Source organism: Nocardioides speluncae, from assembly GCF_003121585.1.
Lineage (GTDB): Bacteria > Actinomycetota > Actinomycetes > Propionibacteriales > Nocardioidaceae > Nocardioides > Nocardioides speluncae.
In genome coordinates, this window is sequence record NZ_QEOO01000016.1 from 281,173 (window position 1) to 392,179 (window position 111,007).

Here is a 111,007-nt window from a genome sequence, read left to right on the forward strand (position 1 = left end):
GCAGCACCGCAGCGAGTTCGGTCTGGTCTTCGCCAACCCGGTCGCTGCGACGTCGTACAGCCGGCGCGAGCTGATGACCCAGTGGTGCTCGGGGCTGTTCATGAACGGGCTACTGGTTCAGGCCTGGCGCAAGTACGACTTCGGGTACCCGACGCCCGAGGAGCTCGGCCCCGAGCTGGTGGCGATCCTGAGCGACCCGCTCATGCCGATCGACCCCGCCGACATCCCGGAGGGCGAGCCCGGCCTGCTCTGGCTGTTCAACAGCGGCTGGGCGGCGCTGTACGGCGTGGTGACGCTGGAGGTCTTCGGCCACCTCGACCCGCGGGTGGTCGAGAGCGGCGCCATGTTCGTGCAGACGATCCGGGAGTGGATCCGGCGGCTGATGCCCGACGAGTACGACCGCCTCGACGCGCTGGTCGTCGCCGAGCTCCGACAGGCACGGTCAGCGCAGCCCTAGACCGGCAGGGCGTCCGGCGAGAGGCCCGGGATCACGACCAGCTTGTCCTTTCCGGGCTTCCGGATCGGCTCGAACGCGTCGTAGTCGAACTTCAGGACATTGCTGTCGGAGTCGACGATCTGGGCGATCAGGTGCGGGACCTTGGTCGACACGTAGACGAACTCGCCCGGGCTGCGCAGCTGCAAGGTCTCGCCGATCGCGAAGTGATCGAACTCGCCGACCTCGAGGTCGTCGTCGAGATCCTTCTCGATCCGATCGAGAACCTGCCGACGGTCGCAGTACTCGACATCGTCCTCGCTCGCGCGGCCCGCTCGGATCCACTTGCCGCGGGCCTTGTCGACGATCGCGTCCGCCGTCTCGCCGTCGCCGACCTGCGCACGGAGCGCCTTGGCTGACATCCGGATGTACGCCTTGCCGTCGACGACCTTCAGCTCCATCGGGCCGGTGTCGACCCTGACCCGCAGATGGCAGTTGCCTTCCCGGTCCATCCGCGTCCACAGCTGGAACTCGGTGCCCTCTTCCCGGAACCGGCCGTGCCAGGTCACGTGCGGCTCGGCGCGCATGTCCTTCAGCATCATTGCCTTGATCTCGCCGGCAGGAAGATGGGCCATCGTCGCCGGCCAGCCGAGCGTGGCCGGTCGCGGGTCGGACTGGCAGCCGGTCGTGGCGAGTAGCGCGAGCAGCACGATGCCCGCGCAGGCGCGGCCACCCCCCGTTGCGTTCATCGTCCGATGATCGCCGATCCGCCGCGTGGGCGCTGGCTAACCCAGAACCTCGTCCACCCAGGCCGGGACCAGCTCGCCGGCCCGTCCGAGGCGGGACTCGAGGAACAGGTCGGAGACGTCGCTGGTGAGCAGGTTCAGCTCGAGCGTGCGGGCGCCGTACATCCTCGCGACCTGGACGAACCCGGCCGCCGGGTAGACCGCGCCGGAGGTGCCGACCGAGACGAACAGGTCCGCCTTGGCCAGCACCACCTCGATCTCCGGCAGGTGGTAGGGCACCTCGCCGAACCAGACCACGTCCGGCCTCAGCTCGGGCACCCCGCAGTTAGGGCACGGCGGCAGGTCGGCGAGCGGGCCGGTCCACCGCACCCGCGCCTCGCAGAACCGGCACAGCGCGGAGTTGAGCTCGCCGTGCATGTGCAGCACCCGCGTCGACCCGGCTCGCTCGTGCAGGTCGTCGATGTTCTGGGTGACGATCGTCAGGTCCTCGCCGATCGCATCCTCGAGGCGGGCGAGGGCGACGTGGGCGGGGTTCGGCTCCACGTTGACGAGGGCGGCCCGGCGCTCGTCGTAGAAGCGGTGTACGACGTCCGGCTGGGTGGCGTACGCCTCCGGTGTGGCGACGTCCTCGACCCGGTGTCCCTCCCACAGGCCGTCGGCGTCGCGAAACGTCGGGACCCCGCTCTCCGCGGAGATCCCGGCGCCGGTCAGCACCGCAATCCTCATATTTGGAGATTAGATGACTCCGAAGTCGACGGTCACGCCGACCGGCCGGGTCAGCGCGAGCAGCACCGGACAGCGCGCCAGCCAGGCCTCCTGAAGGCGGGTGACCGCTTCCGGGTCCGACGGCGTGTCGAGGTCGATGGTCAGCGCGACGTCGGTGAGGTCGGGCACCGCGCCCGGGGCGCCGACGAGTCCGGCGATGTCGGCCCGGCAGCTCGCCATGGCCGACAGCTTCCCGATCTCGATCCCGAACTCGGGCGCCAGCGTGTCGGCGACGAATGCGACCGCGCACCCGGCCAGCGCACCCAGCAGGTACGCCGTCGGGCTGGGCGAGCCGCCGGTCCCGCCGAGCGGCGGTGGGAGGTCGGAGTCCCATTCGAACGGCCCGGACGAGAGGTGCGCTCCGGTCGGGGTCAGCGCGGCGGTCACCGACGGCGAGGTGACCGTGGAGGCCGGGTCGGCGGCGTACTTGTCCAGGACGGTGGTGGGTGAGGTGGTCATTGTCGTTCCTTCTCTCTATCTCTCGTGGCTCAGGCGGTGGTGGAGCTGCTCGCGGACGACCGGGTGAACCGAGGCGACCAGGTTGTCGTCGGGCGGCAGCCCGAGTGCGTCGTTCACCGACGCGAAGGCTCGCCGCAGCGCGGCGAACGTCGTCAGGGCCAGGATCTGCGCGTCGGACAGGCCCAGCCGGCGCAGCGGCGCGACGTTCTCGGCGACGGTGGCGTTCGGGTCGGCGGTGACCCGGCGGGCCCAGTCGGCGAGCAGCCGGTCGCGCTCGGGCAGCCGGTCGACGTCGCCCCGGAGCACGTCCCGGGCCACCTGCTCGCCAGCTTTCTCGGCGAGCCGGTCGCCCCACACCAGCGCGCAGTAGCTGTCGCCGAGCGACATCGCCATCGCGGTGATCACCACGGCCCGGTCGCGGGTGTCCAGGCCGGCCAGCCGCGCCGCCTCGTTGCCGGCGTCCAGCACCTGCCTGTACAGCGCCGGTGCGTGCGCCCACAGCCTGCTGATGTTGGTCACGTAGCCGCGGTCGGCGAGGTGCTCGGCGTACAGCTGCTGGCCTGCTTCGGTGTCTGGCGCGAGGCCAAGGAACCCGGGCCCGTAGTCGGTTGTCTTCACCCGGACGACGCTAGGAGCGGGCGGGCGTCTCGGGCATCGGTGCAGCCGCGCAGCCTGGCACCGCCGTACCGCCGCCGGCTACGCGCAGCCACCCAGTCAGGTACTGGCCCCGCGCCCGTTCCCGGGTGAAGATGGAGCATGCCCGGACGGTCTGCCCTGCCGCACCCGGTGACCGACCCCGGGCCTCGCCAGGAGCTCCGGTTCTGCACCGCGCCCGACGGGGTCAGGATCGCGTACGCCGTACACGGCGAGGGCCCGCCGCTGGTGATCTCGACGTGCTGGCTGAGCCATCTCCAGCACGACTGGGAGAGCCCGGTGTGGCGGCACTTCCTGGAGTTCCTCGGCTCGATCGCCACCGTGGTCCGCTTCGACGAGCGGGGCTTCGGGCTGTCCGAGCGCGAGATCGAGGACTTCTCGCTCGAGGCCCGGATCGGCGACCTCGAGGCAGTGGTGGAGGCCGCGGGCTTCGACCGGTTCTCGCTGATGGCGATGGCCCAGGGCGGAGCGGTGGCGATCAGCTACGCGCACCGGCATCCCGAGCGGGTCGAGCGGCTGGTCTTCTACGGCAGCTCGGCCGTGACGATGCCGGACCCGACGCCGGACGAGCTCGACCAGGCGCAGGTGTTCGACGACATGGTCCGGGTCGGCTGGGCCCGGCCCGACTCCACCTTCCGCCGGGTCTTCACCACGCTGATGATTCCCGACGGCGGCGAGCGGGAGATGCGCTGGCTCGACGAGCTGCAGCGGCTCGCGGTCACCCCCGAGACCCTGGTCCGGGCGCGCGTCGGCCGGCGGGACGTCGACGTACGGCCCCTGCTCAAGGACCTCTCGGTGCCGGCGCTGATCATGCACTCCCGGCACGACCGGATGCACCCCTTCGCCAAGTCGGTGGAGCTCGCCTCGGCGATGCCGGACGCCCGGTTCACGCCGCTCGAGTGCGACAACCACATCGTCCTCGAGGACGACGCGGCCTGGCAGATCTTCGTCAGCGAGATGCTCGCCTTCCTACCGCGGCCGGAGCCCGAAGCGGCTGCCGCGTCCACCCTCGGCATCGCCTCGCTGAGCCCCCGGGAGCGCGACGTACTCGTCCTCGCGGCCGAGGGTCTGGACAACGACGGCATCGCCGAGGCCCTGACCCTGAGCGTGCGCACCGTCGAGCGGCACCTCCAGAACGCCTACCTGAAGCTCGAGGTCCGCGGGAAGTCCGCCCGCGCCGCCGCCGTCGCGCGCTACCTCAACGCGTCCCGACGCTGACGCGATCCCGCCAGTAGCCAGGACGCCGCTTCGTGTGCGCAGTGGCCACGACGGTGAGGAGGTCGCCGTCGATGAAGTAGATGATCCGATACGGAAAGTCCCGGACGCCTTTCGACCGCACCACCGGCTCGCGGTCCCACCCTGGCCACACCGGCCACGACTTCGGCGCGTCGATGGCTGCATCGATCGCCTCACGCACTGCTAGCTCGAAACGCGCGCCGACTCCGAACTCACGCTCGTCGTACCAGTCGACGTCAGCGACGAACTCGGCCCGGGCTTCCGGATGAAAGTCGAAGCCGGAACTCATGCTTCGCGCGCGGCCCGTCGCTCAGCCAGCTCGGCAAAGACCTGCTCGCCCGGAATCGTCTGGACCTCGCCATTGAGAAGGTCGTCGACACGAGAAGCGACCTCGTCGGACCATGCTTCGTCGACCGACTCCTGGTCAGCGACCTCGACCGAGTCAAGCAGTCGGAGGGCGACGTCCTTGCGCACAGAAGGAGGCAGGGCCAGGCCCGCCTCGTAGAACTCCGATGCGTTCAGCGTCATGCCGGTCAGTGTACGCCGACCACGACGACCGGCATGCGTCGCGAAAGCTGCTAGGTCAGTAGTACCAGGGGTACGGCGACCAGTCGGGGTCGCGCTTCTCGAGGAACTGGTCGCGGCCCTCCTGGGCCTCGTCGGTCATGTAGGCGAGGCGGGTGGTCTCGCCAGCGAAGAGCTGCTGGCCGACCAGGCCGTCGTCGGGAAGGTTGAAGGCGTACTTCAGCATCCGCTGCGCGGTCGGGGACTTGCCGTTGACCAGCCGGCCCCACTCCAGCGCGGTCGCCTCCAGCTCGTCGTGGGGTACGGCGCGGTTGACGGTGCCCATCCGGACGCCGTCCTCGGCGGAGTACTCCTGGGCGAGGAAGAAGATCTCGCGGGCGAACTTCTGGCCGACCTGGCGGGCGAGGTACGCCGACCCGTAGCCGCCGTCGAAGGAGCCGACGTCGGCGTCGGTCTGCTTGAAGCGGGCGTGCTCGGCGCTGGCCAGGGTGAGGTCGCAGACCACGTGCAGCGAGTGGCCGCCGCCGGCGGTCCAGCCGGGGACCACACAGATCACGACCTTGGGCATGAACCGGATCAGCCGCTGGCACTCCAGGATGTGCAGCCGGGCGAGCCGGGCCTTGTCGATCGGGCTCGGCTCCTCAGCGCCGGTGTCGGAGCTGCCGGCCTCGACCGCTTCGTACTGGTAGCCGGCCTTGCCCCGGATCCGCTGGTCGCCGCCGGTACAGAACGACCGCTTGCCGTTCTTGGCCGACGGGCCGTTGCCCGTGAGCAGCACGCAGCCGACGTCGGCGCTCATCCGGGCGTGGTCGAGGACGCGCAGCAGCTCGTCGACGGTGTGCGGCCGGAACGCGTTGAGTACGTCGGGCCGGTCGAACGCGATCCGGACCGTGCCGTGCGCCAGCGCGCGGTGGTACGTGAGGTCGGTCAGGTCCTCGAAGCCCGGCACCTCCTTCCACGCCGAAGGGTCGAAGGTCTCGGAGACTCCCGGCAGCGCACTCATGGCAGCGAACGTTACCGGCCGCGTCGTCCTACTGAGAGAGCGCTATGGCGCTCGCTGAGGGGACGACCCGGTGCTTGGATGGAGCCATGACGACAGCCGACGAGTACGCACCGAGCACGACCGGCTGGGTCCGGCGGCAGGTCGAGCGCTACGAGTCGACGGGCGGCCGCGAGGGCAACAAGGTGACGGGCCGGCCGATCGTGGTGATCACCTCGCGCGGCGCGAAGTCCGGCAAGCTGCGCAAGAACCCGGTGATGCGGGTCGAGCATGACGGTGTGTACGCCGCGGTCGGGTCCTACGGCGGCGCGGTGAAGAACCCCGCCTGGGTCGGCAACTTCCTCGCCGACCCACACGTCCAGCTGCAGGACGGCCCGGAGCCGGCGGCGTACGTCGCACGGCTGGCGAGCGGCGACGAGCGGGCCATGTGGTGGGAGCGCGCGGTGGCCGCCTTCCCGACCTACGCGGCGTACCAGCGGAAGACCAAGCGCGACATCCCGGTCTTCATCCTCGAACGGGAGTAGTAGACCCAGATCCACCCCAGGTCGGGGTGGCAGCGCTCCTGTCTCCGGACACGTTGATTTCTAGCGTCGAGACATGACCTTCACCGCACGCCAGACCACGGCCGGCATCCTCGCCGGCACCACCCTCGCCCTTGCTCTCACTCCGCTCGCCCCCGCCGTCGCGGCGCCAGCTCCGGCTCCGGCACCTGCGGCTGCGGCTGCGGCTGCGGCGGCCGACCGCGGCGACGTCCTCTCGTCGACCAGGATCCTGCGGCTGACCGTGCCGCAGGCGAAGCGGCTACTGAAGAACGCGGGCTACCCGACCACGGAGGTACGCCGGCCGCTGGTCGCCTACCGGCTCAAGTACCGGACCATCACCCGCTCCGGGAAGCCCACCCGCGCCAGCGGTCTGGTCGCCTTCCCGACCACCGGTCCGCGGCGGCTGGAGCCGGTGATCTGGGGCCACGGCACGGTGGCGACGGCCGCCTACGCGCCGTCGACCGACACCAGCGACAGGTACCAGCAGGCGGCGGCGCTGGCGTTCGCGGCCGCGGGTTACGCCGCGGTGGCGCCGGACTATCTCGGCCTCGGAACCGGCGACGGCCGGCCGGCGTACCTCGACAGCAGGACCGAGCGCAGCGCGACCCTCGACCTGCTGACCGCGGCCCGCTCCTTCGCCCGCCGCCACGGACGGCAGCTGGAGCGCGGCGTCAACGTGGCCGGCTTCTCGCAGGGCGCACACGCCGCGATGGTCGTCGGCCGGGCGATCCAGGAGGGCAAGGCGCCTGGATCCCGGCTGGCGGGCCTGGCACCGGTCAGCGGCCCGTACGCCGCGATCGAGGCGGAGCTGCCGGCGATGGTGCATGGCGAGGTGATTCCGAAGCTGGCCACCCTCTACCTCGGCTACGTGCTCACCTCTTGGGACTGGATGCACGGTCTGTACGGCTCGCCGCAGGAGGCGTTCCGGAAGCCGTACGCCGGCTTCGTGACCGGCCTGTACGACGGCACTCACTCCGGTGACGAGGTCTGGAAGCGGATGCCGGACACCCCGGCCGAGCTGCTGACGCCGCGCTGGATGAAGCAGCTGCGGAACCCGACCGGGGCCTTCCTCAAGGCACTGCGGGCGTACGACGGCACCTGCCGCGGCTGGGTGCCGAAGGCACCGACCCGGATGTTCTACACCGGCGGCGACCGCGAGGTGCCGCCCACCAACACCCTGCACTGCGCCAACGACTTCGCACGCTCGGGCTACGCCGTACGCACTCGTGACCTACGGGTCCGCGACCACGTCGGCTCCGGTGCCACAGGTGCCATCGCGGCCATCCGCTTCTTCCGCAGCCACTGACCCGGCTCTTGTCTACGCTCAGGAACGCTGACCCGGCCTGACTTCACACCGAGACGCGCTGACCCGGCTCTTGTTCACCGAATTTTCGTCAACACGGGCCGGGTCAGCGCCGACAGACGTGAACACAAGCCGGGTCGGCGTGCTTGGAGGTGAAGACGGGCCGGGTCAGGTGGTGGCGGAGCGGGCGATGGAGCCGGCGAGGGTGACCAGGTGGCCGAGGCGAGCGAGCTCGGAGTCGAGGATCTCGGGGCCGCCGCGGCGGGCGATGACCACGATCTCGTTGGTGTCCAGCGGGGCGGCGGCGATGACGTTGTCATCGTCGTCGCCGTACACCCGGGCGGCGCGCTTGAGGTCGTGCCACTCGAACCTCTCGGGAGCGGCGTTGGTGGCGTGCACGATCTCCGCGCCGTTCTCGGTACGCCGGACCCGGGCGCCCCAGTCGGCGCGGAAGGTGGCGGGCAGCAGGTCGATCAGCCGGTCCAGGGCGGTGGCCGGGTGTGCGGTGAGCTCCTCGACGGCTTCCAGGTCGAGGAAGAGGTTGCCGCCGGCGGCGTACCGAGAGATCCAGACCACCTTCACGCCGTCCAGCGAGTTACAGGCCGACACGATCGAGTCCGGCATGGTGCCGGCAGCGGTCTCCAGGAGCACATCGTCGACGGCCATGCCGTCGGCGCGGTGTTCGACAATCTCGATCGCATCGATGTCGCCACCGGCCTCACCGATGGCCGACGCGACTCGGCCCAGAGACCCCGGAACGTCCGGAAGCTCCACGCGCAGCAGGAACGGCATCTCGCCTCCTCATCCAGCGGACCCCCGACCATAGCCGTCGCGGGTACGGCTAGGTAAAGCGCCTTCCGGGCAAATCCGCCTCCCGCCATCATGACCTGCCTGGCCCAGCCCTGGACGGCGAAGGGATCAGAGTCTCAGGGATTGGTGTGATCTTTTCACTTTGGCGAATCCGGCTCCCCCAGCCAGGCACGAGATCCGCCGAACCAACCCGCCAGGCCCGGCGTCAGAGGAGCATCAAGATGAGTTGAGGAATTGGGGGATTCCGATGCACCGAGTGTCCAGGTCATTCAGCATGGCCGCCGCGGCCGCCCTGCTCGTGGTCGTCGGCGTGCTGGTCGCCACCGGCCAGACCACGTCCGCCGCCAAGTCGCCTGCCCAGGCACCCGCCCAAGCGGCGGAGCGGCCCTACTGCGAGCGCTTCAAGTGCGTGGCGATCACGTACGACGACGGGCCGGCGGCGCCGACCGGCCGCCTGCTCACGACGCTGCGCCAGAAGCGGGCGAAGGCGACCTTCTTCGTGCTCGGCCAGCAGGTCGCGGCGCGCCCCAAGCTGGCCCGCCGGATCGTCCGCAACGGTCACCAGATCGGCGTCCACACCTGGGACCACCCGGACCTGACCCGGCTCAACTCGGCCGGGGTACGCCGGCAGCTGTGGCGAACCATCGATGCGATCGAGCACGCGACCGACGTCCGCACGCACCTGATGCGGCCGCCGTACGGCGCGACCGACGCCACCGTGAAGGAGGCCGCCCGCCGTGCCAAGCTCGCCCAGATCCTGTGGTCGGTCGACACCGAGGACTGGCGCGTCCGCGACGCCGACATCGTCGTCCGCCGAGTGCTGAGCCAGGCCCGCCGGGGCTCGATCGTGCTGATGCACGACATCCACCCGACGACCGCGGACGCGGCCGGGCGGATCATCGACGGGCTGCGGGCGCGCGGCTTCCGGCTGGTGACGGTGTCGAAGCTGCTCGGCGCGACCAAGCCGGGCGAGGTCTACTTCAGCCGCTGACGTCGTCGGAGAGCCGCTGCCGCAGACCGCTGGCTCGCAGCGCCCGGCGGGCGACGGCGGCGCGCACCGCGCTCTCGCTGCCGACCACCCGCACCTTGTGCCGGGCCCGGGTGACCGCGGTGTAGAACAGCTCCCGGGTCAGCAGCCGGGAGTCCTCGTCGGGCAGCAGTACGGTCACGTGGTCGGCCTGGCTGCCCTGGCTCTTGTGAATGGTCAGCGCGTGCATGGTCTCCACGTCGCTCAGCCGCGGTGTCGCGAAGTCGAGCAGCCCGGCGCTGCCCGAGATCATCGCCCGCAGGCTGCCGTCGGGCCGCCGGACGACGACACCGGTGTCGCCGTTGTAGACCCCGAGCGCGTAGTCGTTGGCGGTCACCATCAGCGGCCGCCCGGCGTACCACTGCGGCCAGTAGTCGGTCCGCTCCACCTCGGCGAGCCAGCGCTCGATCTGCGCGTTCCAGTGGTGTACGCCGCGCAGTCCGTCGCGGTGGGCGCACAGCAGCCGGTGCCGGTCCAGCGCCGCCACCGCCGCCTCGGCGTCGCCGCGCAGCGCGGCCGCCCGGGTGGCGGTCGCGGCCGCCAGCACGTCGTCCCGCAGCGCCTCGGCCGGGTCGCCGGTGACCAGCTCGACCTCCGCGCTCCCGGCCCGCAGTACCTCGAGCACCTCGTCCGCGTCGCCGCGTCGCAGTGCCGCCGCCAGCCGGCCGATCTCGGCGCCAAAGCGGTGGGTGGTGGCGAGCGTCGCCACCGGAGAGTCTGTGTTGCCGGGGCGACCGGCGTACCCGGCGACCAGGTCGGACAGCACCGCACCCGCGTCGACCGAGGTCAGCTGGTCGGCATCGCCGACGAAGATCAGCCGGGTGTCGGGCCGGACCGCTTCGAGCAGCCGGGCCATCATCGTCAGCGACACCATCGACGCCTCGTCCACCACGACCACGTCGTGGCCGAGCCGGTTGGCGCGGTCGTGGCGGAAGCGGGTGGTGTTGTCGGGTCGCCAGCCGAGCAGCCGGTGCAGGGTCATCGCCTGCAGCCCGCCGGCCCCGGCACCGTCGACCAGTTGGCGCAGCAGCTCCTGGTCGGCCACCGGCATCCGGCCCAGCTCGGTCGTCACCGACTCCTGCAGCCGGGCCGCGGCCTTGCCGGTAGGTGCGGTGAGCGCGATCGACGGCGCCCGGCCGGTCGAGTTGGCGATCCGCGCCTGGTCGGCGACCAGGGCGAGCAGGCCGGCGACGGTGGTCGTCTTGCCGGTGCCGGGACCGCCGGTCAGCACCGTGGTCCACTGGCCGACCGCATGCCGGGCGGCGGCGCGCTGCTCGTCGTACCCGTTGGGTGGGAAGACCCGGGCGAGCGCCGCCGCCAGCTGTTCCTCGTCGACGGCCGGCGGATCCTGGGCGGCGCGGGCAGCGAGATCGTCGCGGACCTGGACCTCCTGCCGGTGGTAGCGGTCCAGGTAGAGCAGCTCGAACTCCACCCTGACCACGCCCTGTTCGGCCAGTGGCGAGGCGGCAACCGCATCCAGCCACGCTCCGGGCTCCGGCCAGGGCGACAGCTCGGCGCCGGCGTCCGGCTCGAGGTCGGCGGCGACGGTCTTGAGGTCGACGCAGACCGAGCCGTGCCGGACCGCGCGTACCGCCAGCGCCACCGCGAGGGCGACGCGCGGGTCGTCGTCGCTGGCAAGCTCGGCCAGCCGGGTCGCGACGTGTACGTCGGACGCCTCGATCACGCCGGCCCGGTTGAACTCGCGCAGCAGCCCGGTAGCACCGGCGGCCAGGCGGGCGTCGTAGGGATCCAGGAGCTCGGTCATCGCGCCACCACCCCGTCCGGCCGGACGCCGTCCAGCAGCGCCGACAGTTCCTCGACAAGCGCCACCGGCGCCTTCCAGGCGAACACCCCGCACGGCTGACCGTCGACCACCGGCGTCTCCGCGCCGCACATGCCACGCAGGTAGAGATAGAGGACGCCGCCGAGGTGGCGCTCCGGGTCGTACCCGGCCAGCCGCCAGCGCAGGTAGCGGTGCAGCGCCACCGAGTAGAGCAGCGCCTGCAGCGGGTAGTCCGAGTGGCCCATCGCCCCGGCCAGCATCTCCGGCCGGTAGTCCCAGGCGGTCAGCGGAGCCTCGTCGTCGAGGGCGCCCAGCCAGTTGGTCTTGTAGTCCGCGAGTAGGTAGCGGGCGTCCGCGCCGGTGCCGACCCGGAGCACGACGTCGACCGAGCCGGTGAGGTACCCGCGCAGCGGCTGCTCCCCCAGCACCGGGTCGGCGAGGGCATCCGCGAACGCCCGCACCGGGTCGCCCTCGGCGAGGTGCCGGCGCAGGATCGGGGCCAGGTCGCCGAGCGCGACGGCGTCCGCGTCGTACTCGCGGAGGTCGCCACCCGCCAGCGGCAGCTCGAAGTCCATCTCGCACAGCCGCTCGCTCCGCGGCAGCCGGCGCAGCGTGATGTCGTCGACGAGCGGGCCGAGCGGGGTGTCGCAGACCTTCACCAGCGCGTCCGCCAGCTCCTCCCGGTCCAGCTCGACCGGCCACCGCACCACCTGCTCGTCGATGTGCCGCAGGAACTCGGCGTGCAGGTCGTGGGCCGACGGGTCGGCCACCTCGAGTACGCCGTGCACCAGCGACCCGAACGTCGCTCCCACCGGGAGCGTCGCCATCGGCGACACCACCTGGGCCTCGGGTCGGTGGTCGAGTAGGTCGCTCTGCGACCGTATCGAGACCTCCGACTCATCCAGCTTGCCGGCGTCCTCGGGTTCGCTGACGACGTCGGCGCGGGGGGCGGTCTCGACGGCGGTCAGGGACGAGTACGACGTACGGCGCCAGGCCAGGTCGATCTCGCGGGTGAACCGGCGTAGCTCCAGCGCGGGCGGCGGGTCGGCGGCGACCTCCGGCAGGCCGGCCAGCGGCCGCGCCTCTTCGACGACGGGTCCACCCGCGCCCTGCCAGGCCGCGAAGATCCGGGCCGCCTCGTCGTCGGGACGCAGCGGCGTCTCGTCGGGCACCACCGACATCCCCGGGCGGCGGCCGAGCAGCATTCGGTGCAGCGGCGAGGAGGAGGTGTTCCGGGTCGGCGCCCACCAGGTCACGACCTGCGACTGGGCCCGGGTCATCGCGACGTACAGCAGCCGCAGCCACTCGCCGGCGTCCTCGGCCAGCGCCCGGCCGATCGCGTCCGACCAGCCCGCGCCACCGCCGCCGACGTTCACACAGCGGTCCCCCGAGGCGTCGTGGAACAGCGGGGTGCGCGGGTCGTCGAGCCGGCGGTCGGCGGCCGACGGCAGGTAGACCACGGGGTACTGCAGCCCCTTGCTGGCATGGATCGTCACCAGCTGTACGGCGGCCGCGTCGCTGTCGAGGCGACGGGTCCGCTCGGCACCGCGGCCGGCCCTGCCGTCGGTGGCCTGGGCGCGCAGCCAGGTCAGCAGCTGCACCAGCCCGAGCCGCTCTCGGAGCGCGGTCTCGTGGAGCACCTCGGCGATGTGGCGGAGGTCGGTGAGCTGCCGCTCGCCGCCGACCAGCGCCAGCACCCGGCCCGGCAGCCCGGCAGCGGTCACCGCCTCGAACACCGCAGCGATCCCGCGCCGGGCCAGGATGTCGGCCCAGATGCGCAGCTGCTGGGCGACTCGGTCGGTGAGCTCGTCGCCACCCTCGTCGAGCCGGCGGGCGTCGTACCCGATCAGGCTGGTGAGCGCCGCGGCCCGCACCCGCGCACTCCGGTGCGGCTGCTCGAGCGCCTCCAGCAGCGTCACCCACTCGCCGGCCGCCGGGGTCGCGAAGACGCTGCCGCCGCCCGCGATCACCGCCGGGATACCGAGCTCGTGGAGCGCCTCGCGGGCGGCCGCGAGGTCGAGGTGCCGGTAGGCGATCACCGCGATGTCGCGGCGCTCCAGCGGCCGTCCGTCGTACGTCGCGTCCGAGGCCAGCAGCCGGGCGATGTCGAGCGCCAGGTCCTGGGCGATCTTCGGCCGGGTCTGGCCGACCAGGAGTGGCGCGTTGCCCTTGCGCCTGAAGTCCTCCCGCGTCACCACTCGCAGCCGGAGTGGCGCGTTGACGGGGGAGCCGGCCAGCCGGGCAGCGTCGTGCTGCGCCTCGACCGGGTGTACGACGATCGCCTCGTCGCCCAGCGCCGCGCCCTCGAACAGCACCTGGCTTGCGGCCAGCAGCGGCGCGTCCGCGCGCCAGTTGACCGCCAGCGTCTGCTTGGTGGTGGCGGTCGCGGCGGCTTGGAGGTAGGTGGTGACGTCGCCGCCGCGGAACGCGTAGATCGCCTGCTTGGGGTCGCCGATCAGCACCATCGTGGCGTGGCCGGTGAAGGCGCGGTCGAGGACCTGCCACTGCACCGGGTCGGTGTCCTGGAACTCGTCGACCAGCACGATCCGCCACCGCGCCCGCATCCGCGCCCGTGCCGGCGCGTCCTCATGATCGAGGGCGTCGGCGAGCTGGCTGAGCAGGTCGTCGTAGCTGAGGATGCCGAGCCGGCGCTTGCGGCGCTCCATCTCGGCCCGGACGGCGCGGGCGAACGACACCCGCCGGCCCGGGGTCGTGGTCGGTGGCTCGGCGGCCGGCTCCAGCCGGGCCTGCGGGTCGCCGATCGCGGTCCGGGCGATCGCCAGCGCCTGGGCACGGGTGAACTCGGGCCGGCCGTCGGCGTACGCGAAGGCGCGGAGGTAGAGGTCGTCGACCACCTCGACCAGCAGGTCGTCGAGGTCCTCGACCAGCCGGGCCTGAGCGTCGGTGTCGCCGGCAACGCCGAGCGAGCCGAGGACCAGGCTGCAGAACTGGTGAGTGGTGGCGATCGTCGCCGCATCGAACGAGGTCAGCGCATCCCGGATCCTTCTGTGGCGGGCGTTGAGCGTCGCCTCGTCGCCGTCGAGCAGCAGGTCGATCAGGTCGCTCGCGGTCCGCTTGCCCTCGCCGTACGCGCTCGGGTCGGCCAGCGCCCGCGCCGCCTCGACCAGCTGCGCACGCACCCGCTCCCGGAGTTCCTGGCTGGCGGCACGCCCGAACGTCACCACCAGCATCTCCTCGAGCCGGGCGTGGCCCTCGGCGATGTACCGCGCCACAAGCGCGCCGATCGTCCAGGTCTTGCCGGTGCCGGCGCTCGCCTCCAGCAGCGTGGTGCCGGTCGGCAGCGGGCCGCGGATGTCGAAGGTATCCATCAGAGGGGACCCACCTTCTCGGCGCCGGTGAGCAGCGGGCCCCACACCCGCCAGGCCAGGTCGGGCAGGCCGGCGTCGACCAGCCGCTGCAGCGATGCTCGCTCGCCCCATACCCGGACGTGGGCGGCATCGGCGTCCTCGCCCTGGATGCCCCACTCGTTGTTGGGGTCGGTGCGCCATTCGCGCTCGGCTGCTTGGTACGGCGTGACGTCGGCGCCGCGCTCGGCACGGTGCTGCGCCTCCGCCCAGGCCAGCCCGGTCTTCACCGGCAGCGGCAGGGGTGCGGTCAGGCCCAGGTCGTAGACCGCGACCAGGTCGCGCAGCCAGTCGGCGGCACGGTGGTCCAGCGGCCCCGCCTCGGCGGCCTGCGGCCCGGCCTTCGCCTTGCCGACCGCGTGCGCCCACCAGCTCTCGTCGGGGTGCCCGGCGCTGAGCGCGAGCAGGTCGAGCCAGGACAGCAGCCTCTGCCGCGCCCGCAGCGAGGAGTAGCCGAGCTGCAGCACCCGGTTGCCGTAGACCCCAGGCACCGTCCCGACCAGCCGGCGACCGCCCCCGAGGACGAGGTCGACGTCGACGATCCGGGGAGTGCCGGTGCGCAGGTGCGCGGTGCCGGCGTACAGCTTCTGCGCCTCGTCGGCGATCTCGCGCAGGCTGCCGTCGCCGAGTCGCCCCGGCGGCATCGATCCGCGGAGCAGCTCCGCGGTCAGCACCGACTCCGGCGCCGCGCCGGCCATCACGTCGCTCAGCAGCCGGTCGCCGACCGCCCACTTCTCCAGCCCGTCGAGGTCGATCGGGATCGCGTCGCCGACCGCGTCGGTCTCCCAGGAGGTGGCCACGTCGAGCCGCTGGCGCAGGAACTCGCGGGCCGGGTGGCCGAAGAACCGCTTCAGGTCGGCCAGCGAGACCACGCCCGGCGGACGCTCCGGCAGCGGCTCCTCCAGGAACGGCGGCCGCCGGGTCCGTACCCCGGTCGCCGCCCGCGCCCCGGCGAGCGCCGCCTGGTCGAAGCTGAACCCGGCGAGATTGCGCGCGTCGTACGGCTGGAGCGGGTGCCGGGTCCGGACCCGGTCGGTGATCGGCTCGGACGTCGTGCGGTCCAGGGCGTCCAGCAGCTCGCCGAGCGGTACGGCGGGTGGACGTTTCGCGCCGGAGTGCTCGTCGGCGCCGGTGTAGGTGATCACCAGGTGGTCGCGGGCGGCCAGCACCGCGTCGAGCAGCAGCTGGCGGTCCTCGCTGCGGACGTCGCGCTCGCCGGTGACCGGGCGGCGGGCGAGCACGTCGTCGCCGTCGATGCCGGCCACTCTCGGGAAGACGCCGTCGTCGAGCCCTACCAGGCAGACCACGCGGTGCGGGACCGAGCGCATCGGCACCATCGTGCAGACGGTGAGCGCACCGGTGCGGAAGTTGGCCCGGGTCGGCCGGCCGCCGAGCCGGCTGGTCAGCAGCGCCCGCACGTCGGCCAGCCGCAGCTTGGTGCCGAGACCAACGCCGGCCGCCTCGGTCGCCCGCGCCAGCTCCCTCTCGAGCTGGGTGCGCTGCCACGCGTCGCTGGCGGGTACGGCGGTCAGCCCGGCCACGCCCTCGTCGAGCGCGCTCATCCACTCCGCGACGCCGGTCGCGTCGTCGAGCGCGCGCAGGCAGCGGCCCAGCCGGTCGGCGTACTCGGTGAGCCGCCCGACCAGCTCCACGTCGTTGCTGCCGACGTCGTCGACCGGGAGCGCGTGGGAGAGGTAGGTGAGCTCGTCGCCGGACATCGCGACGCCGAGCAGGATCCGGTCGAGGCCGGCCCGCCAGGTGTTGTGGCCGAACTTCTCCATCGAGAACCGGCCGCGCCGCTCCGCGTCCAGCCCCCAGCGGATCCCGGACTCGGCCACCCAGCCGGCGATCCGGGCCAGGTCGTCGTCATCCCACCCGAACCGGCGGCGTACCGCCTCGTGGCCGGCAAGGTCGAGCACCTCGCTCGCCGTCACCCGGCCGCCGGCGAGCTCGATCAGCGTCGCCGCCACCCCGAGCAGCGGGTTGGTGCTGGACAGCGCCCGGTCGGCGAGCTGGACCCGCAGCCCGTGAGCCGGGTGCCCGCCCTCCTCGACCACGCCGGCCAGCCCGAAACCGGCCGAGATCAGCGGCGCGTAGGTCTCGATGTCGGGGCACATCACCACGATGTCCCACGGCTGCAGTGTCGGGTCGTCCTCCAGCAGCCCGGTCAGCACCTCACGCAGCACGTCCACCTGCCGCGACGCGCTGTGACACGCATGCACCTGCACCGACCTGTCGCCGTCGGCCAGCACCCGTTCGGATCGCTCGTCGGTCGTCGGCTCCCGGTTGCTCCGCAGGTCCGCCTGCAGCCACTGCAGCACGCCGGGTGGTCGAGCAGGTTGCGCAGCAACCGTCGTCGAGACCACGTCCTCGGCCTCCCCCGCCAGCGTCAGGGTCCGCTGCAGCTCCCGAGCGTCGCGGCCGAGCGCGGCGAGCAGCGGATGCCCGGCGTACGCCGCGGAGTCGTCGTCGGCACGCGGCACCGGGCCCTCGGCGACCAGCGGCGCCAGGTCGTCCCACAGCTGCGGCGAGGCCTGCGGCAGCCAGAGATGTACGTCGCGGAGCCGGCCCAGCGCACCCAGCAGCTCGGCCTCGGTCGCCGGGATCCGGGTGTGCCCGAACAGCGACAGCCGCGCCGGCAGGTCCAGCGACTCGTCGCCGTCGCGCAGCCGGGCCACGGTCTGGGCTTGCCGCACGTCCGGCGCCGGCTCGCCGACCCGCACCACCAGCCGCCGCCACAGCTCGGCCTGCCACACCAGGTCCGGCTCAAGCGCGCCACCCACCCCGTCGGTGTCTCGGCCCTCCCGCCAGTCGGCCACCAGCTGCGGCCGCTGCGCGGCGTACGAGGCGAACAGGCCCGCCAGCCGCCTCGCCACGGAGTAGCGCCGGCTCTGCCGGTGCACGCCGTCCTCGCCCGCGTCGGCGTACCCGAGGTGCGCGCTCAACGTCGCGAACACCGGATCCCCCGCGCACCCGTCGATCACCTCCAGCAGTGGCCAGACCAGCCGGTCCGGCGCCCAGATGTCGTCGTTCTCGCGGCCGAGCAGCAGCGCGGTCAGCGAATGCGGTGACAGGAACCGCACCCCCGCACAGATCCCGTCGCTGCCCCGCTCGCCCGCACCCAGCCGGTGCGACAGCCGCTGCGTCAGCCACCGCTCCACCCCCCGCGCCGGCACCACCACGACCTCCTCCGCCAGCGGGTCCGGCAGCGGCGTCGCCAACAGCTCGCCGAGCCCGTCGGCAAGCACGTCGGTCCGCTCCGCGCGGTGGAGGTACAAGGTCACGCCTGAACCCTAGGGGGACGCACCGACGTCACACGGCAGTACGCACGTCCGCGACCAGCTCACGGGTCACCAGGTCGACAACGACCACCCTGCCGCCGGGATGGTGGACAGTGAGCAGGCCTTCGTGTCGACGGACCCCGAACGGCACGCCGAACCCGTCCCCGCTGACGACACACTCGACCGCACACGGCCCGCCCGGCGCGTCGAACTTTCCATCCGTCTGTGCAAGACGCGACTGCTCGTCCGAGGTCACCACGGACCCAGCCTCGGGAGGAGCTTTCGCATGATGTCGACGATGTCGCGAGCATCCTGGAGGCTGTCCTCTGCCTCCTCGGCGGTGATTGGCAGAGTGTCGAGGCTCGGGTACTCATTGTCGTTCCGGCGCCGGCGGAGCATTCGGAAGGCGCGGATGACGTGACGGACGTTCGGGCCGAGCTGAGCCTCGACGGCTTCCTGCACAGCAAGGTGTCCTCCGGCCCGCGTCGGTCGAAGTCCCTGCTTGGCGAGGGCGGCCGTCAATGCGAGGCGAGCTGCGTCGTACAGCAGGTTGTACGCCGAAGAAGGATGGACCTCGGTTAGCGGCGCCGCCGCCTGCAGGTGACCTTCGGCCTGGCTGATGAGCAGGCCGGCGTGGTCCGGAGACGCCTGAACCAGCTCGAGTTCGCCACGCTCGATCATCCCTGACACGTCGTCCGCGCCAAGTGGCCAGCGGCCGGGCTCGATAGAGACTCCCGACTTCGGATCACTCATCAGTGCCTCCGTTCCCGATCAGGGTCACAGTCGGTCGACTGCTCAAAGTTCGTTTGAAGGCGCTGTCGTCCGCCGCCCAGGTCTCGGGGGCTACTCGGCGAATGTTGACCTCTCGCCGGAGCTGTCTTTCGGCCTGTTCGGCGACGTCGTCGAGCGCGCCGCGCTCTGGAGTCCCGATGACAAGGACGTCGATGTCACCCGGAACCGGTCCTGACTGCCCGTCGTACCGTGCCGCCCAGGAGCCGTAGATGATTGCCTGGTCCACACCCGGCACAGTGCCGAGCAGATCCCGCAGTACGCCCACCGGCCCGAAGGTGACCGCCATCAGGTCCGCGAGTGGACGGTACACAGGGTTGTCGGTGTCAGCGCGCACTAACCGGGTGTTACCCATGCGCCGCTCGCGTACGAGGCCGCCGGCAGCCAACCGATCCACCTCGCGCATGACAGTTGCCGGTGACGTCCGAACCGCCTCGGCGATCTCGACCAGGCTGAACTCGTTCTCCGGATTGAGCATGATCCAGGCGACGATGTCGCCCTGAACCCGCGACCGCAGTAGCGGCAGCACGCTTGGCCCGGGGCTTTTCATAAAAACGAGGATAGCATCGCTTTTATGAAAAGCGACGGCACGGCCCCGCAGAACGAGGCCGTGCCGTCTGTTTGTGGTGCCAGTGTCTTTAGCGTACGGCGCCTGCCGCGGCGACGACGTCAACCAGGCCGTAGCCCTTGTCGAACGAGGTGCCGCCGTCGTACGGCGCACCGTTGGTGAACTTGTGTGCGGTCGACTTGAGCGCGTTCTCGATCTGGGCCGGCGTCGCGTTGGGGTTGGCCTGGAAGAGCTGGGCCACGATGCCGGAGATGTGCGGGCACGCCATCGACGTACCGCTGATCGTGTTGAACGTGCCGATGTCGAGCAGGCCGGGACCGTTCTTGAAGTCCAGGCCGGTCGAGCAGATCGGCAGGTAGAGCCGGCAGGACGAGGTGATCGACTCACCGGGCGCGGAGATGTCCGGCCAGGTCGACTTGTTCGCCGCCGCCCCGCGCGAGGAGAAGTCGGAGACGACGCCGTTGCGGGTGCCGGTGTTCTGGTCGAAGTACGACGCCACCGAGATGATGCCGGGCGTCTGGTCCTGGCCGGGCGGGTTGGTGGTGCTCGCCGTACCGTCGCCACCGGAGTTGCCGGCCGCCCACACGGTGACGACGCCCTCAGCCGCGAGCGCCCGCTGGATCTTCACGGTCGCGGAGTTCGGGTCGAACGTGCCCTCGCTGCCGTAGGAGTTGCTGGTCACCTTGATCGGCGGGCAGGTGGACGCGGGCACGCCGGCACCGCACGGCGCCTTGTGGTTCTCCAGCACCCAGTTGAGCGAGGCATCGGCTCCCAGCACCAGCAGCGCGGCGCCGGCCGAGATCGACACCAGGCTGGCGCCCGGAGCGGCACCCTGCAGCTTCTCGCCCGAGGTCAGCGTGGTCGGCCGGCCGGCGACGATGCCGTTGACATGGGTGCCGTGGCCACCGAGCGCGGTGGTGTCGGTGTCGACGATGTTCGGCACCTTCACGACCTGACACAGCGTCTCGGTGGGGTCGCACAGCGTGCGCAGGTTGGCTACGACCGCGGAGCTGCCGTCGGCGTTCTTCAGGTAGGGATGCGTCGGGTCGACGCCCGTGTCGATGACCGCGACTGAGACGCCCTTGCCGGTCAGCTTGGTGCCGTCGGCACCGGTCAGCGTCTGGGTGGCTTCGTAGCCGCGAGTGGCGATGTTGGACGTGTTCTGGTGCAGCTTGATCGGCGCGTTGCCCTCGACGTACTCGACGCCGGCGAGGCCACGCACCGCCTCGATCTGCGCCTTGGTCCCGCGGGCGGCGACGATGCCGACCTTCTTGAAGGCGGTCACCTTGGTCATGCCGGCGGCCGCGACCGCCTGGTTGGCGTCGGCGAGGGTGTCGCCGTGGACCAGGACGGTGGTCCGAGCGCCGCCGGTCAGGGTCTTGAGCTGCTTGCTGAGGTACGGCGACACGGCGGCAAGGCCGTCGTCTGCACCCGTGGCGGAGGGTGCGGTCAGGCCGGTCGCGACGAGGACCGCCGCGGCACCGACGGTCAGTGCTGTAGGTATGCGAAAGCGCACGGTGAGCTTCTTTCTCCCAGCACCCCCACCCGCAGCCAGGAATCTTGCGGGGCTCCGTCCCGTCGGAGCGTGGGGTGATCGAAAGAAGAACGAGTTTCAGTGCGTCGAGGTCACGCTTAGAGAGCAGGTGCCCTCTTTATGCTAAATGCCCGATTTTGGCCTTTCCGCTCTGACCACGCCCACCGCGAGTGCGGCGGCGCCGGCCACGCCGGCGGCGATCAGGAAGGCGGCCGAGTACCCACGCGTCTGCCCGCCGGCGGCGACGGCGATGCTCAGCCATCCGGCCAGCCCGAGGGTGGCGCCGAACTGCTGGGCGGTGGTCAACAGCCCAGACGACAGGCCCGGCTGGTCCGGGGGCGCGGCCATGGCGGCGGCGATGTTCGTGGTGATCGCGACGGTGGGCAGCGCGAAGGCGATCAGCAGGGTCGGGCCGAGCACGGCACCGAGGTACGACGAGTCCGGGCCGAGCCGCGCCAGCCACAGCATGCTGAGCCCGACCAGCGCGAACGCGCCCGCGGTCACCGCGCGCAGCCCCCACCGCCCGATCAGCCCCGGCACCATCGGCGCCAGCACGATGATCAGCACCGACATCGGCAGCAGCCCGAGACCGGCCTGCGCGGGCGGCAGGTCGCGCACCTCCTGCAGGTAGACGCTGATGACGTACAGACACGGCACCAGCACCAGCTGCCCGACGCTGGCCAGCGCGAGCGCGAACAGCAGCCGCCCGTTGCGCCAGGTCGTCCGCGCCACCAGCGGCACCCGGCTGGCCCGCTCGGTCAAGGCGTACGCCGCGAACCCGGCCACCGCGACACCCAGCGCAACCAGCACCGGCAAAGCGGTCCAGCCGGTCTCGCCGCCCGCGGTCAGCGCGTACGCCGTGGCGGCGAGGCCGGCGGTCAGGCAGACGCCGCCGACGGCGTTGAAGCGGCGCCGTACCCCATCGCCCCGGAAGGCCGGCTCCCGGCGAGCCAGCACCACGAGCACAACGGCGGCCACCACGTTCAGCCAGAACGTCGCCCGCCAGCTCACCCAGTCGCTGAGCACCCCGCCGAGCACCGTCCCAACCGCACCGCCGAGCCCGGCCATCGCCGCGAAGAGCCCGAGCGTCCGGTCCCGGGCCGCGCCACCGAACCGGGAGAAGACCAGCGCCATCGCCGCGGCGGCCGCGAGTCCGGCGCCGGCGCCCTGCCCGGCGCGGCTGGCGATCACCAGCGCACCCGACTCGGCCACCGCACCGACCGCGGCCGCCCCGGCGAGGACGCAGAGCCCGGCCATCAGCGCCCGGCCCTGCCCGACCACGTCGGCCAGGCAGCCGCTGAGCAGCAGCAGGCCGCCGAACGCCACGACGTACGCGTTGAGCACCCAGGTCTGCCCGGCATCGCTCATGCCCAGGTCCGAGCCGATCACCGGCGCCGCGACGTTGAGCAGCGCGGTGTCCAGGATCAGCAGGAACTGGGTCAGCGCCAGCACCCAGCGCGCCGTCGTGCCCGCGTCGAGGTCGGCGCCCGGCGCCGCGGTCTGGGTCACGCCAGGTCCAGGGCGCGCTGTGCCTCGGCCGCGCATGCGTCGGCGTCCGGCGTGAACGTCATCTGGGTCAGGTAGACGTGCGGCGCGCCTTGGTAGAACTGCTCGTAGTGTGCGTGCCGGCTGGCGAACTCCGACCCGACCGCGTCCCAGGCCAGCTTCATCAGCGCGACCCGCTCGTCGGCCGGCTGCGTGACCGAGGCGGCGTACGTCGCCAGCAGCGGGCCGACCTCGGTGTCCCGCAGGTCGTCCCACGACGCCGGCACCTGGGTCAGCGAGCCGCCGCTGAGCATCCGGATCTGGTGCACGAACTTCGGGTAGAGCTCGCCGGCCAGGATCCGCTGCGCGAACGTGATCGAGGTGTCCAGCCGGACCGCGCCGCCGTCGTCCGGCCGCTGCTCGTACGCCGCCTCCGCGGCCAGCACCGACGAGCGCGCCAGCTGCACGTAGCCGAGCAAACGGCCGACCTCCGCGCGCACCATCGGGTTGTCGGCCGAGCCGTTGCCGCGGGTGATCAGCACCGCCAGCCCGGCCAGGAACTCCAGCTTGGTCCAGAACCGGGTCGACGCCTGGTGCGCCATGTTCGTGTACGCGGGCGTGTCCCACCACATCCCGAACGTGGTCTTGGTGTCGCGGTAGGTCAGCACCCGCTCCCACGGCACGAACACCGACTCGCAGACCAGCAGCGAGTCGTTCTCGTCGAACCGCCCGGAGATCGGGTTGTCCCGCTCGCCGCCAGCGGTCTGTTCGTACGACGCCCGCGAGACCAGGCTGACGCCCGGCGTACCCGGCTCCAGCACGAAGCTGAACGCGAACTCGGTGTCCTCGGGCCGCAGCGGCTCGATGGTGCCGACCACGATCTCGTCGGCGAAGACCGCGCCGGTGCCGATCATCTTGCTGCCGCTGACCACGATCCCGGCGTCGGTCTCCCGCTCCACCCGAAGGAACAGCTCCGGCGACGCCTGCGCCGCGATCGGCCGGGACCGGTCGGTCGACGGGTTGGTGATCGTGAACGCCGCGAACAGGTCCTCGCCCCGCAGCCGGCCGTGCAGCTCGATCGCGACCTCGGAACCGTCGAAGCCTTGGCCGACGAAGACGTCCGGCCGGGCCGCGAAGCCGGCCACGCCGGAGGCCATGTAGTCCGGCGACCGGCCCAGGAACCCGAAGCTCTGCTTGGCCCAGGCCCGGTGCGCGCGGCGCTTGGCGACCAGGTCGCCGTAGGACCGGGCGATGTCGAAGGCCCGGTGGGTACGCCGCCCATCGGGGCCGGCGACAGTCAAGGCGTCGTCGCGCGCCGCGTCGTACAGGCCGGCGATCGAGGCCGCCGCCCGCGCGAACGCCGGGTGGGCGGTCACGTCGGTCACCCGCTCGGTGCCCAGCCAGACGGTGCGGCCGTCCCTGATCCGCTCGAGGTACTCCTTGCCGGTGCGGCTCATGGCTGTCCTTCCAGTGCCCGGTACGGGCTGTCGGCGTTGGCGAGGGTCAGGTTGGTGGTGGCGGCGTACTGCGCGGCGATCCCGGCCAGCTCGCCGGGCGCGAACGCCTCGGTGACGGTGGCCGCCCGGCTCGGCACCCGCTCGGCCGCCAGGTCGACCACGACCTCGGGGCCCTGTCGGCGGTTGGCGGCCTGCACCCGGCGGGTCAGGGCCAGCCGGTCCTCCTGGTACGCCGCCAGCCCGGCGTCGATGCCCGCCTCGGGTCCGGCGTGGCCGGCGAGCGCGTAGGCGAGCGCGCTGGCGTCGATGATCGACTGGGTAGCGCCGTTGGAGCCGACCGGGTACATCGCGTGCGCTGCGTCGCCGGCCAGTACCACCCGGTCGGCGACCCACGAGTCGAGCGGGTCCAGGTCGACCATCGGGTAGGCGAAGCAGTCGGTGCTGTCGAGCATCAGCCCGGCGATATCCACGCCTTCAAGGACCCAGCCCTCGAAGCCGGGCGCGAACGACGCCGGGTCGGCCGGGAGGTTCCAGTTGCCCTCCTCGCGCGCGTCCCGGATCGGCTCGGCGGCCGCCCAGTTGAGCAATGCGGCACCGTCGTCGTCACGGTGGGCCAGCGGGTAGAAGACGACCTTGCGGATGCCGTCGCCCCCGATCACCATCGTCCGCCCGTCGAGGAAGCTCTCGCCCCAGGCCATCCCCCGCCACACCACCTGCCAGGTCGCCCGCGGCCCGGGATCGGCCGGCGCGACCAGCGGCCGGAGTGCCGACCGGATGCCGTCGGCGCCGACCAGGACGTCGTACTCCAGCTGTTCGACGGCGCCGGTTTGCCTGCGCAGGAACGACACGGTGCGCTCCTCGACCGTCGCCGGGTCATCGATCACCTCGGCACCGGTGACGATCCGGCCCGGGCCGAGCCGGTCGGCGACGTGCCGGGCCAGCTCGACCTGCAGCCAGCCGCGGTGGATCGACAGCTGCGGCCACCGGAAGCCGGCGTCGGCGCCGCGCGGCTCGGACCAGATCCGCTCGCCACCTGCCGTGGCGTAGATCAGCCCGGACGTCGGCACCGAGATCCGGGACAGGTCGTCGAGCAGGCCCAGCCGGTCCAGCTCGCGCACCGCCTGCGGCATCACGTTGATCCCGGACCCGAGCGGCTGCACGGTGCGCGCCCGTTCCAGGACGGTGACCTCGTCGTACCCGGCGTCGTGCAGGGCCAGCGCCGTACACAGGCCGGCGATGCCGCCGCCGGCGATCACGATCCGAGTCGTCATGGACGGCCCCGGCGGGTGGCGGCGTGCATGATCGTCTCGTTCTCGCGGGTGAGGTCGAGGACCCGCTTCAGCAGCGCGATCGGCGCGCCGCCGCTGCCGTAGTCGTAGAGCCGCACCTGGTCGGCGTACGCCTTCTTCGCGATCCCGATGTGCCGGCCCCGGAACGTCTTCAGCGTGCGCAGCAGCAGAGCCAGGCTCTCCGCGCTCCGAGCCAGCGACTCCTGCTTGCCCTCGGTGCCGGCGCCGATCCGCTGCTCCAGCCGGGTGACCAGCGAGGTGCCCGACACGTGCCGAGCCCAGAACGCGCGCCAGTCGGGCAGCGCATAGATCAGCGACTCCTCGAGGAAGGCGTTGTACTCCGGCCCGTTGCGGTCGCACGCCCACAGGCAGAGGTCGACCAGCCACAGCGGCACCTGGGCCGCCGCCGGGCCGAGGTAGTCGACCCCGTCGACGTCGATCTCCTCGAAGTACGGCCGCATCGTCTGCGCGAAGAAGACCGGCGAGACCCGGCTGGTGACCGAGTCGATCGCCTCCAGCATCGGCCGGACCATGCCCTCCAGCCGGTCGGCCGTCGGCGCGAACCTTGCGTCCGCCGGGTCGAGCTCCATCAGCGCGTCGCTGATCGACAGCGACGCGCTGAGTGCCGGGAACACGTCGCGGACCGCGTCCTGCAGCCAGCGCTCCTGCTCGTCGTCGGTGTAGGTACGGCGGCGCTCGCCCGGCGGGTTCCACGACGTGTAGTGCTGCACGGTGTCGCGCGGCACCAGGTCGGTCTGCTGCCCGAGCGCGTGCAGCAGCGGCGTCAGCTCCGGTACGACGGTCAGCGGCTCGGTGCCGTGCCGCTTGATCGAGCCGAGCACCATGCCGAGGTCCCGCATCACCGCCAGCCCGGTGGTGGGCGACGGCAGCCCGTCGGCGGTGAGCGCGAGCGCCCGCGTCGACAGGTCTCGCGCCAGCGCGGCCAGCGCCGGGCGGTCGGCCCGGCCGTTCAGCTCCGGCAGCCGCGCCAGCAGCGCGTCCGCCCGCAGCGGGTCACCGGCCTGGATGGCCTCGATGTCGTAGTGCGCGTTCGTGATCGTGGCGGTCAAAACTCTCCCTTGCTCCCCTGAGTTCCCCTGTGTGATGCCGCGTCCTGCGCCCTTCAGCTCATGCCATCGGCGCCCACGCATGCTGCCGTGCCGACCAGTCGGCGGCCGAGGTAGGTGTCACCCCGAGCTTCTTGAGCCCGTCGGTGCCGCCGCTCATCACTGCGGTCTCTGGGTCCCGACCCACCCAGTGGTAGAGCCCCGCGACGCCGGCCGCGGCGTCCGCACCGAGGAAGCCGGCCAGCCCCTGCTCGAAGATCGCCGGGTCGAGCGGCTCGAACCGCAGCGGCTTGCCCGCGGCCGCCGCGACCGCCGCGGCCAGGTCGGCGCCGACCAGGTCGGGACCACCGATGTCGAGGGTCTGCCCGACCAGGTCGTCGGCCTCCTCGGCGAGCGCGACCGCGATACCCCGCCCCAGGTCGGCGTGGCTGACCCAGGAGACAGGCGTGACCGCAGGCAGCGGATAGGCCAGCACGCCGGCGTTGGTCACGCCGTCCACCACGCCCGGCGCCAGCAGGTTCTCCAGGTAGAGCGACGGCCGGAGCACGACGGCCGGAACCGGGCCGCCGAGCACGATCTCCTCGGCCACCCGGCGGGTCTCGAAGGCGGCGGCCTCGGTGGGCTCAGCCGGGATCCGGGTGTTCGAGTTGAGTACGACGCGGCCCACACCCTGCTCGGCCGCGGCGGCGGTGACGTTCTCGGCGTACCGGCGGACCAGGTCGGGGTCGTAGCAGAGCGGGATGGTGAGGCTGACATGGCTGACCCCCTCCAGCGCCCTGCGCACCTGGTCACGGTCGCCGAGGTCGGCGGCGACGTTCTCGACGCCGGGGACCGGCGAGGCCGCACCGGAGCGGCTGACGCCCCGGACGGCGTGGCCGGCCTCGGTCAGGGCCGCGACGATCGCGGAGCCCTGCGCACCCGAGGCGCCGAACACGGCGTACCGGTCGGCGCGGTGTCGAGGAATGGTGTTGTCGGTGGACATGCTGGCGCTCCATCGGTCGTAGGGATCGACACCAAGCCTCCGGGGCTGCGCGAGCACTTTCCATAATGAACTGGGTCAGATTCGTTAGGATTCAGCGCATGTGGGACGAGGACGACGCGCTCAGCCACCTGCTGGACCCGCTCCGCCTGCGCGGCGCCTACGTCTCCGACTGGCGGCTGCGCAGCGGCTGGGGCGTGCAGGGCGACCCGGAGCCGCGGGCGCTGCTCCACTACATGCTCGAGGGCACCGGGACCATCCTGCTGCCCGGCGAACCACCTCGGCCCCTCGGTGCCGGGGACCTGGCGATCTTTCCGCGCGGCGCCGCCCACGTGATCTGTGAGGACACCGCGGCGACCCCGCGCACCATCGCCGAACTGCTGCCCGACCGGGCGCCCGGCGAGGTCGGCCGGCTGGAGCTGGGCGACGGGCCGGCGGTCGGCCGGATGCTCTGCGCCGGGCTCGACTACACCCCGGACACCGAGTATCCCGTCTACCGCACGCTCCCCGACGTACTCGTCCTCCGCGCCGCCGAGATCGAGGCGCAGCCGCCGATGGCGCACGCGCTGGCCGGGCTGATGGCGGAGTTCGAGACCCGCGGCAGCGGCACCAAAGCGGTGCTGCTGCGCAACTTCGAGATGGTGTTCGTGCTCGGTCTACGGGCGACGCTGATGGCGATTGAGCCGCCGGTGCCGATGAGTCGCGCGCTCGCGCACCCGTCGATCGGCCGGGCGCTGATCGCCATCTACGAGGACTACTCCCGGCCGTGGACGGTGCCCGCGCTGGCCGAGGTCGCGGCGATGTCGCGCTCGTCGTTTACCCGGACGTTCAAGGACATTGTCGGGGAGTCCCCCGGCCGGCACCTCAAACGACACCGGCTCAGCGAGGCCCGCCGCCTGCTCGGCACCACCCAGGACCCGCACGACGTGATCGCGCGCAAGGTCGGCTATCAGTCCGCGGTGGGCCTGCACCTCGCCTTCCGGGAGGAGTACGGCGCCGCGCCGGGCGCCGTCCGCCGCGCCGCCGTCTGAGGGACCGCCCGCGGCCGCCCAACCTTTCGGCAGACACCACTCGTCTACGGTGCAACCAGGCGGACGCTCGGTCCGCGTCGTTCACCATGGGGGTCACTTATGAAGAAGCTTGCCGTCATCGCCTGCGCTGCTCTGGCGCCACTCGCGCTCGTCGCACCAGCCCACGCCGCGACGAAGTCGACTCCCGATCCGGTCGACTCCTCGCTGGCGGCGTCCGCCGACATCCGCAAGGTCACGGTCCGCAACGCACCGCACCGCACCGGGTCGAGGCGACGATCAAGCTGCGGCGCGCGCTGCCGAACAAGTCCTCGGCCTACCTCATCTTCACCGCGAAGCGGACCGGCGCCGAGTTCACCATCGGCAACCAGGGCTTCGGCGAGCGGCACCGGCCGATCTTCGTCCGCTTCACCCGGGGCGGCGACGAGCGCCACGTGAAGTGCCCCAGCCTCAAGGTCAGGGTCGACTCGGAGACCAACCAGGTCCGCATCTCGTTCCGCCAGTCCTGCCTGGGCCGGCATGCCGGCACCATCCGCGCCGCGGGCTTCACCGAGACGACCGGAGCCCATGGTCAGGACGCCGACATCACGCGCTGGCTCCGGGTCCCCCGCGGCTGACCCGCTCCGCTCATCACCGGTGCCTCGCCGCGGCGCGGCACCGACACGTCCACGTAGCCGCTAGCGGCAGGTGGCGCCGAGCGGCTTGCCGTCGTACCGGTCGAGCAGCCAGGTCAAGGCCTCCGGCACCATCAGCAACGCACCGATGACGTGCTCGCTGGTGTAGTTGGTGACCAGCCGGACCCGGGCGCCGCGATCGCACCAGCGCTGGTGCAGCTCGGTGGCCGCCTGGTGCGGGATCAGCTCGTCGAACTTCGAGTGCCACAGCAGCACCGGTGCGCGCGGAGCGGTGCTGCCGACCCCCATCTTGTTCTCGTGGAGCACCGTCTGGGCGACCTGAGTCCGCAGCGGATCGGGGTGGTCGCTGTAGTCCTTCACCGACTGGAACGCGTGGAGAGCAAGCTCGCCGCTGCACTCGTCCTTGATCTGCTCCGCGAACGCACGGCCCTTCTCGTTGAGGATCGAGCCCAGCTCGGGGTACTCGCGCATCATGCCGAGCGACGCGCCCAGGAAGAGCCCGCTGAACGCGCTCCCGTCCATGAACGAGCCGGCCAGCTCGAGGTCGGCAGGCGTGCCGCCGGAGACCGCGCCGGCCACGTTCAGCTCGGGAGCGTACGTCGGGTGCAGCTCGGCCGCCCAGCCGGTCGCGATCGCGCCGCCGGAGTAGCCAATCATGCCGACCTTGGTCCCCGGGCCGGCCAGCTTCGCCTCCGGAGTGGCCAGCGCGCCCCGGATGCTGTCGAGTACGGCGTGCCCGGCCATCCGGCCGGCGGCGTACGCGTGCCGCGGCCCTTGGTGGTCGGGTACCACGACGGTTAGGCCCTTCGCCAGGCCGAGCGCCATGAATGTGGCTTCCTTCTCGCCTCCGGTCTGCAGCGTGTACGACGGCTCGCACTGGGCTCCCAGACTGTCGGTCGCCGGCTGGTAGGCCAGCAGCTGGCGACGCGCGCCGAAGACCGGCACCAGCACCGTCGCGGCCACCGCGGCCGGCCGATCCTTGGCATCGTTGCTCCGCACCAGGATCTGGTACGACGTCGCGAGGACCAGCGGAACACCGATCCCGCCACCGCCCACCAGGTTGACCGAGACCTTGCGCTTGCGAATCACCGTCCCGGGTTGCAGCTCGGCGAGGTTGGCGGGCGCCGCGTAGAACGGGTCTGTGGCCGGGTCCGGCGGCGTACCGAGAGCTGAGGCGGGCGGCGCCTGCAACCCCAGCGAGGCGATCAGCAGGCAGGCGATCAGCAGGGCGGCGAGTCGTTTCATCAGCTGCTCCTCAGCTCGTGGAGGTCGAGAGGTCGATCGCGGCCAGCTCGCGGCGGGCGACCTTGCCGGCGGCGGTGTAGGGGATCGCGTCGAGGAAGACCACCTCGCGGGGCACCTTGAACCGGGCCAGGTTGGCCCGGACGTGGTCCTTGATCTCGTCCTCGGTCAGCGTGGCCGAGCCGTCGGGTACGACGAACATCCGCAGCCGCACCCCGAAGTCCTCGTCGTCCACGGGAATGCTGGCGGTCTCGGCCACGCCCGGCATCGACGACACCAGGTCCTCGATCTCGGCCGGGAAGACGTTCTCGCCGCCGGACACGATCATGTCATCGTCGCGTCCGTCGACGAACAGTCGCCCGCCGGCGCCCCAGTGGCCGGTGTCGCCGGTGCCCATCATCGCGCCGATCATCGGCTTGCCACCGCCGCCGGAGTAGCCCTCGAACTTCAGCCCGTTGTCGACGAAGATCCGCCCGGAGACTCCGGGCTCGGTGATCTCCCGGTCGTCCGCGTCGAAGAGGGCGACCCGGATGCCACGCGGGGCGCGGCCGACGGTGCCGGGGGCGGCGATCCAATCCTCGGGCATGGCGACGGTCGCGAGGGCCACCTCGGTGCAGCCGTAGAAGTTGTGCAGCACAGGCCCGAACCGCTCGATCGCCCGGTTGCCGAGCTCGGTGGGCAGCGCGGCTCCGGCACTCATGATGATCCGCAGCGACGAGGCGTCGGTGGTGTCGTCGGCCAGCGCCAGAAGCCGCTGCAGCATCGTCGGCACCAGGATCAGCACGGTCGCCTGGTGCTGAGCGATTCCGTCGAGCGTCGCCCGGGCGTCGAACCGGCGCCGTACGACGACCGTCGAGCCGAGCGCGAACGCCATGATGAACTGCGACAGCCCGGTGCCGTGGAACATCGGCGCCGCGATGTAGACGACGTCGCCGCGGCGCTGCGGCACCCGCTCCAGGAACTGCGCCGCGGCCAGCGGCGAGCCGACCTTCCGCGGCGCGCCCTTGGGGGTGCCGGTCGTGCCGCCGGTCAGCAGCACCAGCCCGCCCTGCGCCGCGGGCAGCGCCACCTTCGCCCCGTTGTGGGCGGCGATCTGCTCGGCGAGCGTCGGATGGAGTACGTCGCCACCGTCAGCCCGAGAGTCGGTCCAGGCCAGCACCCGGACCACGTCCGGCGCGACCGCGCTCAGCAGGTCGGTGAACTCCTCGTCGAAGACCAGCAGCCTGACCTGCTCGCGGGTCGCGACGTCGGCGAGCTGTGGCTTGGCGAACCCGGTGTTCAACAGCACCAGCCGGGCGCCGAGCTTGCCGGCGGCGACCATCGCCTGGACCGCGCCGCGGTGGTCGCGGCAGAGCACGCCGACGACGTCGCCCTCGGCGACGCCGAGCGCCGACCAGGCCCGCGCCAGCGCGTGGCACTGGGAGTCGAGCTCGCCGTACGTCACCGCACCGCGCTCATCGATGATCGCCACATCGTTCGGCGCGCGAAGCGCGGACATGTTGGCGGCGCCGGCGATCGGGCCGAGCTTGCGCATCGCGCGGGAGCCGCGGGCGGTGGTGAGCGGCCGGGCGGGCTGGACCATGCCGGCGCGCAGCAGTACCCGGACGCTGTGCGCGACGCCGGTGATCGTGGGCAGGACGGACACTGGTTACTCCGTAGCTGAGGGGTCGTAGCCGGCGGGGATCTCGTGGACGACGCCGTCGAAGCCGACCCGGAACAGCCGGCCGGCCGAGAAGCCGTCGGTGCCGCGGCCGTAGCCCACGTTGCTCGAGAGGTAGACGCCCGAGGCCAGCACGCAGACGGTGCGGTCGGCGCCGACGCGCCAGATCCCGCCGAGGTGGGTGGCGACGACCGGCTGCCCGGCGCTGTCGACGGTCAGCCCGTCCGGGAAGGCGGCCGCGTCGAGCCCCGAGGTCTCGGCGACGTTGGTGGCGGCGGCCGGGTCGCCGATCGGCACCCGGGTGACCGCGCCGTCCACCACCGTGCGGGCGACGTACAGCGCGGAGTTGTCGGGTGCGACCGCCAGCCCATTCGGGGTCAGCATCCGTGCCCAGTCGAGGTCGACGGCGCCGCTCGGGCTGATCCGCGCGATCGAGTTGCCGAACAGGTTGCTGGCGTAGACCGCGCCGTCCGGCCCCTGAGCGAGCCCGTTGGCGCTGCGCGCCACGGCGAACACCGACTTGGCACCGGTCTCTGGGTCGACCAGGTAGATCTTCGCGGTCGGCTTCAGGTAGCCCGTCGTACCCGTGAACGGGTCGTTGCCGGTGCCGACGAGCAGCTTGCCGTCCGGCCGGACCACGATCCCGCCCATGCTCCGGAAGCCGGTGGCGAGTACGACGGGTGTCGCGCCCGGCCGGTCGATCCGCCAGACGTACTGGTTCAGCAGGTCGGTCGCGAACATCCGGCCGCGGTCGTCGACTGCCAGCGCTTCGAGCTCCCCCGGGAACGGAATCCGCGCCACCTCCCGCGGCCCCTCCGCCGCGACACCGCAACCCACCGCTGGTTGAGGAGGTTGCGCAGCAACCGTCTCGAAACCAAGGCCCAGCGATGCCACACCAACCAGCGCAGCCGCCGTACGAAGCCGCCTCACGGCGTGGCCGCGCAGTTGCTCGGCGCCGCCCGGCCCGCGAACCGGTCAGACAGGTAGCGGAACGACGGGGCGAGGTAGGTCACCAGGCCGGTGATGTGCTCGCCGGGCTCGATCGTGGTCTGCACCTTCGCGCCGCCGGCACACCAGTTGGCGGTCATCTCGGCGGCGGGCGCCAGCGGGGCCAGCTCGTCCCAGCGCGCGTGGTAGTGGAAGACCGGCACGGTCGGCGTACCCAGGTGCAGCGGGCTGTTCTGCTCCAGCAGGGTCTTGATGCGCGGCACGCTGAGGGCGTCCGGCACCGTTTCGTAGTTCTCGATCTTGAAGCCGAGGTTGCGGATCACCGCGTCCCCGACGCAGTCGCCCTGGCTGGCCTCCACCTTCTGCCAGCCCTCCTCGGTGATCAGCTCGCGGATGTTTGCCTCCGGATGAGCACGGTCCACGACCGCGATGCCCATCGGGATCGCTCCGCTGGCCGGTCCCGCGTTGAAGGCGTCGATCGTGGACCGGACGTCGGCCACGACACCGCCGATGGCAGCGCCGGCCAGCCTCAGCTCGGGCGCGTACGACGGCTGCGCCTGGATCGCCACGCTGGTCGCGTAGGCACCACCCGAGTAGCCCATCAGCCCGACCCGGGCGTCGCGAGCGATCCCGGCTTGCTTGAACGCCTTGGCCGCACGGATCCCGTCGAGTACGCCGTGCGCCTCCATCGGCGCGGCCAAGAAGAGCGACAGCGGACCCTGGTAGTCGGGCAGGGCGACCGTCCAGCCCTTGAGCAGCGCGCCGGTGACGATGGCCTGCTCATTGCTGGAGTTGGTGCCGGCTCCGAAGATCCCCGAGCGGACGGCGTACGACGGCGCGCACTTGCCCGCGATCCCGTCCTCGGCGGTCTGGTAGGACAGCATCGGCCGTGCGCCGCCGCCCAGCCACGGCGCGTACGGCTGCAGGATCGTGGTCACCGTCGCCGTTGGCCGGTCCTTGTGGTCGAGCGTCTTGTAGAGCACCTGCCAGGCCCGGGCGGGGAGCGGGAACCCGGGCGTGATCTGCCGGGACCGCAGCACCGTGCCGTTGGCGACGCCGTCGAGATTGCCCGGTACGTCGTAGAACGGGTCGTCCTCGGGCACGGGGATCGGCGCAGCAGCGGCGGCCGCCGCCGGTTGAGGAGGTTGCGCAGCAACCGTCTCGAAACCAAGGCACGCGCTCAGGGCGGCCACCACGGGCAGGATCAAGAGTCGTCGCATGACAGCTATCCCTTTCAGAACGGGAGGCCGAAGGAGCAGCGGACCGGCTTGGCGGTGGCTGGGTCGAGCGCGTTGCTGACCATCGTGGTGACGCCGGAGTCGTAGGCGAGGCCGATGTGGCCGACCGGGTGAGCTGACAATCGCGGAGCGTTTGTCAGCTCACCCGGGGCTCCGCTGGCGAACGGGCACTTGTCCTGCACGTAGTAGTTGGTGACGCCGGGCTCCTTCACGAACGCCGTCTCCTCTGTCCCGAGCAGCCGCGACTCGTGCGGGGTGACCAGCAGGTCGGTGCGGGTGGCGATGATCGTGTACTTCACGCCCGGCTGGGCGATCGGGCCGGTGTTGAGCTTCTGTACGGCGGCGCCGCCCCGGATCAGCTGGTCACAGGCCGGGCAGCCCAGCGGCAGGATCTGGTCGACCAGGAGGCGCAGGCCGGTGGCGTCGGCGACCGAGATCAGCCCGCCGAACGTCGTACCGTGGGCCGGCGGAGCCAGCGCGACGACCCGGCCGACCTTCGGTGCGTAGCCGTGCACCTTCGGCACGTACAGCGACTGGAACCCGCCCTCCGAGTGGCCGACGATGTCGACCTTCGCGGCCTTGGTGGCGGTGAGCACCCGGTCGATGAAGTCGCCGATCTCGCGCGCCGACTCGTCGATGTCGATGGTGCCGCCGACGGGGATCCCCGGGACCCGCAGGCCGTAGGTCAGCATGAACGCGCAGTAGCCCTGGCCCGCCAGCGAGTTGGCCAGTGGCCCGACATTGCCCTCGGCGTTGCCGCCGAGACCGTGGAGCAGCACCACCGGCCGCGGGTGCGCCGCCGACGGCGTACAAGTGAAGTCGTTGACCCCGGAGGAGGCGGCCTGCGCCGGCGCGGGGCCGACCAGCACTGCGAGCGAGGCCGTCAGCGCGGTCGCGACCGCGAGGCTGAGTGAGCGGAGGCGCATGAGGTGCTCCCTGACGTGGAGTGACGGGTGTCACCCGAAGTGGAACACATGTACCAATTCAAGCGCAAGGGTCAGCCTCGGGTGGTCGAGCAGCGAGCGCTAGCGAGCGTCGTCGAGACCACGCACTTGATCAGCTCGCCGACGGCTCCTGGGCCAGCGGGCGTGCGAGCCGCGAGTGCCACAGGGCGAGCTCGTCGTCCTCCATGATCTGTGCGATGAACAGCGACCGCATCGCGTCGAGCATCGCCGCGGCGTCCTCGGCCACGGGCAGCGGCCGGCCGAGCCGGTTGAGGGCGAACCCGTTGACCATCGCCACCAGCGCGGTGGCCGCCTGCGCGGGCCGGCGGGCGCCGAGAGCGGCGAGGATCTCCTCGGCCAGCTTCTCGGAGGCCTCGAGCGAATAGGCGACCACGTCGCGCAGGGCGGGGTTCCGGGCAGCCTCGAGAAAGACCTCAAACTGGGCGACGACCGCTGCCGACTCGCGGTCGATGAGCGCCTCGATGAAACGTTCGGCGATCTCGGTGACGCTCTGGCCCGCGGTCGCTCCCGCTGCCAGCTCGTGGAGCTCCTCGACCCGCTCGGTCATGTGCAGCCGGAGCGCCTCCTCGGTGAGCTTCCCGATCGACTCGAAGTAGTACGTCGTGGCCGCCAGCGGCACCTTGGCTCGGGCCGCGACCGCGCGGTGGGTGACGGCACGCGCACCGCCCTCGGCGAGCAGCTCTATCGCGGCGCGGAGCAATGCCTCACGCCGGGCGAGACTGCGATCCTGACTGGGCTGGGTCGCCTTGGGCAGGTTCGTCGACGTCATTGACACAGCGTAACGAGATCCGTACGTTCGTCCCAATTAACTGGTGCCTTCGAACCAGTTAGCGGTCGCGCATCTCCGTGCAGGTGACCGGGCTGCCCGGGGTCGGTCAAGTTCGAGCACGAGCTCTTGTCGAACGGTGGCTACTGGCCTTGATCCGGGTTGTCGCCGTCGAAGAGGTAGTAGAACCCCGGACCGCGTCGGTTCGGACGCGATGGCCGCAAGAAGCCGTCCTTCTCCAGGTTCTTGAGCACACCACCGACGTTCGTCGGGCTCGCACCAACCAGGCCGCCTAGCTCCGTCGTGCTGATCCGCCCACGTCCCCGTGAGTACGAGCGAGCGATTCTCGCACGGCTGGGCCAGGTCCGCGCCGTGCGGGCGGCCGCATCCCTTTGCCGGAGGGCATTCCGCGCGTAGGACGCGAGCGACCAAGCCTCAGGCCCGTCATCGGGCACACCGGGAACGAGCTTGAGGGCCGGTACTCCACCGATCGTTGCCGAGGATAGACGCCGGATCGCGCCCCCAGTCTCCGCACGGTTCAGCTGCAGAATTGGGCTGGCGGTCGCGATGTCGACCCAACCTTCATCGACCAGGTGACGCAGCAACAAGAGAGCATTGATGTCCACAGCGGTCTCCGTTGGAGAGATGCTCTCCAGCCATTCGATCCAGGCAACATCGGCGGCATCACCGACCAGCGAGACACGAACGAGCGGTCCCTCAATCTCGGTAATCTCCGGCGCTCGGTAACCCGGCCGGAGCATCTCGCGAACCATTCGATCGACTCCGATCCCCTCGCGTTCGGCCACTCGCACCGCTGAGAGCAGCTCCGTCAACGCGCGGTTACGCGACTGCGACGGGTGGGTGATGATGTTCGACGAGTTGACACCCCCAAAGAACCCTCCTGGACTCGTGACCCGAAGGGTTCGGCCGATGTGCTCGACAGTGGTGGGTTGCGCTAGGCCCCACTCCCGGTGAGCGACTCCGTTGACGACCGCCTCGCGGACCGCGAGCTCAGGCAAGTCGCGAACTTGACCGACTGCGATGCCCTTCGGCAGATGCCTGGTCGCATTGCTGGCGGAGATGTGCGTAATCACCTCCTGGAGCTCTTCAAGAAGACCCCGATTACCTTTGTGGACTCGCTGACGGCTGTCGCCACCGGAGACCTCGCGACGTATGTAGTCCAAGGCAGGGTCGCCCCGACCAACAAACGCAAGCACTCCCGCGTTCGTGAGGTACCCGTCGCCCGTCACCACGTTGAGCCGCCGCAGCAACTCCGGCGTCGACTGTCCGGCTAGATCGACCGCATGTGCTTCGCCACTCGACTGCAAGAAGCTCCGCGCGATCTCAACAGATGCCTCGCGCGCCCGCGTTGCACTGACGCGCGAAGGCTGCCCTGACCAGTCAAAGTTCGTACGGATCATGCGCCTCGCATGCCAGGTAGCGGGGTCGACCTCCACGCAGTGGTCGTCTACCCGCCAGTTGATGCGGCCGCGCCATCGGATCGGCTCGATCGCCTGAGGAGCGGTGATCACGAGCAGACGAGTGTCGACGACCTCGGCCGAACGCACATCGATCGTCAGCGTCCGATCAGTCAACTCGTACACACGGTGTCTGAGCCACTCTGTGTCGAGTGAGGTGCCAATGAGCTCCCCATCATCCGCGGCTCCGAGAATCAGCGCCCCGCCGCCCGGCGTGTTCGCCATACAAGCCGCCTCAGCAGCCACCTGCTCCGCGGCCCTGTCGTTCTGCGGTTCGCCAGGCAGCACGGTGCCTGCCCGGTCTCGACGTCCGGCCTCCTCCTTGAGGTCAACCAAAGGCGACTCGTCGTTGTCCCAGCTGCCCACCGCCAGCTGCCTCAGCACGGTTGCGACCTCGTCAGCGACCGGGTCGGAGCCGAAACTTATGGACATCCACCCACAACCTTTCGCTCATAATTTACAGCTCCGTCAAATTATGGCACGGGCCTGCAGGGTCGTACTCCCATAGGTCGGGCGACGCCTCCGCGTGTATCGAGTGAGCGCCCCTTGACGTTGGGGTCACGCAGGGGCAGAGGGCGGTCCGGATCATTCGCGGGCCGCCCTCTGGTGTCACCGCGATGGCTGCGGCCGGACACACGAAAGCCCAGGTCAGATGTTGTCTGCCTGGGCTTTGTCGTTTTGCGCGCCCGTAGGGATTCGAACCCCAAACCTTCTGATCCGTAGTCAGATGCTCTATCCGTTGAGCTACGGGCGCCCGCCTCACGCGCGGCGCGAGGACTGGACGAGGATAGCGGACCCGCCGATCGTTTCCTAAATCAATGGGCGGCGCCCGGCTATCCGCCCAGCGCGGCCTCGACCGCGCCCGCGCCGCCGATCACCGGGAGGTTGAGCGCGGTGCGGCCGAGGCGGACGGTCATCGAGGTCCCTGGCTTGGGCCGGATCGTGTAGTGGCGGTCGCTGGACGCGACGACCAGCGCCAGCCGCGATCCGGCGGCGATCCGGTGCTGCAGGACCATGTCGAACCGCACGGTCATCGAGTACGGCGTACCCGGCTGGAGCGCGCGGCCACGCCATGGCGTGCCCGCGACGTTCTGCGGGTCGAGCCAGCCCTCGCTCAGCAGCCTGGTCCTGCCGGACGGGGCGATCACCGCGAGCCCGACCGACACGTTGGCGGCACGGGCGCCGAAGGCGGCGGTGAGGTTCGCTGAGGCCAGGCCGGACAGCTCGAGCGGCGCCCGGAGGCGCGGGGTGCGGTAGAGCAGCCGGTGCCGCGACGTCGGCTTCTTGGCGAGCTGCGCCAGCGAGAAGCGGGCGTCGTCGTACAGCCTCTCAGAGCGGTACGCCGGCTCGCCCAGGCCGAGCGGTCCCGCCGTACGGCCTCCCGGCGCCGGGCGCAGCGAGACGGTCCGCGACCCGGGTGCCGGCCAGGTCTGATGGGACCAGTGCCGTCCGCCGTCCGACACCACGCTGCCCGGCCGGCGCATCACGCCGTTCGCCCTGCCCTTGACCCAGCGGTCCATCCAGTCCACCAGCTGCCTGCGCCACTGCGGGTCGTTGTAGAAGAGCGGGTCGCCGTGACCTTCCGCGTGCCACCACGCCTGATGCGGTACGCCGGCCCGGTCCAGCTCGCGCAGCCAGCGACCGGACTGGTCGCTCATCACGTTCCAGTCGTCGAGCCCGTGCAGCGACAGCACGGCGGCCTTCACCTTGCGAGCGTGCGGCCGGTAGGAGCGCGACGCCCAGAAGCTGCTCATGTCGCCGGTGGTCCGGTCCTGCTCCCGGGCCAGCCGGGCGATCACCTGACGGCAGGCGCCCGGGTTCTTCCGAGTCAGCACGAACCTGGCGAGCACGTCGGCGTCCTCGCCCTGGTAGCCGCCGGGGGCCCGGACCGCGCCCTGGGAGCGGTAGTAGTCGTGCCAGTCGGAGATCGCCGAGATCGGGACGATCGCCTTCAGCCCGGGTACGCCGGTCGCGGCGACCGCGTTGGCGAGCGTGCCGTTGTAGGAGACGCCGATCATCCCCGACCTGCCGGTCGACCAGAACGCCTTCACCTTCCGGCCGCCGGCGTCGCGGGCGTAGGTCTTCCCACCGAGCCACCGGACGACGGCGGCCATCGCCTTGGTCTCGGCGACGCCGCCGCTCACCGGGCACCCGGTCGACCGGCCGCTGCCGATCGACTCGGCCATCACGTAGGCGTAGCCCTTGCTCAGGAACAGCTCCTCGTAGCTGGTCGGGACGGGTGCGGCCGGGACGTGCAGCGGATGGTCGACGCCGTGGTTGGCGACACCCTCGACGAAGCCGCCGAAGTACGGGCTGGCCTCGAGGATCGCCGGCACCCGGCCCGGGCGCTTCGGGAGCCGGTAGCTGACGTGCACTCGGTCGGCCCTGCCGTCCCGGTCGCTGTCGACACCGGGCACCGTCACCCACACATGCTTGCCGCCCGGCGCCAGCCTCGAAGGCGCGAACCGCGCGTCCTCGTCTCCGGCGGGCGCGGCCGGGCCGGCCGCAACAGCACCGTCCACCACGCCGACTCCGACGGCAATGGTGACGGCAGCCGCAACCGCTCGACGTACTCTCATGGCTGGTTTCCCTCTCGGTGGGTCCCCGAGTTGCCCAGGTCACACGCTGTGAACGTTCCAATAGGTGCGCGTGAGCGGCCAGAGTACCCTCGCTCCATCCCGCCTACGTCCCTCCGATCTCTGATCGGTGGCTACGGCGTAGTTCGGGTGGACAAATACTCGTCCGGCAGCGTTGCCGCGCGACTCACACGACTCCACGACACCACCGTCGATACGCTCGGCGGCCGGTGCCGCCTTCAACGGGGGCGCCGCGAATGCGCGAGAGGGACTTCCAGGCATGACCGTCGAAACACAGGTGCCCACGACCCATGAGGGAATCCTCAACTGGGTCAACGAGATCGCTGAGCTCACTCAGCCCGACCGCATCCACTGGTGCACCGGCTCCGACGAGGAGTGGACCGAGCTGACCGAGGCGCTGGTCTCGACCGGCACCTTCACCCAGCTCAACCCCTCCATCAAGCCGAACTCCTTCCACGCCGCCTCCGACCCCACCGACGTGGCCCGGGTCGAGGACCGCACCTACATCTGCTCGGTTGACGAGAAGGACTGCGGTCCTACCAACAACTGGATGGCCCCGGACAAGATGAAGGACATCATGCGCGGGCTGTACGCCGGCTGCATGAAGGGCCGCACGATGTACGTCATCCCGTTCGTGATGGGTCACCTCGAGGCCGAGCACCCGATGTTCGGTGTCGAGATCACCGACTCGGCGTACGTCACCGTCTCGATGCGGGTGATGTCGCGCATGGGCACCGACGTACTCCGCAAGATGGAGGAGCTGCACTCGGCCGGCCGCGACTTCCACTGGGTCCCCGCGCTGCACTCGGTCGGCAAGCCGCTCGCCGACGGCGAGCAGGACGTCGCCTGGCCCTGCAACGACACCAAGTACATCGTCCAGTTCCCCGAGGAGCGGATGATCTGGTCGTTCGGCTCCGGGTACGGCGGCAACGCGCTACTGGGCAAGAAGTGCTACGCACTGCGGATCGCGTCGGTCATGGCGCGCGACGAGGGCTGGATGGCCGAGCACATGCTGATCCTCAAGCTCACCTCGCCCGACGGCGTCGTCAAGTACATCACCGCGGCGTTCCCGAGCGCCTGCGGCAAGACCAACCTCGCGATGCTGCAGCCGACCATCCCGGGCTGGAAGGTCGAGACCCTCGGCGACGACATCGCCTGGATGCGGATCGGCGAGGACGGCCGGCTGTGGGCGGTCAACCCGGAGTTCGGCTTCTTCGGCGTCGCGCCCGGCACCAACGAGCACACCAACCCGAACGCGATGAAGACCATCAACAAGGGCAACTCGGTCTTCACCAACGTCGCGCTCACCGAGGACGGCGACATCTGGTGGGAGGGCCTGGAGAACACCCCGGCCAAGGCCACCTCGTGGAAGGGCGAGCCGTGGTCGCCCGACAGCGACCAGCTGTCCAGCCACGCGAACTCGCGCTACTGCACCCCGATCAAGCAGTGCGACATCCTCGCGCCGGAGTACGACGACCCGCGCGGCGTCCCGATCGACGCGATCCTGTTCGGCGGCCGCCGCAAGACCACGGTCCCGCTGGTGTTCGAGGCCCGCGACTGGACCCACGGCACCTTCCTCGGCGCGACCCTCTCCTCGGAGACCACCGCTGCCGCGGTCGGCGCGGTCGGCGTCGTACGCCGCGACCCGATGGCGATGCTGCCGTTCATCGGTTACAACGCCGGCGACTACTTCAACCACTGGATCTCGATGGGCAAGGACAACGACGCGTCCAAGCTGCCGAAGATCTTCTACGTCAACTGGTTCCGCCGCGACGACGAGGGCGGCTTCCTGTGGCCCGGCTTCGGCGAGAACTCCCGCGTCCTGAAGTGGGTCGTGGAGCGCATCGACGGCCAGTCCGCCGCGGTCGAGACCCCGATCGGCCACGTGCCCGCGCCCGGCGCGCTCGACGTCGACGGGCTGGACATGACCTCCGAGGCGATCGAGGCGGCGCTGAGCGTCGACGTCGAGGAGTGGAAGGCCGAGATCCCGCAGATCCAGGAGTGGTTCGAGAAGTTCGGCGACGAGCTCCCCGCAGTACTCTGGACCGAGCTCGACGGCCTGAAGGCCCGCCTCGGCGCCTAGAAGGCACGCTCGCAGGTTCTTGCAATTGAAGCGCCCCGGCCGGATTCGGCCGGGGCGCTTCATCATTCTGCAAGAAGGTGCATAATCCCTTCTAAGGCTCGGACGGAGGGACGGCTGTGACGAAGCGCAAGGAGCCCAACAGCGCTGGCGGGCGCGCCGTCACGAAGGAGGAGCGCGAGCTCCTGGAGACGTCCGGGGCCAAGCTGTTCGAGTACATCGTGGGTCACGGCGGAATCCCCGGCGACGATCCCCTGATAGCAGCTGACTCACCAGAGCACGATGCGTTCGACGTGCTGGTCAAGCTCGGCCTGCTCGCCCACGACAGCAGCAGCGGCGCTTTTCTCCCGGTCGACCCATCAATCGTCTCGTCTCAGATCGTGGCGCCGATTGGCCAGCGGGGCGCCGAACTACTCAAGGAGTCTTCGGCGTGGGCGAATGCGCTCAGCGATCTCGCCCTCAGCTGGCGGCGTTCGCCTGGCACAAAGCATGGCCCCTTCACCGAAATTCACGGGCGCGACACGATCAACGAGTTCCTCGAGTCGCTCGTAGCCGACGCCCGCATGGAGTTGCTAGCGGCGCAGCCCAATGCGGGCCGCAGCACGACCCGCTTCCCACAGGTAACCGAAGGCGAACTTCGTGCGATGGCGCGCGGCGTGTCGATCCGGACGCTCTACCAGCACGCAGCACGCCGCAGCACGCCGACACACGCGTACGTCTCGACCGTGTCTAGCCATGGCGGCGAGGTTCGCACGCTCGACGAGTTCTTCAATCGGATGGTCGTGGTAGATCGCGAAGTCGTAGTCATCCCAAGCGCCGAGGGGGAAGTCACCGCACTGGTAGTCCGTGAACAGTCGGTAGTGGCATATCTCGTTGACATCTTCGAACGCGCGTGGGAGCGAGCCCGACCTTTCACGAATCGCGAACTGGGCACCGTTCACGCCATCGCAGACGAGCAGCGAGAGATGACCATCCGCATGCTCATCCAGGGACACGCCGACCCATCGGCCGCCAAACGGCTCGGCGTCAGTCCGCGGACGTACGCCGGGTACGTCGCAGACCTCAAGGATGAGTACGATGCGCAGACCCGTTTCCAGCTCGGATACGCAATGGGGCAACGCGATGCAGCGGAGCGAACCAGCGGCGGCGATGAGCAGCGCTAACTAAACGAGGGCAGCGACCAAAGGTCGCTGCCCTCGTTCCTTGAGACGGGCCGGGGGGTTGGCTCAGGGACCGAACATGTGGGGGGTTGAGTCGGGTCCTCGTCTCAGGACTTTGGTGGTCGCTGGTCTACCATTGCACAATCCATTGGTAGTCGGCGTGTGCCACAGGCCCAGTCAGCACAGTGCCAAGGGCCAGGACTGCCGTTGCTGCAACAACAGTGCCAAGTCGACGCGCTACGTTCTTCATTTGTTTTCTCCACCTCGTTGCGGGGGCCGGGGTGGTGTCCCACAACCAGTCTGCGACAACTTGCAGTCGCGCACCAAGCCCAGGCCACCCTCAGAAAAGTGCATTGCAAGATCGTGCAATCGCTTGCCTCCGGGGGTCCCAGCATGGGACCATTCGGCCGCCGTATGACAGACCACAACATATCGGAAATACAACGAGGGCAGCGACCGTGATCGCTGCCCTCGTTCCTTGAGACGGGCCGGGGGGGTTGGCTCAGGGACCGAACATGTGGGGGGTTGAGTTGGGTCCTCGTCTCAGGGTCTGTGAACTTGTGGGCTCCGCCTCTCGGCGGTGCTCCATCAGTCTGCGACATCTTGCAGTCGATCACCAAGCGACCGGCTCCCTCAACTATTTGCAGTGCAAGATCTTGCAATCGGACCTTCGAATGCATGAAATGACGCGATCCCCTTCGCGACTGCGAAGGGGATCGGGTCGGCGGAGGCGGAGGGATTTGAACCCTCGATGGGGTTGTAGCCCCAAACCCGCTTAGCAGGCGGGCGCCATAGACCAGACTAGGCGACGCCTCCGTGCCGGCCGCGCGGCTCACACCACGAGACGGCCCGCATAGGTTACAAGGCCCGCCCGGCGGACGCCGAATCAGGCACGCCTGGTCTCGATACGGTCGCTGCGCGACCTACTCGACCACCGAGGGCTCAGCCGAGCTTGCGCAGGCCGTGACCGCGGTTGAGATGCTCCTGAACGTCGCGGACGAACGCCTCCCGGTTGCCCGCCAGTGCCGCCACCGGAATCGTCGTCGTACGCCCGTCCCGCAGCCGGAGCACCAGGCACGGCTGATTGTGGAGAGTGGTGGTGACCGCGTCCTCCACGTCCTTCCACCGCGCCTGCTTGACGCCAGCGCCGCGGACCAGACGGACGCGGTAGCCGTCGGCGCCGAGCCGGACGACGTACGCGCGCTGCGTGAGGTACCAGCCGACGGCAGCGATCGCCAGGAGTACGACGAAGACGCCGACAGCAAGCAGCCCGATGGACGCGTCGAGCGCGGCGACCACGAGTGTGAGGGCGAAGACGAGGACCGCGAGCAGGACGATGCTCGCGCCCATCATCCGAGCGGCGAGCGCGGGCGAGAGTCGATAGTCGGACGGCACATCCCCGATTACACAAGACGCATCTCTTCAAGGACAAATGCCTCTTGATCGTCAAGGGTGAGCCACGTCACACTCGGAGTCCCCCCATCTTCGGAGGTCGTCATGGCCACGATGCAGGCAGCACTCGCTGGGCTCAACCAAGCGCTGGACGCACCGCGGCTCCAAGGCGTGGCCTTGGGGAACTGGCGCTGGGTGGTCCGACAACGGATGGCCGGCGTCCGCGAGTCCCTGGCGAACGAGCAGCCTCCGAACGTCGAGTGCTGGCTTGCGCACCGCGCCGGAGCGATCCGCAAGGAGCGCAACGTTCTCCTCGGCCGGCTGTCCGCGCTCGGACCTCAGGTCCTCGAGGCGGCGGATCCCGAACAGGTCCGGGTCGAGATGAAGCGACTGCTCGCCGACATCAGTCACCACCTCCAGCGCCTGCACGACCTGGCGTACGACGACGTCGAGTACGAGGTCGGCGGGTCGGAGTAGGGTCGGTGTACGGCGGCAGCCCGCCGTACACTCCCTGACGTGCGTCGACGGGTCGCGCACGGAGGGGTGCCGGAGTGGCCGATCGGAACCGCCTTGAAAGCGGTCGCTGGCAGAGATGTCAGCCGCGGGTTCGAATCCCGCCCCCTCTGCCAGTTCTGGGCGGTTTGACCAGACCCGCTGGTTGACCATTCATCTGCGTAAGGCAACATTGTTTGGTATGGCGAGGGAGCGCGCTGTGATCTCGGGTCTGCGCTACCGCGACTTGTTTCGGGACCACGAATTCTCGGGCATGTACGCGGCGGACGTGCTGACTCTGCTTGGCACGTACATGGGTCGATTCGCTGTCGCCGCCCTGGTGCTAGACAGGACAGGGTCGGTCGCGATGACCGCCGGCGTCTTCGCGGCGTCGTACCTCCCACACGTCTTCGGTCCTTGGCTCGCGACCCTCGCCGACATCTTCCCGACCAAGGGACTCATGGTCCTCGCGGACATCTCCCGAGCGGCGATCGCTCTGGTCTTGGTCATCCCCGACGTGCCGTACTGGTTGATCCTGGTCGTCCTCTTCACGATCGAGACAATCCAGATCCCGTTCGGAGCCTCACGTCTTGCGACGCTGGCCGATGTCCTGACCAAGGAAGAGTTCCCGGTCGGCAACGCATTGGTAGCGGCCACCCGGCAGGCGCTCCAGGTGCTCAGCTTCGCCATCGGCGGCGTGATCGTGTACGCCGTCGACCCCGAGCCCGCGCTCTATGTCAACGCCGCGAGCTTCCTGGTGTCAGCACTGCTCATCCAGGCCTTCGTTCGCGCGCGTCCGGTCGCCTGGCACAGGCTCGACGAGCGGCCGTCGATCTGGACCGGCACCAAAGATGGCCTGGCGTTCATCCGCGACGCACCACACATGACCGCTTGGTTCTCCCTGCTGGCGGTCGGTCCGGGCATGGTCGTGGTGGCCGAGGCTCTGGCCCTGCCGTGGGCGCACCAACTCGGCTGGGACGAGCGTGTCGCCGCGCTCATGATGAGCGCGATCGCTCTTGGCGGCGTGGCTGGCCTGGTGGTCTTCGGTCGTGCCCGCGCCGAGCAGCAGTTCGCACTGGTCTACCCGCTTGCATACTCTGCGGCCGGCATCGTGGCGCTGGCGGGGCTAGCCGGCTGGCTGACGCACAGCCCCGTGCCAGTGATGGTCGTGCTCTTCTTCAGTGGCGCCTCCCTCTGCTACCTGGTCGCAATACAGACGAAGGTCGCCGCCACCATCCCGCGCGAGGCACGCGGCCGGATCTTCGGCCTCGGCAACACGGTCATGCAGCTGTCGCAAGGTTCCGCGATCCTGATCGCCGGTCTCGTTGGAGAAGGGGTCCGGATCGGCTGGGTTCTGATTGGGCTCGGCTGCATCGGGTTCGTGGCGATCTCGCTGATCTACCTCGGCGACCGCAGCCGCACCCGCGTCCACGCTGACGCACACGCCTGACACCGCGTCCCGCGCGGGTTTACCATTTTGAACGGCGCCGGCTAGGGCCTGCGGCAGGCCGACTCGGGCAGTACACCTCGGCGCCGCGCCTGTGCCACCACGGGGGTGCACATGTCCGTGCCCATCATGTCTGCCGACGAGCGCCAGCAGGTGCTCGATGCGAGCCTGCCTCTACAGGCGGTTCGCGCCCGAATCGTCGATGAACTCACGCGTTCTCCGGTCTCAGGCGTGCAGCTCGAGGTGTTCACGCTGGGCGGCCGGGAGCTGGGAACCTGGCTTCAAGAGGTCTGCATGGCGGCGTCGGAACTCACCGCGGTCACGATCGCCAAGGGCGGAAGTTCCACCCTGCGACTCTCGCGTTCGAACGAGCTGGCGGTCGCGAAAGGGCAGCGGATGACCAGCCTCTTCGATCTCTCCCACGGCCGTACGCAGCAGGCAGAGTACGTGCTGTCCCACCCGGAGATGCCGTACTACGTCGGCTTCGGACCAATGCAGATGAAGGTCCTCGATCGCCGGACCGTCATGGCTGCCGGCCCTCCGGTCGCCGAAAGGGTCTCGGTGATGCTGATCGAGCGGCCCGATGCTGTGGCTGCCGCGATGCACTACACCGCCGTCGTGAAGTCGAAGTCGGTCGCCGTCCGTGACCTGGTCCTGGAGCCCGTTGACCTGACCGCCCGGCAACACGCCGTGGCACAGCTCCTCGCCCAAGGCCACGGCGACGACTCCATCGCCCGCACTCTTGGGATCAGCGTGCGCACCGCGCGTGCCGAGTTCGCCGTACTTTCGACTGCCCTCAATGCCGCCAGCCGGTTCGCCGCCGGCTTCAAGTACGCGATGTTGGTGAACTCGACGCCTGCCATGACGGCCGCCGCCCACACCGCGCTCGCGGACCTCGAGCAGCCATGGTCGATCGACGGTCGCGACGGCTGACCGTGTAGACGGGCACGGCGTCCCCCGCGCGCCGTGCCTCAACCCAAGCCTCCTCCCAAGTCGATGGGCGCGGCTTTACCTTCGGCGGCGAACCTGTTGGTCGCCCCAAAGCACGCGGCTCGGTCGGGGCTAGAGCCTGACAGGAGGTCATGCGTCCACTCTGCGCACAACCCTGACAGCTTCGCCCAGATCAACATAGGGTTTCGTCTGGCGTCGGCTAGGGCCTACCGCGGGTCGACTCGGGCAAGCACACCTCGGCGCCGTGCTGGCGCCACAGCAGGGGTGCACATGTTCGTTCCGATCGTGTCCGGCCCGGACCACCAGCGGCGCGTCGCCGCTGCTCGCCCGCTCCAGAGGGTTGGAGCCCGATGAACGACGTGCCCGCCCTGAACCTGCCGATCCGCGACCGGCAGCGCATCCAGGACGCAGCGATGCCACTGCTTCTTATCCGCGCCCGGCTGTGCGCCGAGCGCTCCGGAAGCCAACACGGTGTCACCGTTGAGCAGTTCAGGACGGCCGTAAAAGCGCAGGCGCGGGTGACGGAACTCGGCCGCATGTCCGATGAGCTGACAGCGGTGGCCGAGCTGACCGGTCTGGATAACACCAGCTGCGCCGAGATGGCGCAGCGCGACGAGCGGGCGATTCAGGAAGGCCAGCGGATGACTGGTCTCTTCGACATCACCGGGGGTCCGGCGTCGCGGGTTGAGATGCTGCTGAACGCTCGCCATCTGCCGTACTACTTCGGCTTCGGGCCGGTTCGGCTGAAGGTCTTCGATCGCCGGACCGTGCTCCTCGACGGCCCACCGTCGATCCAGACGCCGGCGATCATGCTGATCTCGCGTCCCGAAGCCGTCCAGGCCGCCATCGGCTACATCGAGGTGGTGAAGTCCTACTCCGTGGCCGTGCAAGACCTGAGCCCTGCTCCGGTCGAACTCAGCCAACGCCAGCATGCTGTGGCGAGACTGGTGTCCGAGGGCCACAGCGATAGCGAGATCGCACGCACGCTCCTGATCAGTGGACGGGCCGTGAGGGCAGAGGTCGCGGCGTTCTCCGAGGCTCTGGGCGCCCAGGCCCGCTTCGCGGCGGGCGTGAAGTACGGCGTACTCATCTGCACCAACCGGGCCTTCCGCGACGCAGCGACCGACGGCCTGCGGGCACCGTCACAGTGAAAGCAGCGGGCACGGCGTCCCCCGCGCGCCGTGCCTCGCAGCCAAGCCTGCCTCTCAATCCGAGACCCTGGCATTACCTTGCATTTTGCTGCAGCTTGGCGGTTCGGACAGATCCTCGGGCTTGGCTAGGGCCGTCAAGCACGTTGCGCGGCCGATGGCGGACACAGCGGTTGACCGCACCGGCCCAGCCTTCTAGCCTGCGCGACACGGTTTGGGCAGCTCGGGAGGGGACCCACAGGGATGACGAACGAACCGCTTCACGCGTCTCGGCGACAGCGCCGGGTGTTCGCAATCGAGACCAACGGGATGAACGTGATCCGCGGGCACCACCGCAAGGGTGTGGCCAAGGAGCTTTTCTGGCCCTGGTTCGGGGCAAATGTGTCGGTGCTCGGGCTGAGCTACGGCGCGTACGCACTCGGCTTCGGGATCTCCTTCTGGCAGGGGGTGTTCGCCGGTTTGGCGGGCATCCTCTTCTCGTTCCTGCTCGTCGGCCTGATCTCGCTGGCGGGCAAACGGGGTTCCGCGCCGACGATGCTGCTCAGCCGGGCGGCGTTCGGGGTCCGGGGCAACAGGTTCCCGGCGGCCATCTCCTGGCTGCTCACGGTGGGCTGGGAGACGGTGCTGACGATCCTCGCCACGCTCGCAACGGCCACCGTCTTCGAGGAGCTCGGCTGGGGTGGCGGCGACTTCACCAAGGCCGTCGCGCTGGCGGTGATCTGCGTACTCGTCGTGATCGCGGGCGTGATCGGCTTCGAGATGATCATGCGGCTGGAGTCGGCGATCACCATCGTCACGGCCGTGCTCACGGTGGTCTACATCGTGCTGGTCATGGACGACATCAAGTGGAGCACCGTCGAGGCGCTTCCCTCAGGATCCTGGCAGCAGGTGCTCGGCGCCACGACGCTGATGATGACCGGCTTCGGCCTGGGCTGGGTGAACCTGGCGGCGGACTACTCGCGGTACCTGCCGCGGGAGGTGTCGAACCGAAGCGTGGTCGGCTGGACCACCTTCGGTGGCGCGCTCGCGCCGGTCATCCTGCTCATGTTCGGCCTGCTGCTGGCCGGGTCCTCGGCAGACCTCAGCGCGGAGATCGGAAGCAACCCGATCGGCGCCCTGGCGCACGCGCTGCCGCACTGGTTCCTGGTGCCCTTCGCACTCGTCGCCGTGCTCGGACTGGTCGGCGGCGCCGTACTCGACATCTACTCGTCCGGGCTGGCCATGCTCGCCGCCGGCATTCGTGTACGCCGGCACATCGCGGCGCTGATCGACGGCATCGTGATGCTGCTCGGGACGATCTACGTGGTGTTCATGGGCCAGAACTTCCTTGCCCAGTTCATGGGCTTCCTGATCACGCTCGGCGTACCGATCGCGGCCTGGTGCGGCGTGATGCTGGCCGACATCCTGATCCGGCGCGAGGACCTGGTCGAGGAGGAGCTGTACATGCCGGGCGGCCGGTACGGCAACGTCCAGTGGACGCCGATCGCCATCATCGCGGTCTGCACCGCGCTCGGCTGGGGCCTGGTCACCAACATGCAGGCCACCTGGCTGACCTGGCAGGGCTACCTGCTCGGCCCGCTCGGCCTCGGCGGCAAGGAGGGCGACTGGGCATGGGCCAACCTCGGTGTGCTGCTTTCGCTGGTGCTCAGCTTCGTCGCCTACTACCTGCTGGCCCGTCGCCGGGTGCAGCGCCAGGAGGCCGGCCAGGCTGAGGAGCTGGTGGCCGTATGACCGGACCCGCGGGGTTGCTCGCCCTGATCGACCTGCAGCGGATCTTCGCCGACCCCACCAGCTCGTGGGCGGCACCGCGGTTCGCCGAGGTGCTGGCGCCGACCCGCAAGCTGGTGGCGGCGTTCGCCCCGCGGGTGGTGTTCACCAGGTTCGTCGCACCGAGCGTGCCGCAGGGCCGATGGGTGGACTACTACCAGCAGTGGCCGTTCGCGCTCCAGCCGCCGGACTCCGATGACTATCAGCTGGTGCCGGAGTTCGCCGGCGAACCGACCTTGGATGCCACGACCTTCGGCAAGTGGGACGCACTCGCCGACTTGCTCCAGCCGGGCGACCGACTCGTGCTGGCGGGCGTGTCCACCGACTGCTGCGTGCTGTCCACGGCGCTCGCGGCCGCGGACGCCGGCGTACACGTCCAGGTGGTCGCCGACGCCTGCGCCGGCGCGGACGACACCACCCACGCGAATGCGCTGGCGGTGATGGCGCTCTACGGGCCGCTGGTCGAGGTAGTGACGCTGGCCGACGTCGTCGGCTAGCTGGCCCTCAGGACCGACTGAGCGTCAGCAGCACGTCGCCCTCTTGTACGACGTCGCCTGGGTCGACCTTGATCTCGAGGACGGTGCCGGGGGCTTCGGCGAGCACGGGGATCTCCATCTTCATCGACTCCAGGAGTACGACGATGTCGCCGGCGGCGACCTGGTCACCGGGAGCAACGGACACGGTCAGGACGTTGGCCACCATCTCTGCGGCGACGATCTGGGTCTGCTGCTCGCGTGCCATGGCAGCGAACCTACCGGCTCGATGGTGCTACTCGCGCGTTCGTGGACCAGCGGCCGGGCGGAAGCCATCTGAAAAGACTGCTTGTTGGATTGGTCACAGAGGGCATACCGTCCGATCATGCGAAAAGCGACCCTTTCTGTTCTCCTGACCGCCGGCGCGCTCGTCGCGACGGCCACTCCGGCGCACGCCGCCGACCCGTCGTTCGCGCCGTACGTCTCGACCGCGATCGACAACACCGCCGGTCCCGGCCCCGCGCCGCGAGGGACGGCGACCGCGGACTTCGACTCCGACGGCATCCCGGACATTGTCACGATCACCGACTTCACCTACGGCGACATCCTGCTGGCCACCGGCGACGGGGACGGCACGTTCACGCCGGCCGGCGAGATCCCCGGGACCGTCCAGGTGCAGGGCCTGGATGCCGGCGACGTCAACGGCGACGGCAAGGCCGACGTGGTCGCGATGACCGTCACCGAGGTGCGGATCCGGCTCGGCAACGGTGCGGGCGGCTTCAGCAACGGCCCGACGTATCCGCTCACGCTCGGCGGCCAGGTCGAGCCGCGACTGGTCGACCTCGACGGCGACCGCGACCTCGACATCGTCGCGCCGACCTTCACCGCGATCCAGACCCTCCGCAACAACGGCTCGGGCACCTTCACGGCCGGCCCGACGACGCAGGTCCCGGGTGCCGCCGCCATCTCCGCGATCGACCCGGCCAAGCTCGACGCGGATGGCAAGACGGACCTGTTCGCGGTCGACGGGTTCTCGGGGACGACGTTCGCGCTGCGTGGCACCGGCAACGGTGGGTTCACGATCTCGGGCCAGCTCTTCGCGAGCGGGCTGGTGCCGGAGGACGTGACCGCGATCGACCTCAACGGCGACGGCTTCGACGACGCCGCCACCGTCGGCTCGTTCAGCTTCACGCTGGTCACCGCGCTCACCGACGGCAGCGGGGCGTTCACCTCGCCGGTCGGTACGCCGCAGTTCGGCGGCTCCGGCCCGACCAGCGCCACCGCGGCCGACATCGACGGCGACGGCCGCGAGGATCTGGTCGTCTCCTCGCTCTTCACGCCGGTGCCGACCGTCACCGTGCTCGCCGGCAACGGCACGGCCGCGATGCGCAAGGTCGGCGACTTCCGGGTCGGCATCGCACCGCAGAACCCGGTCGTCGCCGACTACGACGGCGACGGGCGCCTGGACATCGTCACCGCCGGCGTCGGTGCGCTGTCCTTCCTGCGCAACACCACCCCCTGACTGGGAGGATCAGGAGGTGAGTGGGCTTCGGGTCTACGCCGGCCAGACCGCGTCCGAGCGCGAGGCTGGCCGGCGGGCCCGACTGCTCGCCACCATCCACGACGTGGTCGGCAGCCAGGGGTACGCCGCACTCAAGGTCGAGCGGGCGTGCGCCCTCGCCGGCGTCTCCACCCGGAACTTCTACACGCTCTACGCCAACAAGGAAGCCGCCTTCGTGGACCTGTACGCCGACCTCACCGACCAGTCGGTGCACCGGGTGCTGGCCTCGCTCACCGAGACGGCGGCCCGGCCGATGGTGGAGCGGATCCCGGCGGCGTTCCTCGCCTACCTCGAACCGATCTTCGCCGACTCGCGATCGGCCCGGATCCAGTTCGTCGAGGTGGTCGGGCTGAGCCCGCAGATCGAGGCGACCCGGCTCCGCTACCGCGAACGGCTGATCGAGCTGATCGAGGCCGAAGGCGCCACGGCCGTCGCCCGCGGCGAGGTCACCGACCGCGACTGGCGGTTCGCCGCTCTCGCACTGATCGGCGCCACCACCGCGATCGCCTACGACTGGGTGCAGCGACCCCAGCACCCACCCATCGAGCGGCTCGAGCGGCAGCTCAGCGCTCTCGCCGTACAACTCCTGACCGACTGAGGAGCCCCATGAAGCACCTGGTTGCCACCGGCGCCGTCATCGCCGCCGCGTTGGCCTGTCCCCTTGCCGCCGTACCGTCGGACGCCGCGGTGGCGACCAGTGTCTGGTACGTCGCCGCACACGCCCGCGCGGCTGGCGACGGGTCCGCCCAGCGCCCGTTCGACCAGCTCGCCGACGCCGAGCATGCGTCGCGGGCCGGTGACGTCGTCTACGTGCTGCCGTCGGCACGCATGCTCGACGGCGGGATCCGGCTCAAGCCGCGGCAGACGCTGGTCGGCGGCTGTCCGGCGGTCCGCGGGCTGGCGGCCACCGCCAAGGCGGCCCGGCTGACCAACACCACGACCCGGCTGGCCGGCGACGCGGTCCGGCTGAGCGACGGCGCGACGGTGCGCAACCTGCGGATCACCGGCGCCCGGCGCGGAGCGGTGTACGGCGTCGACGTCACCGGTGTCCGGGTGCTCGGCAACGACGTGTCCGGCCACAACACCTCCTGCACGCCCGGCTTCCTGATCCCGCAGTTCAACGCACCCACGAACCTGCCCGGCGTCGGCATCCCGATCGTGGGCGGGCTGCCGAACGGCTGGGCCGGAGTGATGATCGATGGCGGTCGCCGTACGGGGGCGACCGCCACGATCTCCGGGAACGTGGTGCGCGACGCGGTCTGCGGGGACGGGATCGACGTCCGCACGTGGGGCACGGCGTCGTACCAAGTCACCATCAGCGGCAACGAGGTCCACCACCTGCAGCAGGGCGAGGACTTCAAGTCGCTGCTCGCGATCGGGCTGCAGACCCGCGGCCACTCGGAGCTGGTCGCCAGCGTCACCGGCAACGTGCAGCGCGACCTCGGCAACCCCGACGACCTCAACGTCGTGGTGGGTGCGGACTCCGAGGGCGTCTTCGTCAACGGAGTCGGGCCGTCGACGCTGAAAGCCACGGTGGAGCGCAACATCTACACCAACGTGCGCGGGCTGGGCGGCTTCTCCGCCAACGGGTTGGAGATGGTGACGATGGGCGCGGGCTCCCGCGTCGACGTCGTGGTCCGCGACAGCCACTTCTCCGGCTCCCCCGGCGACGTGATCGAGGAGGGCGCCCTCGGCACCAACGCCCGGCTGAGCATGGTGCTGGAGCGGGTGACCGCCGAGCGCTCGACCGGCATCGGCAACACCGCGGTCGTGCCGTTCAACAACGGCGACTGCCTGCTGGCCGGCAGCCTGGGCGCCGGCAACGACATCCGGCTGACCGTCCGGGACAGCGTGCTCCGCGGCTGCAGCAACAACGGCCTGTCGGTCGGCAGCAACGTGGTCAACGGCTCCGGCCCGACCAACAGCATCGACGTCCTGGTCGACCGGACCCGGATCACCGGCAACCGCGGCGGCAACCTCGGGATCCGCAACTTCACCGGGCTCCGGAGCCTCTCGGTCAAGGTACGGCGCAGCGACCTGGCCGGCAGCCGCGGCCTGGGCTCGGCGTTCGCCGACGTCGCGGCCGAGGACCTCGGGTCGACCGATCACAGCGTGATCGAGATCAGCGACAGCTGCGTCGATGGTCCGCTGTTCGCGGCGCATGTCGTGCGGTACGACGTGGCCGCCCGGCAGGTGTGGTGGGGACAGCCCGGCGGACCCGGCCCGTTGGCGACGACGGTGCTCGGTGGCTCGCTGGACAGCAGCAGCCCGCTCGGCGAGCGGCCGGCGTACTGCGGCTAGGTAGGTCTCAGAGGAGGGCGTGGATGCGGGCCGGCTCGGGGCGGACCGCGGTGGCCTCTTCCTCGCGGCGGGCCCGGGTGGAGCGGGAGCCGGTGAAGGCCAGGTCGATCCGGATCACGGCGTACCCGATCGCCAGGCCGCCCAGCACGCTGTAGGCGACGGTCAGGCTGGCCTCGCCGAGGGACGTGGCGGGGTTGATCAGCGCGCAGGCGATGGCGGTGGTGCCCGCGACGCCGAACGCGCACACCCACCAGCCCTGGCGGCGGCGGGCGCGCATGTGGCAGCCCCAGACCAGAGCGGGGATGCCGAGCAGCACCATGATCGGACGGGGTACGGCGCCGAGGCTGCGGCGCGTCCAGCCGACCGCCTCGTAGAGCTGGTCGACGGCAACCGGGGTGCCGTAGCGGCGCAGCAGCTCGGCGTACGCGACGCCGATGACCAGCATCAGGGTGCCGATGAGGACCACGACCGTGCCGCGGGTGCCGAGTCCGTGAAGGCCGGCGCCGAGCCGGTAGACCACCAGCAGGCCGAGGGCCAGGGAGAGGCCGAGGGCGACGTACTCGAAGCGGTCGAGGTTGGGCCGCGGCTCGTAGCCCACGACCGCGAGCGCGCCCACGCAGGACAGCCCGGCCGCGATCAGGGTCTCGCGGGCGGCCTTCGGGAAGGTGACGGCCGGGACCGTCCCCATCACCGCAAGCACGCCGGTCACCATCGCGGTCACGATCGCGGCGCCGCCGCGCAGGAAGTGGCCGTCCTCGAACATGATCACGATGCCGCCGAGGAGCAGCGCGAGCAGGCCGTAGAGGATCGGCCGGCCGCCGGTGCGAGCCGCGAGCGCGTAGGTGAAGGTCGCGGTGATCAGCACCGCGCCATACCCGCCGAACTTGTGCAGCGACGGCTCGACGATCGCACTCACCAGCAGCGCGAAGCCGAGGGCGGCGACGCCGGCCAGGATCATGACCAGCGTGCCGTGGACGAAGCCTTGGAACCGGCCGGCCTTCTGCTGCGGCTGGATCGGCGGCCGGGTGGCCGGCCGCTCGAGGGTGGCGGTGACGGTGGTCGCGGCCGCCGAGCTGGAGGCGAGCGCCCGGCGAGGCGCCGCCGTCGGCGCGGGTATAGGCGCGGGTGCCGGTGGCGGCGCGGCTGCCCGTGGCGGCGTGGGGGCCGGTGGCGGCGTGGGGGCGGGAGCCGGCGCCGACTGCCGGCGGCCCGACGAGCTGCGGTCGGCACGGCTGCCCTTGCGCTTACGACGTGGGTTGGTCTCGAGTGCCGGGTCCGGCGTGGGTACGGCGGGTGCGGGCGTGGGCTTCGGGGCCGCGGCGGGCGGCGGCGTCGCGATCCGGCGGCCGGCGGGTTTCGGCTGGGCCACGGGCGGCGGCTGGCGGTACGGCTGACCGGCCGGCGCCTGCCGGACCTGGGTCGGAGCGGGAGCCTGAACCGGCGGCTGAACGCGGGCCTGGACGGGTGCCTGAGCGATCTGTGGCGGGGACGGCGGCCGCGGTGCCGGCGGCTGCTGAACCGGCTGATGGGGCATCGGCTGGGGCGCCTGGGGAGGCGGCGACAGGGTCGGCGGCATCACCTGCGGTGGCGTCCGGGTCGGCTCGGGGCCGGGGCGGTGCTGGGGTGCCGTGCCGTTCGACTCGGGCATCCGCAGCTGGGGGCGCAGGCCGCCCATCCGCGAGGCACGCTGCTTGCCGCCGCGCCGCGACTGCGGCTTGTCGGCGATCCGGCGGCCATGCTTCGAGGACGACACGATGACGAACGTTACAGCCGACGGTTGATGAGCGACGGATTGGTCTCGCGTGCCTCGATCAGAACATTTCGGTGCAAAGTGCCCGAAATGACTTCGTCTTCGGGACCGGCTGAGGCCACGACGTCTCCCATCGGGTCGTAGATGGCGGAGTGGCCGGTGTAGCGCGGGCCCGGCTGCGCGGCGCCGACGACGTACACAGTGTTCTCGATCGCGCGGGCGCGCAGCAGCGTCTGCCAGTGGTCGAGCTTGCGGTGCCCGGCGACCCACGCGGCGGGTACGACGAGCACCTCGGCGCCGCGGTCGACCAGCGCCCGGGCCAGCTCGGGGAAGCGGAGGTCGTAGCAGGTCATCAGCCCGACCAGCCAGCCGCTGACCGGCACCACCACCGGCGCCCACGGCCCGGCACTGAGCCGCTCGGACTCCTTCCAGCCGAAGGAGTCGTATAGGTGGATCTTGCGGTACGCCGCGCTCACGCCGTCGCCGCGCATGATCAAGGTGTTGAACGGCCGGGCCGGGTCCTTCTCGTTGACCCCGAACATCCCGGCCAGCAGCGTGACCCCATGCTCCTTGGCCACCCGCTCGACCTCGGTCGCGAACTCACCGTCCTCGGTCTCTGCGAACCCGCTGACGTCGGAGCCGGCGTGCCCGAAGTCGCGCGCGAACGCCTCCGGGAAGACCACCAGGCCAGGTCCGGCGGGGGTCTTTTCCGCCAGCAGGGCACGGTTCTCCGGAGGGTCCAGGGTCGAGGCTTCCTGCACGACGTGGACCACCAGATCCGAGGCCTGGTGAGCGGACACGCTCACAGACTGCCACCGATGCGATGATTCGGCCATGGGTCCGGTCCACAGTCTCAGCGATTGTGGAGCGGTGATCCTCGCCGGCGGCACCGCCGTACGCATGGACGGCGTCGACAAGGCATCCGTCGAGCTGGCCGGCCGAACCCTGCTCGCGCACGCGCTCGACGCGGTCGTGGACGCCGGTGAGACCGTCGTGGTGGGCGACCCGGTGCCCACCGAACGGCCGGTCACCTTCGCCCGCGAGGAGCCGACCGGCGGCGGCCCGGCCGCCGGCCTGCTGGCGGCTCTCGACGCGTTCGTACGCCGCCCACCGCTGGTCGCCCTGTTGGCCGTCGACATGCCGCGGGTCAGCCCCGCGACCTTCGGCAGGCTGCTGGCCGCCGGCGCCGGGCACGACGGCGCACTGCTGGTCGGCGCCGACGGCCGGCGGCAGCTGTGCGGCGTACTCTCCGTGCCTCTGCTCGACGCGGTCGCGCCGCGGCCGGAGTTCCGGCCCGGGCTCGCGATGCACCGGCTGCTGTCGCTGCTGGATCTGGCTGAGGTTCCGGCGATCGGCGACGAGGCGCGCGACGTCGACAGCTGGGCGGACCTGCGCGACCTCAGGGAGAGGCTCGAAGAGAGCTGACCGAACTGGGCAAACGGGCTTGCGAGGGCGCGCACGTTCGGAGACTGTGGTCAGGTGAACCTTCACGACTGGATCGACGAGCTGTGCGACGCACTCGACGTCGAGGCCGAGGTCGACGAGGCTCTCATCCTCGACCTGGCCCGGACTGCTGCGCACAACGTGGACCGGAGGGCAGCCCCGATCACGACGTACCTGCTCGGGTACGCCGCGGCACAGGGCAAGGCCGACCCGGAAACGATCGAGGACCTGGCTGGCCGCGCCAGCGTCCTCGCCGAAAGCTGGGACCGCCCAGCTGACGCCCCCGACCCGGACGATGTCGCCGTCACCGTCGACGTACCGGACGACAGAGGCGTGGACCATACGACCGATCACTACGACGGCGTCGCACCTGACGACGAGGATGACGAGGTGCTGACCGGTTCAGCAGGCCCGTAGGCCTCCTCTACGCTCGGCGTCATGCGCGCCGTGATTGCCAGCGAGCCGGGTGGCCCGGAGGTTCTGTCCGTCATCGAGGTGGACGACCCGGTCCCCGGGGCGGGCGAGGTGCTGGTCGAGGTGGCGGCGACGGCGATCAACCGCGCCGACCTGCTGCAGCGGATGGGCTTCTACCCGCCGCCGCCCGGTGAGTCCGAGATCCTCGGGCTCGAGTGCAGCGGCACCATCGCCGCGCTCGGCTCGGACGTGTCGGGCTGGGCCGTCGGTGATCAGGTCTGCGCACTGCTGGCCGGTGGCGGGTACGCCTCGCAGGTCGTCGTACCTGCTGGTCAGCTGATGCCGGTGCCGTCCGGCATCTCGCTCGAGCTGGCGGCGGCACTGCCCGAGGTCGCCTGCACCGTGTGGTCGAACGTGTTCATGATCGCCGGGCTGCAGCCGGCCGAGAGATTCCTGGTGCACGGTGGCGCGGGCGGAATCGGGACCTTCGCGATCCAGCTGGCCTCCGCGCTGTCCGCGAAGGTCTTCGCGACCGCCGGGACCCCGGAGAAGGCCGCCATCTGCGCCGACCTGGGTGCCGACGTCGCCATCAACTACCGCGACGAGGACTTCGTGGCGGTGCTGCGCGAGGCCGGCGGGGCGGACGTCATCCTGGACAACATGGGCGCTTCGTATCTCGGCCGCAACGTCGATGCGCTGGCCAGCGAGGGCAGGCTAGTTGTGATCGGCCTGCAGGGCGGCACCAAGGGCGAGCTCGACCTCAACGCCCTGCTTCGCAAGCGCGGCGCGGTGATCGCCACGACGCTGCGCGCCCGACCGCGAGCCGAGAAGGCGGCCATCTGCGCCTCGGTCGTGGAGAACGTCTGGCCGCTGGTCGCCGACGGCACCGTGCGTCCCGTCGTACACACCACGCTGCCGCTGGCCGAGGCCGCCGAGGCGCACCGGGTGATGGAGTCTGGTGAGCAGGTCGGCAAGATCTTGCTGGCTGTCTGAACCTCTCTCTTGTGGCGGGCTGTTTGGGGTTGGGGCCTTTCATTTACAGATTTACGTGGTTACCGTCGGCGGTTGGTTGCGGTACTTGGTTCGGCTGCCTTTCGGCTTACGGCCTGCTCGGGTCAACGGCCTGTGGTTGCGGTTCGAACTCTTTGACTATCGTTCGAACGTATGTACAATTGACGTAGTCAGTCTTAATTGGTACGCCATGGGGGAGGTGCAGGAAGAATGCTCGTCAATTCGCCACATCCGGTGCTTGCCTGCGCTGCCGCTATTGAAGTTGCTTTGGGTGAAGTAGCCGAGGTTGATCCCGAATTCATGCGGACCAGTGAGAAGGCTGATGCGCTGCTCGCCCTCGCCCGGCTGGAGACTCAGCTGGCCGCGCTGCGGCTGAAGGTGATGGCTACCTCCGATGATGTGGCCGCTGATGCCGGAGCCCGGGATGTGGCGGCCTGGCTGGCCCACGAGTCGCGTGGTGCCCCGGCTGCCTGTCGCGCCGAGCAGCACCTCGCGGCGGCGCTCGACAGCCGGTGGACCCGACTCGGTACGGCGGTCACTGAGGGCGTCGTCAATCTCGCCCAGGCCCGCGTGATCGCCCGAGCGTTGGACGAGCTCCCTACCGGCCTCGATCCCGAGTTGCTGGTGCAGGCCGAGGACCATCTGGTCGAAGCCGCCGCCGAGTACCGCCCCGACCAGCTGCGGGTGCTCGGCAGGCGGATCCTGGACGTGATCGCCCCCGAGATCGGCGAGGCCGAAGAGGCCAAGCAGTTGCAGCGCGAGGAAGAACGTGCCTGGGAGACCACCAGCCTCACCCTCACCCGACGTGGCGACGGCACCACCCGACTCACCGGCGTCCTGCCCGACGCAGCAGCGACCAGGCTGGCGACCTATCTGGACGCCTTCGCCTCACCGCGTCAGCACGCCAGCGCGATGCCGCAGCACCGCGCCAGGGGTCAGGCGTTCCTCGCACTGCTAGAGCACCTCGACCCGGCCAAGCTCCCAGCGCACGGCGGCGACGCCACCACCGTCATGGTCACCATCAACCACGACGCCCTCACCCGCGACCTCGCCACCGCCGGCCTGGTCGGCACCGACGACAAGATCACCGCATCCGAAGCCCGCCGGCTGGCCTGCACCGCCCAAATCATCCCCGTCGTACTCGGCGGGAAATCCGAGATCCTCGACCTGGGCCGCACTCGCCGACTCTTCTCCCGAGCCCAGCACAAAGCAATGCGGCTCCGCGACAAACAATGCCGAGCAGAGAATTGCACGATTCCGGCATCGTGGTGTGAGGCCCATCATTGGAACCCATGGTCAAGAGGCGGAAAGACCAACCTCACCGACGGAATCCTGCTTTGTTCGCATCATCATCGCCGAGCGCATGATCCGCACTATTCGACGGAGAGAATTCCCCACGGCGCCATCCGATTCACCGCAGGACGTAACTGACCTCCGTCATTGCTGACGCGCGGGCGATTCGGCCTCGGTCGTCTGTGGGCGGCGTAAAGCGGCTTGGCCGCGGCGCGCGCCAACGGCGCGCAACCAACCGCGAATGCTGTGCGCGCGACGCGCCGCCGCAGCGCCCGCAGGCGACCGAGGCCGGACCGCCCGCACACCAGCCCACACCCCCACCGACCGACCCCAAACAGCCCGCTTGACTCTCCGGCTGCCGGAGGGTGCAGGCTCGTGGCCATGAGGTTCAGGGCATGAGCACGCAGGTCGCGATCGGGGAGTTCTCCCGGCTGACACACCTGAGCGTGAAGACGCTCCACCACTACCACGAGGTCGGGCTGCTGGAGCCCGCGAGCATCGACACCCACTCCGGCTACCGGCGGTACGCGATCGAACAGGTGCCGCAGGCACACCTGATCCGCCGGCTGCGCGACCTGGAGATGCCGGTGCCGCAGGTGCGGGAGGTGCTGCTGGCGCCGGACGAGGCCACCCGCGACGCCGCGATCCGGGCGCACCTGCTCCGGATGGAGGACGAGCTGCGGCGTACCCAGTCGGTCGTCGCCAGTCTGCGGACGCTGCTCTCGCCGACCACCCAGCTCGCGATCGAGTACCGCACGATCGCCACCCAGCCGGTCTTCACGGTCAGCGACGTGGTGGCCTGGCGCGACATCATCGACTGGTGCGACGACGCCTTCGACCGGGTGTACGCCGCGATCAAGGCCGCCGGCGCGCGGCCCGCGGGTCCCGGCGGCGGCTGCTACTCGCAGGAGTTCTTCAGCGAGGACGACGGTGGCGACGTGATGGTGTTCGTGCCGGTCCCGCACGGTGTCCGGCCGGCGCCGGCGACCACCGGTGTCGCCAGCCAGGACCTGCCGGGCGGGCGGTTCGCGGTGACCACCCATAGCGGCACCTTCGACGACTTCGACCGCACGTACGGCGCGCTCGGCAGCCATGTCGCCGAGCATCATGTAGCCCTGCCCGACCCGATCCGCGAGTTCTACCTCGTCGGACCGGACACCACCGAGGACCCCGCCAGCCAACTGACCGAGGTGTGCTGGCCCATCGCCGATGAATCGGCCGACACCACCAAGGAGCCCCGATGAACCTCAAGCTTGCCGCCGTCACCTTCGACTGCGACGACGCCGCCGCCCTCGCCGGCTTCTGGTCCGACCTGCTCGGCGTACCCGTCGACTCCGGCGCCAACGCCGAGATGGCGTCGATCGGGCAGGAGCACTCGACGAAGGGGCCGGCGATCTTCTTCCTGCAGGTGCCCGACAAGACGCCCGGTAAGAATGCCGTACACCTCGACCTGGCTGCCAAGGACTGGACCGCCCAGATCGACCGGGCGGTCGACCTCGGCGCGAAGCGGATGGGCGACTTCGACGAAGCGGGCTTCGTCTGGACCACCCTGGCCGACCCCGAAGGCAACCTGTTCGACATCGCCCGCGGTTAAGAAAACCCCAGCAACGTCACCCAACTGCCACTCGGCGTCGTCCACAGGTTCGCAAAAGTCGTGGTGGACGACGCCGATCAGGCCGTTGAGTGCCGCGAATGCCGCGTTCTAGGGTTACCCCAGGCCGGACATTCTTCGCTAGGCGGACCCCGGGGCAGGAATTGTGGACGCCGAACACGGTCTGGCGCCGATCGACTTGTGAGACCCTTGCATGTCGCGGGGAGGGAGCATTCCCCGGCAACTGGAGGGTCTCTTAATTCTTCCGGGGGGTTGGGCATGGAGGCTAGGAAGCGTGCGACCGAGAGCGCGCTGATGACACCCGCTGAGGTGGCTGCGCTGTTCCGCGTGGACCCGAAGACGGTCGGCCGCTGGGCGCGCGCCGGAAAGCTGAGCTACGTCACCACCGCCGGCGGCCATCGCCGGTTCTTCCGTGACCAGGTCATGGAGATGCTCGGCGAGGTGCACACCGCCGAGGACGACTAGCTCTCGACATCACCGGCCGGCCGGGCCAATGTTGAGCCATCCACACCCCACGTTCCGGGAGCGACGATGGCGTCACGACTCAACCCGTACCTCACCTTCGGCGGCAACGCCCGCGAAGCCATGGAGTTCTACCAGGCCGCGCTCGGCGGCGAGCTCACCGCGAACACGTACGGCGAGCTGGCCGGCGGGTCGCCCGAGGGCGCGCCGCCCGGCTACGAGGACAAGCTCATGCACAGCCTGCTCGAGACGCCGAGCGGCTTCACGCTGATGGGCGCCGACGACCCGCCGGGCGAGTCCAGCGGTGGCGGCTCGGGATTCTCGATCAGCCTGTCCGGAGACGACGCCGACGACCTGCGCGGCTACTGGGAGAAGCTGTCCGACGGCGGCACCGTCACGGTCCCGCTGGAGCAGCAGATGTGGGGTGACGAGTTCGGCATGGTCGTCGACCGGTTCGGCGTCAACTGGATGGTCAACATCGTCGCGCCCGAGTAGCTAGCTGGTAGCTACAGCCCCATGTCCTTGGCGATGATCGACTTCATCACCTCGGACGTGCCGCCGTAGATCCGGTTGACCCGGTTGTCGGCGTACAGCCGGGCGATGGGGTACTCGTTCATGTAGCCGTAGCCGCCGTGGAGCTGCAGACACCGGTCGATCACCCGGTGCGCGACCTCGGTGCAGAAGAGCTTCGCGGACGCGGCCTCGGCCGGGGTCAGCTCGCCGGCGTCCAGCGCCTCCAGCGCCCGGTCGGCCACCGCCTGCGCGGCGTCCACCTCGGTCTGGCAGGCCGCGAGCTCGAACTTGGTGTTCTGGAACGCCGCCACCGGCTGGCCGAAGACCTGCCGCTCCTGGGTGTACTTCTTGGCCATCTGGACCGCGGCCGCGGCCTGGGCGTAGGCGCCGTACGCGATCGAGAGCCGCTCGCGCGGCAGGTTGTTGCCGAGGTAGGAGAAGCCCTTGTGCTCCTCGCCGAGCAGCTCCTCGGCGGGTACGACGACGTCGGTGAACGCGAGCTCGGCGGTGTCGGAGGTCTTCAGGCCGATCTTGTCCAGCTTGCGGCCGACCGAGTAGCCATCGGCCTTGGTGTCGACGATCAGCAGCGAGATGCCATGCCGGCGGTTGCCCTCGTCGGCCGGGGCGGTGCGGGCACAGACGATCACCCGGTCGGCGTGGACGCCGCCGGTGATGAAGGTCTTGGCGCCGTTGAGGATGTAGTGGCTGCCGTCGTCGGAGAGCTTCGCGGTGGTGCGCATCCCGGCGAGGTCGGAGCCGGTGCCGGGCTCGGTCATCGCGATCGCCCACATCTCCTCGCCGGAGACGAACTTGGGCAGCCAGCGCTTCTTCTGCTCCTCGGACGCCAGGCTCAGGATGTAGTGCAGGCAGAGCGCGACGTGGACGCTCTGGCCGCCGAAGGAGACGCCGACCCGGGTCAGCTCCTCGGACTCGATCGCGGAGTACTTGAACGACTCGATCCCGGCGCCGCCGTACTCCTCGGGCACCTCGATTCCGAACAGGCCGAGCTCGGCGAGCTTGTAGTAGAACTCGCGCGGCACCTGTCCGGCGGCCAGCCACTCGTCGTACACCGGGACCACCTCGGCCTCGATGAAGGAGCGGAGGGTCTGGCGGAAGGCTTCGTGGTCCTCGTTGAAGACGGTACGGCGCATGCGCTACTCCTCAGTAACAGTGGTGTTGTCAGCATAGAGGGTGGTCCCGAGGACCCTCACTAGCGTTCGCTGCTCGACCACCGATAGGGGAGGCCGAGGAAGTCGCCGTAGCGCTGCGCGGCCTGGTCGAGCGCCTCGAGCTCGGCGCCGGTCAGCTCGCGGTACGGCGTGAGCTGGAAGACCACCTGGGCCGCCGCGAGAGTACGGCGCATCCCGGCGACCAGGCGCCCGTCGACGACCGCCATCCCGGCCGACGTCTCGCGGCCCCGAGGCACCACACCGTCCGAGTCGAGCACCCACCGGCTGTCCTGGTAGCCGCGGTACAGCTCGTCGAGGATCTGGAGCAGGTGACCGGCCGGCTCGCCGGGCCCCTCGGACCCAGCCGCGGGCCGGTCGCCGGCGTGCCAGTAGGTGCGGCCGTCGTGCTCGAAGGACGCCAGCTGGTCCCGCACTGCGTCCAGCCCACGCCGTACGTCGCCGAGGGTCAGCGTCGCCCAATAGGCGAGGTCGCGGTCGGTGGCCGGGCCGTGGCCGGTGAAGTAGCGCAGCGCCAGCTCCGCGAGCGCGGCGTCGCGGTCCAGCCGGCGCGGTTGCGGGATCCGGTCGGCGAAGAGCGCGTAGGTGTGCTCGCCGTCGCGCGGCCGGCCGCTGCAGACCAGCTGGTCGAGCTCGAGATGGCCGAGCAGCAGCATCGCGTAGTGGCCGCCGTTGTCGAAGCCCGCCTCGGCCAGCGCCTCGATGACCTCGGTCCGCGTCCGGTCGGGCTGGGCACCGAGCAGCTCGACCACCACCCCCGCTGCCCGCTCGATCTGGCGCTCGTCCATGCCCTCGACGGCCTGGAGCTGCTTGCCGGTGACCTTCTGCACCCGCGGCGCGGTCAGGTCCAGCAGCCAGCCGAGGTCGTCGGCGTGGACGTAGTGCCAGGTCGGGCGGAGCACGTGGGTGCGGATCACCCGGCCGTCGTCGAGCAGGGCGGCGACCTCGGCGGCCGAGGGGTTCACCGTACGCGACGCCACCGCCCACTCCGACTGCCGCTGGTTCTCCGCCTGTACGGCGAGCAGGCCGACGACGACCTGGGTTGCATCGGGAGCGTGCGGCCCGACCAGCCGCTGGGTGCGCAGCCGCCAGCGGGCGATGTCCTGGTCGTCGATGTGGTCTTCGGTCACGCTGCTGTCCTATCAGAGCGCCCAGGACCCCCCGATTATCGTGAAGCGGTGGACTCCTACCTGCGGCGCATCGGCGCCACCCGCGACTCATCGTTGGCCGAGCTGCAGGAACGGCACCTGCTGAGCGTCCCGTTCGAGAACCTCGACACCCATATGGACACCCGGATCGTGCTGGAGATCCCGTGGCTGTACGACAAGATCGTCGAACGCCGGCGAGGCGGGTTCTGCTACGAGCTCAACGGGCTGTTCGCGGAGCTGTTGCGGGATCTGGGTTTCCGCGTCGACCTGATGGCCGCGCGGGTGTTCGGTGGCGGCAGGCTCGGGCCGCCGTTCGACCACCTGACGCTGCTCGTGGACGACGCCTGGCTGGTGGACGTCGGCTTCGGCGCGTTCTCGCTGCACCCACTGCGCTGGGACTCGCGCGAGGAGCAGGAAGACCCGGCGGGGCTCTTCAGGCTGGCCGACCACGATGACGACGTGGACGTCTACCAGGGCGACGTGCCGACGTACCGGATCGAACGGCGGCCGCGGTCGCTGTCGGACTTCGTTCCTACGTGCTGGTGGCAGCAGTTCGCGCCGGAGTCGCATTTCCGGGTGGCGCCGAGGGCGAGCATCGTGACGCCGGAGGGCCGGATGACGCTGACGGACAAGAAGCTGGTGCTCACCGAACGCGGCGAGAAGACCGAGCTTCCCGTGACCGATCCGGAAGCCGCGTTCCGTGAGCACTTCGCCATCGACTTCCGGCAGCGCAACGCGTCCGAGAACCTCAGAACGCGTTGATGCCGGTCAGCGCCCGGCCGATCAGCAGCTTCTGGATCTGGGTGGTGCCTTCGTAGAGCGTCGTGACCCGGGCGTCGCGGAGGAACTTGCCGACCGGGAACTCGTCGACGTACCCGTAGCCGCCGAAGACCTGGATCGCCTGGTTGGCGGCCTTCACCGCGGCCCGCCCAGTAGGCAAACGCAGTCGTAGGCCGGCAAAATCGCGGCGATCGGTGCCTGTTTGCCTACTGGGCAGCCCCTCGCTAGGTCGCGCCTGCCGGGTCCGTAGTCAATGGCTGCGGACTGGCGTACCGTCATGGGTGGGGAGGGTACGAGGAGGTGCCCGATGATCCAATTGGCTTTCACTCGCCGTTCCAGCGGCCGCACCCGCCCGGCCGCCGTGCTGGCCATTGCCCTTGCTGCCGCCTCCCTGGTGGCCGTCACGCTCACCGGTCCGGTGACTGCGACGGCGACCACGGCTGCGTCGAACCAGGCCGGTTCTTACCAGGCCGCGTCGCTGCGGTTCACCACCACCAAGCCCGGCCGACCGACTGGGCTGGCGTTCCGCGTCGACTATGTCAACCCCGGCGACCCGTCCGCCAAGCCGCCCGCGGTGCGCGAGGTCTTCGAGGTCCTTGCCGAGGGGGCGCGCTTCGACACGCGCGCGCCAGCCCGGTGCACCGCCTCCGATGCCGAGCTGATGCTGCAGGGCGCCGCCGCCTGCCCGGCCGGCAGCCGCGTCGGCACCGGCTACCTCCGGCTCGATACCGGACTGCCGGCACCCGCTCGCTACATCGAGGCCGACATCACCTTCCTCAACAACATCGGCGAACTGATCTTCGTCAACACCGATCGCCTCACCGGCGCCCGGGTGGTCGTCCGCGCCGCGGTGACCGCGCGCACGGCGCTGTCGCGCGCGCCGTTCCTCCCCGGTACGCCGCCGGATGGCGCGGCCGTCGACGTGGCGCGCGGGTTCTTCCCCACGAAGGTCACCTGGCGAGGCGGCGTACGGCGCTCCTACGTGACCACGCCCGGCACCTGCCCGAGGAGCCGGGTATGGGTCAACCTGGTGCGGTTCACCTACGACGACGGCACCGTACAGACCGTCCGCACTCGCAACGCTTGCGAGCGGTAAGAATCGAGTCCCGACTCAGAAGGCGCTGATGCCGGTCAGCGCCCGGCCGATCAGCAGCTTCTGGATCTGGGTGGTGCCTTCGTAGAGGGTGGTGACCCGGGCGTCGCGGAGGTACTTGCCGACCGGGAACTCGTCGACGTACCCGTAGCCGCCGAAGACCTGGATCGCCTGGTTGGCGGCCTTCACCGCGGCCTCGCTGGCGAACATCTTGGCCATCGACGCCTCGGTCCCGAACCTCTCACCGCGGTCGACCAGGTCGGCGACCCGCCACACCAGCAGCCGGGCCGCGTCGGTCTCCACGGCCATCTCGGCGAGCATCTCCTGGACCAGCTGGTACGACGCGATCGGCTTGCCGAACTGGGTCCGCTGGCCGGCGTACTCGACGCTCGCCTCGAGGCACGCCCGCGCCAGGCCGACGCAGCCGGCGGCCACCGACATCCGGCCCTTGTCGAGCGCGGACATCGCGATCCGGAAGCCCTGGCCCTCCTCGCCGAGCCGGTGCTCGTCGGAGACCCGGACGTTGTCCAGGGTGAGCTCCGCAGTGGCCTGGCCGCGGAGTCCGAGCTTGCCCTTGATCTCGAGGGCCGCGAAGCCTTGGCTGTCGGTCGGTACGACGAACGCGGTGATCCCCTTCGGGCCGGGGCCGCCGGTGCGCGCGAAGACCAGCGACCAGTCCGCCCAGGTGCCGTTGGTGATGAACAGCTTGTTGCCGGTGATCCGCCAGTCCCCGTCGCCGTCGCGGGTGGCGCGGGCGGCCAGCGAGCCGGCGTCCGAGCCGGTGCCGGGCTCGGTCAGGCCGAAGCAGCCGAGCGACTCGCCCGAGGCCAGCCCGGGCAGCCACCGCTGCTTCTGCTCCTCGGTCCCGTACGCCGCGATCGACTTGCCGACCAGGCCGAGCGAGACCGAGACGATGCCGCGCACCGAGGTGTCGCCGCGGCCGAGCTCCTCCATCATCAGGCAGTACGACAGCGTGTCTCCCCCGGAACCGCCGTACTCCTCCGCGATGCCCATGCCGAGGAAGCCGACCTCGCCGAGCTTGCCGACGATGGCGCGGTCGACGGCCTCGGTGCGGTCCCACTCGGCGGCGTACGGCACCACCTCGCGGTCCACCCAGGTCCGGGCCAGGTCACGGAACTGCTGCTGGTCGTCGCTCAGGCTTAAATCCACGGCGCTCATCATGCCCGGCGACGTAGTCTCGCGACCATGCCCACTCCTGCCCTCCACGACCTCACCTGGCCCGTCAAGACCGAACGACTCCTCCTGCGCCCGGCCACCTCGGCCGACCTCGACGCCGTCGCCCGCTACCGCGGCAAGGACGGCGTGTCCGAGTGGCTGCCGACCTCCGAGCCCGAGCTGTTCCGGGAGCGGTACGACAAGCCGGAGACGCTGGCCAAGTTCCTGGTCGCGGAGGCCGATGGCGTGGTGATCGCCGACCTGATGATCGCCATCGAGGACGCCTGGGCGCAGACCGAGGTGGCCGGACAGGCCGAGCGCGTGCAGGCCGAGATCGGCTGGGCGATCGACCCCGAGTACGGCGGCCGCGGCCTGGCCACCGAGGCGGTCCGGGAGATGCTGCGGATCTGCTTCGACGAGCTCGGCCTGCGCCGGGTCGCGGCCAACACGTTCGCCGGCAACGAGCCGTCGTGGCGGCTGATGGAGCGGATCGGGATGCGCCGCGAGCAGCACACCATCGCCGACTCGCTGCACCGGACCCACGGCTGGTCCGACGGACTCATGTACGCCCTGCTCGCCGAGGAGTGGCGCGCCCGGCAGGACTGAGCTAACGGCCTGCGGCACCGCGGCCGCGTTCGACCGCTGCGGCTGCCTGCCGGACCTCGTCAGCAGCTGCCGACAGCGCGTCGAGGGCGGCCTGGTGCCGTGCCAGCGCCGAGCTGAGCGCTGCCGCGGCAGCGGGACTCGGGCCTGGTTCGGCCTCGGTCGCCACCCCGGTGTCGGCCAGGCGCTCCGCGGCGTCCGCCCATTGCCGGACCTCCTTGCCCTCGCACCCGAGCGAGATCACGATCGCGTCCAGCCGGTCGGCCGGCGGCATCCGTGCGCCGGTGAGGTAGGCATGCACGGTGGACCGAGGAATCCCGGTCCGCTCGGTCAGCTCAGTCAGGCTGACCTTGCGCCGCGCCGTACCTCTGGCCGCGCGACGACGTAACCGGTCCAGCTGGAGGACGAGGTCCGCCGCGCTGACGATCGTCTCGGGCTGTGGCCCGAGGTTCCCTCCCTGCGCCTGCCCCCGAGTCGTGTGCACCCGACGCTCACCACCTTGACGGTTGTCCCGGAATGTCCCGCCTCGGCCCGGTTGGCCTCGACGGCTGCTTGAGTCGCTGTTGGCACGGTCTTGAGGAGACCAGGGGGTGGCACGAGATACCGATGCCGCCGCCGAAAGTAAAGAGAAACGACCACCAACCACACGGGGGAACCATGGGCTGGAAGTCCTTTGCTGCCTGCGCCACCGTCGTCGTCGCCACCCTGGCGCCGGCGTACGCCCAGGCAGATCCGAAACCGAAGCCGCCGCCGACGCCGCCGAGCGAGCCGACGACCGCCGACTGCACGCTCGGCGCCGGCGAGTGGCAGCGCTGCCTCGCTGTCGATGCCACGCTCAACCACGCGCCGAAGGTCGGCCAGCGCGCCGTCCTGACCGTGCGGGTGCGGGCCTCGGCCGACCTCGATGACGTCGACGTCAGCTTCGCCCTGCCGCAGATGCTGGTGCTGAAGAAGGCGCCGTACGGCTTCACAACCAAGCCGGGCAGGGGCGGCGCCGTCCGCACCGCCGCCGGCACCTTCGACCTTCGGGCCGGCGACGAGCTCCGGTTCAAGGCGCATGTCGGTGCGGTCGCCGAAGGTGAGCACTCGATCAGCGTGGCCGCGGTCACCGGCCGCGGTCTCCCCTACGACAGCGAGACCGTCTATGCACCGCTGATAGTCGGGAGCACTCCGCAGACCTCGCAGCTCGGCTACCGCGAAGGCGTCCAGCGCGCGGCGCGGACGGCCGCGCCGGTGGTGCGCACGAAGGCGCCGTACGTGGCCTCGCAGCCGGTCGCACCCAGCAAGCAGCAGTACGACGCCAAGCGGCGCGCCGGCATCCAGGCCGTCTCGTGTGTGCGCGGGCGGTTCGTCTACCGCGAGGGCGGGCAGGAGCGGCCGGCGAAGAACCTCGAGGCACAGGCCTGGGACGAGGACTCCATCAGCGACGACCAGCTCGGCGTCGACCTCCTCGACGGGGACGGACGGTTCGAGGTCTGCTTCGAGAACGACGACGGCATCGGCGGTGGCGGCCAGGACCTCTACCTCCGCTTCGCGACCAAGCACGCGAGGTTCACCGTCACCCACGAGAACGGCGACGAGTGGATCTTCCGGCCGCCGCGCCGCGACGACGACATCGCCGATGGGGAGACGATCGACTTCGGCACCTGGCATCCCGCCAACCCCGACCACGACCGCGCCCTGATCACGTTTGATGCGGCGGACAATGCCGACGTCTGGACTCCCGGCCGGTGCTGGGACCGCGACGAGTCGGACTGCCGCAACTTCGAGATCCGCTGGCCCGACAACGCCTCGCAGTACACCTGGGACGACACCGTGCACATCACCAACGACGACGGCCGGGACCGGTGGGTCGTGACCCACGAGGTCGGCCACGCGGTGATGGACAACATCTACCAGGACTTCCAACCAGACGTCGGACCCGACTGCCTTAACCACGGCATCTGGTCGACCGAGACGGCGGCGTGTGCGTGGGTCGAGGGCTTCGCCGACTGGTATGCCTGGACGGTTCGCAACAACCCGAACTGGGGCACCGCCGCCAACGTCGAGAACCAAGTCTGGGGCGACCGCGAGGATCCCAACAACCCGAACAGCGCACTCCGGCCGACCGGCGACCACGTCGAAGGCCGGGTGGCCGGCGCGCTGTGGGACCTGCAGGACGCCGGCGAGCCTGCCGCGACGGCGTACTGGGACCACTGGAACGAGGGGTCGCCGTTCCCGGTGTGGGAGACCTTCCTGGACCACCGGTCGTCGAGCTTCGACGAGTTCTGGCGACAGCGGCGAGCCGACGGCTACGCCACCGGCGACGACGCGGCCGGCGCGCTCTACCAGAACACCATCGACAAGGACTTCCGGAACCCGCTCGCGAGCGGACGGCAGAAGGTACTCCGCAGCCCGCAACCACCGGGCAGCACAACTACCGCTTCGAGACCGAGTTCCTGTTCTGGTCGGTGGTCGCCATGCGACCGCCCGCGAGCGCCGACTACGACCTCGAGGTGTACGACGACCGAGCGATGACCAACCGGCTGGGGTCGTCCGGGCTGAGCAGCGGGGTCGTGGACTTCGTGGCGGTCGACGGCAACCAGGGCCATCAGCCGCTGGGTGACCTCTACCCGCGAGCCCGGCACCTGAATGGAGACGGCGAGTACGTGATCGAGGCGGACTACGACTCCGACCTGATCGGCGTGGGCGACACGACGGCCCCGATGAGCGCGCAGGACGTCGTCGAGATGTACGACCTGTGTACGTCGGAGAAGCGCACCATCACCGTCACCCCCGGCGACGTCTCCCAGGATGCCGAGCTCTTCGTGATGAGCTCGACGCCCGGGCCGGGTGCGAACTCGGTCAAGTCCCGGGCATCGGCGTTCCGCACCTCCATGGCCGGCGAGCCGGGGCAGGCGGAGACCGTCGAGATCCCGGCGACCGGCGACACGCAGTGCTACGGCGTCGTCCTCGTCAACAAGGCCGGCAGCGGGTCGTACACGGTCAACGTGTCCTGAGCGGGTTGGGTCCGGCGGTTTTCGAGACGGTTGCAGCACGGCCGCCGCAACCGCCGGACCGACCGATCCGGCAGGATGACCCGCATGAGCAAGAGCGTCCTGATCACCGGGGCGGCGGCCGGGATCGGGCGGGCGACCGCGCTGCGGTTCGCGGCGGCCGGTTACATCGTCGGCGGATTCGACGTCGACCGCGACGGGCTGGCCGCGCTGGCTGCCGACCTCGGCTCGCGACACGTCACAGGCGAGCTCGATGTCCGCGACGCCGACGGCTGGCGGGCCGCACTCGACGCGCTCACCTCGCGGACCGGCGGTGAGCTGGACGTGCTGGTCAACAACGCCGGGATCCTGCGGTCGGGCCGGTTCGCCGAGATCCCGCTCGCCGACCAGCAGCGGATCATCGAGGTCAACGTGACGGGCGTGCTCAACGGCTGCCATGCGGCGTACCCGTATCTGAAGCGGACCCAGGGTGCGCACGTCGTCAATCTCGCCTCCGCCTCCGCGATCTACGGCCAGCCCGAGCTGGCGGCGTACTCGGCGAGCAAGTTCGCGGTGCGCGGCCTGACCGAGGCGCTCGACCTGGAGTGGGCCGGCGACGACATCACCGTGCGGGCGCTGTGGCCGCTGTTCGTGAACACCGCGATGGTCGACGGGATGGACATCGCCAGCACCCGCTCCCTGGGCATCCGGCTGACCGCCGACGACGTCGCCGAGGCGGTGTACGACGCGGTGCAGCCCCGCCGCAGGCTGGGCGGCGTCCACATCGCCGTCGGGCGGCAGGCCAAGCTGATGCGGGCTGCCTCGGACATCGCGCCGAGCTGGATGTCCCGGCTGGTCAACAAGCGGCTGACCTCGTAGCCACAGCTCAGCGAAATGGCGGCGGCGACGAGGGCGGGAACGGGGGCGTCGCCGGGTAGCCGGGCAGGTCCGGCGGCTGCAAGGGCGGCTGTGGCACCGGCGAGACCGGGTTGGCGACGTGCTCAGGCACCGTGAACGGGTTCGGGCCGATGCTGTCGTAGTCGTCGGCATAGTCGACCCCGTTGGAGATCCGGATCGCCATCCGTAGCTGCTTGCGGGCCTCCTCAACCCCGGCGGTCTCGACCGGCGTACCCGGATCATGCGACAGCTGTTCCCGGGTCGCGGTGACGAAGTCGCTGAACGTGTCGACCACCTCGCGCGAGCCGAACGCATGCACCCGGGAGCGGAGCGGCCAGGCCGCGTCGTACATCCGCTGCAGCTTCTCCTCCGCGCTGGCACCGGCCTCGGGCTGGAGCGCCTGGAGCACGTCGAGGTACACGTCGGAGCGCTGCTCCCAGATCCGCTCGCTGCGCGCCGCCGCCCGCATCGCCTCCCGGTCGTCCTGCTGCTGCCGGGTCTGCCGCTCCCGCTCCTCCCGGTTGGTGCGGCGCTGCAACACCAGCGCCAGCGCCGCCACTCCGGCGGCGCTCACCGCTCCCAGAGCACCGCCGACTCCCTCGACGACGCTCACCCACTGTGGTGGATCCGCCATGCCGACAGCGTGTCAGAGGACGCGAGCGAACCGGAACCCCGTTCGGTCGTAGCCGCGACCCTCGTAGAACGCGTGCGCGTCGGTACGGCGCCGGTTCGAGGTCACCGCCAGCCGGGCCGCGCCGAGCCCTCGCGCCCAGGTCTCGAAGGTGTCGACCATCTGCCTCCCGATTCCGCGGCCTTGCTGCTCGCGCGCAACCACCGACGCGATCAGCTGGGCGGCCGGCGTACCAGCTGCTCCTCTGTCGACGGCTGCTCGAGGTCGGTGAACAGCGGCACCAGGCGAGGGGGCGTCGGCGGGATCGGCAGTTCGGATCTCCATGTCACCCAGTGAACCTTCCCCTCGGCGGAGCGCGGCCCTACGGTAAAGACCAAACCGGACGCAACCACTCGAATGGAGCCTGCCATGCGCCGCGTAGTGCCCGCTGTCGCCACCCTCGCCCTCACCCTCGCGATCACCGCCACCGCCACCGCCGACCCACAGACCGTCCCCAACGGACCATGGGTCCAAGACAGCCAGCAGGTCCGCCTCGAGCGGCTCCATTCGTACGACGAGATGGTCAAGGCACTGCGCCAGATCTCGCAGCGGTCCGGCGGCCGAGTGGCGCTCGAGACCATCGGCCAGTCCAACGAGGGCCGCGACCTCTACCTGGCGAAGGCCGGGACCGGCCCGACCAAGGTCCTCTACGTCACCCAGCAGCACGGCAACGAGCCGCTCGGAACCGAGGCCGCCCTGCAGCTCCTGCAGCGGGTTGCGAACGGTGGCGCGGGCTGGGACGCGATCCTCGACAAGGTGACGCTGCTCGTCGTACCCAAGGTGAACCCGGACGGCTCGGAGCGGTTCCAGCGGCAGAACCACGACCCGGACTGCTCCGGCGCGTTCTGTACGCCGGGAGTCGGGTTCGACGTCAACCGCTGGCACGACCCGGCGGTCGCGCCTGAGGCGAACCCGGTGCCGGAGGCGGCGGCGATCCAGCGGGTCGCGATCCGCTACCAGCCGGACCTGGTCGTCGACTTCCACCACCAGGGCTCGTACGTCACCGACGACGGCGACCTGATCACCACGTCGATCTTCTGGCCGAACCACCCGGATGCTCCTGCGTCCGCGGTGACGCTGTCCAAGCAGATGTGCGTGGTCATCAACGACACGTTGTCCAGGTACGGCTTCGCCGAGGTCAGCCAGTACCCCGGCACGCTCCCCCGTGGCATCGCCCGCAACTCCTACGGCATCCGCGGCGCCGGCAGCGCTCTCGTCGAGCTCCGCGGCGGCATCGGGCAGAAGAGCTCCGGCATGCTCGTCAGGACGGCCTTCGCCACCATGGGGGCAGTGCTCGAAGCCGCCGCCGAGGACACCATCGACACCCAGGACCCGGCGCGCGCCGACGCCATCCCGCTGCGCGGGGACTTCGTGGAGGCTCCGCACGAGTGAGGTTTCGGCGGCACGATCGTGCTCACACCGGGCCGCCCGGTGTGAGCTCGATCGTGACCACGTCGCCGACCTCCAGACCCTCCGCCTTGCGGATCTTGTCCTTCAGCGGGACGACGTAGCCGCCGTCCTTGGGCCACAGCGAGGTGGTCCACTCTGTGTCGCCGATCCGCACCGTCACCGGGATCATCCCCCAGCCGTAGGTGACCGCGGTCGAGATCTCCTGCAGGTCGGCGCTCTCCTCCTCGGGCACGGTGACGAAGTGGTACGGCGCCGGGCCGCGCCAGTGCCAGATCTCGCCGCTGAACTCCATGGGCTCTCTCCTAGGCTGGCCGAATGGACATGAAACTGGAGCTGGTGGCGGTACCGGTAACCGACGTCGACCGCGCGAAGGACTTCTACGTGCAGGCGGGCTTCGTCCTCGACCATGACCACACGGTCAGCGAGGAGACCCGGTTCGTGCAACTGACGCCGCCGGGATCGGGCTGCTCGATCGCCATCGGCCGGGGGCTGACCAACATGACGCCGGGCTCGCTCGACAACATGCAGATGGTGGTCGCCGACGCCGACGCCGCCCACGCCGCTCTGAAGGAGCGCGGGATCGAGGTCAGCGACGTCGACGACCAGCCGTGGGGCCGGTTCGTCTACTTCTCCGACCCCGACGGCAACGGCTGGGCGCTCCAGCAGCTGCCCGACTGGTCGGCGAACGCCGGCTCGTAGCCTCACGCGGGCGGGTCCTCACCGACCCGCCCGTCGACGGACTCGCGCAGGATGTCCGCGTGGCCGGTGTGCCGCGCGTACTCCTCGATCATGTCGATCAGGATCCGGCGCAGGCTCGGCCGGTCGCCGTCCGGCGAGGTGTAGTGGGCCAGCCCGTCCAGGCCGCCGTCAGCTCCTTCTCGTGACAGTGCCCGCGCGAGATTGGCGCGAGCGCGGGCGACGTTGGCGTCGTACAGGTCGTAGAGCTGGCTCGGGGTGTCGTCGAGGGCGGTCCGCCACTCCCAGTCCGGGTCCTGGTCCCAGTCGATGCTCTCGAACGGCGCGCCCGGTGACTCGCCGAGCAGCTTCCAGGCGAAGTAGTCGGCCTCGACCAGCGCGAGGTGCTTGAGCAGCCCGGCGATGGTCATCGTGGACCCCGCCGTGGTCGCGCGCAGCCCGGCCGTGTCCAGGTCGGCGCACTTCCAGCGGAAGGTACGGCGCTGCCGTTCCAGTGCGCCGACCAGGGTGTCCTCCTCGGTGCCGGCAACGGGCGGCCCCTTGAGGACGGGTGCGTTGCCGGCTTCGTTGGTCGCTGAGTCAGTCGTGGTCATGCGGAGAAGCGTAGAGTCAGTTCCGGACGTTCTACTTCCGGATTGGCGGCAGATGTGGCGAAGGACTCCAGCCCGACCGCGCGGGCGCTGCTCGCCCTCGAGCTGCTGCAGGGCAGTCCTGGGATCACCGCGGACCAGCTCGCCGACAAGCTCGGCGTCACCGAGCGCGCGGCCAGGCGGTACGTCGCGATCCTGCGCGAGGCCGGCATCCCGGTGGAGTCGGCGCGCGGACCGTACGGCGGCTACCGGCTCGGCCGCGGACTCCGGCTGCCGCCACTGATGTTCAGCTCCGCCGAGGCGCTCGGGCTGGTGATGGCGGTGCTCGACGGCCACCACGACGCAAGCGACACCACCGACCCTGTCGGCTCCGCGCTCGGCAAGATCGTCCGCGCGCTGCCGGAGCCGGTGGCCGCCCAGGCCGAGTCGGTACGCCGTGCCACCGCGCCCGCACCCGACCGCGCCGCCGCCCGGCCCGATCCCGCGACGACGGCCACCCTGGTCCAGGCATCCGCCGACCGGCAGCTGGTGCGGCTCGGCTACCGCTCCGAGGCCGGGTCCGAGTGGGAGATCGAGGCCGAGCCGTGGGCGGTCGTGGTCCGGCACGGCCGGTGGTACCTGCTCTGCCGCACCCACCCGAAGGGCGAGCGTCGCGCCTACCGGATCGACCGGGTCCGGCACGTCTCGGTGCTCACAGGCACCTTCACCCCACCCGCCGACCTGGACCCGGTCGCGACGCTGGAGCAGCACCTCTCCGCCGGCTGGGAGTACGACGTCGAGGTCCTCATCGAGACACCGCTCGACCGGATCGCCGGGCGGGTCTCCCCCGTCCTCGGCCGGGTGTCGGCCGTCGACGACGCCACCAGCCGCCTGGTCGGCAGCACCAGCAACCCGTGGTGGTACGCCGAGCAGCTCGCCGCCCTGCCCGCGCCGTACCGGATCGTGGAGTGTCCCGAGCTCCGCGAGTGCGCCCGTGCCGTCGGCGAGCGACTGGTCGCCGCCGCGGCCGGTTGACCGTCTACCCGTCGTGGATCGGGTGCTTGGGCAGCTTCTTCACCCGGGCCCGGCGCTTCTTACGGGCCGGGATCATCGAGCGCATCTCCTCGAGCTTGCCGAAGCAGAGCAGCCGGTCGCCCGCCTCCAGCACCCGCCGGTCCGACGGCGTCGGGATGACGCTCGCGCCGCGGTGCAGGGTGAGCACGGTGATGTCGCGCTCGCGCAGGCCGGACTCGCCGAGCTTCCGCCCGATCAGGTCGGCGTCGCCCTGGACGACCAGCTCGGCGACGCCGTACCCGGTCGAGACGCTGAGCCGCTGGCGAACGTCGATCTGCGGGAACGCCACCTGGTTGCCGATGTAGTCGATGATCGCGCCGGCCACGTCCAGCCGGGTCGCGGCCTCGATCCCCTCCAGGCCGGGCGAGGAGTTCACCTCGATCACCAGCGGGCCGTCGTCGCCTTCGAGCATGTCCACGCCGGCAACCCGCAGGCCCATGATCTGCGCCGCGCGCACCGCAACCCGCTCGTGCGCCTCGGAGAGCTGGACCGCCTCGACCCGCGCTCCACGGTGCACGTTGGACCGGAACTCGTCGCCCCTGGCGGTACGCCGCATCGCGGCCACCACCCGGTCGCCGACCACCAGCGCCCGGATGTCGCGGCCCTTGCTCTCCTTGACGAAGCGCTGGATCAGCACGTTCTGCTTGGTGCTCTGCAAGGTCTCGATGATCGCCTCGGCCACCTTGGTCTCGGGCGCCAGGATCACGCCGATGCCCTGGGTGCCTTCGAGCAGCTTGATCACCACCGGGGCACCGCCGACCCGCTCGATCGCCGCGACCACATCGGCCCGGTCCCGGACGAAGGTCGTGGCTGGCATCCCGATGTTGTGGCGGGACAGGATCTGGGTGGCGCGCAGCTTGTCGCGGGAGTTGACGATGCCGCCGGAGGTGTTCGGCGTGTAGATGTCCATCTGCTCGAACTGACGGACCACCGCGGTGCCGAAGTACGAGATCGAGTTGCCGATCCGGGGCAGCACCGCGTCGTAGTCCGACAGCGGTTTACCGCGGAACAGCAGGTCCGGCTCGTCGCTGGACAGGTCGATGGCAAAGCGAAGGGTGTTCAGGACCTTGACCCGGTGGCCACGGTCGAGGGCAGCGGTACGGAGGCGCTGCGTGCTGTACGAACGCGGCGCGCGGGAAAGGATCGCCAGCTTCACTTATCCGCCTATTGGGGCCTGAGGGGAAGGGACTCAACTAGATTGGGCGGGTGTCGAGGGCCCATTCAAACATCGTCGCCGGGTGGCGTGAGTGGGTGAGTCTGCCTGGTCTCGAAGTGCGGTGGATCAAGGCCAAGCTCGACACCGGTGCGCGGACCTCCGCGATCCATGCATTCGACCTCGAGGAGTTCGAGAAGAACGGCGACGAATGGGTCAGGTTCTCGATCCATCCGTGGCAGCGGTCGGCGGTCGAGTCGACCATCGTCGAGCTGCCCGTGCACGACCGGAGGGTGGTGCGCAGCTCCAACGGGGACGCGCAGGAGCGGATGGTCGTGCTGATGGACATCACTATCGTCGGCACCACCGTCACCGCCGAGGTCTCGCTGAGCCGCCGCGACGAGATGGGCTTCCGGATGCTGATCGGCCGGGAGGTACTGCGCCAGGGCTTCCTGGTCGACGTCGGCCATTCCTATCTCGGCGGCCGCCCCAAGCGCGTCGTACGCCGAAAGAACCGGGGTCGATAGCGTGCCACGCACCTCCTTCGCGATCGGCAATGTGCGGGTACGCGCGGGCTCGGTCAAGGAGGTCGAGCTGCCGATCACCCGGCTGGTCTCGCGGGCCGACGTCAGCCTGCCGGTCCGGGTGGTGCACGGCCGCGAGGAGGGGCCGGTGGTCTGGGTCAACGCCGCGGTCCACGGCGACGAGGTGGTCGGCGTCGAGGTGATCCGGCGGGTGCTGACCCAGCTCGACCCGAAGTCGTTCCGCGGCACCCTGGTCGCCGTACCCGTGGTCAACGTACTCGGCTTCATGTCCGGCGATCGCTACCTGCCGGACCGGCGCGACCTCAACCGCTCCTTCCCCGGCTCCTCACGCGGCTCGCTGGCGAGCCGGATCGCGCACCTGTTCATGGCCGAGGTGGTCGCCAAGTGCGAGGTCGGCATCGACCTGCACACCGGCGCCGACCGGCGTACCAACCTGCCGCAGATCCGCGCCGACCTCGACGACCCGCGCACCCGGCGGCTCGCCGACGCGTTCGGGGCGCCGGTGATGCTGCACGCCCGGATCCGGGACGGCTCGCTGCGCCAGGCGGCCCGCGAGAAGGGCGCCACGGTGCTGCTCTACGAGGGCGGCGAGGCGTGGCGCTTCGACGACTTCGCGATCGACGCCGGCGTCGCCGGAGTACGCCGGGTGCTCGCCGCGCTGGACATGATCGACGTGGTCGAGGCCGACCCGCCACCGCCCAGCATCGAGTGCCGGCAGAGCGGCTGGGTCCGGGCCCGCGGGACCGGCATCCTGCAGCTCGAGGTCGACCTCGGCCAGCAGGTCAGCACCGGTCAGCGGCTGGGCGGGCTCTCGGACTCCTTCGGCCGACGGGTCCGGCTCGTCCACGCCGACCGCACCGGCATCGTGATCGGCCTGGCCAAAGCGCCGCTGGTCAACTCCGGCGACGCGATCGTGCACATCGCCGACCACGAACAGTCCTAGAGGCGGATCAGCTCCAGGTCGAGCCACTCCGCCAGCGACTCGATCTCGTCGTCGACGGCGGTCCGCATGGCCTTGGTCCACTCGCCGTCCTCGTGGACGGCGTCCACCCGGAGCTCGCCGGCGTCGGGCTCGGCGGTGGCATCGAGCTTCCCGACCAGCTGGTCGTCGTACAGGATCGGCATCGCCCAGTAGCCCCAGCGGCGCTTAGCGGCGGGCTTGTACATCTCCAGCTGGTAGTCGAAGTCGAACAGGTCGGTCATCCGCTTGCGGTCGAAGACCAGCCGGTCCAGCGGCGACAGCAGCACCGCTCGACCGGTGAACTCGCAGTCCAGGTACGCCGGGTCCAGCCGCCACTTGCCGCGGACGCCCTCGATGACCGCCGGCTCCCCCACCTCGCCGACGTGGTTGGGCTCGCCTCCCGGTGCCTCGGCCGCCTTGGCGCGGGCGACGCCGAGCGCGTGCAGCCGGCGCTCGGCACGGACCCGCAGCGCCTCGTCGTACGGCACCACCTCGACGTCGGGGTAGACCCGCTCGGCGAGGTCCCAGATCCGCTCCCGGCCCTCCCAGCCGGCGGCGGCGACCTCGCCACGGCGCACCATCAGCTGCAGCAGCATCCGCACGTTGCGGTCGTTGTTCCACCCGCTGGACTGCCACGGCACCACGGTCGTGTCGGGCAGCGCCCGCCGGAGCAGCGGGCCCTCGTCGTACAGCTTGTCGAGGATGTCGCGCCGGCAGTGGTCGTTGGCCTCGACCCAGCCGAGCTGCCACTCCTGCCAGTCGCGCAGCTCACCCGGGCCCGGCCAGGCCGCCATCTCGGCGCGGTAGAGCGCGATGTCCTCGGCCGGGCGGAGCATCCCCTCCAGCTCGATGAGTACGCCGGCGGTCGCGGCGGTGGTGAGGTCGCCGCGGTGGTACGCCGATCCCAACCGGCTCCACGCCACCAGCTCCGCGCTCGGGGCCACCGCGGCCGTGGGGTCGGCCTGGACCGCGCCGAGGTGGCGCACCACAGCCAGCAGGTCGTCCGGGCGCGGCGCGCTCAGCAGCTGCGCGCGCACCGCGATCCGGCGGGCGTCGCGCGGGGACAGCTCGTGCACCTCGCTCACGCTCAGGAGGCTAGACGGAGGCGCCGACACCCTCGCGTTGGAGATGGAGCTCGATGCCGTCGAGGATCCGCTCCAGCCCGAAGCTGCGCCGGTCCGCGGAGAGCGGGCGCCCGGCGACCACCTGGTCCAGGGACGGGTAGGAGACGCCGGTCCGCGCCATCACGTCCCGGAGCTCCTCGTCGGGCCGGACCTGGTCGGTCCAGGGCTGGGAGCCGGCGGCGGTGACGGCGTAGGTGTTGCGCAGGTGGCCGCTGAGCAGCGCGACGGCGTCGACGGTGTCACCGCGGCTGAGCCCGATGTCGGTGAACGTGGTCAGGGCGGCCACCGACCAGCCGACCTCGTTCGGGCCGACCGGACGTTCGCCGACGGTCGCGTGCGGCACCCACGGGTGCCGGTCCCAGGTCTGCCACATCAGCTCGCACCAGCGCCGGGCCTGGCCGCGCCAGCCGCCGCGAACCCTGCTCAGGTCGGGTGGCTCCCCGATCGCCAGCTCGATCATCACGGCCAACAGCGCGGCCTTGCTGTCGACGTACCGGTAGAGGGACATCTTGGTGTAGCCGAGCCGGGCGGCGACCTGCTCCATCGAGACCGCGCCGACCCCGTCGCTGTCGGCGATCTCGACCGCGGCAGCTGCCACGTCGGCCACGCCGAAGGCGGCCTTCGGGCCCCGCTTCGGCGCAGCCCGAAGTCCCCAGAGCAGCTCCAGGGTTTCCTGACGTCCCATCGAATATTCCTCTTGGAAGTTTGTGTGTCCTACGGATACTGTATCCGGTAGACGTAGTTTTAGCCATCACCGAAGGGATACATGAGATGGGCACCATCGCAGTTCACGAGTTCATCGCACTCGACGGGGTCTACGAGGACCCGAGCTGGACCTTCGAGTACGGGTTCGCCGACAAGATGGGCGAGACGCTCGGCGCGATCACCGGCGAGGCGAAGGCGATCCTGCTGGGGCGGTCGACGTACGAGATGTTCGCGCCGGCCTGGTCGACCCGCACCGCCGAGGACGACCCGGGAGCGCCGTTCTTCAACGACACCCACAAGTACGTCGTCGGCTCGCAGCAGCCGTCGGTCGACTGGGGACCGTCGACCCTGATGGCCTACGACCCGGAGGCGATCCAGAAGCTGAAGGACGAGACCGACGGCGTCATCTACATCTCCGGCAGCGGCCAGCTGGTACGGGCGCTGCTCAAGGACGGGCTGGTCGACGACCTGCACCTGTTCATGTACCCGGTCGCGCGCGGCAAGGGCGACAAGCTGTTCGGCGAGGGCGTCGACCCGACCAAGTTGGCCCTGAAGGGCTCCGAGGTCTACGACAACGGCGTCATCCACCTCAACTACGGACCGGCCGCGGAGTAGCCCGGCCCGGACACGAAGGAGCGAACCATGTCACGCACCCGGGTACACAACCTGGCCATCTCCCTGGACGGCTTCGCCGCCGGTGAGCCGCAGTCCCTCGAGGCGCCGTTCGGCCACGCCGGCGAGCGGCTGCACGAGTGGATGTTCAAGACCCGGTTCTGGGGTGAGGGCGGTGCCGAGGGCGTCGACGACGCGTTCGCCGTCCGCCACGAGGTCGGGATCGGTGCCGAGATCATGGGCGCCAACAAGTTCGGGCCGCCCGGCTGGCAGGACGACCCGGACTGGAAGGGCTGGTGGGGGCCGAACCCGCCGTTCCACTCGCCCACCTTCGTGCTCACGCACCGGCCGCGGGCGGCGATCGAGATGGAGGGCGGGACCACCTTCCACTTCCTCGACGCCGCCCCGGCCGAGGCGCTGGCGGTCGCCAAGGAGGCGGCCGACGGCAAGGACGTGCGGCTCGGTGGCGGGGCGATGATCGTCCGCGAGTTCGTCGCCGCCGGACTGGTCGACCACATGCACCTGGTGCAGGTGCCGATCGTGCTCGGCCGTGGCTCCCGCGTCTGGGACGGCCTGGAGGCGCTCGAGGACACCTACGACATCGAGGCGGTCTCCACGCCCAGCGGCGTCACCCACCTGACGTTCATGCGGAAGGGCACCGAGGGCTGACCAGCTCCAGGGCGCGCGACGCCAGGGCCGCGTGGATCACGGTCGAGGGGTGGAAGCCGTCGTTCGCGAACAGGCCGTCGTCGTCCGGGAGCGACAGGTCGATCCGCCGTACGCGAGGACCGCGTGCGGCGGCGACCGCCTCCCCGTCCTCGTCCAGGCGCGCGGCCCGGGCGCCGAGCGCGTCGGCGAGCGGCCGCGGCAAGGCGGGGAAGGCCCGCATCGGCGGAATCGCGATCAGTAGTACGTCGGCAGCCGGCGCGGCCTCCAGCAGCGCGTCGAGCAGGTCGCCGAGCTCGCGCCGCCACCGCTTCCGGGAGTGGAGGTCCTTGGTGTCGTTGACGCCAACCGACAGCACGACCAGGTCGGCGTCGGCCAGCGCTGCCGGGTCGACCAGGCCCGCCACCTCGCCGGCCGTCAGGCCGGTCTGGGCGAGCACCCGCCAGGCGACGCTCACCTCGTCCCGCTCCGCCCACCGCTCGGCGAGCAGGCCGGCGATCGACTCCCGGTGATCGGCGAGACCGACGCCGGCCGCCAGGCTGTCGCCGACCACGACCAGTCGCCGTACGTCGCCGGTGCCGGTCCCGGCAGTGCCGGCGGTGCTCGCGGCCTCCGGCAGCCGCGGGGTACGCCGTCGTACCAGGAGTCCTTGCGCCAGCAGGACCGGCAGCAGCGCCGTCGTCAGCGCTCCGCCCAGCGCACTCCTCATGCCGACATGGCCTCTTGGGTGATCCGCTCGAACTGGGCGGCCATCGCCTCCGACAGCGCGGTCGCCGCCGACAGCGGGCGCACCATCACCACGAAGTCGTCGATCTTGCCGTCGTCGTCGAGATGGAGGAAGTCGCAGCCGTTGATCTGCTTGCCGGCGACGGTGGCCTGGAAGACCAGCGCGGAGTCGCGCCCGTCGCTGCTGGTGATCTCGCGGACGTAGCGGAAATCCTCGAAGACCCGGGTCACTCCGCGCAGGATCGCGGCGGTGATCACCTTGCCCTCGTAGGGCTTGAACGCGACCGGGCTGGTGAAGCGGACGCCGTCGGCCAGCAGCGCCTCCATGGCGGCGTGATCGCCCGCCTCGACGGCCTCACGGAACTCCCGCATCGCTACTCCTATAGTCAATTTGTTGAATAGGTCTGCGGCTCAGTATAGGCAACTTGTTGAGTAGATGACTAAGTCCAAGGGGTCGCGCATGCGAGCGTCGCTCAGCGCGTGCGCTGGCAAGGCGCCGGAGCGAAGGCGGGCCGGCGGCCCGTCGAGCGACGGCAACGCCGCCAGCGTGCGTGATGAGCGGCGCGCAGCGCGCGAGCCCTTGGACTTAGTCATCTACGCTGCCGGGATGGCGCTGAAGAACGCGATCCTGGCCGCGCTGCTGGACGGTGAGGCGTCGGGGTACGACCTGGCCAAGGAGTTCGACGCCTCGGTCGCCAACTTCTGGATGGCCACCCCGCAGCAGCTCTACCGCGAGCTGGACCGACTCGAGGGCGCCGGACTGGTCGCCGCCACCGTGGTCGAACAGGAGCGCCGGCCCAACAAACGCGTCTTCCGGCTCACCGCCCGCGGCGCCGAGACCCTCGCCGCCTTCACCCGGCGACACCCGAAGCCGACCGCGATCCGCGACGAGCTGATGGTCCAGGTGCAGGCCGTGGACCACGGCGACGCCGCCGCGGTCCGCGCCGTACTCCAGGAGCGGCTGGAGCGCACGCGCGGCAAGCTCGAGCGCTACCAACGGCTCCAGGCCCGGCTCCTCGACGGCCGGACCGAGGACGATTATCTCGACGAGGCGGCGCGGATCGGTCCCTACCTGACCCTGCGGCGCGGCATCGTCTTCGAGGAGGAGAACGCGCGCTGGTACCGGCTGGCGATCCGCGCCCTCGACCGGCGCACCTCCGGCCGCACCGGCGGCAACAGGTGAGCAGAACTTCTCGCGCCGAAGTGTCGTGATGTGGTGGGCTCGTTCGTAGCCCTGGTGACAACGCTCAACCACTACGAAGGAGCCCCACCATGCGCAAGCTGATCGTCACCGAGTTCATCTCCCTCGACGGCGTCGTCGACTCCCCCGGCGGCGGCGACTACGCCCACGCCGGCTGGACGTTCAAGGACGTCAAGCCCAGCAAGACGGCGTACGACATCAAGGGCCGGGAGCAGGAGGACGCCACCGCCCTGCTGTTCGGGAGGAAGAGCTACGACGAGTTCTCCCCGGTCTGGCCGGCGATGCCGGAGTTCGCCGAGTACAACGCGATGCCGAAGTACGTCGTCTCCACCACACTCGAGAACCCGGAGTGGAACAACACCTCCGTACTCCGCTCCCTAGACGACGTCGCCGCGCTGAAGGAGAGCGACGGCGGCGCGATCTACGTGCACGGCAGCGCCAACCTCGCCCAGAACCTCGCCGCCGCCGGCCTCGTCGATCGCTACAACCTGCTGATCTTCCCGCTGATGCTCGGCAGCGGCGGCAAGCGCCTGTTCGCCGACGACGCCGCCAAGCAGAAGCTCACCCTCGTCGAGCACGAGGCCTACGACAACGGCATCCAGCTTGCGGTGTACGACGTCGTCCGCGACTGAGCCGACGAACGGTCAGTCGGCCGCTTCACTCAACAGATCCTGGAGCCGCGCTCCCAGGTCCCCGACGAAGTTCGTGGCGTAGTCCCAGACTCGACGGTTGTCGAGGACGTCATAGCCATGAGCGATCACGTTGCGGAACGCCACGACCTTGGCCAGGTCGGGGACCTGGGAGGCGAGCCGCTCGTCGTACCTCTTCACTCGGTTGAGCGCCTCGCCCAACACCTCGAACTGGCGTTCAACGGCGGACCTTAGCAACGCGTTCGACTCGTAGTCCTCGAACGTGTTGCCCGAAACGAACTCGGTGACCAGCCGTGCTGCGCGCTCGGCGTCCCACAGGGCCGCCGCTGCCTCAAGCGGCATAGACGTCCTCGGCGGACCGGGCGATCGTCTCGGCGAAGTAGGGGTTCTCGATCGCCGACGCCTCCACGAGATCCACTGGGCGGTCGAAGTGCTTCTCGAGTGCCTGCAGCAGGTCGAAGTATTGGTCGATCCCCGGCTCTGCCACCGGCTCGAACTCCACCACGAAGTCCACATCGCTGGTGACCGGGTCGAACTGGTCGGTGAGGGCAGACCCGAACACGCGGAGCCGACGCACGCCATGCTGGCGGCACAACTCCGCGATCGCGTCACGGTCGATTGTCAGCGCCATCTCGCCTCCCATCTCGCCTCATTGTGGCCGAACCTGCCGCCAATCAGTGAGTACGGCGTGCTCGGCCGACTCATCGGCGGGCGCCGCAGCCTGCGCGTAGGAGGGCCAATTGGGCCTCAACGCATAGCTTCCCTGGGCTAGGTCCAGTGCCCGTGCGGAGGAGGTTTCGCTGTCCCCAAGCGGGATCATGCAACGCCGCGTAGCATCCTGACCTGCTAGGCGACGGCGTACCTGTCCATGGTCACGATGGGAAGTGCTTCACCGGTGTGCGAGTGGCCCTTTCGGGGGATGGCGTCTGGTCCGGCGGAGTGCGAAAGTGAGTTCATCCGCACGCTTCCGAAGGAAGCTCCGCCATGCAGTCTTCGCGCCGTCGCTCCATCCGTGGTCGGGCCTTCGCGCTCGCCGTCACGCTCGCGGCGGCGGCAGCGGCGGTGCCGCTGACCAATTCGTCGGCCACCGCCGCGCCGACCGAGCTGTTCTTCTCCGAGTACATCGAGGGGTCCTCGAACAACAAGGCCCTTGAGATCTACAACGGCACTGGCGGGACCGTCGACCTGGCGGCCGAGAACTACAACGTCCAGATGTTCTTCAATGGCAGCGCGACCGCTGGACTCACGATCAGCCTGACCGGTCCGACCGTCGCGGTGGCCGACGGTGATGTGTACGTGCTCGCCCAGAGCGCGGCGTCGCCCTCCATCCTCGCTGTCGCGGACCAGACGAACGGCTCTGGCTGGTTCAACGGCGACGACGCCGTCGTCCTGCGCAAGGGCACGATCATCATCGACGTCATCGGCCAGGTGGGCATCGACCCCGGCACGGAGTGGGGGACCGGCGTTACCAGCACGGCCGACAACACGCTCCGGCGCAAGCCGAGCATTCAAGCGGGCGACCCAAACCACAGCGACGCGTTCGACCCGGCCGTCGAGTGGGACGGCTTCGCGACGGACACGTTCGACGGGCTCGGCGCTCACGTCATCGACGACGATGGCGACAACGCGCCAACGGTGACGGCGACCAGCCCCGCGTCCGGCGCGGTCAACGTCGCCCCGTCCTCGGACGTCTCGATCACCTTCTCGGAACCGGTCGACGTCACCGACCCGTGGTTCTCCCTCTCCTGCGCGTCGACCGGCAGTCATACGGCCGCCGTCACCGGGGGCCCCATCACCTTCACCCTCGATCCGGACACCGACTTCGGCCCCAACGAGACGTGCACGGCGACGGTGTTCGCCAGTCAGGTGACCGACCAGGACGCCGACGACCCGCCCGACAACATGGCTGGTGACGCGGTCTCCTCCTTCACCACCGCCGACCCGTTGGTCTGTGGAGCGCCGGCGACGCTCATCCATGCCATCCAGGGCGACGGTGCGACCGCCGCCCAGACTGGTGTGCGCACCGTGGAAGGTGTCGTCGTCGGTGACTACCAGGGCGCCGGCCAGTTCAGCGGCTACTTCCTCCAGGAGGAGGACGGCGACACGGATGCCAACCCCCTCACCTCCGAAGGCATCTTCGTCTTCAACACGTCGACCCCGGTCTCCGTCGGTGACCGGGTGCGCGTCAGGGCCACCGCCGGCGAGTTCGGCGGGATGACGCAGCTGTCGAACGTGACCGCAACCGAGATCTGCGGAACAGGCTTCTCGGTCACGCCGTCGTCGGTGACGCTGCCGGTGGCGGCCGTCTCGGACCTGGAGCGGTTCGAGGGGATGAAGGTCACCGTCTCCCAGGAGTTGACCGTGACCGAGGTGTTCACGCTCGCCCGCTTCGGCGAGGCGGCGCTGTCGGTCGGCGGTCGGCTGGAGACGCCGACCAACGCGGTGGCGCCGGGCGCCCCCGCACTTGCCCTCCAGAACCTCAACGACCGCAGCCGCATCCTGCTCGATGACGGCAACAACCAGCAGAACATCGATCCCACGCTCCACCCGCAGGGCGGACTCAGCGCCACCAACACCCTGCGGGTCGGTGACTCCCTCCCGAGCCTCACCGGAGTGCTTGAGTTCCGGTTCAGCCGGTACCGCGTCCAGCCGGTGGGCGGCATCGCCTTCACCCACTCGAACCCGCGGCCCCTGGCCCCTGAGCCCGTCGGCGGGAACCTGCGGGTGGCGGCCTTCAACGTCCTCAACTACTTCAACGGCAACGGCAGCGGTCTCGACGGCGCCGCCGGTGGCTTCCCGACGGCACGCGGGGCCAGCAACCTCTTCGAGTTCAACCGTCAGCGCGACAAGATCATCGATGCCATCAGCGCGCTCGACGCCCACGTGGTCGGGCTGATGGAGCTCGAGAACGACGTGACCGCAGGTGGGGAGTTCGGCGCCATCGAGGACCTCGTCGCCGGGCTCAACGACTTTGCAGGCTCTGCTAGGTACGACTTCATCGACACGGGGGTCGTCGGCACCGACGCCATCCGAGTGGGGATCATCTACCAGCCCGGGTCGGTCACGCCGGTTGGCAGCCACGCGATCATGGACTCCACGGTCGACCCCGACTTCATCGATACCTTGAACCGGCCCTCCATCGCCCAGACGTTCGAGCTGAACGCCACGGGCGCGAGATTCACGGCCGTGGTGAACCACCTGAAGTCGAAGGGCTCCGACTGCAACCACGTGGGCGACCCCGACACCGGAGACGGGCAGGGCAACTGCAACGGCACCCGAACCCTGGCTGCTGGAGCGCTGGTCGACTGGCTCGCCACCGATCCCACCGGAAGCGGCGACCCCGATGTCGTCGTGCTCGGCGACCTGAACGCCTATGCCATGGAGGACCCGATCACGGTCTTCAAGGACGCCGGGTACGTCGACACCATCGACGCGTTTGCCGGCAGCGACAGCTACTCGTTCGTGTTCCAGGGCCAGTCCGGCTACCTCGACCATGCCCTGGCCAGCGAGAGCCTGGCCGCCCAGGTCTCAGGAGCGACCGAGTGGCACATCAACGCCGACGAGCCGATCGCCCTCGACTACAACGTCGAGTTCAAGTCGGCCGGCCAGGTCACGACGTTCTACGACCCCGGGCCGTACCGGTCATCCGACCACGACCCGGCCCTGGTCGGGTTCAACCTGGGCGCGGCGCCCACGGTGGATGCTGGCGGGCCTTACTCCGTTGTGGAGGGGTCGACGGTCACGGTCACGGCGACGGGCAGCGATCCGGACAACGGGACGCTGACCTACGCCTGGGACCTGGACAACAACGGGAGCTTCGAGACCGCCGGGCAGAGCGCCACATTCTCGGCGGCCGGCATCGAGGCGCCGGCGAGCAGGACCATAGCTGTCCGGGTCACCGACGACGAGGGGTTCACCGCGACCGACACCGCCATGGTGGAGGTCGTCTGGGACTTCTCCGGGTTCTTCCCGCCGGTCCTCAACCTTCCGGACGTGAACTCCGTCAAGTCCGGCAGCTCCGTGGCGGTCAAGTTCAGCCTGGGTGGAAACCAAGGGCTGTCGATCTTCGCCGCGGGCTCACCGGCGTCGATGCCGATCGACTGCACCACCGGGGCGCCGCTCGGCTCGGCCCAGCCGATCGCCCTCGCCGGCAACAGTGGCCTGGTCTACAGCGCCAGCACTGACACCTACATGCTGAGCTGGAAGACGGCCAAGAACTGGACCGGCTGCAGGCGCCTGTCTGTGACGCTGGCTGATGGCACCGTGCACCAGGCCGACTTCCGCTTCACTCGCTAGGACACCCGAACGGCATCACGGCGCCGCCGCAAGGCGCGCGAGCCCGACGAGGCCCGGCGCCAGGTTGCTGGTCAGCCTGGCGACGACCTCGTCGAGTGCCGCGGAGGGCGGGGCCGCGGCTACGCGGCCGGGAGAGAGCTCGATGGTGTCGGTCCAGGCCTTGATGTCGGGCTCGCCGCCGAAGGACAGGGTGGCGCGGGTGCCGAGCAGGTTCATCCGCGCCCAGTCCGGCAGCGTGTTCGCGTACGGCGTCGGCGGGCACAGCCGGTTCTTCTCCGCGTCGTCGTCGCGCGTCGCCTCGACGTAGCCGGTGAGCGCGGCGGCGAAGCAGGGGAAGCCGGCCCGGATCGGCTGCAGGGTGATCGTGCCGGGCTGCCAGATGGGCACCAGCGGCGGGTACTGCAGCCCCGACCCCGCGCAGTGCACGACGACCGCGTCGTCCGCGATCTCGACGGTCCCGTCGTCGAGCGTGATCCGGCCACGGTCCGCCCGCCGGATGTGTCCCATCCGGACGACGTTCTCGATCGTGCGCAGCTCGTCGAGCTCCCAGGTGGCCAGCGTCGGCGCCTTCGCCATCGTCGGCAGCACGGAACGGTCGACCCGCAGCATGACGCCGGCCTCCTCGAGCCGGAGGAAGAAGTCGTCCGGGTCGGTGGCGTCGGCTGCGGACCCCATGACGTCAGCCGCCATGCCGAGAAACGCCGCAGCGTCGGGCTGGACGACGGCGCGGTTGAACATCCACGGGTCGCGCGGTCGCACCCAGCAGATGGCGTCCGGGTCGACGCCCAGGCTGAGCAGCCAGATGCACGCGTCGGTGGCGGTCTTGCCGGCGCCGGCCACGACGTACTGACTGGGTGCCTCCGTGAGGCGCGGCAGGTCGTTGACCGGGATCACCCGGGCGTCGCCGACCTCGAACGGTGCGGGCGTGTGCAGCGGGATGTCCGGAGCGAGGTAGCGGGCGTCCACGACCCGGCATCCCTCCGGTACGTCGTACGCCTGGCCCGAGAGGCGCGAGACGAAGGTACGGTCGCCGACGTACTCACAGCCGGGGAAGAACTCGACCCTGCCCGACGCGAGCATCCGGTCGGCCAGGATGCGGTCGTAGTAGGCGCAGATCTCCGAGACAGTGGCGCGCTCCTGGAGGCCGGTCTCGGGGCCGCGCTGCCGCAGGCGCCCGCCGCCGAGCAGTGTCGAGGCGACGCCGTAGAAGGCCGACGCCTGGTGCAGGCGGACGAACGGGTAGGCGTCCAGCCAGTGGCCGCCCGCGGCGTGCCGACGGTCGACCAGGGCCACCCGAACATCAGCGTGATCGATGAGCGCGTCGGTGAAGGCCATCCCGCTCGCGCCCGCGCCGACCACCAGGTAGTCGGCGGCAACGGTTCGGCTCACGCGACCTAGCGTCGCACCGGAGCACCCGATGTGTGGGCCGAAGCCGAAATCAGGAGGAGCCGCGTGGCCGGGCGCGCAGGTGGGCGCGCTCGCCCTGCTTGCCGAAGAGGCTGAGGAACTCGACCGGCTCGTCGTCGGCGGCGCCGAACCAGTGCGGCACCCGGGTGTCGAACTCGGCGGCCTCGCCGGGGACCATCACCAGGTCGTGCTCGCCGAGTACGACGCGGAGCCGGCCGTTGAGGACGTACATCCACTCGTAGCCCTCGTGGGTCTGCGGGTCCGGTTCCTTGGCCCCGCCGGGCAGCACGATCTTGTAGGCCTGGATCCCGCCGGGGCGGCGGGTGAGCGGCAGCATCGTCATGCCGTGCTGGGTGACCGGGCGCAGGTGGATCCGGGGGTCGCCAGTGGGCGGCGCGTCGACCAGCTCGTCGAGCGAGACGCCATGGGCGCGGGCCAGCGGGAGCAGCAGCTCGAGCGTCGGCTTCCGGTCGCCGGACTCCAGCCGCGACAGCGTGCTCACCGAGACGCCGGTGGTCTCGGCGAGCTCGGCGAGCGTGGCGCCGCGCTCCTGCCGAAGGGCGCGGAGCCGCGGGCCGACCGTGGCCAGCGCGTGATCGAGGTCGTCATCCATGAGCCCAGTTTGCCATATTGGCAACAGGGTTTGCGTGTTGGCGTGTAGGTCCGCACTCTGGATCACATGAGCCAACACACTGACGAACTCAAGGACAGCTACGACGTTGTGGTGATCGGCGGCGGCGCCGCGGGCCTGAACGGCGCGATGATGCTCGGCCGGTCCCGGCGCTCGGTGGCGGTGATCGACGGCGGGCAGCCGCGCAACGCCCCGGCCGACGCCGTACACGGGTTGTTCGGGCACGACGGCACCCCGCCGGCCGAGCTGCTGGCCCGCGGCAGGGAGGAGGTACGCCGGTACGGCGGCCATGTGGTCGACGGCGAGGTGGCGGGCGCGGTGCGCACCGGCGAGCGGTTCACGGTGACCCTGACCGACGGCCGTGCGGTCGGTGCCCGCCGGCTGCTGGTCGCGACCGGCCTGGTCGACGTACTCCCCGATCTCGCGGGCCTGCGCGAGCGCTGGGGACGCGACGTCGTGCACTGCCCCTACTGCCACGGCTGGGAGGTGCGGGACCGGGCGATCGGCATCCTCGCGACCGGGCCGAACTCGGTGCACCAGGCGCTGCTGTTCCGGCAGCTGAGCGCCGACGTCACCTACCTCACCCACCTGAGCCGGCCCGAGGACGAGCAGGCCGAGCTGATGTCCGCCCGCGGCATCGAGATCGTCGACGGCAAGGTGGCCGGGCTCGAGATCACCGACGACCGGATCAGCGGCGTCCGGCTAGCCGACGACACGGTGCTGCCGCGCGAGGTGGTCGCGGTCGGCTCGCGGATGGTGGCGCGGGCCGGGTTCCTTGAAGACCTCGGGCTCAAGGCAGTCGAGCACCCGAGCGGCATGGGCGAGCACATCCCCGCCGACCCGACCGGCCGGACCGACGTGGCCGGCATCTGGGTGGCCGGCAACGTCACCGACCTCGCCGCGCAGGTCGGAGCGTCTGCCGCGGCGGGTGCGCTGGCCGGCGCTCAGATCAACGCCGACCTGGTCATGGCCGAGGCCCAGCAGGCGGTCGACAGTCGTCGCACCACCGGGCACGACGGCGAGCACCCCACCGCCGCCGGAGGACCGGATGGGATGGAGCCCGCTCCGCGATCTCCGTCCCATCCGGCAGAGTTCTGGGAGTCGTTCTACGGCGGGGACGAGAAGCCGTGGAGCGGCAAGCCCAACCAGGCGCTGGTCAGCGAGGTCGGCGACCTGCCGGTGCCGGACGGCGGTACGGCGCTCGACCTCGGCTGTGGCGCGGGCGCGGATGCGATCTGGCTGGCCGGGCAGGGCTGGGACGTGACCGGCGTGGACATCGCCCGAGCCGCACTGGACGAGGCGCTCGCCGAGGCCGCGGAGGCCGGCGTCTCCGAGCGGACCCGCTGGCTGCGGCGCGACCTGAACACCGAGTTCCCCGAGGGCAGCTGGGACCTGGTGGCCGCCACCTACCTGCACTCGCCGGTCGAGCTGGCGCGTGAGGAGGTGCTGCGGCGGGCGGCCGCGGCCGTTGCGCCGGGCGGAACCCTGGTGGTGATCGGCCACCAGGGCCCGCCCTCCTGGCAGCCCGAGCTGCCGGCGCACGTCCACTTCCCGACCACCGACGAGGTCATCGCCGCGGTGGTCAGGGACGGTTGGCGGGTGGAGCGAGCGGAGACTGTCGTCGTACCGCTCACGGCGCCGGACGGCACCGCCGGCAGCCGGACCGACAACGCGGTCCGGCTGCGGCGGTGCTGAAGGAGCCGACCGGAGCTGCCCCGAGCTCAGCCCGGGCTAGCTACGACAGCCCGTTCTTGATGGCGGTCACCAGCTCACCGTTGCTGGCGTCACCGCTGAACTCCCAGAAGAAGGCGCCGCCCAGACCTTGGCTCTTCGCCCAGCTCATCTTCCCGGCGATCGTCGACGGGGTGTCGTACGACCACCAGCGGCTGCCGCAGTGGGCGTAGGCGGTGCCGCCGACGGTGCCGCTCGCGGGGCAGGAGTTCTTGAGCACCTTGTAGTCCTCGATCCCGGCCTCGTAGGTACCTGGTGCCGCACCGGTCGCCGAGCCACCGGGTGCGGCCTGGCTGACTCCGGTCCAGCCCCGGCCGTAGAAGCCGATGCCGAGCAGCAGCTTGTTGGACGGGACGCCCTTCGACTTCAGCTTGGCGATCGCGGCCGCCGAGTTGAAGCCGACGGGGCCTGGGATGCCCGGGTACGACGTCAGCGGCGAGTGCGGGGCGGTCGGGCCCTGTGCCGCCCAGGCTCCGAAGTAGTCGTAGGTCATCACGTTGTACCAGTTGACGTGCGCCGAGGCGCCGCCGTAGTCCGCAGCGTCGATCTTGCCGCCGTCCGAGCCGTCGGCGGTGATCGCCGCGGTGACCAGGTAGTTCGAGCCGAACTCCGAGCGCAGCGCGGACATCAGGTTCTTGAACGCCGCCGGACCGGACGTGTCGCAGGTCAGGCCACAGGCGTTCGGGTACTCCCAGTCGATGTCGATGCCGTCGAACACATCAGCCCAGCGCGGGTCCTCCACGACGGCCTTGCAGGACGCCGCGAACGCCGCCGGGTTAGCCGCGGCCTGACCGAAGCCGCCGGAGTAGGTCCATCCGCCGAACGAGTAGAGAACCTTGATGTGCGGGAACCGGGCCTTCAGCTGGCGGAGCTGGTTGAAGTTGCCGCGCAGCGGCTGGTCCCAGGTGTCGGCGACGCCGCTGACCGACTGGTCGGCCGTGTAGGCCTTGTCGTAGGCGGCGTACACGTCGTCGACCTGGCACTTGCCGTCCCGGACGTTGCCGAACGCGTAGTTGATGTGGGTGATCTTGGACGCCGAGCCGGAGGTCACCAGGTTCTTGACGTGGTAGTTGCGGCCGTAGACACCCCACTCGACGAAGTAGCCGAGGTTGATCTTGTCACCGGGCGGGTTGGGGGTTCCTCCGGTGGTGCGTACGGCGCGGGCCCCGCTCGCCGGCCCGACCTGGTCGGCGGTGTCGCGCGCCCGGATCGTGTAGGAGTAGTCGGTTCCGGCGGTGAGGCCGGTGTTGGTGTACGACGTACCGGTCACCGTCGCGACGGTGGCGCCGTCGCGGAGCACGTCGTAGTTCGTGATGCCGTTGTCATCGGTGGCGGCGGTCCAGGTGAGCCGGACCGAGGTGTTGGTGATGTCGGAGGCCGTCGGGGTGCCGGGAGCGGACGGCGGGTTGTCGCCCGGCGTACCGCCTCCGTCGCAGCTCCCGCCGTTGAGCCGGCAGTTGGACGGCGAGCCGGGTCCGGCGCCGTTGAAGCCGAAGGAGACCGAGGCACCCGGGGCGAGGGTGCCGTTCCAGGACTTGTTCCTGGCGGTCCAGTGGTTTCCGGACGAGGTGACATCGGCGTCCCAGGCGGTGGTGACGCGCGTGCCGGCGGGGTAGTCCCACTCGACGGTCCAGGAGGTCAGGGTCGTGGTGCCGGTGTTCTTCACCGTCCACTTCCCCTCAAAGCCGGTGCCCCAGTCAGAGACTTTGGCGTAGGTAGCGGTGGCAGAGGTGGCGGCTTGGGCGGGATTGGAGACCCCAGCCAGGGCGGCTAACGGGAGCAGGAGTGTCGCGAAACCAGCCGCGACGGTTCGACTGAAGCGCATGTGCGCCTCCCCGGGACTTGTTGGTGTGACCGACACCACACCGTGTGTCGTCAAGGTAGGAAGGCCCGCACCAAGGGGTCAACGGATCCAGTCGGCGGGTTTGTAAGTTTGTCTGACTAACTAATTCCTTGGGACCCGTCAGCGGCCCTGGAACTCCGCCGTACGACGCTCCACGAAGCTCGCCACACCCTCCTGCGCGTCCGCGCTCGCGGTGATCGTGGGCAGGACCTCGACCAGGTGGTCGGCGGCGGCGCGCTCGGCGGCGCGCTGCGCGATCCGGGCGTTGGCCAGCGTGGCCTGGACGCCGAGCGGTGCGCAGCGGGCGATCTGCTGGGCGAGCTCGCGGGCCCGGTCGAGCTGCTCGCCGGGCTTGACGACCTCCTGCACCAGCCCGATCCGGTACGCCTCGGCGGCGCCGAACTCCTCCGCGGTCAGCAGGTACCGCATCGCGTTGCCCCAGCCCAGCTGCAGCGGCGCCCGCAGCGTCGCGCCGCCGAACGGGAGGATGCCGCGCGCGATCTCCAGCTGCGCGAACCGGACGTCGTCGGCCGCCACCACGATGTCGCAGGCCAGCGCCAGCTCGATGGTCAGCGTGAACGCGTAGCCCTGGACCGCCATCACCACCGGCTTCGGCACCGGCTCGCCCCACAGCCCGAACGGATCCCACCGGCCGCCGCCCGACAGCGCCTTCGGGCCCTGCTCCTGCACCGCGGGGAGTACGTCGGCCAGGTCCAGGCCGGCGGAGAAGTGGTCGCCGTGCCCGAAGACCACACCGGCCCGCAGGTCGGCGTTCTCGGCGAGTACGCCGTACGCCGCGGCGACCTCGGCGATCGTCTGCCGGTCCCAGGCGTTGCGCTTCTGCGGCCGGTTGACGCCGATCAGCAGGACGTGGCCGTCGCGTTCGACGGTGACGTTGTCGGGCACGATGCTTCCTCTCGTTGGCTGGGCCTTAGATTGCCATGGGCCGCGTTCGTGTCTTGGGTAGCGTTCGCACGGTGACTGCCTCGCGTGTGCCCCTGGAGCGATCCGCCGAGGAGCAGGCCGATGAGGATGCGTTCTTCGCCCTGTACGGCGCCTGGGCGCCGCTGACTCCGACGCAGGTCGCCGCAGAGCTCGCCGGGTTCGACCGGCCGTGGTGGGTGGTCGGCGGCTGGGCGATCGAGGCCGCCACCGGGTACCAGCGCGAGCACGAGGACACCGACATCTCGCTGCTGTCGTCCGACGTACCGGCCTTCGTGGAGTTCCTGAAGGGTCGCTGGCACGTCTGGAACAACGTCGGTGGCGTCCTGCACCCGCTCGGCGACCGGTGGCCGACCGTCGACGAGCCGGCCAGCCAGCTGTGGCTGCGCGCGGACGCGACGTCGCCGTGGGTGCTCGACGTACCGCTGACGCCGGCGGACAACGGCCGCTGGTCGAACAAGCGCCTCCCCGACCATGTCGCCGACGTCTCGGACGTCACGTGGATGGCCGACGATGGCATCCGCTACCTAGCTCCCGAGATCGTCCTGCTGTTCAAGTCCTCGCTGGCGCGGCCCAAGGACGAGCCCGACTTCGAGGCGACACTGGCTGTCCTCTCCCCCGATCGACGAGCCTGGCTGCGGGCCGCGATCGAGGATCTGACCCCGCGGCATCCGTGGCTCGAGCGGCTCTGAAAATCCTTTGAATTCACCCTGTGGATAACCTCGAACCGATGTTCGAAGTGGCTATCGTGGATGTTAGTCAATTGATCACTACGCCATGGGGAGGTGCCGGAAGAATGCTCGTGAATGCACCACATCCGGTGCTTGCCTGCGCCGCTGCTATTGAAGCCGCACTGGGTGAAGTGGCCGATATCGAGCCCGCTTTCATGCGGACCTCGGAGAAGGCGGACGCGCTGCTCGCGCTCGCTCGGTTGGAGGTCCAGCTGAGCGCGTTACGGCTACGGATCATGGCCGCCGCGGATGACGTGGCCGTCGATGCGGGGGCTCGGGATGTGGCGTCGTGGCTGGCTCATGAGACCCAGGCGAGCCCGCAGGCGTGCCGCGCGGAGCAGCACCTCGCGGTCGCGCTCAATGCTCGGTGGGCCCGGCTCGGTACGGCGGTCGCCGGGGGCTCGGTGAACCTGCTTCAGGCCCGGGTGATCGCCGGGGCCTTGGATGAGCTGCCCGGTGATCTCGACCCGGAGTTGCTGGTGCAGGCGGAACAGCATCTGGTGACAGCGGCCGGTGAGTACCGTCCGGACCAGCTGCGGGTGCTGGGTCGCAGGATCTTGGACGTGATCGCGCCGGAGGCCGGCGAGGCCGAAGAAGCCAAGCAGCTCGCGCGTGAGGAAGAACGAGCCTTGGAGACCGCGAGTCTGACGCTGACCAGGCGTGGAGACGGCACCACCCGGCTGACCGGCTTGCTGCCTGATGCCGCCGCGGTCCGGTTGGCGACCTACCTCGACGCCTTCACCAGCCCCCGCCAGCAGGCCGCCCCGACACCGCAACACCGCGCCCGCGGCCAGGCGTTCGTCGCGCTGTTGGAGCACCTCGACCCGACCAAGCTCCCCATGCATGGCGGCGACGCCACCACCGTCATGGTCACCATCGACCGGGACGCGCTCACCCGCGACCTCGCCACTGCCGGACTGGTCGGCGTCGACGACAAGATCACCGCCGCCCAAGCCCGGCGGCTGGCCTGCGCCGCCCAGATCCTGCCCGTGGTGCTGGGCGGGAAGTCCGAGATCCTCGACCTAGGCCGCACCCGACGCCACTTCTCACCCGCACAGCGCAAGGCCCTCCGGCTCCGCGACCAACGGTGCCGCGGCGAGAACTGCACCATCCCGGCACCTTGGTGCGAGGCCCATCATTGGAGACCATGGTCAAAAGACGGAAAGACCAACCTCGCAGACGGCGTACTGCTGTGTAGTCACCATCATCACCGGGCACACGACCCACGTTATTCGACGGAAAGAATGCCCAACGGCGATATCCGATTCCACAGAAGAACATAAACGAACCACAACCACAGAACGACGACCACAGCGGCGCGTAAGACAAACGCCGACATTGAGTTGTACCGCAACCAAACGCGGACGGTAACCACGTAACTCGGTAGTCACCTCAAGCCAAGAAGCCCAGCACCAAAGGCGTCACCAGGCCGAACTCGCCGCCGACCCGCGGAAGCTGACCGGAGCCGGCCGCCACTGGGCGAGGTCGCGGGCGAACCTGGCGACGTCGATCTCGGCGTGCAGGAGGTCGTCGACCCAGTCCGGCGCGGTCACGTCGAGCGGCTCGCCGCCGAGCTGGCGCGCGAGGGCGGCGGAGGAGAACGCCCGCGAAGCTCACGCACGCCTCCCGCACCGTGTACTCGTCCTGGTCGGCGGCCGCCAGCTCGGTGGCCTGCGCGTAGATCGGCGTACCCGGGAACAGATGGTTGCCGCTGGCGTGGTCGGCATGCAGGTGGCAGTTCATCACGACTTCGCCACCTCGCGGCCCGGGACAGTGAACAGCCCGAGTGGCAGCGGCGTGATGACTGGCTGGTCCACGACGTCCTGGTCCATGCCAGCCAGCCTCTCAGTCAGCGCGGCGTACTCGGTAGCGCAGGTGCAGGACCCGGTCGCCCTGAAGGACGACGTCGGGGTCCTCCAACAGGTGCTGGGCGTCGACCGAGCCGAAGTACCTCTTGCCAGACCCGAAGACGACCGGCACCACGTCCATCGCCACCACGTCGACCAGTCCCAGTGCGAGCACCTGGCCGCCGACCTCCCCAGCTGCCACCGCCACCGTCCGGTCACCGGCGAGCTCCTTGGCCTTGGCCACGGCGTCCGCGACGGCCGACCTGCGGCCGTTCGTGGACGACACGGCCGCCGCCGTCAGCGAGCTGGTCGACCAGATGCGCGCGTTCTGGGAGGCCGCGCTCGAGCCGTGGTGGGGCCTGATCGTGCCGTTCCTCGAGAGCGAGATCGCGGCCCGGGCACGGCGGCTGGTCGCCGCGGGCGGGTCGGCGGCGTTCGACGATCTCGACCCGAGGCTCAGCTGGGACGGCAGCACGCTGACGCTGTCGCCGGCCAAGGCCGGTCCCCGCACGGTCCAGCTCAACGGCCGGGGGCTGCTGCTGGTCCCGTCCGTGCTCGCCTGGCGTGCGTGGGCGCGCATCGACGGGCCGTGGGACCCCGCGCTCACCTACCAGCCGCCCGGCATCGGCGTCCTGTGGCTGCTTGAGGCCGCGGCCGACAGCCACCTGGAGGACCTGCTCGGGAGGCGCCGGGCAGCGCTGCTCCGCTCCCTCGACCGTCCGGCTTCCACGGCCACCCTCGCTCGGCGTACCGGCTGGAGTCCGGGCGGCGTCAACACCCACCTCGCCGTGCTGCGCCGCAACGGTCTGGTGGTACGGCGCCGGGATGGGCGCGAGGTGCTCTACTCGCGGACCGCTACCGGAGAGGCGCTCAGCGCCCGTCGCTAGCCGGGTCGGGGTGCTCCAGCCGCCATAGGTACTCGCCGGCGAGCACCCGGGTCTCCGCCGCGGTCCGCCCGTCGACGCGGAGCAGATGGTGGCCGTTGTGCAGCAACGCGTAGACCGAGCGGTGTCGCGCGGAGGCCCGATTCTCGGGTCCCAGATAGACCAGGCTCTTCTGGCAGACGAAGCCGGACCAGGTCCCGACCGCCCAGTCGGTACGCCGCGAGACCCCCCGCTCTCCGGGCAGGAACGAGCCCTCGCCGTACTCGGGCGTCAGCTCGACCGGCTTCTCGAACCTGCCTCGCGGACAGGCGCCGACGTGGTCGGCCCAGGCCTCCGCGTCCCAGGTTCGGAAGACACGGACGGCCACGTCGAAGTCGCCGGTGCTGCCGTCGCCTCCACCTTGGACGTAGGCGACCCCGGGTGCGCCGGTCGACGAGCAGGCCTCGCTGAGGCTGAGGCACTTCTCGCTCACCGGCACCCGCAGCTGGGCCATGGTCTGCGGCAGCGCTGCGACCAGCTGACGGTCGTCGTACGACGTCCCGTCCGCCTGCCCCGGTGCCGGCGTCGTCGGCGCGGACGTCGGCGCGGGCGCAGCGTCACACGCGGCCAGCACGGCGCAGGCCACCGTCGCCATCAGGACAGGTCGGAGTCGCAGCATGCAGTTTCCTCCCGAGATCGCACACGCATTAGCCCCGATCCTAGGTGCTGCCTATGCTCCGAGGGTGATGATTCGACCGGTCGAGCTCGAGGCGATCCGCGATGGCCAGATCGACCTGGCGTTCCGGCGCTGGGACCGGGCCCGGGTGAAGGTCGGGACCCGGCTCCGGACCGCCGTCGGGCTGCTAGAGGTGACCAGCGTCGAGCAGGTCCCGCTGTCCGCACTCCGCGCCGAGGATGCACGCCGGTGCGGCGCGGGGTCGCTGGCCGCACTCAAGACCAACCTCAGTGCTCGGCCGGACGGCAAGGTGTTCCGGGTCGGCCTCAAGTACGCCGGCGCCGATCCCCGCGACAGCCTTCGCGAGACCATCCCCACGGCCGAGGAGACCGTCGAGATCCTGGCCGGGCTCGACAGGCTCGACGCCGCGTCGTCGATCGGCGCCTGGACCCGCACCACGCTGCGGATCATCGACGCCAACCCGGAGGTCCGGGCACCCGAGCTCGCCGCGCAGCTCGGCCGGCCGACGGCCGAGTTCAAGACCGACGTACGCAAGCTCAAGGGGCGCGGGCTGACCGAGTCGCTCGCGATCGGCTATCGGCTCTCGCCCCGCGGCGAGGCGGTGCTCGACCACGAGGACGGTCCCCGGGACCGGCCGCCGCGGCGTACCGGAACGCCGTTGCCGCGCTCGATCGGCGCGCCCGCGACCCGAGCGCTGCGCGAGGCCGACGTACACACGCTGGAGGCGGTCAGCGCCTGGACCCGCCGCGACCTCGCCGCCCTGCACGGCGTCGGCCCGATCGCACTGGACCGGCTGGCCACCGCGCTCGCGGCGCTCGGCCTCGACTACGCCCCGGAGTAGCGGCGACGCCGTGACAACGGATCGGTACCTCATCTCGTCCTTCCCGGGACAGATGACCGAACACCGAGTCGAGGAGGGGTGCAGATGGGACGCGATCATCGGGACGACTTCACCGGGTTCGTAGCCGCCCGGCAGACCCAGCTCCGCAGGATCGCCTACGGGCTGACAGGAAGCTGGCCGGCGGCCGACGACCTGGTGCAGACCGCGCTGGCCAGGCTGTACGTCGCGTGGCCCAAGGTGCGCCGCAAGGGGGCAGAGGACGCCTACGTCCGCAAGATCATGGTCCGCGAGGCCATCGACGAGAGCCGCCGCCCATGGCGACGCGTCTCCGTCGGCCTCGAAGGATTCGACCACCCCGCACCGAGTCAGGGCGACCCGGCCGACTGGCACGACCTGATCCGGGCACTCGGCGAGCTGCCCGGCAGGCAGCGGGCGGCTGTCGTACTCCGCCACTGGATCGGGCTGTCCGTCGCCGAGACCGCCGACGTCCTCGGCGTCAGCGAAGGCACGGTCAAGAGCCACACGTCCCGCGCCCTGGAGCGCCTCCACACTCTGCTTGCGCCGGAAGGAACAACGAGATGACACCCGAGAGCTTTTCCACGATGTACGAGGCCGCCACCGAGACGCCGCCACCCACCAACCTGGCGCCGTCCGCTGTCAAGGCGGGACGCCGTCGGCTGGTACGCCGGCGACTGGCGGTCACCGGAGCCGGCCTGGCAGCGCTCGCGGTCGTCGCCGGATCGGCGTACGCCGGCACCGGGCTGACCGAGGACTCCCCCGACACCCAGGTCGCAACCCCCGGTGCGACGGCCGACGACCAGATCATCGAGAGGTGCCGCACCCTCGACGGCAACAGCGAGGAGGCGGTCGATGCCGTCTACAGCGTGGGACATCCCACGATCGTGGCGAGGGCGGAGACGCCGGACCAGACGACGTACGTGCTGATGGCCGCCGACGAGAAGGTCTGGGCGGAGTGCTCGCTCCCCAGGTCCGGACAGACCTCGCCAACGCTGACGTACTTCTTTCCGCCCGGCCCGATCACCTCATCGGGCGTGAGGCACTTCCTCGCCCCGGGGAGCTCGCTCCGAACCGCGGCGGCAGTCGGTTCGGGCTGCGCCCTGGTCGAGGACAGCCCCGATCCCGGCTGCCGCACGTTTGTGGTGCGCGTGACAGATCGACTGCCCGCGGCGGTGGCGTCGGTCGCGTTCCGCACGGGCGACGGCAAGACGACCGTGGTGGACAGGCAAGCGAGCGGATTCGTGCTGCTCGACCATGTCGGCGAGCTGCCCGACGGCGTACCCGCGGACCCGTCCGAGTGGGGCGAGTTCCGCGCCCTGGAACGCGTCACCTATCTCGATGCCGACGGCGACCCGATCGCGGCCGGCGCCATGGACGGCAGCGGCGACCCGATGAAGGACGAGCGGGTCGCGGGTCTTCGCTCGTTGGAGAAGTACCTGTCGCTCAAATCGAATCCCGAGCCGGGCCTCATTGACGAGGTTCGGTAACCGGGCCGACCCGGCGCCACCGGGGGAGGCGGAGCGCGAGCAGCGGTCCGTCCTCCTCCGGTACGGCGATCTGGAGCAGCCGGGCCCGCCGGTCCTCGTCGGGCAGGTCGGCGCGGGAGAGGATCTGCGGGCCGGCGACCAAGTTGTTGTCGAAGTCGAAGCCGACCCAGAGCCCGAGCATCTGCCGGGCTCCGGTGGTGGCTGGCAGCTCGAACCGACAGTAGACCGACTCCTCGTGCCCCTTGCCGCGGTAGTCGGCGACCAGGTGGTGGCGTTCCTTGGTCATGCTCCCGGAGTACGCGTAGCCCTCGCCGACGGCTGTGAAGTGGAGCTCGTGGCGCAGGCTGGGCGAGACCTGCCACACCTCTCGGACCACGATCATGTCGCCGTCGCGACGGCTGAGGTTGTACTCGTACCAGGTGCCGCACAGGTCGTTCTTGCGCATCCGCCGGTAGACCAGCAGCGCGACCTGCCAGGCCACCGGCACCGCCACCGCGATCAGGGCGCCGAGCACCAGCTCGGCCCAGTTCACCTCACTCATGACTCTCCCCGCCCCTCCCGGCGTCGATCTTCTGCTGGATCTGCGTGGAGAACCGCCCCCTGTAGCGCTGCTGCAGCTCGGGCGTGCGCCAGTCGTCGCCGGTGACCACGCTTCGGCACTCGGCCGAGCCGCAGCGGCACTGGAGCTTGTACTCGGGGTAGCAGACGATCGTCACGTAGTCGCAGAGGATCTCCTCGCCGGCCGCGATGTCGCGGGTGGCGGCGAAGACCACCTGGCCCTGCGGCGCGATGTTCGGCGTACACCCGTGGTTGAAGAAGATCACCACGTCCTCGACCTCGGAGGCGTCGAGCGGTGCCAGGAACCAGTCGTCGGTCAGCGGGTGGCTGTAGCCGCCCAGCCTCGCGTCGATGTCGAGGGCGACCGCCTTCGGCACGATGTGCCCGCCGCGGATCGCGATCACCTCGCCCTGCGGGATCGGCTCGGCGGCGAACAGCCCAGAGCCGTGTACGCCGCTCGGCCGCACCACGCAGCGCGGCGAACGGTACGAGCCCGGGATGCCGCTCATCGGACCGCTCCCTCGGCCAGGACCGGCACCGGCGGTCGCCAGGCCAGAGGCAGCGCGTCGATCGCCTCGCTCATCGCGGCGAGATCCTCGCGCGCCCGGTCCGGCAGCGTCCCGTCCTCGCAGAACCGGTAGAACTCGTCGGCCGGAGCCGCGGACGGCGCCGCGTCGGCGGCGTACCGGACCAGGCCGAGGACGAGCGCGACCAGGTCGGCGACCGCGCCGGCCGTGGGCAGCGCATCGCCGACTCGCACCTCCACCAGCCCGTTGTCGCGGATGCTGAAGAAGGAGTAGTCGCGGAGCCCGAGCGGCACGTCTGCCTGTGTCCTCCGGTAGTCGGCCAGCGTCGACGGCAGCTCTCGCGGGACACCCGCCAGCGGGTGGTGCGGCAGGTTGTCGCGGTACGCCGGCGGCCGGGCGGCGCGGTAGCTCCGGCCGCCGACCTGCTGCGGTCGGGAGAACGTGGACGGCACGAGATAGAGGAGGGAGTACGCCGCCGGCAGATGCGCGACCAGCCATTCCGGGTCGACCTCGATCGTCACCTGGGTCGCGGCCAGGTGGGCGAGGAAGTGCGGCGCGGCGAGCGGTGCCGGCGGCAGCGGCCGGCCGATGAGCCGCTCGGTCCGGGCCGCGTACATGTCGTGCTCGGCGTAGACGTAACCGGCCGGTAGGTCGGCAAGGTAGCTGGTGTCGAGGAAGTCGACGCCGGTCGCCTCGGCCGCGGGCCGCAGCCCGTCCCACACCTCGGCGTACAGCGCGACCAGCTCGTCCCGCGTCGACACCGGCGGATAGGCCACCTCGACCAGATGGGTGCCGTAGTCGTGCTTGACCGTGACCCGGCCGGTCGGCGTCTCCCGCCGCGCCTCGAGCAGCGGTCCGGCGGTGGTGCCGACCTCGGCGACGGCGTACCCACCGCGCCGCGCGAGCTCCGTGATGAGCGCCCGGAACTCCGCCGTGGCGGGTGCCCGGCCGTCGACCAGGACGAACCGCTCCTCCTCCACGCCGACCCGCCAACCCAGGGGTACGCCCGCAGCCATGCGCGCCACTATGGCACCGCGACGCCCGGCGTTGGGGGTCCTTTTGCCGACCGGATGCCAGGATGAACACGTGCAGTCGCGCGCAGCGGAGGTCCGTCCAGCAGTCGATACCGACTTCCCCGTCATCGCCAGGATGGCGGCCGAGGATCCGGGCGTCGTCGCGCACACGGCGTACACCTACTGGGTGCTGCAGGCGATGGCCGCGGACGCCGTGCTGGTGGTGCCCGACGCCGGAGAGGGCCTGGCCGGGTACGTCGTCGGCGTCTACCCCTTCCAGCCCGAGGCGGCGCTGCTGCTGCAGATCGTGGTCGCGCCGGACCGGCGCCGGACCGGGGTGGGTGGCGCCCTGGTGACCGAGTTCGGGCGCCGCGCCGCCACGCGCGGGTGCCGGCGGCTGCTGCTCACCATCGACGCGAGCAACGAGGTCTCGGAGGGCTTCTTCCACGGGTTCGCCGAGCAGCGCGGCTGGCCGCTCGCGCTGGCCGGCAGCACCGGGACACTCGACGGGCTGCTCGACCCTGAGCGCATTTGGGAGCTGGGGCTGCCGTGACCGCCGAGACCACCGACGAGATCATCGCCCGGGTCCGGGACAGCTTCGCCCAGCAGGGCCTGATGGCGCTGCTCGGCGCCGAGCTCACCGACGTAGAACTGGGCCGCGTGCAGATCAGGCTGCCGAGCCGGCCCGAGGTGAGCCAGCAGCACGGCTACGTGCACGCCGGCGCCACCAGCGCGATCGCCGACAGCGCGGGCGGGTACGCCGCGTACACCCTGATGCCGGCGACCTCCGAGGTGCTGACCGTCGAGTACAAGCTCAACCTGCTCGCGCCCGCGGCCGGCGACCACCTGGAGGCGATCGGCACCGTCCTCCGGCCCGGGCGGACCATCAGCGTCTGCCAGCTCGAGGTGTTCGCGGTCGAGGGGGACCAGCGCAAGCTGGTCGCCGCCGGACAGCAGACCCTGATCAGCATCCCCGACGATGGGAGCCGGTGATGGCCCGCGACCCCAACATCCCCGACGCGTTCGACGTCTACACCGTGGTGGTCCTGCGCCGCCCGGCCGACGCCCCGGACCTTCCCGAGGACGAGCTCGACGACCTCCAGGCCCGCCATCTCGCCTACCGCGCCGAGCTGGTGCGGCAGGGGACGCTGGTCGCCAACGGGCCGTTCGACGAGCAGTCCGACCCGTCGTACCGCGGGATGTCGGTGTTCGCCTGCGACTCGGCCGAGGCCGCTCGGCTCTCGGATGCCGACCCGTCGGTCGTCGCCGGGCGGCTCGCCTACGACGTCATGGAGTGGTGGGTGCGCGCCGGCTCACTGGCCTTCCCGCTGACCGACGGCCCGGTCGGCGACCGCCGCTCGATGCGCGACGACTGACGCGCGGCTGAGCTCGGGTACGCCGCCGGTCTCAGTCGCGAGGCCTGAAGGCGAGCCGCAGCGATCCGGTCTGGTCGGCGGAGATCAGCGCCAGGATGTCGCCCGGCTCTCTGACCACCTCCGGCGGAAGCGTGCCCGGTATGGCCCAGGAGTTGTACCAGTAGGTGTTGTCGGGAGTGATCAGGGTGACGTCCCACGTGTCGCCGAGACTGGCGGCGACCTCGTCAAGGGTCGCGTGCAAGATCACCCCGGCTGGCATCGGAATTCGGGCCACGATCGTCTCGCCGGGCTCGTCGATCTCCACGGTGGTCGGAGTGCCGTCGCCAGGCAGCTCCAGACGCTCGGCCGTCTCCACAGCGAGCGTCCCGGTATACCCGCGGAACCCCGTGAGGGTCATGGTGTACTCGTCGTCGGCGGGAATGGCCCACAGGCCGCGCCAGGTGCGGAGATAGTTCGGCACGGTCACGCCGGCGAGGGTCAGCTCGGGCCGGTAGGTGTCACCGGCAGAGTGCGTCTGCCTGGCAGCAATCACCTGGCCCTGCGTGGCACGGAAGTGCAAAGCGACCTCGCGGCGGTAGTAACCGGTGAGGTCGATGTCGACCGGCTCGCCGCCGACCGTCGCGTCGAGGTGAAGCGGCGTGGTCAGCTGGACAAGCGCCGTCGGAAGCCGTTCGTCGTACCCGGACACGGCGACGATGCTCCGCCCGTCACCCGCGGGTGACGGCTCGCCGGTGGCGGCGTCGAAGACTTCGACGTTGCAATCCCCCTCACACTCGTAGCCGAGGGTCACCCGCTCTGCCGGTCGCTCGAACTCGATCAGTGCGACGCGGTGTGGGTCGGCGACGACCGCCTCGACCGTGTCGCCGTTAACGTTTCCGGCCAGCAAGGTCGCCGACAAGGCACGCACAGCGACATCGAACGGCTCGTGGTAGCTGGGGAAGATCCGGAGCGTGTAGGTCCCGCCGTTGCTCCGGTAGACCGCCTCGCGATAGCGCTGAACTGCCGGCAGCAAGGGCTTCACCACGGTCCCGTCGCCGTCGTACAACACCTGCGTCTCGCCGGTGGTCGCCTCGGCCAGCAGGGTGAAGAACTCGGTCGCGCTGGCGTCGATACGCACCTCGACCGACTGGCCCGCCCGGTCGGTGTCCACGACGAACCCGGGGTCGTCCACCGTCGTCTCCACCACCTTCGGAGTGGATAGCCACAACTGCAGGCTGCCTTCCCGAGCCCAGTCACTGATCTCGATCAGGTAGGTGCCGGACTCTCGGGCCGTGAACCGAGCGGCACCTTCGGTGAAGCCGGCGACGACCTCCCCCGATGGAGAGTAGACCCTGGCACTGTGCCCGACGTCCGACCGCTTGACGACCTCCACCCGCTCACCAGCCGCGACCTCGACCCTGATCTGCGCCGCGGCACCCGTGGTCGGTTGGATGCTGCGGATCTCCAGCGCGCTGTTGAGCGTCATGACGTACGTCGCGGCCGTGTTTGCGAAGATCCGCGAGGTCTGCCCCGTGGTCAGCGTGGTCGGTAGCAGCCGGAGCCGGTACTGACGGCCGGGCGCCGCGGTGTCCTCGAACGTGACCTCCGCACCCGCAGCCACTGCACGGGACTCGAGACGTTCCCACACCTCGCCGTCCAGCCGCTCCATCGCAAGGACGGCGGAAGCCGGGCCTTCGGTGACGGCCCCGGTCAGCGAGATCTGCTGGCGATCCGGCCAGACGCTCTCGAAGTCAGCGGTCGCCACGAGCTTCGGGTTTCGGCGGACTGTGATCCGAAGCGTCGGAGACACCACCGAGGGCTGGCCGAGCTGCCTTGGCATCATCACCCGGACGTACTGGTAACCCGGAGCGAGCCGGGTCTCCATGGAGTAGTCGCGGGTCGGCCGCTCGTCAAAGTGCGACACCGTCGTCCAGACGCCCTCGCTGCTCAGAACTTGCAGGTTCACCTGGCTGTCGAGCCGAGCGCCGATCGTCGTACCGCTGACGTGGAGCCACTCGTCGGCCATCATCGTGGTCTTGTCGGCGATCAAGGTGATCACCAGCGCCGTCAGCTTGAGGTTGGGTGAAGCCGCGGCCGGCTGTCCCAACTGCCTGGGCTTGATGACGCGAACGTACTGGACGCCCGCCGGCAGTCGGACCGAGAAGGAGTAGGTCTGCGCAGACCAGGTCTTCCTCGACTGCAGCGTCTTCCAGGTGCCGCCCACCCAACGCTGGAGCTTGACCACGGTCCCCGGCTTGGCGCCGACCGCCTTACCGCGGACCGCGACCGCATCTGTCGCCCGGAACACGGTCTGGCTGGCTCCGATAGTCACCTGCACCGCCGCGTGCGAGGGCGGGCCCGTCAGCGTCAGACCGGTCAGCATGAGTACAGCGACAAGCCAGCGCGCCATGAGCTCCCCCTCGTTGGGCGGGCTTGCTCGCCCGCCGCGGCAAATTGAAACACCGCCTGCTCTCGAAGGGCAACGACGGGGCGGACCCAACTTGCCGCTAGCGGTGCGAGGAGTCCACACGCTCCATCCTGGTCCAGCCGGTCCAGCCGCGCTCCTCGATCAGCTCCAGCAGCCGGGGCGCCGCCGGCACCATGTCCACGAACACCGCGTCGAGCAGCTTGACCAGGCCATCGGGGATCTGGACCTCCTCGTCGAAGGCCGCCAGCTCCGCCGGGTCGGCGTCCTCCATGAAACCGACGATCTGGTCGGCGATCGTTGCCAGCCGCGCGTCGTCGGGCTCCCAGAAGAGGGCCTCGCCCATCTCCCGGTAGCTCTCGACGACTGCCGGGTCGTCGAGCTGGCCTTGCTTGAGGGCCATGAACGTCGGCATGTGCTCCGGGACCTGGGCGGCGACCAGGATCCAGGCGTCCCGCTCGCCCGCGATCATCAGCTCCGGGAACCCGAGCTCCCGCATCCGGGCCAGGTAGGCGACCGCCTCCGGCGGCAGCGCGAGGTTGTCGCCGGCCGCCAGCTGCGCGATCCGCTTGCGGTGCTCCTGCCGGTCCCGGATCTCCGCGCGCAGCCGCTTGTCGATGTCCACGACAGCGGCGGCGAACTCGTCGGCGTCGGCCGCCAGCAGCTCGCGCACCCGGGACAGCGGTACGCCGGCCTCGGCGAGGGTGCGGATCTTGATCAGGTCCGCGACCGCGAGGGCGTCGTACCGCCGGTAGCCCGAGCGATCCCGCTCGGGCTCCGGCAGCAGTCCCTTGGCGTGGTAGTGCCGCACGGCGCGAACCGTGACTCCGGCGTACGACGCCAGCTCGCTGATGGTCAACATGGTGCTCAGCGTGCCGGAACCTTGGTGAACAGGCGACGCGACCACAGGTAGCCAAGCGCCGCGATCAGCACCGCCCACCCGATTGCCAGCCACAGGTCGTTGCCCGGCGAGTGGCCGGAGGTCAGCGCCCGCAGGCTGTCGATCATCGGCGTGAACGGCTGGTTCTCGGCGAAGTGGCGCAGCCCCCACGGCATCTCGTCGGTCGGCACGAACCCGCTGCTGATGAACGGCAGCAGGACCAGGAACATCGGGGTGTTGCTCGCGGTCTCGACGCTGTCGGCGGCCAGCCCCATCCCGACGGTGAGCCAGGTCAGCGCGAAGGTGAGCAGGACGATCAGACCGAACGCCGCCAGCCACTCGCCCACGCTGGCGTCGGACCGGTAGCCCAGCAGTACGGCGAAGCCGAGCGTCACCACGACCGCCACCAGCGACTTGAGCACCGCGCCCAGCACGTGGCCGGTCAGCACCGAGACCTTCGCGATGTCCATGGTCCGGAACCGGGCGATGATGCCGCCGGTCATGTCCATCGCCACCGAGATCGCCGTACCCAGGGCCACGCTCGCCACCGCCATGATCAGGATGCCGGGGGTGATGTACTCCAGGTAGTCGGTGCGATCGGCGCCGGTCGGGGCGCCGGGCAGACCGGCCCCCATCGTGCCGCCGAACACGTAGACGAACAGCAGCAGGAACAGGATCGGCTGGGCCACCAGCATGATCGCCAGCGACGGGTAGCGGACCCAGTGCAGCAGGTTGCGGCGCAGCATGGTGACTGAGTCGCGGACGGCGTACGTGGTGCTCATGCGAGCACCTCCTTCTCTTCGGTCGTGGCATCGGTGGTGGGGTGGCCGGTAAGGGCCAGGAAGACGTCGTCCAGGTCGGCGGTCTCGACGGTCACCCCGGCGACCTCGCTGTCGTCCAGGCCGTCGAGGATCTTGCGCAGCGAGGCGACGCTGCCGTCGCTGGCGAGCCGCTCGCTGCGCCCGTCGGTGAACTCGACCTGCACGTGGCCGCCCGGCACCTGCCGCTTGAGCTCGGCCGGGGTGCCCTCGGCGACCAGCCGGCCACCGTCGAGTACGGCGACCCGGTCGGCGAGCGCGTCGGCCTCCTCCAGGTACTGCGTGGTGAGCAGCACGGTCACGCCGTCGGCCACCTGCTCCCGCACGATCGACCACAGCTCGCGCCGGCTGCGCGGGTCCAGGCCGGTGGTCGGCTCGTCGAGGAAGATCAGCCGGGGCCGGGCGATCAGCGTCATCGCCAGGTCCAGCCTCCGCTTCATGCCGCCGGAGTAGGTCTGCGCCCGCCGGTCGGCGGCGTCGACCAGGTCGAGCCGCGCGAGCAGCGCGTCGACGCTGGCCTTCGCCGTCGCTCGGTCGAGGTGAGCCAGGTCG

The 111,007-nt window shown here is 70.4% G+C and carries 113 protein-coding genes, 3 tRNA genes and 1 pseudogene (2 of these 117 running past the window's edge); 53 read left to right on the forward strand and 64 right to left on the reverse strand.

Features of this window, described 5'->3' with window-relative positions:
• A protein-coding gene (locus DDV73_RS08780; RefSeq protein WP_109506866.1) for a TetR/AcrR family transcriptional regulator crosses the window boundary here: on the forward strand, positions 1–457 show its 3' portion. Its footprint begins 284 nt before the window's first position; only the last 457 of its 741 coding nucleotides appear in the window; its start codon lies off the left edge, out of view; its stop codon occupies positions 455–457.
• Here the strand turns inward: DDV73_RS08780 and DDV73_RS08785 are convergent.
• Genes DDV73_RS08785 through DDV73_RS08795 form a run of 4 tightly spaced genes read right to left on the reverse strand, consistent with a single transcriptional unit; the run spans position 454 to position 3,021 of the window.
• Positions 454–1,182, reverse strand: coding sequence for a hypothetical protein (locus DDV73_RS08785; RefSeq protein WP_154402675.1), 729 nt, complete (start codon positions 1,180–1,182; stop codon positions 454–456). The genes DDV73_RS08780 and DDV73_RS08785 overlap by 4 nt on opposite strands.
• Positions 1,183–1,218: 36 nt before the next feature.
• Positions 1,219–1,905: an NAD-dependent deacylase gene (locus DDV73_RS28660; protein WP_206050775.1), complete on the reverse strand. Its 687-nt coding sequence runs from the start codon at positions 1,903–1,905 to the stop codon at positions 1,219–1,221.
• A gap of 9 nt (positions 1,906–1,914) precedes the next feature.
• Positions 1,915–2,403, reverse strand: coding sequence for an OsmC family protein (locus tag DDV73_RS28665; RefSeq protein ID WP_206050776.1), 489 nt, complete (start codon positions 2,401–2,403; stop codon positions 1,915–1,917).
• Between the two features lie 15 nt (positions 2,404–2,418).
• Entirely contained in the window at positions 2,419–3,021 is a 603-nt protein-coding gene (locus DDV73_RS08795; RefSeq protein ID WP_109506868.1) for a carboxymuconolactone decarboxylase family protein, read from the reverse strand.
• A gap of 138 nt (positions 3,022–3,159) precedes the next feature.
• Here DDV73_RS08795 and DDV73_RS29105 point away from each other — a divergent pair, with 138 nt between their 5' ends.
• Entirely contained in the window at positions 3,160–4,275 is a 1,116-nt protein-coding gene (locus DDV73_RS29105; protein WP_109506869.1) for an alpha/beta fold hydrolase, read from the forward strand.
• Here the strand turns inward: DDV73_RS29105 and DDV73_RS08805 are convergent.
• Genes DDV73_RS08805 through DDV73_RS08815 form a run of 3 tightly spaced genes read right to left on the reverse strand, consistent with a single transcriptional unit; the run spans position 4,256 to position 5,821 of the window.
• On the reverse strand, positions 4,256–4,582 hold the full coding sequence (locus DDV73_RS08805; RefSeq protein WP_109506870.1) for a type II toxin-antitoxin system RelE/ParE family toxin: 327 nt from the start codon (positions 4,580–4,582) through the stop codon (positions 4,256–4,258). The genes DDV73_RS29105 and DDV73_RS08805 overlap by 20 nt on opposite strands.
• Positions 4,579–4,821, reverse strand: coding sequence for an addiction module protein (locus DDV73_RS08810; RefSeq protein WP_109506871.1), 243 nt, complete (start codon positions 4,819–4,821; stop codon positions 4,579–4,581). The genes DDV73_RS08805 and DDV73_RS08810 overlap by 4 nt, the downstream gene beginning before the upstream one ends.
• 55 nt (positions 4,822–4,876) lie before the next feature.
• Positions 4,877–5,821, reverse strand: coding sequence for a 1,4-dihydroxy-2-naphthoyl-CoA synthase (locus DDV73_RS08815; protein ID WP_109506872.1), 945 nt, complete (start codon positions 5,819–5,821; stop codon positions 4,877–4,879).
• A gap of 86 nt (positions 5,822–5,907) precedes the next feature.
• Between DDV73_RS08815 and DDV73_RS08820 the strand changes: the two genes are divergently transcribed.
• Both DDV73_RS08820 and DDV73_RS08825 read left to right on the forward strand, forming a co-directional pair.
• On the forward strand, positions 5,908–6,342 hold the full coding sequence (locus tag DDV73_RS08820) for a nitroreductase family deazaflavin-dependent oxidoreductase (protein ID WP_109506873.1): 435 nt from the start codon (positions 5,908–5,910) through the stop codon (positions 6,340–6,342).
• Between the two features lie 73 nt (positions 6,343–6,415).
• Positions 6,416–7,666: a lipase family protein gene (locus tag DDV73_RS08825; RefSeq protein WP_109506874.1), complete on the forward strand. Its 1,251-nt coding sequence runs from the start codon at positions 6,416–6,418 to the stop codon at positions 7,664–7,666.
• A 165-nt stretch (positions 7,667–7,831) separates the two neighbouring features.
• Here DDV73_RS08825 and DDV73_RS08830 read toward each other — a convergent pair whose 3' ends face one another.
• Positions 7,832–8,455, reverse strand: a complete 624-nt coding sequence (locus DDV73_RS08830; protein ID WP_109506875.1) for an ACT domain-containing protein — start codon at positions 8,453–8,455, stop codon at positions 7,832–7,834.
• 274 nt (positions 8,456–8,729) lie between these two features.
• On the opposite strand from DDV73_RS08830, the gene DDV73_RS08835 reads away from it, so the two are divergent.
• Entirely contained in the window at positions 8,730–9,464 is a 735-nt protein-coding gene (locus DDV73_RS08835) for a polysaccharide deacetylase family protein (RefSeq protein ID WP_161962327.1), read from the forward strand.
• Here DDV73_RS08835 and recD read toward each other — a convergent pair.
• The 12 genes from recD to DDV73_RS08895 form a co-directional block, all read right to left on the reverse strand.
• The gene (gene recD, locus DDV73_RS08840; protein WP_109506877.1) at positions 9,454–11,265 is read right to left on the reverse strand and encodes an exodeoxyribonuclease V subunit alpha; all 1,812 of its coding nucleotides are present in this window, start codon (positions 11,263–11,265) and stop codon (positions 9,454–9,456) included. The two genes, DDV73_RS08835 and recD, sit on opposite strands and share 11 nt — an antisense overlap.
• A complete protein-coding gene (locus tag DDV73_RS08845; RefSeq protein ID WP_109506878.1) occupies positions 11,262–14,612 on the reverse strand; it encodes a UvrD-helicase domain-containing protein in 3,351 nt (1,116 codons plus the stop codon). Before DDV73_RS08845 ends, recD begins: the two co-directional genes overlap by 4 nt.
• Positions 14,612–17,932 carry an exodeoxyribonuclease V subunit gamma gene (recC, locus tag DDV73_RS08850; protein ID WP_109506879.1) on the reverse strand — a complete coding sequence of 1,107 codons (3,321 nt, stop codon included), beginning with the start codon at positions 17,930–17,932 and terminating at the stop codon, positions 14,612–14,614. Before recC ends, DDV73_RS08845 begins: the two co-directional genes overlap by 1 nt.
• 28 nt (positions 17,933–17,960) lie before the next feature.
• Positions 17,961–18,188: a hypothetical protein gene (locus DDV73_RS08855; RefSeq protein ID WP_109506880.1), complete on the reverse strand. Its 228-nt coding sequence runs from the start codon at positions 18,186–18,188 to the stop codon at positions 17,961–17,963.
• Positions 18,182–18,682 (reverse strand): HEPN domain-containing protein, encoded by a 501-nt coding sequence (locus tag DDV73_RS08860; protein WP_109506881.1) that lies wholly within the window; start codon positions 18,680–18,682, stop codon positions 18,182–18,184. The genes DDV73_RS08855 and DDV73_RS08860 overlap by 7 nt, the downstream gene beginning before the upstream one ends.
• Positions 18,675–19,391: a MarR family transcriptional regulator gene (locus DDV73_RS08865; protein ID WP_161962328.1), complete on the reverse strand. Its 717-nt coding sequence runs from the start codon at positions 19,389–19,391 to the stop codon at positions 18,675–18,677. The genes DDV73_RS08860 and DDV73_RS08865 overlap by 8 nt, the downstream gene beginning before the upstream one ends.
• Complete coding sequence (locus tag DDV73_RS08870; protein ID WP_109506883.1) at positions 19,357–20,802, reverse strand: S8 family serine peptidase; 1,446 nt, start codon at positions 20,800–20,802, stop codon at positions 19,357–19,359. The genes DDV73_RS08865 and DDV73_RS08870 overlap by 35 nt, the downstream gene beginning before the upstream one ends.
• Before the next feature lie 141 nt (positions 20,803–20,943).
• Entirely contained in the window at positions 20,944–22,329 is a 1,386-nt protein-coding gene (locus DDV73_RS08875; RefSeq protein WP_161962329.1) for an MFS transporter, read from the reverse strand.
• On the reverse strand, positions 22,326–23,762 hold the full coding sequence (locus DDV73_RS08880) for a 4-hydroxyphenylacetate 3-hydroxylase family protein (protein ID WP_109506885.1): 1,437 nt from the start codon (positions 23,760–23,762) through the stop codon (positions 22,326–22,328). Before DDV73_RS08880 ends, DDV73_RS08875 begins: the two co-directional genes overlap by 4 nt.
• A complete protein-coding gene (locus DDV73_RS08885; protein WP_109506886.1) occupies positions 23,759–25,033 on the reverse strand; it encodes an FAD-dependent monooxygenase in 1,275 nt (424 codons plus the stop codon). Before DDV73_RS08885 ends, DDV73_RS08880 begins: the two co-directional genes overlap by 4 nt.
• Positions 25,030–26,121 carry a monodechloroaminopyrrolnitrin synthase PrnB family protein gene (locus tag DDV73_RS08890; protein WP_206050777.1) on the reverse strand — a complete coding sequence of 364 codons (1,092 nt, stop codon included), beginning with the start codon at positions 26,119–26,121 and terminating at the stop codon, positions 25,030–25,032. Before DDV73_RS08890 ends, DDV73_RS08885 begins: the two co-directional genes overlap by 4 nt.
• Positions 26,122–26,179: 58 nt before the next feature.
• On the reverse strand, positions 26,180–27,100 hold the full coding sequence (locus DDV73_RS08895) for an SDR family oxidoreductase (protein ID WP_109506888.1): 921 nt from the start codon (positions 27,098–27,100) through the stop codon (positions 26,180–26,182).
• Between the two features lie 98 nt (positions 27,101–27,198).
• Between DDV73_RS08895 and DDV73_RS08900 the strand changes: the two genes are divergently transcribed.
• Complete coding sequence (locus DDV73_RS08900) at positions 27,199–28,128, forward strand: AraC family transcriptional regulator (protein WP_161962330.1); 930 nt, start codon at positions 27,199–27,201, stop codon at positions 28,126–28,128.
• A gap of 86 nt (positions 28,129–28,214) precedes the next feature.
• Entirely contained in the window at positions 28,215–28,742 is a 528-nt protein-coding gene (locus DDV73_RS08905) for a hypothetical protein (protein WP_109506890.1), read from the forward strand.
• Between the two features lie 60 nt (positions 28,743–28,802).
• Here the strand turns inward: DDV73_RS08905 and DDV73_RS08910 are convergent, their stop codons facing one another.
• The 9 genes from DDV73_RS08910 to DDV73_RS08950 form a co-directional block, all read right to left on the reverse strand.
• Positions 28,803–30,005, reverse strand: a complete 1,203-nt coding sequence (locus tag DDV73_RS08910) for a lipase family protein (RefSeq protein WP_109506891.1) — start codon at positions 30,003–30,005, stop codon at positions 28,803–28,805.
• Between the two features lie 10 nt (positions 30,006–30,015).
• A complete protein-coding gene (locus DDV73_RS08915) occupies positions 30,016–31,647 on the reverse strand; it encodes an AMP-binding protein (RefSeq protein WP_240617189.1) in 1,632 nt (543 codons plus the stop codon).
• A gap of 3 nt (positions 31,648–31,650) precedes the next feature.
• The gene (locus DDV73_RS08920; RefSeq protein WP_154402676.1) at positions 31,651–32,556 is read right to left on the reverse strand and encodes an SMP-30/gluconolactonase/LRE family protein; all 906 of its coding nucleotides are present in this window, start codon (positions 32,554–32,556) and stop codon (positions 31,651–31,653) included.
• A 32-nt stretch (positions 32,557–32,588) separates the two neighbouring features.
• Positions 32,589–33,830: a lipase family protein gene (locus tag DDV73_RS08925; RefSeq protein WP_109506893.1), complete on the reverse strand. Its 1,242-nt coding sequence runs from the start codon at positions 33,828–33,830 to the stop codon at positions 32,589–32,591.
• Between the two features lie 14 nt (positions 33,831–33,844).
• Positions 33,845–34,774, reverse strand: a complete 930-nt coding sequence (locus tag DDV73_RS08930) for an esterase/lipase family protein (RefSeq protein ID WP_109506894.1) — start codon at positions 34,772–34,774, stop codon at positions 33,845–33,847.
• 130 nt (positions 34,775–34,904) lie between these two features.
• The gene (locus DDV73_RS08935; RefSeq protein WP_109506895.1) at positions 34,905–35,582 is read right to left on the reverse strand and encodes a TetR/AcrR family transcriptional regulator; all 678 of its coding nucleotides are present in this window, start codon (positions 35,580–35,582) and stop codon (positions 34,905–34,907) included.
• A 140-nt stretch (positions 35,583–35,722) separates the two neighbouring features.
• Complete coding sequence (locus DDV73_RS08940) at positions 35,723–37,489, reverse strand: ATP-binding protein (protein WP_109506896.1); 1,767 nt, start codon at positions 37,487–37,489, stop codon at positions 35,723–35,725.
• A 249-nt stretch (positions 37,490–37,738) separates the two neighbouring features.
• Positions 37,739–37,811: transfer RNA gene (locus DDV73_RS08945), tRNA-Arg, on the reverse strand.
• 79 nt (positions 37,812–37,890) lie between these two features.
• Complete coding sequence (locus DDV73_RS08950; RefSeq protein WP_109506897.1) at positions 37,891–39,636, reverse strand: CocE/NonD family hydrolase; 1,746 nt, start codon at positions 39,634–39,636, stop codon at positions 37,891–37,893.
• Between the two features lie 277 nt (positions 39,637–39,913).
• On the opposite strand from DDV73_RS08950, the gene DDV73_RS08955 reads away from it, so the two are divergent.
• Entirely contained in the window at positions 39,914–41,737 is a 1,824-nt protein-coding gene (locus DDV73_RS08955) for a phosphoenolpyruvate carboxykinase (GTP) (RefSeq protein WP_109506898.1), read from the forward strand.
• A 116-nt stretch (positions 41,738–41,853) separates the two neighbouring features.
• A complete protein-coding gene (locus tag DDV73_RS08960; protein ID WP_109506899.1) occupies positions 41,854–42,897 on the forward strand; it encodes a DUF7436 family protein in 1,044 nt (347 codons plus the stop codon).
• A gap of 722 nt (positions 42,898–43,619) precedes the next feature.
• On the opposite strand, the gene DDV73_RS08965 is transcribed toward DDV73_RS08960, so the two are convergent.
• Positions 43,620–43,710, reverse strand: a tRNA-Ser gene (locus tag DDV73_RS08965).
• Positions 43,711–43,836: 126 nt separating this feature from the next.
• On the reverse strand, positions 43,837–44,289 hold the full coding sequence (locus tag DDV73_RS08970) for a hypothetical protein (protein WP_240617190.1): 453 nt from the start codon (positions 44,287–44,289) through the stop codon (positions 43,837–43,839).
• Between the two features lie 102 nt (positions 44,290–44,391).
• Between DDV73_RS08970 and DDV73_RS08975 the strand changes: the two genes are divergently transcribed.
• The 7 genes from DDV73_RS08975 (at position 44,392) to DDV73_RS09005 (ending at position 50,588) form a co-directional block, all read left to right on the forward strand.
• A complete protein-coding gene (locus tag DDV73_RS08975) occupies positions 44,392–44,763 on the forward strand; it encodes a hypothetical protein (RefSeq protein WP_109506900.1) in 372 nt (123 codons plus the stop codon).
• A 60-nt stretch (positions 44,764–44,823) separates the two neighbouring features.
• Positions 44,824–44,915, forward strand: a tRNA-Ser gene (locus DDV73_RS08980).
• 65 nt (positions 44,916–44,980) lie between these two features.
• A complete protein-coding gene (locus DDV73_RS08985) occupies positions 44,981–46,228 on the forward strand; it encodes an MFS transporter (protein ID WP_161962331.1) in 1,248 nt (415 codons plus the stop codon).
• A gap of 228 nt (positions 46,229–46,456) precedes the next feature.
• Positions 46,457–47,158, forward strand: coding sequence for a helix-turn-helix transcriptional regulator (locus tag DDV73_RS08990; RefSeq protein ID WP_161962332.1), 702 nt, complete (start codon positions 46,457–46,459; stop codon positions 47,156–47,158).
• Positions 47,159–47,526: 368 nt separating this feature from the next.
• A complete protein-coding gene (locus DDV73_RS08995; RefSeq protein WP_109506903.1) occupies positions 47,527–48,327 on the forward strand; it encodes a helix-turn-helix transcriptional regulator in 801 nt (266 codons plus the stop codon).
• A gap of 240 nt (positions 48,328–48,567) precedes the next feature.
• Positions 48,568–50,055, forward strand: a complete 1,488-nt coding sequence (locus DDV73_RS09000; protein WP_109506904.1) for a purine-cytosine permease family protein — start codon at positions 48,568–48,570, stop codon at positions 50,053–50,055.
• Positions 50,052–50,588, forward strand: a complete 537-nt coding sequence (locus DDV73_RS09005; RefSeq protein ID WP_109506905.1) for a cysteine hydrolase family protein — start codon at positions 50,052–50,054, stop codon at positions 50,586–50,588. Before DDV73_RS09000 ends, DDV73_RS09005 begins: the two co-directional genes overlap by 4 nt.
• A 7-nt stretch (positions 50,589–50,595) precedes the next feature.
• Here the strand turns inward: DDV73_RS09005 and DDV73_RS09010 are convergent, their stop codons facing one another.
• Entirely contained in the window at positions 50,596–50,832 is a 237-nt protein-coding gene (locus DDV73_RS09010; protein ID WP_109506906.1) for a biotin/lipoyl-binding carrier protein, read from the reverse strand.
• Between the two features lie 117 nt (positions 50,833–50,949).
• Between DDV73_RS09010 and DDV73_RS09015 the strand changes: the two genes are divergently transcribed.
• The 3 genes from DDV73_RS09015 to DDV73_RS09025 are packed head-to-tail and all read left to right on the forward strand — an operon-like array spanning position 50,950 to position 54,426.
• A complete protein-coding gene (locus DDV73_RS09015) occupies positions 50,950–52,086 on the forward strand; it encodes an FG-GAP repeat domain-containing protein (RefSeq protein ID WP_109506907.1) in 1,137 nt (378 codons plus the stop codon).
• 16 nt (positions 52,087–52,102) lie between these two features.
• On the forward strand, positions 52,103–52,723 hold the full coding sequence (locus DDV73_RS09020) for a TetR/AcrR family transcriptional regulator (RefSeq protein ID WP_109506908.1): 621 nt from the start codon (positions 52,103–52,105) through the stop codon (positions 52,721–52,723).
• A gap of 8 nt (positions 52,724–52,731) precedes the next feature.
• Positions 52,732–54,426 carry a hypothetical protein gene (locus DDV73_RS09025; protein ID WP_109506909.1) on the forward strand — a complete coding sequence of 565 codons (1,695 nt, stop codon included), beginning with the start codon at positions 52,732–52,734 and terminating at the stop codon, positions 54,424–54,426.
• Positions 54,427–54,433: 7 nt separating this feature from the next.
• Here DDV73_RS09025 and DDV73_RS27850 read toward each other — a convergent pair whose 3' ends face one another.
• On the reverse strand, positions 54,434–56,179 hold the full coding sequence (locus tag DDV73_RS27850; protein WP_154402677.1) for a hypothetical protein: 1,746 nt from the start codon (positions 56,177–56,179) through the stop codon (positions 54,434–54,436).
• 11 nt (positions 56,180–56,190) lie between these two features.
• Complete coding sequence (locus DDV73_RS09040; protein WP_240617191.1) at positions 56,191–56,976, reverse strand: carbon-nitrogen hydrolase family protein; 786 nt, start codon at positions 56,974–56,976, stop codon at positions 56,191–56,193.
• 34 nt (positions 56,977–57,010) lie between these two features.
• Between DDV73_RS09040 and mobA the strand changes: the two genes are divergently transcribed.
• From mobA to DDV73_RS09080, 8 genes are all read left to right on the forward strand, one after another.
• Positions 57,011–57,601 carry a molybdenum cofactor guanylyltransferase gene (gene mobA, locus DDV73_RS09045; RefSeq protein ID WP_109506913.1) on the forward strand — a complete coding sequence of 197 codons (591 nt, stop codon included), beginning with the start codon at positions 57,011–57,013 and terminating at the stop codon, positions 57,599–57,601.
• A gap of 54 nt (positions 57,602–57,655) precedes the next feature.
• Positions 57,656–58,036: a DUF6457 domain-containing protein gene (locus DDV73_RS09050; RefSeq protein ID WP_109506914.1), complete on the forward strand. Its 381-nt coding sequence runs from the start codon at positions 57,656–57,658 to the stop codon at positions 58,034–58,036.
• 21 nt (positions 58,037–58,057) lie between these two features.
• Complete coding sequence (locus tag DDV73_RS09055; RefSeq protein WP_109506915.1) at positions 58,058–59,026, forward strand: NAD(P)H-quinone oxidoreductase; 969 nt, start codon at positions 58,058–58,060, stop codon at positions 59,024–59,026.
• A 318-nt stretch (positions 59,027–59,344) separates the two neighbouring features.
• Entirely contained in the window at positions 59,345–60,475 is a 1,131-nt protein-coding gene (locus DDV73_RS09060) for an HNH endonuclease signature motif containing protein (protein WP_240617192.1), read from the forward strand.
• Positions 60,476–60,732: 257 nt separating this feature from the next.
• Positions 60,733–61,581: a MerR family transcriptional regulator gene (locus DDV73_RS09065; protein WP_109506917.1), complete on the forward strand. Its 849-nt coding sequence runs from the start codon at positions 60,733–60,735 to the stop codon at positions 61,579–61,581.
• Complete coding sequence (locus tag DDV73_RS09070; RefSeq protein WP_109506918.1) at positions 61,578–61,931, forward strand: VOC family protein; 354 nt, start codon at positions 61,578–61,580, stop codon at positions 61,929–61,931. The genes DDV73_RS09065 and DDV73_RS09070 overlap by 4 nt, the downstream gene beginning before the upstream one ends.
• A 276-nt stretch (positions 61,932–62,207) precedes the next feature.
• Positions 62,208–62,414, forward strand: coding sequence for a BldC family transcriptional regulator (locus tag DDV73_RS09075; RefSeq protein WP_109506919.1), 207 nt, complete (start codon positions 62,208–62,210; stop codon positions 62,412–62,414).
• Positions 62,415–62,480: 66 nt separating this feature from the next.
• Positions 62,481–62,906: a VOC family protein gene (locus DDV73_RS09080; protein ID WP_109506920.1), complete on the forward strand. Its 426-nt coding sequence runs from the start codon at positions 62,481–62,483 to the stop codon at positions 62,904–62,906.
• Positions 62,907–62,917: 11 nt separating this feature from the next.
• On the opposite strand, the gene DDV73_RS09085 is transcribed toward DDV73_RS09080, so the two are convergent.
• Complete coding sequence (locus DDV73_RS09085; protein ID WP_109506921.1) at positions 62,918–64,075, reverse strand: acyl-CoA dehydrogenase family protein; 1,158 nt, start codon at positions 64,073–64,075, stop codon at positions 62,918–62,920.
• Positions 64,076–64,134: 59 nt separating this feature from the next.
• Positions 64,135–65,241 (reverse strand): winged helix DNA-binding domain-containing protein, encoded by a 1,107-nt coding sequence (locus DDV73_RS09090; RefSeq protein ID WP_109506922.1) that lies wholly within the window; start codon positions 65,239–65,241, stop codon positions 64,135–64,137.
• Positions 65,242–65,289: 48 nt separating this feature from the next.
• Here DDV73_RS09090 and DDV73_RS09095 point away from each other — a divergent pair, with 48 nt between their 5' ends.
• A complete protein-coding gene (locus DDV73_RS09095; protein ID WP_109506923.1) occupies positions 65,290–66,021 on the forward strand; it encodes an arylamine N-acetyltransferase family protein in 732 nt (243 codons plus the stop codon).
• On the opposite strand, the gene DDV73_RS09100 is transcribed toward DDV73_RS09095, so the two are convergent.
• A complete protein-coding gene (locus DDV73_RS09100) occupies positions 66,008–66,199 on the reverse strand; it encodes an acyl-CoA dehydrogenase family protein (RefSeq protein WP_240617193.1) in 192 nt (63 codons plus the stop codon). The two genes, DDV73_RS09095 and DDV73_RS09100, sit on opposite strands and share 14 nt — an antisense overlap.
• Before the next feature lie 147 nt (positions 66,200–66,346).
• Here DDV73_RS09100 and DDV73_RS09105 point away from each other — a divergent pair, with 147 nt between their 5' ends.
• The gene (locus tag DDV73_RS09105; RefSeq protein WP_109506924.1) at positions 66,347–67,135 is read left to right on the forward strand and encodes a hypothetical protein; all 789 of its coding nucleotides are present in this window, start codon (positions 66,347–66,349) and stop codon (positions 67,133–67,135) included.
• Positions 67,136–67,150: 15 nt separating this feature from the next.
• Here DDV73_RS09105 and DDV73_RS09110 read toward each other — a convergent pair whose 3' ends face one another.
• Positions 67,151–68,311 carry an acyl-CoA dehydrogenase family protein gene (locus DDV73_RS09110; RefSeq protein ID WP_240617215.1) on the reverse strand — a complete coding sequence of 387 codons (1,161 nt, stop codon included), beginning with the start codon at positions 68,309–68,311 and terminating at the stop codon, positions 67,151–67,153.
• A gap of 27 nt (positions 68,312–68,338) precedes the next feature.
• Here DDV73_RS09110 and DDV73_RS09115 point away from each other — a divergent pair, with 27 nt between their 5' ends.
• On the forward strand, positions 68,339–68,914 hold the full coding sequence (locus DDV73_RS09115; RefSeq protein ID WP_109506925.1) for a GNAT family N-acetyltransferase: 576 nt from the start codon (positions 68,339–68,341) through the stop codon (positions 68,912–68,914).
• Position 68,915: 1 nt separating this feature from the next.
• On the opposite strand, the gene DDV73_RS09120 is transcribed toward DDV73_RS09115, so the two are convergent.
• Complete coding sequence (locus tag DDV73_RS09120) at positions 68,916–69,395, reverse strand: helix-turn-helix domain-containing protein (RefSeq protein WP_161962333.1); 480 nt, start codon at positions 69,393–69,395, stop codon at positions 68,916–68,918.
• Between the two features lie 173 nt (positions 69,396–69,568).
• Between DDV73_RS09120 and DDV73_RS09125 the strand changes: the two genes are divergently transcribed.
• From DDV73_RS09125 to DDV73_RS09135, 3 genes are all read left to right on the forward strand, one after another.
• Complete coding sequence (locus DDV73_RS09125) at positions 69,569–71,428, forward strand: hypothetical protein (protein WP_109506927.1); 1,860 nt, start codon at positions 69,569–69,571, stop codon at positions 71,426–71,428.
• A complete protein-coding gene (locus tag DDV73_RS09130) occupies positions 71,371–71,910 on the forward strand; it encodes a hypothetical protein (protein ID WP_109506928.1) in 540 nt (179 codons plus the stop codon). The genes DDV73_RS09125 and DDV73_RS09130 overlap by 58 nt, the downstream gene beginning before the upstream one ends.
• 84 nt (positions 71,911–71,994) lie before the next feature.
• Entirely contained in the window at positions 71,995–72,765 is a 771-nt protein-coding gene (locus DDV73_RS09135; RefSeq protein ID WP_206050778.1) for an SDR family oxidoreductase, read from the forward strand.
• Between the two features lie 7 nt (positions 72,766–72,772).
• On the opposite strand, the gene DDV73_RS09140 is transcribed toward DDV73_RS09135, so the two are convergent.
• Both DDV73_RS09140 and DDV73_RS29110 read right to left on the reverse strand, forming a co-directional pair.
• Positions 72,773–73,417, reverse strand: coding sequence for a hypothetical protein (locus tag DDV73_RS09140; protein WP_154402678.1), 645 nt, complete (start codon positions 73,415–73,417; stop codon positions 72,773–72,775).
• Positions 73,418–73,429: 12 nt separating this feature from the next.
• Complete coding sequence (locus DDV73_RS29110; protein ID WP_240617216.1) at positions 73,430–73,618, reverse strand: GNAT family N-acetyltransferase; 189 nt, start codon at positions 73,616–73,618, stop codon at positions 73,430–73,432.
• A 204-nt stretch (positions 73,619–73,822) separates the two neighbouring features.
• Between DDV73_RS29110 and DDV73_RS09150 the strand changes: the two genes are divergently transcribed.
• Positions 73,823–74,845, forward strand: a complete 1,023-nt coding sequence (locus tag DDV73_RS09150; RefSeq protein WP_161962335.1) for a M14 family zinc carboxypeptidase — start codon at positions 73,823–73,825, stop codon at positions 74,843–74,845.
• Between the two features lie 22 nt (positions 74,846–74,867).
• Here the strand turns inward: DDV73_RS09150 and DDV73_RS09155 are convergent, their stop codons facing one another.
• Positions 74,868–75,155 (reverse strand): DUF1905 domain-containing protein, encoded by a 288-nt coding sequence (locus tag DDV73_RS09155; protein WP_109506931.1) that lies wholly within the window; start codon positions 75,153–75,155, stop codon positions 74,868–74,870.
• Between the two features lie 23 nt (positions 75,156–75,178).
• Between DDV73_RS09155 and DDV73_RS09160 the strand changes: the two genes are divergently transcribed.
• Positions 75,179–75,562: a VOC family protein gene (locus DDV73_RS09160; protein WP_109506932.1), complete on the forward strand. Its 384-nt coding sequence runs from the start codon at positions 75,179–75,181 to the stop codon at positions 75,560–75,562.
• 2 nt (positions 75,563–75,564) lie between these two features.
• Here the strand turns inward: DDV73_RS09160 and DDV73_RS09165 are convergent, their stop codons facing one another.
• On the reverse strand, positions 75,565–76,152 hold the full coding sequence (locus tag DDV73_RS09165) for a DinB family protein (RefSeq protein WP_109506933.1): 588 nt from the start codon (positions 76,150–76,152) through the stop codon (positions 75,565–75,567).
• Positions 76,153–76,206: 54 nt separating this feature from the next.
• Between DDV73_RS09165 and DDV73_RS09170 the strand changes: the two genes are divergently transcribed.
• Positions 76,207–77,163, forward strand: coding sequence for a helix-turn-helix transcriptional regulator (locus DDV73_RS09170; RefSeq protein WP_109506934.1), 957 nt, complete (start codon positions 76,207–76,209; stop codon positions 77,161–77,163).
• 4 nt (positions 77,164–77,167) lie between these two features.
• On the opposite strand, the gene DDV73_RS09175 is transcribed toward DDV73_RS09170, so the two are convergent.
• The gene (locus DDV73_RS09175) at positions 77,168–78,358 is read right to left on the reverse strand and encodes a RimK family alpha-L-glutamate ligase (RefSeq protein WP_109506935.1); all 1,191 of its coding nucleotides are present in this window, start codon (positions 78,356–78,358) and stop codon (positions 77,168–77,170) included.
• A 50-nt stretch (positions 78,359–78,408) separates the two neighbouring features.
• Between DDV73_RS09175 and DDV73_RS09180 the strand changes: the two genes are divergently transcribed.
• Both DDV73_RS09180 and DDV73_RS09185 read left to right on the forward strand, forming a co-directional pair.
• A complete protein-coding gene (locus DDV73_RS09180) occupies positions 78,409–78,882 on the forward strand; it encodes an ATP-dependent zinc protease family protein (RefSeq protein ID WP_109506936.1) in 474 nt (157 codons plus the stop codon).
• Between the two features lies 1 nt (position 78,883).
• Positions 78,884–79,843 carry a succinylglutamate desuccinylase/aspartoacylase family protein gene (locus DDV73_RS09185; protein ID WP_109506937.1) on the forward strand — a complete coding sequence of 320 codons (960 nt, stop codon included), beginning with the start codon at positions 78,884–78,886 and terminating at the stop codon, positions 79,841–79,843.
• Here the strand turns inward: DDV73_RS09185 and DDV73_RS09190 are convergent.
• Positions 79,840–80,946: a DNA glycosylase AlkZ-like family protein gene (locus tag DDV73_RS09190; protein ID WP_206050779.1), complete on the reverse strand. Its 1,107-nt coding sequence runs from the start codon at positions 80,944–80,946 to the stop codon at positions 79,840–79,842. The genes DDV73_RS09185 and DDV73_RS09190 overlap by 4 nt on opposite strands.
• Positions 80,947–80,956: 10 nt before the next feature.
• The gene (locus DDV73_RS09195; RefSeq protein ID WP_109506938.1) at positions 80,957–81,670 is read right to left on the reverse strand and encodes a TetR/AcrR family transcriptional regulator; all 714 of its coding nucleotides are present in this window, start codon (positions 81,668–81,670) and stop codon (positions 80,957–80,959) included.
• Between the two features lie 86 nt (positions 81,671–81,756).
• On the opposite strand from DDV73_RS09195, the gene DDV73_RS09200 reads away from it, so the two are divergent.
• Both DDV73_RS09200 and DDV73_RS09205 read left to right on the forward strand, forming a co-directional pair.
• Entirely contained in the window at positions 81,757–82,305 is a 549-nt protein-coding gene (locus DDV73_RS09200; RefSeq protein WP_109506939.1) for a dihydrofolate reductase family protein, read from the forward strand.
• A 27-nt stretch (positions 82,306–82,332) separates the two neighbouring features.
• Positions 82,333–82,971 carry a dihydrofolate reductase family protein gene (locus DDV73_RS09205; RefSeq protein ID WP_109506940.1) on the forward strand — a complete coding sequence of 213 codons (639 nt, stop codon included), beginning with the start codon at positions 82,333–82,335 and terminating at the stop codon, positions 82,969–82,971.
• Here DDV73_RS09205 and DDV73_RS09210 read toward each other — a convergent pair.
• Entirely contained in the window at positions 82,946–83,677 is a 732-nt protein-coding gene (locus tag DDV73_RS09210; RefSeq protein ID WP_109506941.1) for an SGNH/GDSL hydrolase family protein, read from the reverse strand. The two genes, DDV73_RS09205 and DDV73_RS09210, sit on opposite strands and share 26 nt — an antisense overlap.
• Positions 83,674–84,066, reverse strand: a complete 393-nt coding sequence (locus DDV73_RS09215) for a nuclear transport factor 2 family protein (RefSeq protein ID WP_109506942.1) — start codon at positions 84,064–84,066, stop codon at positions 83,674–83,676. Before DDV73_RS09215 ends, DDV73_RS09210 begins: the two co-directional genes overlap by 4 nt.
• An 88-nt stretch (positions 84,067–84,154) precedes the next feature.
• Between DDV73_RS09215 and DDV73_RS09220 the strand changes: the two genes are divergently transcribed.
• Positions 84,155–84,877, forward strand: a complete 723-nt coding sequence (locus tag DDV73_RS09220; RefSeq protein WP_240617195.1) for a PadR family transcriptional regulator — start codon at positions 84,155–84,157, stop codon at positions 84,875–84,877.
• Positions 84,878–84,966: 89 nt separating this feature from the next.
• Entirely contained in the window at positions 84,967–85,527 is a 561-nt protein-coding gene (locus DDV73_RS09225) for a dihydrofolate reductase family protein (protein ID WP_109506944.1), read from the forward strand.
• A gap of 12 nt (positions 85,528–85,539) precedes the next feature.
• Here DDV73_RS09225 and DDV73_RS09230 read toward each other — a convergent pair whose 3' ends face one another.
• Both DDV73_RS09230 and DDV73_RS09235 read right to left on the reverse strand, forming a co-directional pair.
• Entirely contained in the window at positions 85,540–85,887 is a 348-nt protein-coding gene (locus DDV73_RS09230; RefSeq protein WP_109506945.1) for a HepT-like ribonuclease domain-containing protein, read from the reverse strand.
• On the reverse strand, positions 85,877–86,176 hold the full coding sequence (locus DDV73_RS09235) for a nucleotidyltransferase family protein (RefSeq protein ID WP_109507161.1): 300 nt from the start codon (positions 86,174–86,176) through the stop codon (positions 85,877–85,879). The genes DDV73_RS09230 and DDV73_RS09235 overlap by 11 nt, the downstream gene beginning before the upstream one ends.
• A gap of 353 nt (positions 86,177–86,529) precedes the next feature.
• Here DDV73_RS09235 and DDV73_RS09240 point away from each other — a divergent pair, with 353 nt between their 5' ends.
• Positions 86,530–89,841, forward strand: a complete 3,312-nt coding sequence (locus tag DDV73_RS09240; protein ID WP_109506946.1) for an ExeM/NucH family extracellular endonuclease — start codon at positions 86,530–86,532, stop codon at positions 89,839–89,841.
• A gap of 15 nt (positions 89,842–89,856) precedes the next feature.
• Here DDV73_RS09240 and DDV73_RS09245 read toward each other — a convergent pair whose 3' ends face one another.
• The gene (locus tag DDV73_RS09245; protein ID WP_109506947.1) at positions 89,857–91,230 is read right to left on the reverse strand and encodes an NAD(P)-binding protein; all 1,374 of its coding nucleotides are present in this window, start codon (positions 91,228–91,230) and stop codon (positions 89,857–89,859) included.
• A 49-nt stretch (positions 91,231–91,279) separates the two neighbouring features.
• Positions 91,280–91,861 carry a helix-turn-helix domain-containing protein gene (locus tag DDV73_RS09250; RefSeq protein WP_109506948.1) on the reverse strand — a complete coding sequence of 194 codons (582 nt, stop codon included), beginning with the start codon at positions 91,859–91,861 and terminating at the stop codon, positions 91,280–91,282.
• A gap of 66 nt (positions 91,862–91,927) precedes the next feature.
• On the opposite strand from DDV73_RS09250, the gene DDV73_RS29115 reads away from it, so the two are divergent.
• Positions 91,928–93,574, forward strand: coding sequence for an FAD-dependent oxidoreductase (locus DDV73_RS29115; RefSeq protein WP_109506949.1), 1,647 nt, complete (start codon positions 91,928–91,930; stop codon positions 93,572–93,574).
• 40 nt (positions 93,575–93,614) lie between these two features.
• Here DDV73_RS29115 and DDV73_RS09260 read toward each other — a convergent pair whose 3' ends face one another.
• Both DDV73_RS09260 and DDV73_RS09265 read right to left on the reverse strand, forming a co-directional pair.
• Positions 93,615–95,435 carry a glycoside hydrolase family 18 chitinase gene (locus DDV73_RS09260; RefSeq protein ID WP_109506950.1) on the reverse strand — a complete coding sequence of 607 codons (1,821 nt, stop codon included), beginning with the start codon at positions 95,433–95,435 and terminating at the stop codon, positions 93,615–93,617.
• A 138-nt stretch (positions 95,436–95,573) separates the two neighbouring features.
• Entirely contained in the window at positions 95,574–96,359 is a 786-nt protein-coding gene (locus DDV73_RS09265; RefSeq protein WP_109506951.1) for a crotonase/enoyl-CoA hydratase family protein, read from the reverse strand.
• Between the two features lie 71 nt (positions 96,360–96,430).
• Between DDV73_RS09265 and DDV73_RS09270 the strand changes: the two genes are divergently transcribed.
• On the forward strand, positions 96,431–97,087 hold the full coding sequence (locus tag DDV73_RS09270; RefSeq protein ID WP_154402679.1) for a nucleotidyltransferase domain-containing protein: 657 nt from the start codon (positions 96,431–96,433) through the stop codon (positions 97,085–97,087).
• A gap of 110 nt (positions 97,088–97,197) precedes the next feature.
• Entirely contained in the window at positions 97,198–98,409 is a 1,212-nt protein-coding gene (locus tag DDV73_RS09275) for an HNH endonuclease signature motif containing protein (protein ID WP_240617196.1), read from the forward strand.
• Positions 98,410–98,547: 138 nt separating this feature from the next.
• On the opposite strand, the gene DDV73_RS29460 is transcribed toward DDV73_RS09275, so the two are convergent.
• Positions 98,548–98,679 carry a hypothetical protein gene (locus DDV73_RS29460; RefSeq protein WP_276310107.1) on the reverse strand — a complete coding sequence of 44 codons (132 nt, stop codon included), beginning with the start codon at positions 98,677–98,679 and terminating at the stop codon, positions 98,548–98,550.
• A 292-nt stretch (positions 98,680–98,971) separates the two neighbouring features.
• Positions 98,972–99,229, reverse strand: a pseudogene (locus DDV73_RS09280) (dihydrofolate reductase family protein); the annotation flags it as partial.
• A 19-nt stretch (positions 99,230–99,248) separates the two neighbouring features.
• Between DDV73_RS09280 and DDV73_RS09285 the strand changes: the two are divergent.
• Positions 99,249–99,860: an ArsR/SmtB family transcription factor gene (locus tag DDV73_RS09285; RefSeq protein WP_154402680.1), complete on the forward strand. Its 612-nt coding sequence runs from the start codon at positions 99,249–99,251 to the stop codon at positions 99,858–99,860.
• Here the strand turns inward: DDV73_RS09285 and DDV73_RS09290 are convergent.
• The gene (locus DDV73_RS09290; RefSeq protein WP_109506955.1) at positions 99,844–100,515 is read right to left on the reverse strand and encodes a hypothetical protein; all 672 of its coding nucleotides are present in this window, start codon (positions 100,513–100,515) and stop codon (positions 99,844–99,846) included. The two genes, DDV73_RS09285 and DDV73_RS09290, sit on opposite strands and share 17 nt — an antisense overlap.
• Positions 100,516–100,579: 64 nt before the next feature.
• Here DDV73_RS09290 and DDV73_RS09295 point away from each other — a divergent pair, with 64 nt between their 5' ends.
• The 3 genes from DDV73_RS09295 (at position 100,580) to DDV73_RS09305 (ending at position 102,879) form a co-directional block, all read left to right on the forward strand.
• Complete coding sequence (locus DDV73_RS09295) at positions 100,580–101,374, forward strand: hypothetical protein (protein ID WP_206050780.1); 795 nt, start codon at positions 100,580–100,582, stop codon at positions 101,372–101,374.
• Between the two features lie 84 nt (positions 101,375–101,458).
• Positions 101,459–101,956: a SigE family RNA polymerase sigma factor gene (locus DDV73_RS09300; RefSeq protein WP_109506956.1), complete on the forward strand. Its 498-nt coding sequence runs from the start codon at positions 101,459–101,461 to the stop codon at positions 101,954–101,956.
• Positions 101,953–102,879, forward strand: coding sequence for a hypothetical protein (locus DDV73_RS09305; RefSeq protein WP_154402681.1), 927 nt, complete (start codon positions 101,953–101,955; stop codon positions 102,877–102,879). The genes DDV73_RS09300 and DDV73_RS09305 overlap by 4 nt, the downstream gene beginning before the upstream one ends.
• Here DDV73_RS09305 and DDV73_RS09310 read toward each other — a convergent pair.
• Genes DDV73_RS09310 through DDV73_RS28205 form a run of 3 tightly spaced genes read right to left on the reverse strand, consistent with a single transcriptional unit; the run spans position 102,860 to position 104,980 of the window.
• Positions 102,860–103,420: a hypothetical protein gene (locus tag DDV73_RS09310; protein ID WP_109506958.1), complete on the reverse strand. Its 561-nt coding sequence runs from the start codon at positions 103,418–103,420 to the stop codon at positions 102,860–102,862. The two genes, DDV73_RS09305 and DDV73_RS09310, sit on opposite strands and share 20 nt — an antisense overlap.
• Complete coding sequence (locus tag DDV73_RS28200) at positions 103,413–103,946, reverse strand: SET domain-containing protein (protein WP_161962336.1); 534 nt, start codon at positions 103,944–103,946, stop codon at positions 103,413–103,415. The genes DDV73_RS09310 and DDV73_RS28200 overlap by 8 nt, the downstream gene beginning before the upstream one ends.
• Entirely contained in the window at positions 103,943–104,980 is a 1,038-nt protein-coding gene (locus DDV73_RS28205; RefSeq protein ID WP_161962337.1) for a hypothetical protein, read from the reverse strand. The genes DDV73_RS28200 and DDV73_RS28205 overlap by 4 nt, the downstream gene beginning before the upstream one ends.
• A gap of 70 nt (positions 104,981–105,050) precedes the next feature.
• Here DDV73_RS28205 and DDV73_RS09320 point away from each other — a divergent pair, with 70 nt between their 5' ends.
• The 3 genes from DDV73_RS09320 to DDV73_RS09330 are packed head-to-tail and all read left to right on the forward strand — an operon-like array spanning position 105,051 to position 106,353.
• Positions 105,051–105,530 carry a GNAT family N-acetyltransferase gene (locus DDV73_RS09320; protein ID WP_161962338.1) on the forward strand — a complete coding sequence of 160 codons (480 nt, stop codon included), beginning with the start codon at positions 105,051–105,053 and terminating at the stop codon, positions 105,528–105,530.
• Positions 105,527–105,970: a PaaI family thioesterase gene (locus tag DDV73_RS09325; protein WP_240617197.1), complete on the forward strand. Its 444-nt coding sequence runs from the start codon at positions 105,527–105,529 to the stop codon at positions 105,968–105,970. The genes DDV73_RS09320 and DDV73_RS09325 overlap by 4 nt, the downstream gene beginning before the upstream one ends.
• Positions 105,970–106,353 (forward strand): YciI family protein, encoded by a 384-nt coding sequence (locus DDV73_RS09330; RefSeq protein ID WP_109506960.1) that lies wholly within the window; start codon positions 105,970–105,972, stop codon positions 106,351–106,353. The genes DDV73_RS09325 and DDV73_RS09330 overlap by 1 nt, the downstream gene beginning before the upstream one ends.
• A 31-nt stretch (positions 106,354–106,384) precedes the next feature.
• Here the strand turns inward: DDV73_RS09330 and DDV73_RS09335 are convergent, their stop codons facing one another.
• The 4 genes from DDV73_RS09335 to DDV73_RS09350 all read right to left on the reverse strand — a co-directional run.
• Positions 106,385–108,742 carry a hypothetical protein gene (locus tag DDV73_RS09335; protein ID WP_109506961.1) on the reverse strand — a complete coding sequence of 786 codons (2,358 nt, stop codon included), beginning with the start codon at positions 108,740–108,742 and terminating at the stop codon, positions 106,385–106,387.
• A gap of 97 nt (positions 108,743–108,839) precedes the next feature.
• Positions 108,840–109,619 carry a MerR family transcriptional regulator gene (locus DDV73_RS09340; RefSeq protein ID WP_109506962.1) on the reverse strand — a complete coding sequence of 260 codons (780 nt, stop codon included), beginning with the start codon at positions 109,617–109,619 and terminating at the stop codon, positions 108,840–108,842.
• 5 nt (positions 109,620–109,624) lie between these two features.
• A complete protein-coding gene (locus DDV73_RS09345) occupies positions 109,625–110,419 on the reverse strand; it encodes an ABC transporter permease (RefSeq protein WP_109506963.1) in 795 nt (264 codons plus the stop codon).
• A protein-coding gene (locus DDV73_RS09350) for an ABC transporter ATP-binding protein (RefSeq protein WP_109506964.1) crosses the window boundary here: on the reverse strand, positions 110,416–111,007 show its 3' portion. The gene runs 314 nt beyond the window's last position; only the last 592 of its 906 coding nucleotides appear in the window; its start codon lies beyond the right edge, outside the window; the stop codon is at positions 110,416–110,418. Before DDV73_RS09350 ends, DDV73_RS09345 begins: the two co-directional genes overlap by 4 nt.

Bases quoted from the DNA above. Each gene is read 5' to 3' on its own strand.
- DDV73_RS08785 (WP_154402675.1), bottom strand. From the start codon at position 1,182: ATGAACGCAACGGGGGGTGGCCGCGCCTGCGCGGGCATCGTGCTGCTC.
- DDV73_RS28660 (WP_206050775.1), bottom strand. From the start codon at position 1,905: ATGAGGATTGCGGTGCTGACCGGCGCCGGGATCTCCGCGGAGAGCGGG.
- DDV73_RS28665 (WP_206050776.1), bottom strand. From the start codon at position 2,403: ATGACCACCTCACCCACCACCGTCCTGGACAAGTACGCCGCCGACCCG.
- DDV73_RS29105 (WP_109506869.1), top strand. From the start codon at position 3,160: ATGCCCGGACGGTCTGCCCTGCCGCACCCGGTGACCGACCCCGGGCCT.
- DDV73_RS08805 (WP_109506870.1), bottom strand. From the start codon at position 4,582: ATGAGTTCCGGCTTCGACTTTCATCCGGAAGCCCGGGCCGAGTTCGTC.
- DDV73_RS08810 (WP_109506871.1), bottom strand. From the start codon at position 4,821: ATGACGCTGAACGCATCGGAGTTCTACGAGGCGGGCCTGGCCCTGCCT.
- DDV73_RS08815 (WP_109506872.1), bottom strand. From the start codon at position 5,821: ATGAGTGCGCTGCCGGGAGTCTCCGAGACCTTCGACCCTTCGGCGTGG.
- DDV73_RS08820 (WP_109506873.1), top strand. From the start codon at position 5,908: ATGACGACAGCCGACGAGTACGCACCGAGCACGACCGGCTGGGTCCGG.
- DDV73_RS08825 (WP_109506874.1), top strand. From the start codon at position 6,416: ATGACCTTCACCGCACGCCAGACCACGGCCGGCATCCTCGCCGGCACC.
- DDV73_RS08830 (WP_109506875.1), bottom strand. From the start codon at position 8,455: ATGCCGTTCCTGCTGCGCGTGGAGCTTCCGGACGTTCCGGGGTCTCTG.
- recD (WP_109506877.1), bottom strand. From the start codon at position 11,265: ATGACCGAGCTCCTGGATCCCTACGACGCCCGCCTGGCCGCCGGTGCT.
- DDV73_RS08845 (WP_109506878.1), bottom strand. From the start codon at position 14,612: ATGGATACCTTCGACATCCGCGGCCCGCTGCCGACCGGCACCACGCTG.
- DDV73_RS08860 (WP_109506881.1), bottom strand. From the start codon at position 18,682: ATGAGTGATCCGAAGTCGGGAGTCTCTATCGAGCCCGGCCGCTGGCCA.
- DDV73_RS08880 (WP_109506885.1), bottom strand. From the start codon at position 23,762: ATGAGCCGCACCGGCAAGGAGTACCTCGAGCGGATCAGGGACGGCCGC.
- DDV73_RS08885 (WP_109506886.1), bottom strand. From the start codon at position 25,033: ATGACGACTCGGATCGTGATCGCCGGCGGCGGCATCGCCGGCCTGTGT.
- DDV73_RS08895 (WP_109506888.1), bottom strand. From the start codon at position 27,100: ATGTCCACCGACAACACCATTCCTCGACACCGCGCCGACCGGTACGCC.
- DDV73_RS08900 (WP_161962330.1), top strand. From the start codon at position 27,199: ATGTGGGACGAGGACGACGCGCTCAGCCACCTGCTGGACCCGCTCCGC.
- DDV73_RS08905 (WP_109506890.1), top strand. From the start codon at position 28,215: ATGGGGGTCACTTATGAAGAAGCTTGCCGTCATCGCCTGCGCTGCTCT.
- DDV73_RS08910 (WP_109506891.1), bottom strand. From the start codon at position 30,005: ATGAAACGACTCGCCGCCCTGCTGATCGCCTGCCTGCTGATCGCCTCG.
- DDV73_RS08925 (WP_109506893.1), bottom strand. From the start codon at position 33,830: ATGCGACGACTCTTGATCCTGCCCGTGGTGGCCGCCCTGAGCGCGTGC.
- DDV73_RS08930 (WP_109506894.1), bottom strand. From the start codon at position 34,774: ATGCGCCTCCGCTCACTCAGCCTCGCGGTCGCGACCGCGCTGACGGCC.
- DDV73_RS08935 (WP_109506895.1), bottom strand. From the start codon at position 35,582: ATGACGTCGACGAACCTGCCCAAGGCGACCCAGCCCAGTCAGGATCGC.
- DDV73_RS08940 (WP_109506896.1), bottom strand. From the start codon at position 37,489: ATGTCCATAAGTTTCGGCTCCGACCCGGTCGCTGACGAGGTCGCAACC.
- DDV73_RS08950 (WP_109506897.1), bottom strand. From the start codon at position 39,636: ATGAGAGTACGTCGAGCGGTTGCGGCTGCCGTCACCATTGCCGTCGGA.
- DDV73_RS08955 (WP_109506898.1), top strand. From the start codon at position 39,914: ATGACCGTCGAAACACAGGTGCCCACGACCCATGAGGGAATCCTCAAC.
- DDV73_RS08975 (WP_109506900.1), top strand. From the start codon at position 44,392: ATGGCCACGATGCAGGCAGCACTCGCTGGGCTCAACCAAGCGCTGGAC.
- DDV73_RS08985 (WP_161962331.1), top strand. From the start codon at position 44,981: ATGGCGAGGGAGCGCGCTGTGATCTCGGGTCTGCGCTACCGCGACTTG.
- DDV73_RS08995 (WP_109506903.1), top strand. From the start codon at position 47,527: ATGAACGACGTGCCCGCCCTGAACCTGCCGATCCGCGACCGGCAGCGC.
- DDV73_RS09000 (WP_109506904.1), top strand. From the start codon at position 48,568: ATGACGAACGAACCGCTTCACGCGTCTCGGCGACAGCGCCGGGTGTTC.
- DDV73_RS09005 (WP_109506905.1), top strand. From the start codon at position 50,052: ATGACCGGACCCGCGGGGTTGCTCGCCCTGATCGACCTGCAGCGGATC.
- DDV73_RS09010 (WP_109506906.1), bottom strand. From the start codon at position 50,832: ATGGCACGCGAGCAGCAGACCCAGATCGTCGCCGCAGAGATGGTGGCC.
- DDV73_RS09015 (WP_109506907.1), top strand. From the start codon at position 50,950: ATGCGAAAAGCGACCCTTTCTGTTCTCCTGACCGCCGGCGCGCTCGTC.
- DDV73_RS09025 (WP_109506909.1), top strand. From the start codon at position 52,732: ATGAAGCACCTGGTTGCCACCGGCGCCGTCATCGCCGCCGCGTTGGCC.
- mobA (WP_109506913.1), top strand. From the start codon at position 57,011: ATGGGTCCGGTCCACAGTCTCAGCGATTGTGGAGCGGTGATCCTCGCC.
- DDV73_RS09055 (WP_109506915.1), top strand. From the start codon at position 58,058: ATGCGCGCCGTGATTGCCAGCGAGCCGGGTGGCCCGGAGGTTCTGTCC.
- DDV73_RS09060 (WP_240617192.1), top strand. From the start codon at position 59,345: ATGCGGACCAGTGAGAAGGCTGATGCGCTGCTCGCCCTCGCCCGGCTG.
- DDV73_RS09065 (WP_109506917.1), top strand. From the start codon at position 60,733: ATGAGCACGCAGGTCGCGATCGGGGAGTTCTCCCGGCTGACACACCTG.
- DDV73_RS09070 (WP_109506918.1), top strand. From the start codon at position 61,578: ATGAACCTCAAGCTTGCCGCCGTCACCTTCGACTGCGACGACGCCGCC.
- DDV73_RS09075 (WP_109506919.1), top strand. From the start codon at position 62,208: ATGGAGGCTAGGAAGCGTGCGACCGAGAGCGCGCTGATGACACCCGCT.
- DDV73_RS09080 (WP_109506920.1), top strand. From the start codon at position 62,481: ATGGCGTCACGACTCAACCCGTACCTCACCTTCGGCGGCAACGCCCGC.
- DDV73_RS09085 (WP_109506921.1), bottom strand. From the start codon at position 64,075: ATGCGCCGTACCGTCTTCAACGAGGACCACGAAGCCTTCCGCCAGACC.
- DDV73_RS09105 (WP_109506924.1), top strand. From the start codon at position 66,347: ATGATCCAATTGGCTTTCACTCGCCGTTCCAGCGGCCGCACCCGCCCG.
- DDV73_RS09110 (WP_240617215.1), bottom strand. From the start codon at position 68,311: ATGAGCGCCGTGGATTTAAGCCTGAGCGACGACCAGCAGCAGTTCCGT.
- DDV73_RS09115 (WP_109506925.1), top strand. From the start codon at position 68,339: ATGCCCACTCCTGCCCTCCACGACCTCACCTGGCCCGTCAAGACCGAA.
- DDV73_RS09125 (WP_109506927.1), top strand. From the start codon at position 69,569: ATGGGCTGGAAGTCCTTTGCTGCCTGCGCCACCGTCGTCGTCGCCACC.
- DDV73_RS09130 (WP_109506928.1), top strand. From the start codon at position 71,371: ATGCGACCGCCCGCGAGCGCCGACTACGACCTCGAGGTGTACGACGAC.
- DDV73_RS09135 (WP_206050778.1), top strand. From the start codon at position 71,995: ATGAGCAAGAGCGTCCTGATCACCGGGGCGGCGGCCGGGATCGGGCGG.
- DDV73_RS09140 (WP_154402678.1), bottom strand. From the start codon at position 73,417: ATGGCGGATCCACCACAGTGGGTGAGCGTCGTCGAGGGAGTCGGCGGT.
- DDV73_RS09150 (WP_161962335.1), top strand. From the start codon at position 73,823: ATGCGCCGCGTAGTGCCCGCTGTCGCCACCCTCGCCCTCACCCTCGCG.
- DDV73_RS09155 (WP_109506931.1), bottom strand. From the start codon at position 75,155: ATGGAGTTCAGCGGCGAGATCTGGCACTGGCGCGGCCCGGCGCCGTAC.
- DDV73_RS09160 (WP_109506932.1), top strand. From the start codon at position 75,179: ATGGACATGAAACTGGAGCTGGTGGCGGTACCGGTAACCGACGTCGAC.
- DDV73_RS09165 (WP_109506933.1), bottom strand. From the start codon at position 76,152: ATGACCACGACTGACTCAGCGACCAACGAAGCCGGCAACGCACCCGTC.
- DDV73_RS09195 (WP_109506938.1), bottom strand. From the start codon at position 81,670: ATGGGACGTCAGGAAACCCTGGAGCTGCTCTGGGGACTTCGGGCTGCG.
- DDV73_RS09200 (WP_109506939.1), top strand. From the start codon at position 81,757: ATGGGCACCATCGCAGTTCACGAGTTCATCGCACTCGACGGGGTCTAC.
- DDV73_RS09205 (WP_109506940.1), top strand. From the start codon at position 82,333: ATGTCACGCACCCGGGTACACAACCTGGCCATCTCCCTGGACGGCTTC.
- DDV73_RS09210 (WP_109506941.1), bottom strand. From the start codon at position 83,677: ATGAGGAGTGCGCTGGGCGGAGCGCTGACGACGGCGCTGCTGCCGGTC.
- DDV73_RS09215 (WP_109506942.1), bottom strand. From the start codon at position 84,066: ATGCGGGAGTTCCGTGAGGCCGTCGAGGCGGGCGATCACGCCGCCATG.
- DDV73_RS09220 (WP_240617195.1), top strand. From the start codon at position 84,155: ATGCGAGCGTCGCTCAGCGCGTGCGCTGGCAAGGCGCCGGAGCGAAGG.
- DDV73_RS09225 (WP_109506944.1), top strand. From the start codon at position 84,967: ATGCGCAAGCTGATCGTCACCGAGTTCATCTCCCTCGACGGCGTCGTC.
- DDV73_RS09230 (WP_109506945.1), bottom strand. From the start codon at position 85,887: ATGCCGCTTGAGGCAGCGGCGGCCCTGTGGGACGCCGAGCGCGCAGCA.
- DDV73_RS09235 (WP_109507161.1), bottom strand. From the start codon at position 86,176: ATGGCGCTGACAATCGACCGTGACGCGATCGCGGAGTTGTGCCGCCAG.
- DDV73_RS09240 (WP_109506946.1), top strand. From the start codon at position 86,530: ATGCAGTCTTCGCGCCGTCGCTCCATCCGTGGTCGGGCCTTCGCGCTC.
- DDV73_RS09250 (WP_109506948.1), bottom strand. From the start codon at position 91,861: ATGGATGACGACCTCGATCACGCGCTGGCCACGGTCGGCCCGCGGCTC.
- DDV73_RS29115 (WP_109506949.1), top strand. From the start codon at position 91,928: ATGAGCCAACACACTGACGAACTCAAGGACAGCTACGACGTTGTGGTG.
- DDV73_RS09260 (WP_109506950.1), bottom strand. From the start codon at position 95,435: ATGCGCTTCAGTCGAACCGTCGCGGCTGGTTTCGCGACACTCCTGCTC.
- DDV73_RS09290 (WP_109506955.1), bottom strand. From the start codon at position 100,515: ATGCTGCGACTCCGACCTGTCCTGATGGCGACGGTGGCCTGCGCCGTG.
- DDV73_RS09300 (WP_109506956.1), top strand. From the start codon at position 101,459: ATGGGACGCGATCATCGGGACGACTTCACCGGGTTCGTAGCCGCCCGG.
- DDV73_RS09305 (WP_154402681.1), top strand. From the start codon at position 101,953: ATGACACCCGAGAGCTTTTCCACGATGTACGAGGCCGCCACCGAGACG.
- DDV73_RS09310 (WP_109506958.1), bottom strand. From the start codon at position 103,420: ATGAGTGAGGTGAACTGGGCCGAGCTGGTGCTCGGCGCCCTGATCGCG.
- DDV73_RS28200 (WP_161962336.1), bottom strand. From the start codon at position 103,946: ATGAGCGGCATCCCGGGCTCGTACCGTTCGCCGCGCTGCGTGGTGCGG.
- DDV73_RS28205 (WP_161962337.1), bottom strand. From the start codon at position 104,980: ATGGCTGCGGGCGTACCCCTGGGTTGGCGGGTCGGCGTGGAGGAGGAG.
- DDV73_RS09330 (WP_109506960.1), top strand. From the start codon at position 105,970: ATGGCCCGCGACCCCAACATCCCCGACGCGTTCGACGTCTACACCGTG.
- DDV73_RS09335 (WP_109506961.1), bottom strand. From the start codon at position 108,742: ATGGCGCGCTGGCTTGTCGCTGTACTCATGCTGACCGGTCTGACGCTG.
- DDV73_RS09340 (WP_109506962.1), bottom strand. From the start codon at position 109,619: ATGTTGACCATCAGCGAGCTGGCGTCGTACGCCGGAGTCACGGTTCGC.
- DDV73_RS09345 (WP_109506963.1), bottom strand. From the start codon at position 110,419: ATGAGCACCACGTACGCCGTCCGCGACTCAGTCACCATGCTGCGCCGC.